Raw genomic sequence first — 107859 nt, forward strand, 5'->3', positions numbered from 1 at the left:
CCGCCGAAGGAGCGCTCGCCGCCGATGCCGCGCCAGCCGCCGAAGGAGCGCTCGCCGCCGATGCCGCGCCAGCCGCCGAAGGAGCGCTCGCCGCCGATGCCGCGCCAGCCGCCGAAGGAGCGCTCGCCGCCGGTACCGCGCCAGCCGCCGAAGGAGCGCTCGCCGCCGATGCCGCGCCAGCCGCCGAAGGAGCGGTCGTCGCCGTCAGGGCAGCCGCTGACGGCGGATCAGCCACCAGCCCGTCAGCAACCGACCACGGCACGACAGCTGCCGAAGGCAAGCTGCTCGTCGTATCCGGGACAACCTCCACCGGCGAGGCAGCCAACGAACACGGGGCAGTCACCGAGGCCGGAACGGCACTTGCCGGGCCCGGCACAGCCCCTGCCCGCGGACCAACGTCCGTCGCCGACGCGGCACTTGCCGCCCCGTCGCCATGAAGCAGCGCCGGTGCGTGGAAGGCCCCGATGACCGCGGCCACCCGGCGGCCGTCCGCCCCGGCGGCGTGGATGCGGGCGCGCATCCACGACTCGCGGTGGAGGTCGAGCGGGTCGACGGTGTGGGCGTCCTGCCGCAGCGCCCAGCCGACGAGCAACGCGGCGCGGCGGATTTCCTCCGGGGTGCAGCCGGGGGCGGGGGCCTCGACCAGGCGGTCCCACAGGTCTTCGTCGGGGCGGCCGGTCAGTCGGCGGCGCAGTGCCTCGGCGAGGCCGACCGCGCCGCCGGAACCCGCGGCAGCACCGCCGGCGGCGCGGTGGGCGAGCGGCAGGTCGCAGGCGAGGGCGGGCACGCCGTGGCGGGCGGCCCAGCGGAGGGCGGCCAGTTCCGGGGAGAAGTCCGCGAACGGGTAGAACGCCGGTCCGGCACCCTCGTCGGCGGTTGCGGCGGCGAGGGCCACCGGCGCCTCGGTGTGCTCGTCGGCGAGGAGGCCGAGCCACGGCTGGAACTCCTCGGGCAGTTCGACGAGCAGCACGTCCGGCCGCGCCGCGTCGAGCAGGGCGGGCAGCGCGGCCGCGATCGACGGGGCGTGGTGGCGCACGCCGATCAGGTACGGCCCGGGGCCGTCCACGCCCGAACCGGCAAGCCGGGCAAGGGCCTCGGCCGGGGACGCCCCGGGCACGGTGTCGGTGGCCGACGGCCCGGGGCGCTCGTCGCCGGAATGGGCGAGCCCGGCCGGGGCAGCCTCGGACACGGCGTCGGCAGCAGCGCCCACGGCGGACGTCCCAGGGCAGTCTTCGCCGGCCCGCGCGATCCCCGCCGGGGAGGCATTGGCATCGGTGGTCACTGCCGTCAGGCCCCCAGTGCCGGGCGCAGGTCCCACAGGGTGCGCCAGGTCGCGGAGCCCTGTTCGGCGCGGCGGCGGACCGGGCCGTCCCAGTAGCCGAGGAGCCGGGCGGTGTCGGCGGGGTCGTCCTTGCGGACGACGCCGACGAGTTGGCCGGGGAGGCGGGTGAGGGTGTCGGCGCCGTCGAGGTAGGCGGCGGTGACGCCGAGTGCGGTGGCGACGGAGACGGCTTCGGCGGTGCTCATGACGGTGGAGGGGCGTTCGACGTCCCAGCCTTCGACGGAGCGGCCGGTGCGCAGGTCGCGGAAGGCGGTGACCAGGGCTTCGAGGACGGCGTCGTCGACCGCGTAGGGTGCGCCGGCGCGAGCGACGGCGGCGGTGGACTGGCGCCGGACGAGGTCGATCTCGGCGTCGAGGTCGCCGATCGGGCCGACGGTCTCGAAGTTGAAGCGTCGTTTCAGGGCGGCGGACATCTCGGAGACGCCCTTGTCGCGCAGGTTGGCGGTGGCGATCAGGGTGAACCCGGGGGCGGCGTGCAGCTGGGCGTCCGCGCTGCCCGCGAGTTCGGGGACGGCTATCCGGCGTTCGGAGAGCAACGAGACCAGGGCGTCCTGGACTTCGGGCAGGCAGCGGGTGACTTCTTCGACGCGGGCGACCGCGCCGGTGGTCATGGCGGTGAGGACGGGCGAGGGCACCAGGGCTTCCCGGCTGGGGCCCTTCGCGAGCAGCAGGGCGTAGTTCCAGCCGTACTTGAGCTGGTCCTCGGTGGTGCCGGCGGTGCCCTGGACGGTGAGTGCGCTGGTGCCGCAGACGGCGGCGGCGAGCAGCTCGGAGAGCATCGACTTGGCGGTGCCGGGTTCGCCGACCAGCAGCAGGCCGCGTTCGCCGGCCAGGGTGACGACGCAGCGTTCGACCAGGGCGCGGTCGCCGACGAACTTCGCTTCGACCGTCATGCTGCGACGGCCGTGCTTGAGCTTCTCACCGCCACTGCCGAGCACGAAGGTGACGACGGCGCGCGGGGTGAGCCGCCAGCCGGGCGGGCGGGGGCCGGTGTCGTACGCGGCGAGGAACGCGAGTTCGGCGGCGTACTTGTCCTCGGGCAGGACGACCTGCCGGTCGGGCTCAGTGCTCATGACGAAATCCCCAGTGGTCTTCATCGACGGCCTCGCCGGCGGGTGTTGGTGGTGAGCTGTTCGTAGCCGGGCCGGTCGCCGTCGGCGATCCGCTGCCAGGCGCGGGCGAACAGGTCGGGTGCGGGGAGGTGCGGCAGGATCGCCCGGTCGGACGGGATGGCGTACAGGCCGGCCTTCCAGACCTCGACGGGCAGGGCGGGCGACTTGGCCTCCTGCCAGCCGCCGGGCAGGAACAGGCCCCGGCCGGCCCGGGACCGCTTGGCCTCCAACACCAGGTCGGTGGCGGCGAGTTCGGCCCGGGCGCGCTTGAGCCGGGCGGGCTTCCAGCCGGTCCAGCGGGCCGTGTTGCGGTCGGTGGGGTCGGGGAGGGCGAGCAGTTGCAGGTAGAGGGCGGCGGCGTCCTCGCCGAGCCCGAACTCCTCGGAGACCTGGGCGACCAGCGCGGGCGCGCTGCGCTGCGGGTCCTGCGGGTAGCCGGCCGGTTCGTCGGCGGCGGAGCCGTGCGCGGTCAGCCGGGCCAGGTCGTCGCCGAGCAGCGCCCGCAGGGCGGCCAGCCCGTCCTGGTGGCGCTGGGTGCCGAGCAGGTCGGCGAGCAGGCCGAGCAGCGGGTCGTCCGGGCCGGTGAGCGCGGCCGGCCGCAGGTGTGCGGTTTCGCCGTAGTGGCTGGGGGCCAGCACGATCGCCTCGCCGCAGGCCACCGGTTCCTCGCCGGCCTGGCCGTTCTGCTCCGGCAGGCCGAAGTGGCCGCGCAGCACGGCCGGGAGCCGCGTGTCGCGGACGGTGGAGTACCGGCCGAGGTCGAGCAGCAGGCCCGGGTCGGCGAGGCGGGCGCGGATCGCGGCCAGCGATCGGGGCAGTGCCGGGCGCAGGTCGGAGCCGTACGGCAGGCGGTGGGCCAGCCAGCGGAGTGCGTCGACCGCCCTGGCGAGGGTCCAGGCGTCCGGGAGCGCCTCGGGGTCGTCGGGGAGCAGGTCGACGCCGTGCTCGGTCGGGCGGACGCGCTGGGTGGTGGTGCGGGCGAGCCAACCGGTGGTCTCCGGGTTGAGGACCTGCTCGATCGCGGAGATGGTCGTCCCGTTGACGCTGGTCTGGTCCTCCTCGGGGAGTGTCCGCAGGCGTCCGCGGCGCTCGATCCAGCGGGCTGCGGCGGCATCCGTCGCCAGGCCGTTGGACCAGAGCTGCGCGGGGTCGGCGGGGAGCAGGGCGGCCATGACGGCGTCCAGGTCGGTGCGGTCGAGGGCGCGCAGCCACTCGGCGGCAACGTTGGCCTGAGTGGCCTTCAGCTCGTACTGGGCGAGCTGTTCGGCGGTGGGGAAGTCGCTCCACCGGCAGTACAGCCCGTCGGGCATGGCGAGCAGCAGAGTGGCCCGGGTCAGGCCGATGCCGGTGGCCGCGTCGAACGCGTCGGCCTGCTCCGGCTTCGCGGCGATCGGGCCGTGCTGGGCGAGCTGCGCAGTGAAGCGGGCGATCCAGTCGGCCGTCAGGTCGTCGCGGACCCGCCGTTCCTCGGTGATGGTGAAGTCGGCGACGGGCCCGAACTCCCCGGACGGGTCGTGCTCGATCGCGTCCCAGTGCAGGACGTCCCAGCTACTCCGGCTCTCCAGCACGACCACGGTGCGGTCGCCGTGGCGCAGCACCTGGCCCTCCCGGGCCGGGCGGCTCCCGGACCCCGGCTTCGTGGTGTCGTTCTTCTCGCTGAGCGTCACCTGACGGAGTGTCGGGCCGCCGTCGGCGAGTGGGCCACGGGTCAGCTCGGTCAGCAGCAGGGCCAGCGCGGACCGGGCGGGCTGCCCGGTGGCGGGGACGGCGGCGGCCAGGGCGATGGGGGCGGTGCGGCCGAGAAGGTCGGCCCAGCCGTGGTGGTCGCCCCGCAGGGAGAGGCGGTGCGGGTCGGCCGTCCAGGTGGCGGGCCGGTCCTGCGGCGGCGCGGCCAACAGGTCGGTGACGGTGCGCAGGTTGGCGAGCGCGTGCCACTTCTCGGGCTCGTGCCGCCAGCGGTTCCCGAAGCCGTCCGCGCCGCCGAAGACACCCTGGAGTGCCTCGCGCAGCGTCCCGTCGTCGCCGTGCTCCGGCCGGTACCCGACGGGTCCGGCGGGGGCGGCCGGGGTTTCGGTCTCGGGCTGCGGCAGCGGCGCGAACCGGGCGGCGCTGGTCGCGGTGTCGGTGGCGAGCCGGGCGAGTCCGGCGACGCCCGCGAGCAGCAGCGGGTCGGTGAGGCCCGGCAGCACCTGGGCGGCGGCCGCGACCGGGACGGCCTGGCGCGCCTTGCTGCCCGCGACCTGCCGGGCGGTGCCCTGGATCAGCAGCAGCTCGGGGCTGCTCGGCGGTTCGACGTCCTCGGCGTCCACCGGCCAGGCGGCGTCGAGGAGTTCGGCGGCCTGCCGGTCGGTGACGGCGCGCAGCAGCTGTGAGCCGGCCTCGTCGCGGGGGCGCAGCGCGTGCCAGTGGTCGAGCGGCGGCACCAGGGCGGTGCCGGCGGCGTGCAGTTGGCCGGGGTGGGAGACGGTGAGTTCGGCGACGTGGTCGGGGGTGCCGTCGGCGGGGCCGAGCAGGATGGTGCGCTGGTCGGCGGTCAGGGCGAGGGCTGCGCCGCCGGGCAGGGTGATCCGGCCGACCGGCCACCGGTGGGCCGACTCCACGGTGACCCGGTGGCCGTCGACGCCGGTGAACGTCGCCCGGTCGTTGCCGGTGCGCAGGCAGCCACCGAGCAGGGTGCCGTCGGTGCCGAGCGGGCTGAGTTCCAAACCGGGTTGGAGCGGGAACAGCCGGGAGTGCACGGGCCGGAGGGTGCCGGACGAGTCGCCGCCCTTGCTGAACAGCGGCGGCGCGGACGCCCGGCCGTGGCTGCCCGTCAGCGGGTCGTACTCGACCAGGGCGCCGCGGCGGTACGTCCAGTGGCCGACGCCGTCGCTGAACACGGGCCGTTCGACGGGCAGCACGGTGTCGCCGACGTGCAGAACCCGGCCGCCGGTGGCGCGGCCGCCGCCGGGCAGCGGCAGAGAGGCCTCACTCATGTTGTGCGGGCCGTAGTAGCCGACGTCGACCGGTTCGCCGGTCGGCACGAACACCTGGTCGGGCCGGCCGGACCAGTACGCGCGGACCTCGCCGTCCTCCCGCCAGGCGACCAGCAGTTCGCCGTCGACGAAACGCAGGCGGGGGCTGTGCCAGCGGGGCAGGTCGGCGGGGCAGCGCAGGTCGTGCTCCAGCAGGATGCCGTCCGGGCCGACCACGACGGCCCTGTTGCGGCGGGCCAGGATCAGGGCCGGCCAGGCGTCCTCGATCTGCAGGTCGCTGCGGTTGATCCGGCCGGGGACGTGGCCGCTGTCCTCGTCCTCGAAGAGGCGGCGCAGGCCCTCCTCCAGGGCGGGCCAGCCGAGTTCGTCGATGATGCCGGCCCGGAGGGTGTGTCCGAGCAGGGCGGCGACGTCGATTCCGGCGATCCGGGCGGCGGCGGCCGGGTTGGCGTCGATGAGGGCGGAGCGGACGGGGCCGAGGGCGGTCAGCTGGCTGGACGCACTGGCCAGGCCCGTCGCGGAGCGCAGTTCGTCGGCCCGCTCGTCGGCCCATTCGACGAACAGGGCGCGCAGCACCGGGTATTGGACGGCGATCGGGCCGAGCGTGCTGCCACCGTGCCTTCCCCAGACCTCCGGGACGGCGTTCTTCAGCGCGGCGCGGAAGCGCGGGTCCGCCGCGACGGCCGCCAGGTCGCGGCGTCCGGGGCCGCCGTCCTCCACCCAAGGGCCGAGGTAAATGGTCGGGGTGTCCGACGGATCGGCGACCGGCACCCCCTCCGCGAGCAGCACGTCCAGGACGTTCAGCGCCGTCGGGTGCTTGGGCAGGAGCTCCACCGGGACGGCCTCGGCGCGCAGCCGCTCGGCCATCCGGCCGGCCAGTTCGACGGTGGCGCCGCAGGCGGGGCGGGAGCGCCAGCCCCGGTCGAGGTGGGCGGTCCAGCGCTGGAGCCAGCGGGCGGCGGGCTCCGTGCCGACGGTCTTCGGATCCGTCAGCAGCTGCTCGGCACCCGACTCCTGGAGCAGCGTCAGCCAGTCCGCGTCGGTGGCGGCGTCGTTCTTGGAGCCCGCGGGGGTCGGCAGGATCGCCAGCAACCGGGCCCGGACCGCGTCGTCCCGGCGGGCCAGTTCGATCAGCGCGCCGCGCCAGGACTTCCACACCGCGGCGGGGGCCCGGCCGACGGCGGGCGAGGTCAGCAGCTCGCCGAGCAGCAGCTGTTCCTGTTCCTGCCGGTCGAGCCCGGCGGCCCGGATCAGCTGCCGGGCGTCCTCGGCGATGCCCGCGTACGGGGCCATGCCCGCGGCGGAGCGTTCCGCGCACAGCTGGCGGAAGCGCTGCCAGGCGGTGGGCGCGTCGAGTCGTCCGGCGAGTTCCTTCACGTACTGGCGCAGCGCCTTGACGGTCAGAGCGCCGCCGAGTGCGAACTCCAGGAAGACGGCGCGCAGCCGTTCCTCGTCGATGGGCAGGCTGTGGGTGCGTTCGGCTTCGCGGGCCTTGCCGAAGTAGGTGGCGGCGTAGTTCTGGTTGCCCTGTTCGAGGAAGATCCGGCCGACCTGTTCGCAGTAGGTGGGCAGGAAGTGCGGGACGGCGCGGCCGAGGCGGACGGCGAGTTCGTCGAAGCCGTCCTTGGCGTTGCCGGGCTTGGACTTGACGAAGCGGGCGAGGCGTTCCATCTCCTTGACCACGGCCAGCGCGTGGTGCCCGTTGGCCGGGTCGTGGACCAGCGCCCAGGCGGGGAAGCCGAGCGCCTCCTGCCGGACCTGGCCCACCTCGACGGGTTCGCCGTCCGGTATCAGGCCGAGGAACTCGACGGCGAGGTCCTCGGCCGGGCCGAGTGCGGCGGGCACCAGGCGGACGACGGTGCGGCCGTCCAGCCCGGGGTGCCGGTAGCTGCGGGCGGTCAGCGTGTCGACGGTGCTGTCGACGCCGTCGGCCGCGGCGATCCGGCCGAGCGTCAGAACGGCGCCGGCGTCGAGCAGGTCTTCGTGGTACTGCGCGTCGGTGCGGGTGCTGTCCGTCATGCCGACTCCTCCCCTTCGATGGTGCGGCCGGCGTGCAGCGCGGCGGCCATGCGCATGCCTTCGGACCAGGCCACCGGGCCCACTTCGGCGAACGGCACCGGCCGCCCGTCGGCGTCGACCCAGCTGAGCGAGCCGGTCTCGCACTCGTCGTACTCGTAGTAGTCGCCGACCCAGACGCGGGCCTCCAGCGTGCGGCCGTCCTCGACCAGCGGCACGATCGCGTACCCGCCGCGGACGCGGTGGCCCAATCGGGCGCAGCGGCCGACCAGTTCGCGCAGCTCCTTGTAGCGGCCGCCGGCGTAGGTGTCGACCTGGGTGTCCTTGGGGTCGAGGTCGGCGGGGCGCTGCCAGACCTCGCGGTGCAGCTGCTGGAGCTGCTGGGCGACGTCCAGCTCGACGGCGAACTCCCGCAGCTCGTCCAGGTCTTCGAGCAGCACGGGGTGCGGGATCCGGATCTCGGCGTCGGTCAGGCGGACGGTGTCGCCGTCCAGGTCGACCACGCCGATGCCGCGCGCCGGGTCGGCGTCGCGCAGGAACCCGGCCACCGAGCCGTCGGCGCCCGTCACCACCAGGTCGCGCAGCACCGACCGCCAGGTCTCGTCGGCCCACATCGCGCCGAGCACGGCGGCCGGGACGGGCAGCGAACGGACCATCCACCGCTCGACTGTCGCCAGGCACTGCCGCTCGTGCGCGTCGAGCCACTCCGCGAGCCGGCGCAGCTGCACGACGGCCGGGTCGTCCTTGAGCTTCGCCGGCACCGTCTTCAACCGGCGGCCGGCCGCGTTCCGGCACGCGACCTTTCCGTCCGCCTCCAGAGTGACCTCGTAGTCACCCGCTGTCAGCCATGCCACGTCAGAGCCCTCCCGGCCGCCGTTCCTGAGCTGGGAAGAACGTATCCGGCCACACCGACAGATGATCGTCCGCCCCTGCGACGCCCGGCCGGAAACGACATCAGGCCCCGATCTCCCGCCGCACTCGGGGAAGTCGGGGCCTGCCTGGTGTCGACGCGTCAGCGGGCGGCGATCACGGGACGCACGTAGGTGCCGGGGTGGGTGGCGCCGCTCTGGTCCTGCGGGCTGGCGCCGCTCCACTCGACGGTCAGCTGGTGGGTGTCGTCCGGCGGCGTCAGGACGATCTTCTGCACCTTGAACTCAGCCCCGCCGTCGCCCGCGAACGGCAGGTAGTTGATGGTGACGTACGCCTTGCCGCCGGGCTGCAGGGTGACCTGCTCGGGCTGGACGCCCTGGAAGCGAGTCAGGTTCCAGGTGCCCTTGCTGCCGACCAGGTCCACCCCCGGGTAACCCTTCATCGTGCAGACCGACTTCGACTGGTTGGTCAGCTCGATCTCCTCCGCACCCGGCCCGTCCGGCGTCTGCGCACCGGTCCCGAACGCGATCGCGGCCTTCAGGTCCGCCGCCGTGCACTTGCGGCTGCCGCCCCCACCACCGCCGCCCTCGGGGCTTGCCTTGGCACTCGCCGGGGAACTCTCCGGCGCACCCGCCGGGGCGGACGCCGGGACGGACGCCTGACCGCTCGGCACGGTGGTGGCCGGGGCGGAGGGCTTGGCCGCGGCAGTGTTGGCGGCGTCGCTTCCGCAAGCGGTCAGGGTAAGCCCCAACGCGGCCACCAGGCCGACGGCAGCAGACAGTTGACGGGTACGCATGTTGGTTCTCGCTCGTGTTTCTGCGGCCCCGAGAACGGGACCGGTGCGGTTCTTGCGACCGAGTGCGCTCGGCCCGCACCATGATCAACCACACCGATAAACATCCGATAGACAAGCCCCGCCATCCGGCGACGGCCCCTGCCGCGAGTACCTGCGGCGGCGCCGCAGCGGCATCCGACACACGATCCCGGAGAAGGCCGACAGCCAGGCCGCCCACCTGCGCAAAGGATCACGAGGCGGACGGCCACCGGGCTTCGATCGGGAGCGACACAGAAGCGCACCAGCAAACAGGCTGAACACCTCTCGCGCCGTCGCGACCCACTACAACAAGCACGGTTACGCCTTCCTCGGCGCCGTCACCGCGGCTGCCCCAGCCATCCGGCTCCGCACCTGACCACGTGCCACAACCTCAGCACACCAAGGCACCTGGGGCCAGCACCAAGCCCGCTACCGAGAGGAAGTCCTCAAGGTTGATGTCACCGCTGTCGCTGCCGTCGTCCCATTCGACGAGAAGCCCCGAGCGGCCGTCGTTCCAAGACTCCGGACCGTCATCGAAGTCAGGGCCGGGGTGCCACTCGACGCTGCCCTCACCATGCCGGTATCGGAAATACAGGTACTGGCCGTCCGCCGTCCAGGCATCCCACTGCGACGGGCAGGCCAGACACGTCCGCACGACCCGAATCAGCTTTCGGCCCTCATCCGTTTCCATCCAGCGATGGTCACGCAAGGGCAGACCTCTGGCAATCGGCTTCTGACGACGGCCCCAGCCGGCGGAAGCAGCCGGAGCACGCCATCAATGATCGACCGGACAGCTCCCAGCCGGGTCTGCGGGGCCGGACGTCGATCGACCGGGCGCCCTGCCTGCCCCGAACACGGATTACGGCTGCAGCGCGGCCCGGCGAAGCGAGTTGGAGCAGGCTGATGACTTCCACGTCGCAGCCACCACCCGCCACGACACCGCCGTCATCTGCCCGCTGCACGACCTGGTTACCGGTGGTCCGCCCCCGCAGAATGGAAGCGCGGCCCCTGCGGTGAGGGCGCCCACGGCCCGCGCGTCAACGACCGGGCGCGACCGGCGCGCGGAGCGTACAGGCGAGGAGTGAAGCCGGGCCCACCTTGCCGCCCCGCTTCGTAGCTACCCCTTGCACGCCGCATTCCGCCCTGCTGCGGCGGCCGGTCCGACGATATGTTCGTGTCCGGCCAACCTTTACTGGCAACAGCGCCGATCGCGGCAATCACATTGCCTCTCGATCGAGCCGGCACCTGCAACGACCTAGCTCGTTCTTGCCGCCGCACCCGTCCTCCTGCCACGCCGCCACCTGGGCACGACCTCTTTCCGGACGATCACCAAGACGCGAACGAACAAAGGAGATTCCCGTGTTCAACCACCTCAAGAAGGCCGCCGTCCTGGCCGGCGCTGTCGCCGCCTTCACGTTCCCGACCGGCCTGACCCCCGCCATGGCCGCGGGCTCCCCCACCATGACGGCCTGCGAGAAGAACTGGTACGTCAACGGCAGCGAGGGGTACGCCAACGGCTGCTTCCAGAACAACTACACGTACGTTTCCGGCACGGTGTACGACACGGCGGCGGACGGCCGTTGCCCCTTCGTGCGGGCCGTTTTCTGGGACGGAAATGTCCGGGACAGCAGGTGGGCGACCGGCAAGGGAACACACGCCACCGTCTCCATCTCCTCGCCCACCGGCTCTCACGTTCGCCGCGTGGAGTGGCACTACATCAAGTGCTGATCCCGGCAAGCCCGGCCCCGGGCCCGGCAGCAACACGCCGGCCCGGGGCCGCGCACCAGGACGAACGTTGCCGTCGCGCTGCCTCTCCCTTCCCCGCGACTCGTCAGATCGGCTGCCAGGAAGTCAGCGCAGCTGTCATGCGTGGAGAACCCGCCGCGCCATGTCCCGGATGGTGTCGGCCAAGGCGTCAGGGGCCGTCAGGTGGGCGATGTGTCCGTGGCCGGTGAGCGTCGTGATCCGCGCGTTCGGCAGGACTGCCGCCAGGTCGGCCAGGCGTTCGCGCAGGTGGGAGGGGCTGAGGTCGCCTTCGATCAAGGTCGTCGGGGTTTCGAGCGTCGCGAAGCGATCGATACCGACACCGAGCGCGTCGATCGCCTCGCTGTCGGCGATCTGTGCCGTCGCGTACGCGGTGCACGCCGCTCGCACATGCGGGTCGGCGAACATGGCGTCCACCACGTTCGCGGGCATGCGAACGATGTCCCGCAGGTGGATCCGCATCGCCTCGGCCGGATCGCCGCTGTCGAGCGCGGCACGGGCCCGTGCTCCGGCCGGACCGGCGATCAACTCCTTGGTGGGCAGGGGTGGTTCGTAGAGCCACAGTCCGGCGAACGCCAACGGGTCCAGCAGTGCGGCTTCCAGCGCGGCGACGGCGCCCGAGGAGTGTCCGACGAGGAGCACCGGGGACTCCAGGAGCTTTGCGACAGCGACAATGTCGGCTGCCTCGACGGTCGTCGAGTGAGGTAGCGCAATATCTGCTTCGGGTACGTAGATCCGTCGGCGGATCCTGACGACGCGGAAGTCGTCGGTGAGGTGGCGGGTGACGCCGTCCCAGGACGTCGCATCTGCGCCGCCGGGGTGGACCACCAGCAGGTTCGGCCCGGATCCGGTGTCGAGAGCGGTGATGGGGTGGCCGTCGTCGGACGATGCGAGAAGCTCAGTCATGTGCACAAGCCTGTACCTGTGCACCGGCATCCCGCCGACAAATGCCGACATCACGCCGACCGGCTGCCGACAGTCCTCAGCAGCCCCTCCCCGAAGCGCTGCGCTTCAGCATCCTCCCCCAGCCGAAGCGCAGCGCTTGAACTTCAACGCTGCCCGACCAGCCCCGCCTCATACGCCGTGATCACCAGCTGAACCCGGTCCCGCGCGTCGAGCTTCGTCAGCAGCCGCGAGATGTACGTCTTCGCGGTCGCCGCAGTGAGGTGCAGCTCCGCGGCGATCTCCGCATTGGAACGCCCGAGCCCGACCAACGTGAGGATCTCGCGTTCCCGGGTGGTCAGGGACTCGAAGGTGACCGGAGCCGCCGGGGCCACCGGAGGTGTCTGCCGGGCGAAGTGGGCGATCAGCCGGCGGGTGACGGTCGGGGCGATCAGCGCGTTCCCGGCGGCGACCACCCGTATCGCGGCCAGAATGTCGTCCAACTCCATGTCCTTGACGAGGAATCCGGACGCCCCGGCCTGCAGCGCGCCGTAGACGTGCTCGTCCTGGTCGAAGGTGGTCAGCACGAGCACCTGGGGGGCGTCCGCGCCGGCGCCGGTGATGATCCGGGTGGCTTCGATGCCGTCCATGCCGGGCATGCGGATGTCCATCACCACGATGTCGGGCCGCAGTTCGGCGGCGAGCCGAACCGCGTCGGCGCCGTTTCCGGCCTCGCCGACGACCGCAAGGTCGGGCGCATCCGTAATGATCATGTCGAGGGAGGCGCGGACCAGCGGCTGGTCGTCGACGAGCAGGACGCGGATCATCGGGCGGGCTCCAAGGAGACGAGAAGGTCACTGGGTACGGGGACCGGCAGCCTCGCGACCACCCGGAAGCCGCCATCGGGTTGCGGACCAGCACTGAACTCGCCGTGCAGCAGCGTGGCCCGCTCCATCATGCCGACCAGTCCGTACCCGCGGCGTCCGCTGCCGGACGTCCGAGCAGGGCCGGGCCCGGGGTTGATCACGCTGACGGCCACCTCGGCCGCGCGGAACTCGATGGAAACCGAACAGGCCCGCGCCTTCGCATGCCGCACCACGTTGGTGACGGCCTCCTGCACGATCCGGTACGCGGACAGTTCGATCTCGGGCGGCAGCGGGCGACGCGCGCCACTCCAGTGCAGGTCCACCCGGACGCCGGCCGCGGTGGTGGTCGCGGCCAGCCGCGCCAGATCGTCCAACACCGGTGCGGGGGCGGACAGTTCATCAGCGTCAGCAGGTTCCGCGTCGCGCAGCGCGCCGAGTAGGCGGCGCAGCCCGGCCAGCGTCTCGCGGCCGGCGGTCTCGACCTCGCCGAGTGCGGCGCGGGCCCGGGCGGGCTGGGTGTCGAAGACCCGGCGGGCGGCGCCGGCCTGCATCGCGACGATGCCGATGTTGTGCGCCACCATGTCGTGCAACTCGCGGGCGATGCGCAGCCGTTCGGAGGTGATGGCCTGTTCGGTGGCCTGTGCGCGCAGCGTCTCGGCGTGGGTGTGGCTCTGGTGGACGGCGTGTCCGATCAGCCAGGCGATCGCTGTGGCGAGCGCGCCGGTGAGCGTGGTGCTGCCGTAGTCGTCCATGCTGAACAGCGCGCGCAGGCCGGAGTAGCCGAGCAGGGTGCCGAGCGCGAGCGCCCCAGCGATGACGGAGGTGCGCGTGGGCTGGGTGGCCGCGAGGTAGCAGATGGCCACGTCCACGACGAGGTACTGGAGCAGCGGGATGTCGGCGACGGCCATCGCCATCACCGACGCGATGGTGCCGAACAGCAGCAGGCACAGCGCGGTCAGCGGGCGGCGCCGGCGGCGTCCGGCGGCGAGCACGGCCAGGGCGGCGATCACTTCGTCGATCTGGTTGCCGATGCTCAGGGTGAGGACGGAGATGCCGTCCCGGGTGTGTGCCTGCTCGAAGACGGTGTACGCGGTGACGGCGAACCAGAGCAGCACCATCCAAGTCCCGGGTGCCACGCGGGAGAGGAACTTCGTCGGCACCCGGGTGAGATTCATGCCCCGAGCGTAGCGATCACCGTTCGGGCGCCGCAGTCCCCCACGGATGACATCCCGAAGTTGATCGTCCGTCAGCGCGTTTGTCCCCCGTCGCCGAATGTGCGCGAACATCGCTGTCCGGCATCGTTGTCCCCGTGATCGAAGTTACCCGCCTCACCAAGCGCTACGGCCGCGTCACTGCCGTCAACGACCTTTCCTTCACGGTCCGTTCGGGCCACGTCACCGGGTTTCTGGGCCCGAACGGTGCCGGCAAGAGCACCACTCTGCGCATGATTCTCGGGCTGCACGCGCCGACCTCCGGTTCGGCGACCGTGGCCGGCCGCGACTGCCGCGGTCTGCGGCGGGCGTTGCGGCACGTGGGCGCGCTGCTCGACGCCGGGGACGTGCACGGCGGCCGAACTGCCCGCGACCAGCTGCGTTTTCTGGCCCGTAGCAACGCGATCCCGGCCGGCCGGGTGGACGAGGTGCTGCGCGAGGTCGGGCTGTCGGCGGCCGCGGACCGGCGGATCGGCGGCTTCTCGCTGGGCATGCGGCAGCGGCTGGGCATCGCGGGGGCGCTGCTGGGCGACCCGCCGGTGCTGATCTTCGACGAGCCGCTGAACGGGCTGGACCCGGAGGGCGTGCTGTTCGTCCGGAACCTGTTCCGGCGGCTGGCCGCCGAGGGCCGCACGGTGTTCGTCAGCAGCCACCTGATGACGGAGATGGAGCACACCGCGGACCGGCTGATCGTGGTCGGACGCGGCGAGTTGCTCGCCGACGAGACGGTGGCGGACTTCGCGGCCCGCGGTTCGCAGCGGACCGTGCAGGTCCGTACGACCGACCCGGCCGCGCTGGTGACGGCGCTGACCGCCGACGGCGCGCAGGTGTCGCAGGCACCGGACGGGCTACTGACGGTGACCGGCCCGGACGCGCTCTCGATCGCCCGGACCGCCCTCGACCACCGCCTGCTGATCCACGAACTGGTGCCCCGCACCGGCTCGTTGGAGCAGGCCTTCATGGAACTGACCGGCAGCAGCGTCGAGTACGCGGCAGGAGCACGAGCATGAGCACCTTTCACCCGACCATCGACCGGGCCGCACCGCCCGCCCGGTTCACCGACCTGCTGGCCGCCGAGTGGATCAAGCTGCGCTCGCTGCGGTCGATCCCCTGGTTCCTGCTGTTCGCCACGCTGACCATCGTCGCGATGAACGCCAACGGCGCACGCACCTCCCGCGCCGAGTTCGACTCCTGGCCGGCCCCGCAGCAGGCGTACTACGCCGAATTCGGCGCCCTGCACGACGCGTTCACCCGGCCGTGCGCGTCGCTGGTGCTGCTGATGATGGGTGCGCTGGGCGCGATCGCGATCCTCAGCGAGCAGACCACCGGCCTGCTGCGCACCACCTTCGCCGCCGTCCCCGCCCGCAGGGAGGTGCTGGCCGCCAAGCTGCTGGTGGTCGCCGCGACGGCCACCGGGTTCGGCCTGCTGGTGGCGTCCGTCTCGTTCTGGCTGGACGAGGCGATCCTGGCCGGCAAGTACGGCGGCGTGTCGATCGGCGACCCGGGCGCGCTGCGGCTGCTGCTCGCCTCCGCGCTGCTGGCGCCGGTGGGCGCGCTGGTCGGTCTGGCGCTGGGCGCGGTGATCCGGCACAGCGTCACGGCGATGGTCGCGCTGTTCGCGCTGCTGTTCATGGTCCCGATGTTCGTCCGCGACAACACCCACTTCGGCGCGGTGGTCGCACACATGCAGCCGTTCAACGCCTGGGACCGGCTGGGCCTGGTCGGGGAGATGACCGGCCAGCGCTACCCGTCCTCGATCGGCGGGGCGTGGGCGGTCTACCCGATCTGGGCTGCGATCGCCGTCCTGCTCGCGCTGTTCACCGTCCCGCGCCGCGACCAGTGAACCTCCCCTCCTCTCCCTATGGAGCTGTCATGCCATTCCCCCGTACCGGCCTGACCCGCCGCCGCCTCCTGGGCACCGGCATGGGCCTGGGCACCGCCCTGGCCCTCGGCGCCGCCGCCCCGCTCGCCGCCGCCCGGCCCGCCCGCGCAGAGGGCGCCGCACCGCGGCTCACCCTGCCCGCCCCCTCCGGCCCGTTCCCGGTCGGCACGACGCCGCTGCACCTGATCGACACCTCCCGCCCGAACCCGATGCCGGGTATGAACCCGCACCGCGAGCTGATGGCGAGCATCTGGTACCCGGCCCGCCCCACCGACGGCCTGCCGCTCGCCCCGTGGCTGCCCGACGCCACGATGCGGGCGTTCCTGGTAGGCGTCGGCTTCCCGCTCGACCCGGCGCTCGTCCCGCTCACCGCCGGGCGGGTCGGCGCTCCCGTGCACCGCACCGGCCACCGCCTGCCCGTCATCGTCTACTCGCACGGCGCGCGCAGCCACCGCGCCGACCACACCGTGATGGTGCAGGAGCTCGCCAGCCACGGCTATGTGGTGGTGGCGGTCGACCATCTCGGTGACTGCTTCAGCGAGCTGCCCGACGGGCGGGTGCTCACCCCCGGGGACCTCCCGGGCGGGCTGTACGCGCTGGACTACGCCGCGGACGCGCGTTTCGTCCTGGACTGCGTCGAGCAGCTCGCCGCCGGTCACAACCCGGACGCCGAGCGCCGCCCGCTCCCGGACGGGCTGGGCGCGGCCCTCGACACCTCGCGGATCGGCATGTTCGGCTGGTCGAAGGGCGCCACGGCCACCGCCTGCACCATGCTGGCCGACCGCCGGGTGCGGGCCGGCCTGGGCCTGGACGGGCCGATGCAGCCCGGCCTCGGGCACCCCAGCATCACCGCCGACCTGGACCGCCCGTTCCTCCTGATGACCGCCGACTTCCCGCGCGCGACAAACCAGTACGTCGCCGAGTTCTGGTCCCACCTGCGCGGCTGGCGCCTGGAAGTCCGCGCGGCAGGCGCCATCCACCTGTCGTACGGCGACAACGTCACGCTGATCCCGCAGGCCGGCCGCCTGCTCGGCCTGCCCGACGAGCAGATCCAGCGCATGGTCGGCACCATCGACCGGGCCCGCGCCCTGCTGATCCAGCAGGCCTACCCGCTCGCCTTCTTCGACCTCCACCTGCGCCGCCGCGCCGCCCCGCTGCTCGACCGCCCCTCGCCCCGTTTCCCCGAGGTGGCGTACCTGCCCTGACCCCCCAGGATGAGCCGGCCCGTCCGGCACTACTGCGGACGCAGTACGCAACTGCCTGCACCGGGACGACGACGCAGGTGGGGGCGGTGACGAAGGATGGAACACGCTGCGGGCGGACCGCGCCGGAACCGGTGCGCGGGGCCGCCTGCGGCATGTTCCGCAACCGTGCACCGAACCCGAAGGAGGCCGCTCCCCCGTGGCCACGTTCCTGTACCGCCTGGGCCGATGGGCCTTCGACCGGCGCAAGCTGGTGACCCTGCTCTGGGTCGCCGTGCTGGCCGTCGGCGGAGTGCTCGCGGCCAAGGCGCCCGCCGCGCCCGCCGACGCCTTCTCGATACCCGGCACGGAGGCGCAGAAGGCCTTCGACCTGATGAACCAGCGCTTCCCCGGCGGCCACGCGGACGGTGCCCAGGCCCGGATCGTGTTCGTCGCCCCGGACGGTCAGAAGATCACCGCGGAGCCGAACCAGCAGGCCGTGCAGAAGACGGTCGGCGAGCTGGCGCACGCCCCCGAGGTCACCGGCGCGGTCGACCCGTTCCAGGCGCACACCGTCTCCCAGAACGGCACCACCGCGTACGCCACCGTCACCTACTCGGCCAAGGCCGGCGAGCTGTCCAAGGAGGCCACCGCCGCCCTGGAGCAGGCCGCGCAGCACGGCCGGGACGCGGGGCTGAAGGTCGAGATGGGCGGCACCGCGCTGGCCAGCCACGGCGAGGCGGGCGGCAGCAGCGAGGCGATCGGCATGGCGCTGTCCGCCGTCGTGCTGGTGATCACCTTCGGTTCACTGGTCGCGGCGGGGCTGCCGCTGCTGACGGCCGTGGTCGGCGTCGGCCTCGGCATGGCGCTGATCACCGCGCTGGGCAGCGCCCTGGGCCTGTCCGCCACCACGGGCACGCTGGCGATGATGCTGGGCCTGGCGGTCGGCATCGACTACGCACTGTTCATCATCTCCCGCTACCGCGCGGAGCTCGCCCAGGGCCGCGCCCCGCGCGAGGCGGCCGGGCGGGCCGTGGGTACGGCGGGTTCGGCCGTGGTGTTCGCCGGTCTGACCGTGGTGATCGCGCTGGCCGGCCTGTCCGTGGTCGGCATCCCGTTCCTGTCCAAGATGGGCGTGGCCGCCGCCGGAACGGTCGTCATCGCCGTGCTGGTGGCGCTGACCCTGGTGCCCGCGCTGCTCGGCTTCGTCGGCCGCAAGGTGCTGCCGCGCAAGGAGCGCAAGGCCGCCGGGGACACCACCCGCCGGGCGACCGGTGACAACGGCGGCGCCCGCTGGGCCCGGTTCGTGCTGCGCCGTCCGCTGCTGGTGCTGATCGGCGGCGTGATCGGCCTCGGCGTGATCGCCGCCCCGGCGCTGGACCTGCGTCTGGGCCTGCCCGGCGACGAGGCGAAGTCGACCTCGACCACCGAGCGCCGCGCCTACGACCTGCTGTCCCAGGGCTTCGGCCCCGGCTTCAACGGCCCGCTGACCGTCGTGGTGGACGCCAAGGGCGCACCCGACCCGAAGGCCGCTGCCGAGCAGGTCTCCAAGATGGTCTCCGGCCTGCCCGGCGTGGTCGCGGTCACCCCGCCGATCTTCAACCCGGCCGGTGACACCGCCCTGGTCAACGCGATCCCGGCGACCGGTCCGGCCGACGCGAAGACCAAGGATCTGGTGCAGGCGATCCGCGACGACGCGGCCGGCCTCAAGTCCGCCACCGGCGCGACCGCGCTGGTCACCGGCTCCACGGCGATGAACATCGACGTGTCGCAGAAGCTCTCCGACGCGCTGGTGCCGTACCTCGCCGTGGTGGTCGGCCTCGCGATCGTCCTGCTGCTGCTGGTGTTCCGCTCGGTGCTGGTCCCGCTGAAGGCCGCGCTCGGCTTCCTGCTCTCGGTGGCCGCCGCGCTCGGCGCCGTGGTCGCGATCTTCCAGTGGGGCTGGCTGGCCGATCTGATCGGCGTGGACCAGACCGGTCCGGTGATGAGCATGATGCCGATCTTCATGGTCGGCGTGGTGTTCGGCCTGGCCATGGACTACGAGGTGTTCCTGGTCACCCGGATCCGCGAGGCGTACGTGCACGGCGAGACCCCGTCCGAGGCGATCGTCACCGGTTTCCGGCACAACGCCCGGGTGGTCACCGCCGCCGCGCTGATCATGATCGCGGTGTTCTCCGGCTTCATCGGCATGAACGAACCGATGATCAAGATGATGGGCCTGGGTCTGGCCGCGGCCGTCGCCTTCGACGCCTTCGTGGTCCGGATGGCACTCGTCCCGGCTGTCCTGGCGCTGCTCGGCCGCCGCGCCTGGTGGCTGCCGAAGAAGCTCGACAAGGCGCTGCCGGACGTCGACGTCGAGGGCGCCAAGCTCCAGGCCGCCGACGCCGAGCCGGCCGCGGACCACACGCCCGCGACCGTCTGACCTGCGTCACCGCGCTCCGGGCCCGGACGGTTGTTCGGGCCCGGAACGTTACCGTTGACGTGCGGGGCCGCCCCCCGCCGGGCGGCCCCGCCACCGCACACCCACCGCTTCGAGAACCAGGGCCCCGTGATGACCGACCTGTGGCAGCGCCTGCGCCGCGACCACCCCCGCCTGCTGGACGCGGCGGGCGGCGTCGCCCTGGTGGCGATCGTGACCCAGGGCGTCAGCGCGGACCAGAGCGGCGGGCACTACACGATGCCCGGCCTGCTCACCCTGGTGCTCGCCGCAGTCTCCACCGTCGCCGTCTTCTTCCACCGCCGCTACCCGCAGGCGGTGGTCGCCGTCACCCTGGTGTGCACGGTGACGCTCGCCGCGACGGGCATGCGGCTCACCGTCGCGCTGGGCTGGCCGCTGCTGGCGGCGCTCTACTTCCTGGCCGTCCGTACCGACCGCACCACCGCGTTCCGCGCCTCGGTCCTCTCGGCCGTGCTGCTCACCGCGACGGCACTGGCCTTCGGCCCGCACGGCCCGATCGGCGAACGGCTGGGCGTCCTCGCCTGGGCGCTGCTGCCGGGCGCGCTCGGCGACTCGGTCCGCAACCGCCGCGCCCACCTCGCCGCGATCGAGCGCCGCGCCGAACGCGCCGAGCGCACCCGCGAGGAGGAGGCCCGCCGCCGGGTCGCCGACGAGCGGATCCGGATCGCCCGCGACCTGCACGACGTCGTCGCCCACCACATCGCACTCGCCAACGCCCAGGCCGGCATCGCCGTCCACCTGATGGACCGGCACCCCGACCGGGCCCGCGAGGTGCTCAGCCACCTCACCGACGCCACCGGCGCGGCCCTCCAGGAACTGCGCGCCACCGTCGGCCTGCTGCGCCGCGCCGAGGAGCCCGCCCCGCTCGAACCCACCCCCGGCCTCGACCGCCTGCCGGACCTGATCAACGCCTTCGAACAGGCCGGGCTGCCGGTCCGGCTCACCGTCACCGGCGAGCTGCGCCCGCTCTCCCCCGGCGTCGACCTGACGGCCTTCCGGATCGTCCAGGAGTCGCTGACCAACGTCGCCAAGCACGCCCGCGGCGCCGACGCCGAAGTCACCCTCGCCTACAGCGGCAGCCGGCTCGCGCTGTCCGTCGCCAACGGCCGGGCCATCGGACGGCCGGCGCTTCGCCAGGACGGCCCCGGTGGCTTCGGCCTGATCGGCATGCGCGAGCGGGCCGTCGCCGTGGGCGGCCGGCTCAGCGCGGACCACCGGCCCGACGGCGGCTTCCTGGTCACCGCCGAACTCCCGCTGCGCACCGGCAGCCGGGACACGCCTGCTTTCACCGACCCCGCCTCCGCCGAGCCCGACGACAAGGACTCCCTCCGATGACCATCCGTGTCCTGCTCGCCGACGACCAGGCCCTGCTGCGCGGCGCCTTCCGGATGCTGATCGACGCCGAGGACGACATGGAGGTGGTCGGCGAGGCCTCCAACGGCCGCGAGGCGGTCGAGATCACCCGCGCCACCCGACCCGACCTGGTCCTGATGGACATCCGGATGCCCGGCGGCGACGGCCTCGCCGCGACCGCCGAGATCTGCGGCAGCGAGGAGCTGTCCGGCACCCGGGTGCTGATCCTGACCACCTTCGAGATCGACGAGTACATCGCCCAGGCCTTGCGCGCGGGCGCCGACGGCTTCCTCGGCAAGGGCGCGGCGCCCGCCGAACTCCTCGGCGCGATCCGCACGGTGGCGGCCGGCGACGCCCTGCTCTCGCCCGCCGCCACCCGCGCGATGATCGACCGCTTCCGCGCTCAGCCGGGCCCGGCCGCCGAGCCCGCGGCCGACCGGCTGGCCGTGCTCACCGCCCGCGAGCGCGAGGTGATGGCGCTGGCCGCGACCGGCCTGAGCAATGAGGAGATCGCCGAGCGGATCTTCGTCAGCCCGCTCACCGTCCGCACCCACGTGCACCGCGCGATGTCCAAGCTGGACGCCCGCGACCGCGCCCAGCTCGTCGCACTCGCCTACCAGTGCGGCCTGGTCCCGCCCGGCCGCCCGTCATAACCGGTGCTCAGTGGCCGCTGCTGGAGGTGAGGGCGTCCTGCCAGGCGGCCTTCGCGCCGGAGTCGCCGATCCGGTAGACGTCGACGACCGCGCCGACGGCCACCACGACGCACAGCACGGTGGCGCCGATCCGCAGCGCGCCGGAGAAGCTGCGGGTGCTGGCCGCGCGGGTGAACCACCAGACCAGCACCGCCAGCAGGAACAGCCCGCCCACCCACGGCAGCATGCCGTCACCGAGCTCGGCGTGCTTGCGCACCAGGTCGTTGCGCTCGACGTTGTGCTCCAGCCACTCCCCCGCGTTGGTGGTCAGCGGAACGCTCGCCGCCGTGACGAACGCCAGCACCGGCAGCAGCAGACCGCACCGCCGCGCGACGGCCGGGCTGAGCGCGCACACGATCAGGGCGAGCGCCGTCAGCGGCACGAACACCACCACGATGTGAACCAGAAGTATGTGCACGGGCAGACCGTTGAGCGTGCTCACCGAGGAGACTCCTTCCGACCGGCAGGCCCGGCAGCCACCCGGCAGCGGGGGCCGCCGGGCGCGCACCATGGTGGCAGCCCAACTTCTCAGTTCCCCATGAACGGCGCCCCCGTTCAGACTGCGGGCGCCCGGTGGTCGAACGCGATCAGCGGATCCCCGGTCAGCGGATGCGCGGTGACGGCGGCGCGGACGCCGAACACCTCGCCGAGCAACTCCGGCGTCAGCACCTCCCGCGGCGGCCCCGAGGCCACCAGCGCGCCGCCGGCCAGCACATGCAGCCGGTCGCAGACGGACGCGGCGGCATTCAGGTCGTGCAGAGCGACCAGGGTGGTGGCGCGCTGAGCCCGCAACAGGGCGAGCAGGTCGACCTGGTGACGGATGTCGAGGTGGTTGGTGGGCTCGTCCAGCACCAGCACGTCGGGCTGCTGCGCCAATGCGCGGGCCAGCAGGACGCGTTGACGCTCACCGCCGGAGAGATCGGCGAAACGACGCTCGGCATGCGCGGCCATCCCGACCTGGTCGAGGGCGCGGGCGGTCTGCACCCGGTCCTCGGCACTGTCGGCGGCGAACGCCCGCTGATGCGGCATCCGCCCCAGCGCCACCATCTGACGAATCGTCAACTCGAATGCCTCACTACGCTCCTGGGGCAGTGCGGCCAGATGACGGGCAGCCTCGGCGCGGGGCACCTTGGTGACATCCCGGCCGTCGATCAGCACCCGCCCGGCCCGCGGCGCGAGATGACGGTAAACGGCCCGCAGCAGCGTCGACTTGCCGCTGCCGTTGGGCCCGATCAGCCCGGCGATCTCCCCGGCCTCGGCGACCAGGTGGACACCGGCCACCACGTCCCGTCCGGCCAGCGCGACATACAGATCATCGAGGGCGAGTCTCACCGCTTGTCCCCCAGTCGCCGGTCGAGCAGGAACAGCAGAACGGGCGCGCCGAGCAGCGCGGTGACCACACCGATCGGCAACTCCTGGGCATCCAACGCGGTGCGGGCGACGGTGTCGACGGCGGTGAGCAGAACAGCGCCGGTGAGTGCGGACAGCGGCAGCAGCCGCCGGTGGTCGCCGCCGACCAGCAGTCGGCACAGGTGCGGCACCAGCAGTCCGACGAAGCCGATGGCGCCGGAGACGGATACCAGCACACCGGTCAACAGGCTGGTGACCACGAAGAGTTCACGCCGCAGCCGATCGGGATCGACGCCGAGCCCGGCGGCGGTCTCATCGCCCAGGACCAGAGCGTTCAGCGCCCGCGCGCGGGCCTGGAGAACGATCCCGCCGAGCAGCACCGCACCGGCGGGGAGAGCGAGTTGACCCCAAGTCGCGCCACCGAGGCTGCCCATCAGCCAGAACAGCACGCCACGCGTCTGCTGCTCGTCGCCCGCCCGCAGCACCAGGTAACTGCACAACCCACCGAGGAACTGACCAACCGCGACGCCGCACAGCACCAACCTCAGCGGCGAGAACCCACCCCCACGCCGCGCCACGATCCACACCAGCCCGAACGACCCGAGCGCCCCGGCGAACGCGGCGGCCGAGACCCCGAACACGCCCCCCACCCCGACCCCGAGCACAATCGCCCCGAGCGCCCCGAGCGAGGCACCGGACGAGACCCCGAGCAGATACGGATCGGCAAGCGGATTGCGCACCAGCGCCTGCACCGCCGTCCCGACCAGCCCGAGCCCGGCCCCGACCAGGGCGGCGAGCAGAGCGCGCGGGAGGCGCAACTCCCAGACGATCAAATCCCTTGTGCTGAACACCTCTTGACTCTCAGTCAAGTGGTGCCCCAATATCCCGTACACCTCCCGGAGCGGGACATCAACACTACCGAGACAGACCGCCCCGGCTAAGACAAGCAGCAACGCGATCAGCAATCCGGCCGCCACGACGCGAGGCGCACGACGGATCTCGGCAAGAGTGGCAGCCATCTACTCTCCGCCCTTCACCAGGTCGGGGTGAACAATGGCGGCGATCTGCCGAACGGTGTCGGCGTTGCGGACCCCGGCGGTGGTGGTGACCTCGGAGCCGATCCGCACGAAGTGGCCCTGCTGGACGGCGTTCAGGTTCCTGGTGGCGGGGTTGTCGCGCAGGAACCGCTCGGCCTCGTCGAAGGCCTTGCGGTCGGCGTCCGCGCTGCCCCGACTACGGACGCCGAGCTGGATCCAGTCGGGGTTCTTGGCGATCACGTCCTCCCAGCCGACCGCCTTGAAGTCGGCGTCGCAGTCGGCGAAAACGTTGCGCGCCCCTGCCAGGGTGATGATCGCGTTCGCAATCTGCTTGCGGCACACGGCGGTTGGCTGCTTCGCCCCGGCGTCGTAATCAAAGAAGAAGTAACTGGGCCGCCGCTCGTCCGGAAGCTGGTCGAGCCCGGCGGCGACCCTGGCGAGCGTGCCGTCCATGGCGGCGACCAGCTCGTTGGCCCTGGGGAGGGTGCCGGTGACGGCGCCGAGCCGCTTGATGTCCTGCTCGACCTCGGCGAGATCACTCTTTGCCGGACCACCCGCGCAGGCAGTGGACAGCAGGTACATGTGCTTGATCCCGGCAGCGGCGAACTCCCGATCACCCGGCGGCCCACCCACCCCGCCGCCACCCGCCCCACCCATCGCGGCAAAGCTGTCGATGTACAGATCGGCGCCCGACCCGAGCAGCTTCTCCTTGGCAATCACCGTCTCGCCCAACACGGGTATCCGCGCGGCACGTTCGGCGATCGCAGCAGGCAGTTGGCCGGTGCCGGGCGGGTAGCCGGTGCCTATGACCCGGTCGGCGGCGCCGAGTTGGAGCAGAATCTCCAGCGCGGCAGCATTACTGGTGACAATCCGGTCGGGCGCGGCCTCGAACGCGGTCGGCCGCCCCTGGCAGTCCAGCACCTTGACCGGGAATCCGACAGCCCGGGTGGCCGTGACGCCGGCACTCCCCGAATCGCCGGCACTGCTCGCGCAGCCCGAGGCCAGCAGGGTCACTGCGGCGGCCAGGCCGTACAGAACGCGGGTTCGCATGGGGCACTCTCCTGAAACCGAGTACGGGTGGTGGGGCGTGGGGTTCACCTGACGTCGCCCCGACCAGGCATGGGGCGGCAGGCACCCAGGTTGTCGGGCGGGCATCGGGCTGAACGGGCGAGGGCGGCGAGACCACGCCGCGGCGCGGGTTGGCCACGGGATACGACGGGTCGGCCCGCCGGCGGCGCTCGGGCAGTCGCGTCGCGGACACCGCCGTCGACCACCGCCACCACCCGTCCCCGGCCCGGGAGTTCGGCGATCACAAGGACCCACCCTCGACCAGGACGGCACGCAAGGCGGCGCTGCCCGGATCAGCGGCGACGAGCCCGTCCGCGCTGCGGCGTCCGTCGTCAACCACCGCCACCGCCCTTCCCCAGCAACGGAATTCGGCGACGACCGCGCGGACGGGGCCAGACCGGCGGCGAAGCCAGTGGCGGCGTCGGCGGCCCCGGGGCCGGTCGGGTTGGGTTCACACCTCAGCTGTCGTGCCCGACCGGGCCCGGGTTCCCGCCGTTCTGCCGATGCCGGTCAGATCCGACCGGCGAAGGTGAATCCGGCCTGATCCACGGCCGCGCGGACCTCGCCCTCGTCGGCGTCGCCGCTGACAGTGACCCGGCCGGCCTTGGCGTCCGCGACGACGTCGGTGACGCCGGGCAGGGCGACGAGGCCTGCGGTGACGGTCCGTTCGCAGTGGCCGCAGCTCATTCCCTCGACGGCGAAGACGGTGGTGCCGGTGGTGCCGGTGGTGCCGGTGGTGACGGACATGCGTACTCCCATGGACGTGATCGGTGAATGCGGATCCACGACAGCGCACTCCGCCCGCCGGTAGCACCGGGACACGCGGCCCGATGCCCCCATCGGGTGGACCCGGGAACCGTTCACACCCCGCCACCGACGCCGCTCGACGCACGGAGCTGCGCGGGACCGGCGACACCGTTCACACCCCCGCCGGGGGGACGCCGGAGCGCCCCCCGTTCGCGGGGAACCGTTCAGGCCGCGCAGCCGACCGCCAGGGAGTCGGCGTGTTCGGCGTCCGCAAGCTTGCGGATCAGCACTCCGCGGGCCCGGTTGACCCGGGAGCGGACGGTGCCGATCGGGCAGCCGGTCAGTTCGGCGACCTCCTCGTAGGGCAGGCCGAGCAGCGCGGTGAGGACGAAGGCGTCGCGGCGTTCGGCAGGCAGCGCGTCGAGCAGTTCGCCGAGCGCGATGCCCTCGTCGAAGCCGGGCAGGTGGTGGGGCTGGACCTGTTCGGCGGCGCTCTGCCAGTCGTCGGTGTCGAGCAGTCGCGGCCGGCGGGCGGCGAACCGGAACCGGTCGACGACGGTGCGGCGGGCGATGGAGAGCAGCCAGGTCCGGGCCGAGGAGCGGCCCTCGAAGCTGGGCAGGCTGCGCAGCGCGCGCAGGTAGGTGTCCTGGGTGAGGTCGTCGGCGGCCTGGGGTTCGCCGCTGAGGTGGGTGACGAACCGCCGGACGTCGGGGCGGGTGGCGCGGACGAACCGTTCGACCGCGGCGGGGTCGCCGCTGCGGGCGGCCAGCGCCCAGGCGGTCACGGTCTGGTCGTCGGCACGCGTCCGGCCGGTGACGGAACGTGACGCGGGAAGAGCGGAAATCATCTCCGGGTGTCCTTGCTCGGGAGACGGGAGCGGCCGGATCGGGCCGCGAGGCCGGCCCGGGGCGCGCGCCGACGGCACCGGTGCCCGAGCAGGGGCGTGCGGTGGTGGGGCGGAGCGGCTCCGGGGTGTGACGTGGCCGTCAGGCGACGGCGGTCACCACCGGCGGTCCCCGCGTGGCAAGGGAGTGGACGAGCAGCCGCGACCGCGGCCGCCACCCCGAGGCCCTGGACCGGCGCGAGCGCAACGGCACCCAGGCGGGCCGAACGGCGCCGAGCAGCAGCAGGACGGGCGCGAACAGCCGGGCGGCAACCGTCCGGGCCAGCCCGTGCACGGCGCGCTCGCCGGCGGCCAGCCACAGACCGAGCAGCAGCGCGGCCAACAGGTGCGCGGCGAGCATGCCGCCACCCCCGCCACCGTGCGGCCCGGCCATCGCCATCGCGTGGTGCGCCATGCCGGGCATGTCCGACATCCCGGGCACACCTGCCATCCCGGGTGGATCGGTGAGCGCCGCCACCGTCCCCGGGTCGAGACCGGCGGCCTCGATCAACCGGGCGGCCTGTTCGTCGGTCAGCGGCCCGGCGTTGCACAGCAGCAGGTGCGCCCAGCGCGCGGCGAGCCCGTCCGTCGCGGCAGGGGCGGCAGCCGGAGCCGCCGTTGCCTGCCCGAACGAGAACGCCGTGTGCAGCGCGGCCTGGACGCCGACGGTCAGCGCGGTGACCAGCAGCGGGCCGCGCTCCCTCCGGGCGGTCAACCAGCCCAGCCCGGCGACGCCGCCGAACGCGGCGGCCAGTACCCAGACGGCCACCGGCCGCCCGGACATCAGCACGTGCGCGACGGCAGCGAGCAGCACGCATCCGGCCGCGAACACCGCAGCCCGGCCTGCCCGTACCACTCGCCCAGCCTTCATGACGGGCTCATCATCACATCCTTCACACCTGCCGGACCCCGCCCTCCCCCACCTGTCGCCCACCCGCACGACTATGACGACCGTCACACCAACTCCCCGGGAACCAGGCCGCCTTCCCCGCCGACCACTGGTCTGCGACGGCCCTGCGCCACCCTCCGGACGGGAGACCCGCCACCCACCGGACGGGAGACCGGCGAGGTCTTCAGCTTCCCTTCAGCTTCGCCCGGCCATGCTGCTGACCGGCCCTGTTGCCGCACCGGTGCCGGCCCTGCCGCCCACCCTGTTGCCGCCCGGCCACCGCAACGACCCCGCGCGGCCGGGCCGCGCCACCGAGAGGAGTGCCGCCGCTGTGGGCGCCACGACGACGATGACCGGGACCGACCGGCTGAACGGGCAGCGCCCCGCTCCGCTGTGGAGCAAGGTGCCGCAGGTGACGGCCGGCTTCTGGGTGGTGAAGGTGCTCACCACGGGGATGGGCGAGACCACCTCCGACTACTTGGCGCGCACGCTCGGGCCGATTCCGGCGGTGGCGGGTGCCACGGTGCTGCTCGCGGCGGCGCTCTTCGCCCAGGCGCGGGCCGACCGGTACCGGCCCGCGGTCTACTGGGCGGCCGTGGTGATGGTCAGCGTGTTCGGCACGATGGCCGCCGACGTGGCGCACGTGGCGCTGGGGGTGCCGTACGCGGTCTCGGCCGCCGCGTTCACGCTGGCGCTGGCCGCCGTGTTCTGGGTGTGGCGCCGCACGGAGGGGACGCTCGCGGTGGAGACGGTGCGCGGCGGCCGCCGGGAGGTCTTCTACTGGACGGCGGTGATGGCGACCTCCGCCCTGGGCACCGCCGTCGGCGACCTGACCGCCGCCACCCTCGGCTGGGGGTACCTCCCGTCCGGCCTGCTGTTCGCCGCCCTGATCGCGGTGCCCGCGCTGGGCCACCGACTGCTGCGGCTGCCGCCGGTCCTCGCGTTCTGGTGGGCGTACGTCCTCACCCGCCCGCTCGGCGCGTGCTTCGCCGACTGGGCCGGCGTCAGCCGGGAACGCGGCGGCCTCGACCTGGGCACCGGCCCGGTGAGCCTGGTGCTGGCCGTGGTGATCGTGGCGGCGGTCCTCGCCCTGGCGTCCGCCGACCGTCGCCGCCGCTGACGATCGGCGGCGCTGACGGACCGCCCCGGCCGGTGCCCGCACGCGAACGCGGACACCGGCCGAGCGGGGCCTAGAAGCCGGTGAGCGGAGCGGCCTGCGGCGCGGCCTGCCCGCCGACGGAACCGCTGATCGGGGCGCTCAGCGCGACGGTCTGCCCGGTGAGGGTGGTCTGCACGAACTGCCAGGTGATCCCGTTGATGACGCCCTGGTCGAGCGGGGCGAGCTGGGCGAACGCCGGCTTGCTCAGGTCCAGGTGGGTGGAGGCGCAGGACGGGCACTTGTCCTTGACCGGCAGGGTCAGCGTCTTGCCCTGGTACGTCACCTTCACCGAAATGCCCTTGCAGACCGGATCGTTGTTCGGGTTCGCGGTGGTCCACCAGCTGGCGGGGACGGCGACCAGCATCTGGGTGCCGGCGTTGATCTGGGTGCCGCAGGCGCCGTAGCCGGTGTCGGTGAAGTAGGTGGCCATGCCGGTCATCGGCTTGTTGATCGGTATCGCGGCGCCGGCGGGGCCGGCAGTCAGCGCGAGCAGGGCGGCTGCGGCGAGCGGGGCGCCCGCCAGCAGCCTGAGGTTCCTACGGGTGGCACGCATGCTTCCTCCGCATCGCAGCACTCGACGTGGCAGTGGCAACTCGCCGAACCCGAATGGGAGTTCGGCGATCGCACTGTCACCGGAAGGCACCGAACCTACGGAAGCCACCGTTCGTGGTCCACACTTTCGACATGTTGTCATGGCCACAACTCGGTAAACTTTGTCGCGCCACCCCAGGACGCATCACGTCAGGACGCGACCACGTCCAGGTGGTAGGTGGTGTCCACCTCGAAGTCCCCGGCCGTCCCGTTGATCGCCAGCACGTAGTGCCCGGGCGTCAGCGGCTCCAGCGCACCCCACAGGCCCCACGCGACCTGCGGGAAAATACCCACCATGAACCGCCTGGAGACGAACTCCCGCACCGGCAGCGGGTTTCCGTTCAGATCGGCCTCGGCCCGGGACACGTCCATCCGCCACGGACGCGCGGAAAAGCCCAGCGCCGGACGGGTGGTGTTCAGGACGGGGAAGAAAATCGGCTTCCCGGCGGGGATTTGGCACCGCCGGACCACCCGGCCGCCGTACGTCCCGGCCAGGAACCAGACGTCCGACGGCTGCTGCCAGCCGGCGAACTCGCCGGTCCGGTCCGCGACCGGCGAGCTCTCCTCCGGCGCCGACAGCGCCCACTTCCACCAGCGCGCCGCCAGCTTCCCGCCCCGGTCGGGATCCATCGCCCCGACACCGTTCTCCTGCAACACACCCTCACCAGGTCAAGCCCTCACCGACGCCCACACCGGGCGCCGATCCGGGCCAGACTCTATCCGCCGCCATCCGGTCACATTCGGTCAACCCCCAGGTCAGGAAGCATCCTCCTGACCCTCCCGACCCTCCGCACTCTCCGGGCCCTCCGCACCCTTGGCACCGTGCGCACCCTTGGCACCGTGCGCGAAGCGCTCCCGCGCGGTGGCGCCACGGCGCTCGATCGGCAGGGTGCCGGTGGCGGCGCCGAGGCCGTACGGCGGCATGTCGCCGTAGATCGACTCGTAGGAGCCGGGCGGGACGATGTACGTCTCGTGCCAAATCCCCACGTGCTGACGGGACTTGCGCTCGAAGCGGTTGATCATCGCCCAGGCCTTGCGGTGCAACTGCTGAGGCGCGGCGGCGTACTTGAGCAGTTTCTCCTCGGACTCCCAGTACTGGACCACGTAGTACGTGCGCGGCGAGCCGGTGAGCAGCTGGTAGCCGAGCAGTCCGCTCTGCGGGTCGCGGGAGAGTTCGCGCAGCATCCGCGGCATCGCGAGGAACACGGGCAGCCAGTGGTGCGGCGCCCAGAAGTGGTTGATCCGCATGCCGATCAGGAAGAGGACGACGTTCCCTTCGGCGGCGGCGGTGGTTCGGCCCGGTATCGGCTTGGCGAACATGACATCCCCCTGTCGTCGGACCGTCCGTGATTGGATAGCCCCACTCATCAATGCCTTGGATAGTGACACTCGCCGACGGAGGCCACAAGAGGATGCGCCTGGCAGATCTCAGCGAAAGCAGCGGTGTCTCCCTCGCCACCATCAAGTACTACCTGCGCGAGGGCCTGCTCCCGCCCGGCCGCCTGATCAACACCACCCAGGCCGAATACGACGAATCGCACCTGCGACGGCTCCGCCTGGTGCGGGCGATGATCCAGGTCGGCCGCATCCCGGTCGCCACCGTCCGGGAGGTGCTCGCGCACGTCGACGACGACTCCCTCGGCCTCACCCTCCGCCTCGGTGCAGCCCTGAGTACGCTGCCCCACCCCACCGAGCCGACCCTCGCGGCCGACGAGGACCAGCCAACTGCCGCCGCCCGCAAGCTCGCTGACGACCTGTTCACCCGCCTCGGCTGGTCCGCCCCCTGCGAGGTGGGAGACCTCTCCCCCGCCCACCGGGCCCTGGTCGCCGCCCTCGCCACCCTCGGCCGCCTCGGCTACCCCCTCAGCGCCGACGACCTGCTCCCGTACGCCCGCTACATGGAACAGGCCGCCATCTACGACCTCGACCGCATGGAGGTCCTCCCCACCCCCCAGGAGCAGGCCGAGTACGCGGTCGCCGCCGCCGTCCTGTTCGAACCCGTCCTCCTCAACCTCCGCCGCCTCGCCCAGGCCGAACAGTCCGGCCGCCGCTACGGCCTCTAGTGCTGTGACCGAGAAGGTTCACCGGGTGTGCCCGATGGCCGCGTTGCCGCGCTACGCTTCGCGGTCGTTGCGCTGGGGCGGGTAGACGTATGGAGTCGTCCGCCATCGTGGTGCTGAAGGCGGCCTGGGGGTGGGCCGCCGCGCACCTGCTGTACCTGGGCATCGGCCTCGGCGGAATCGCCCTGCTGGCCGCCGTCACCGCCACCCTCTACGTCCGGGCCAACGCGCCCGGTTGGCTGCCCGCTGTCCCGAACCACCCGGCGGTGGCCGCGAGTTGGACGGCGGACTTCACCCTCGACGACTTCGCGAACTCCTCGCCGCGCGGCTTCGAGGAGATGTGCCGGGCGCTGCTCGACCGGGACGGCTTCTCCGGCGCGCTGCGGGTCGGCGGCGCCGGCGATCTCGGGGCCGACGTGATCGCGCACGACGAGGACGGCCGGAAGGTGGTCGTCCAGTGCAAGCGCTACCGCCGCCCCGTCGGCAGCCCCGAGCTCCAGACCTTCAACGGCACCGCCCGGCCCGTCCACCGGGCGAGGATCGCCATCGTGGTCGGCCTGTCCGGATTCACCGCCCCGGCCCGCAAGTTCGCCCACCAGCAGCGTATCCACCTGGTCGACCGGGCCGCGCTGGAGCGCTGGGGCGCCGGGGAACACCTCTACGACATCCTGGACATCGCCGCGTAACCGTCAGCCGAGACCGAGACCGAGACCGAGGCCGAGACCGTCCAGGACGGTCCGCGCCCCGGCGGTGAACGCGGGGCCGGCGGGAGTGGTGTCGCGGGTGGCGAGGGCGGCGGCGAGCAGCGGAAAGGCGTCGGGGGTGGGGCCGGGGGCCGCGCCCTGGTGTTCGAGTTCGAGCGCGCCGATCGTGTAGGCGACCAGCGCGTGCAGGGCCGCCGCGCGGGCGGGGCCGTCCAGGCCGGCATCGGTGAGGGCCTCCAGCAGGCGTTCGCGCCAGCGCAGCGCGGGCCGGCAGGTGCGGTGATGGCGGATGGCCAGCGGCAGGACGCCCGGGTGGGCGCCGACCGCCTCGCGCATCAGCTCCAGCAGTGCGAGCACCCGCGCACGCGGCGTCGGCTGCTCGGCGGCGGCGCGGTCGAGGACGGCACCGAGCGCCAGGTCGACCACCAGGCACTCCACTTCCTCGCGGTCCTCGACGTAGCGGTACAGCGCCATGGTGCGGCGGTCGAGTTCGGTGGCGACGGTGCGCATGGAGAGCGCGGGCAGGCCGTCGCGGTCGATCACGGCGAGCGCGGCGGCGGCGATCTGGTCGTTGGTGAGAGAGCGGGGACGGGGCACGGGTTGACAGCGTACGGCATACGCCTACAGTTTAGGCGTACGGTCTACACCTACGAGGGAGCCCAGATGTCCCGCCTCCGGATCGGCACCGCCGCCCCGACCGTCCCCACCACCGACACCACCGGCGCGCCCCTCCCGCCCGTCCCCGCGGGCGGCGTCACCCACCTCCAGTTCCGCCGCTTCGCCGGCTGCCCGATCTGCAACCTGCACCTGCGCCAATTCGCCGTCCGCCACCGGGAGTTGCAGGAGGCCGGGATCCGGGAGGCGGCCGTCTTCCACTCCCCCGTCGAGGAACTCCGGCCGTACGCCGACGGCCTGCCGTTCGCCCTGGTCGCCGACCCCTCGCAGCGCCTGTACCGCATGTACGGCGTCGGGCGCGGCGCCCGCGCACTGCTCGACCCGCGGGTCTGGCCCGCCATCGCGCGCGCCGTGCTCGTCGGCATCCCGCTGGTCCTGCGCGGCCGCGAGCGGCTCCCCGCCGCCCGTCCGCTCGGCGGCCGGCTCGGGCTGCCCGGCGATTTCCTGCTCGCCCCCGACGGCCGGGTCCTGGCCGCCCACTACGGCACCCACGCAGCCGACCACTGGACGGTCGACCAGGTGCTCGCGCTGGCCGCGACGCACCGCGGAGCGCCGCTGCACCAGCCGAACTGAGAACACAGGATTGGACTCCGCCCGGCCGGGCACCCGCGAAGTGACTCCGTCGGACGGCTCCGACGGCGAGGAAGGGAGCCGGCGCCATGGACGAGATGCCGCAGGGCGGCGCGGGCGGCGTACCCACGCCCGAACAGGACCGCGAGGCGCTCCGCGAAGAGCGCCGGGCGAAGGCCCGCACCGACGCACCCGAGGAGCAGCGCGAGGACCACCGCGCCGAGGGCCGTCCGCCGACCGTCGGGCACGATTGGCCGAGCGACCAGGCCGAACCCGTCGGCGTGCTGCACCGGCGGCCCCGCGAGAACTACCGCGCGGAGGGACGTCCGCCGACCGTCACGCACGACTGGCCGAGCGACCAGGCCGAACCCGCCGACAAGCACGGGAAGCGGCACAAAGGGGCCGCCGACCGCTGAAGCCCGATCCCGGGCCAACCAGCCCGATCCCGGGCCAACCAGCCCGGTCCCGGGCCAACCGCAACGGGTGGGCCCGGGCGGTCTGCGTGAGCTGCCTGGCGGCGGCGCGGGCCGCACCGTGCGTACGGGTGGCGACCGCGATCGAGGTCGGCATGCACTGGCACCACCTCTACCCCTGTTGACCCTGGGCTTTCCCTACCTTCGGTGATCGCCGAGTCGACGCCCCAACGGGTGCCGGCGACGAGTACGCGGACCGGCCGGAACGAGTGCGCTGCGCGTACAAGCGGGGCGGACCCGGGTTCCTAACCTGGGGCTTACCCCCCTTCGACCACCGAGAGGCCGCCCTTCACCATGTCCCACTCGCAGTCCACCCCCAGCCCGTTCCTCGAGCCGCAGGCCCGGGACTTCGCCGAGGCCACCGCCAACCCGCCGTACCTGTTCGACCTGGGTCCGGAGGAGGGCCGCAAGGCCGTCGACGAGGTTCAGTCCGGTGAGGTCGAGCTGCCGGCGATCGACGAGGAGTGGATCACCGTTCCCGGCGGGCCGACCGGCTCGGTGCGGGCGCGGATCGTCCGCCCGGCCGGGTCCACCGGCACGCTGCCGGTGATCCTCTACATCCACGGCGCGGGCTGGGTGTTCGGCAACGCGCACACCCACGACCGCCTGGTGCGCGAACTGGCCGTCGGCGCGGGCGCGGCCGTCGTCTTCCCCGAGTACGACCTCTCCCCCGAGGCCCGCTACCCGGTCGCCATCGAGCAGAACTACGCCGTCGCCCGCTGGATCGTCGCCGACGGCGCGGGCGAGGGCCTGGACGCCACCCGCCTCGCGGTGGCCGGCGACAGTGTCGGCGGCAACATGTCCGCCGCGCTGACCCTGATGGCCAAGGAGCGCGGCGACGTCCGCCTGGTGCAGCAGGTGCTGTTCTACCCGGTGACCGACGCGTCCTTCGACACCCCGTCGTACCACCAGTTCGCCACCGGCTACTTCCTGCGCCGCGACGCCATGCAGTGGTTCTGGGACCAGTACACGACCGACGAGCAGCAGCGCGCCGAGATCACCGCCTCCCCGCTGCGCGCCACCGTCGAGCAGCTCACCGGCCTGCCCCCGGCCCTGGTCATCACCGGCGAGGCCGACGTCCTGCGCGACGAGGGCGAGGCCTACGCGAACAAGCTGCGCCAGGCCGGCGTCCCCGTCACCGCCGTCCGCTACCAGGCCGTCATCCACGACTTCGTGATGCTCAACGCCCTGCGCGGGACCCATGCCGCGGAAGGCGCCATCAGCCAGGCCATCGCCATTCTGCGCACCGCCTTCGGCAACGCCTGAACACCGCCTTCGGCACCGCCTGAACACCGCCTTCGGCACCGCCTGAGCACCGCCTTCGGCACCGCCTGAGCCCGCTCGACCCACTCGCCGAGCCCGCTCAACCCGCAAGCCGAGCCCGCTCAACCCACTCGCCGAGCCCGCTCAACCCGCAAGCAGCGCCCGCAAGTTACCTCCGGTCTCACCTCGTAGATCCGGTCTCACCCCACCTTGACGATCCGGTGGCGCTCACTGTTCGCCACCGGACCAGGAGTTTCGCCATGCGCACCATCCCCTTCCGCATCAACCGCAAGGTCGCCGTCGTCGCGGCCGTCACCCTCGTCGCCGGCGCCACGATCGCCGCCAACGCCTCGGCCGCTCCGGCCAAGTCGCCCGCCAAGGCGTCCGGGCCGGTTCTGGAGAAGGACGCCCAGGCGTTCGCCGACGCGGCGGCGAAGAACCCGCCGATCTACACGCTGTCCTACGAGGACGCCCGCAAGGCGCTCGACGGCGCGCAGAGCGGGCCCGTCGACAAGCTGCCGGCCGAGGTCAGCCACCGCACGCTCAAGGTGGGACCCACCGGTGAGGTGAACATCCGGATCGTCCGCCCCGCCGGCGTGACGGGCAAGCTCCCGGCCGTCATGTACTTCCACGGCGGCGGCTGGGTCCTCGGCAACGAGAACACCCACGACCGGCTGGTGCGGCAGATCGCCAACGGCGCCCAGGCCGCGGTCATCTTCGTCGACTACACGCCCGCGCCCGAGGCCCGCTACCCGATCGCCAACGAGCAGTCGTACGCGGCCACCAAGTGGGTCGCCGAGCACGGTGACGAGATCAACGTCGACGGCTCCCGGATCGCCGTCGCCGGCGACAGCGTCGGCGGCAACATGACGGCCGCCGTCACGCTCATGGCCAAGCAGCGCGGCGGCCCCGCCCTGCGCGAGCAGGTGCTGTTCTACCCCGTCACGGACGCCAACTTCGAAACCCCCTCCTACCGGGAGTTCGCCGACGGCCCCTGGCTGACCCGCAAGGCCATGAAGTGGTTCTGGGACGCCTACGCCCCGAACGCCAAGGACCGCGAGCAGATCACCGCCTCCCCGCTGCGCGCGAACCTCAACCAGCTCGCCGGCCTGCCCAAGGCCCTGGTCATCACCGACGAGGCCGACGTGCTGCGCGACGAGGGCGAGGCGTACGCCGCGAAGCTCCGCGCCGCAGGCAACGACACCACCAGCGTCCGCTACAACGGCATCATCCACGACTTCGCCATGCTCGACGCCCTCGCCAACACCAACGCCGCGAAGGCGGCCGTCGACCAGGCCAACCGCTTCCTCTACGCGGGCCTGCACAACGGGTCCTGACCCCTGCTCCAGGGCGGCCCGGCTCCCCCCGGGGCCCCTGCTCCAGGGCGGCCCGGCTCCCCCCCGGGCCGCCCTGGGATGCCCTGCACCCCCCAAGGCCGGACGCCGCGCACCGCGCAGCCCTTCCGGCCGACCTGTCCGGCTCAACCGGCCGCCCGCCGTCATCGGTGCGGCCGTTCAACCGCCGTCGCCACTCAGAACGGTCCGTAGCGCGGCACACCCGCGTCTTCCTGCCGGACCGTGTCACCGGCGACCGCTTACAAGGAGACCGTCATGTCCCGTTCCTCCCGCACCCGTTCAGCCGTCAAGGCCGCCACCACCGTGGCCGCCGCCACCGCCGTGGCCGGCTCCCTGCTGGCCGCCACCACGGTGACCAGCAGCGCCGCCCCGCAGAAGGACGTGACGAGCCAGGCCAAGCCCACCGTCGTGCTCGTCCACGGCGCGTTCGCCGACGCCTCCAGCTGGTCCGGCGTCGTCAAGCGTCTGAAGAACGACGGCTACCCGGTCATCGCCGCGGCCAACCCGCTGCGCGGCGTGACCAGCGACGCCGCTTACATCCGCAGCGTCCTGGACAGCGTGCACGGGCCCATCGTCCTGGTCGGCCACTCCTACGGCGGCTCGGTGATCACCCAGGCCGCCGCCGGCGACCCCGACGTGAAGGCGCTGGTCTACATCGCCGCGTTCATCCCGAACGTCGGCGAGAGCGCAAGCGACCTGGCCGCCAAGTACCCGGGCAGCACCCTGGGCGACGCCGTCAGCCCCACCTCCATCCCCATGCCCGACGGCAGCACCGGCACCGAACTGACCATCAAGCAGGAGCTGTTCCACCAGCAGTTCGCCGCCGACGTCCCCGCTCCCACCGCCGCGATCATGGCGGCCTCCCAGCGGCCGGTCACCACCCTCGCCCTGGACGAGAAGGCCTCGAAGGCGGCCTGGAAGGACATCCCCTCCTACGCCATGACCGTCGGCCAGGACCACAACATCCCGCCGAAGGCCGAGAAGTGGATGGCCGAGCGCGCCCACGCCTACACCGTCACCATCGACAAGGCCTCCCACGCGGTCGCCGTCTCCCACCCGGCCGAGGTCACCGACCTCATCGTCCGCGCGGCCCGCGACACCCGCTGAACCACCGGCCCACCGACAGCCCCACTGCCGCCGGCAGTGGGGCTCGTCAGCGACCCAGGCCCAACCGCGGCAGCCGTCCGGACGTGACCGCATGCGTGGCGAGGCCGAACACCAGGCCCCAGAACGCGGAGCCGATGCCGAACAGCGTCGTGCCGGAGGCGGCGGCGAGCAGCGTCACCACGGCGGCGTCGCGGCCGGGTTCGGGGGCGAGCGCGGCGGCGAGACTGTTCTGCAGCGAGGCGAGCAGCGCGACGCCGGCGATCACGGCGATCAACTCCCGTGGCAGGCCGGTGAACAGGCCGACCAGCACGCCACTGAAGCTCCCGACGAGCACGTACAGCGCACCGGACGACATGCCGGCGACGTAGCGGCGCCGCGGGTCGGGATGCGCCTCGGGACCGGAGCAGATCGCGGCGGTGATGGCGGCCAGGTTGACGCCGGGCGAGCCGAACGGCGCCAGCAGGACGGACGCCCCGCCGGTCACGCCGATCAGCAGACGGTCGTCCGGACGGTAGCCGAACGCTCGCATCACGCCCAGCCCCGGCGCGTTCTGCGAGGCGAGCGAGACGATGGTGAGCGGCAGCGCCAGGCCGACCAGCGCGGGCCAGGAGAACGCGGGGGCGGTGAGCACCGGCACGGTCGGCCCACCCGAGCCGGGGTGCAGCCGCAGTCCGACCGTCAGCGCGGCCAGCACCCCGCCGACCACCAGGGCGATCACCACGGCGTACCGCGGCGCGAGCCGCTTCGCGAACAGGAACGCGACGAAGCTCCCGAGCACCAGCACAGGCGCACCGTGCACCGCCCCGAAGATCCCGGCGCCGAACGAGAACAGGATGCCGGCCAGCATCGCGTGCACGATCCCCTCGGGCACGGCGGCGATCAGGCGTCCGAACCAGCCGGTGACACCGAACAGCGTGACCGCGACGGCACTCACCAGGAACGCGCCGACCGCCTCCCGGTACGGGTAGTGGCCGAGACTCGTCACCAGCAGCGCCGCCCCGGGAGTCGACCACGCGGTCACCACCGGCGTCCGGGTCCACCAGCTGAGCGCGAACCCGCTGATCCCGCTGCCGATCGCCACCGCCCAGATCCACGACGCGGTGTGCGCGGCATCCAACCGCCCGGCCGCGGCGGCCGCCAGCACCACCACCAACGGCCCGGAGAACGACACCGCGACACACACCAGCCCGGCCAGCAACGCGGGCCCGGACACGTCCCGCCGCAGACTCCGCCGCCGCTCGCCCTCACCCGCACCGCTCTCCGGTCGGACCGTCAGATCGTCTGTCATTCCGGCAGTATCCCGATCCACCGGCCAGGGGCCGACAACGGGTCAGCTGCTCTGCGACTCCTGGCACCGCACCCCGTTCCACCTCGCCGCTCCGGCCCACCGCCGACACCAAAGACACTTCACGCCACGCCATCATCACCACCATATTTGCCTAAGTCACTTAGGAACCAGCATGATGCGCATAGGCGATCGAGGGAGAGGCTATGGCACCCAAGGCTGAAGCACCGAGCACCGAAGCACCGGACTGGATCACCACCCCCATCACCCCCCAACTCCTGCGCGGCCACCTCGACTTCGAGATCACCCCGCACGGCATGCTGCCGCACCGGCTGCCGAGCCGGGCGCGGCGGCAGGTGCCGGACCGGCAGTTGGCCGTCGCGGAGGCGCAGCCGTCGGGGGTGCGGGTGGTGTTCCGGACGGCGGCCACCCGGATCGAGCTGGACACGCTGCCGACCAGGCGCGCCTACCGGGGGTTCCCGCCGCCCGCCGCCGGGGTGTACGACCTGCTGATCGACGGGCGGCTGACCGCTCAGGCCACGGTCGCGGGCGGCAATCTGCGCACCGTCACGGATCTGCTGACGCAGGAAGCCGAACTCACCGAGGGCCCGATCGGCGCGGCCCGGTTCACGGGCCTGCCGGGGCGGGCGAAGGACGTGGAGATCTGGCTGCCGCACACCGAGGTCACCGAGCTGGTCGAACTGCGCACCGACGCGCCGGTCGAGCCGCTCCCAGAGCGTGGGCGCAAGATCTGGCTGCACCACGGCAGTTCGATCAGCCACGGCTCCAACGCGGCCCACCCGACCGGGACTTGGCCGGCGATCGCGGCGGCGCGCGGCGGCGTGGAGCTGGTCAACCTGGGGTTCGGGGGCAGCGCGCTGCTCGACCCGTTCACGGCCCGGGCGATCCGGGACGCGCGGGCCGACCTGATCAGCCTGAAGGTCGGCATCAACGTGGTGAACAGCGACGCGATGCGCCTGCGCGCGTTCGGCCCGGCGGTGCACGGCTTCCTGGACACGATCCGCGAAGGGCACCCGCACACCCCGCTGCTGCTGGTCTCCCCGCTACTGTGCCCGCTGCACGAGGACACCCCGGGCCCCTTGATGCCGGATTTCACCGCCGGAACGCTCCGCTTCCGCGCCACCGGCGACCCGGCCGAACGCGCCGCCGGCCGCCTGACGCTGACCGTCATCCGCGAGGAACTGGCCCGGATCGTCGGCCTGCGGGCGCTCGACGACCCGCACCTGCACTACCTCGACGGCCGCCGGCTGTACGGCGAACACGAGTACGCCGAACTCCCGCTCCCCGACGGCCTCCACCCGGACGCGGCCGCCCACCGCCGAATCGGCGAACACTTCGCCCGCCACGCCTTCGGCCCCAATCGGCCCTTCAACACCACTGCCATTCACGCGACTTGACGCACCACCGGGAAGCAGCGGCCCGTCCAGGTCGCTCAGGGTCGCTGCGGCGTGATCAGCCCGGATTCGTAGGCGGCGATGACGGCCTGTGCCCGGTCGCGCACGTCGAGCTTGGCGAACAGGCCGGTGATGTGGTTCTTCACCGTGGACGGGCTGATCTCCATCGCGTCCGCGATCGCGTTGTTGTCCAGCCCGGTGGCCATCAGCCGCCAGACCTCGCGTTCGCGCGGCGTGATGTCGTCGGCCACCGAGGCGGTGGCGGCGGTCGGCGGGGCGGGCTGCGGGGACCGGACGTGGGTGGCGATCAGGCGGGTGAGCAGGCGGGGCGCCACCACGGCGTCGCCGGCGTGGACGGTGCGGATCGCGGTCGCGAGGTCCTCCGGGGAGACGTCCTTGGGCAGGAAGCCGTGGGCGCCGGCCCGCAGCGCGGCGACCACGTACTCGTCGAGGTCGAAGGTGGAGAGCGCGAGCACCCGGCACTCGGGGAGGAGGCCGGCGAGCTGTTCGGTGGCGGCGACGCCGTCGAGGACGGGCATCCGCAGGTCCATCACCACCACGTCGGGGCGCAGGCGCTGGGCGAGGGCGACGGCCTGTTCGCCGTTCTCGGCCTCGCCGACCACCTCGAAGGACGGGTTCGGGGAGAGGATCAGCGTCAGTCCGCGGCGGACCAGGGGCTGGTCGTCGGCGACCAGGACGCGGATCGCGGGGGCGTCGGCGTTCATGCGGGTACCTCTCCGTGCCGGGGTTCGGCCCCGGCGGTCTCGTCGGCGGTCAGGGGCAGTTCGGCCAGGACGGCGAAGCCGCCGCCGGGGTGCGGGCCGCAGCTGAGGCTGCCGCCGTGCAGGGCGACGCGCTCACGCATGCCGATCAGGCCGTGGCCGCCGCCCTCGCCACCCGCTCCCCCGCCGGCACCCACACCGTCGTCGCGCACCAGGACCACCACGGCGTCCGGGCGGTACGTCAGGCGGACGGTCGCGCGGGCCTGCGGGCCGGCGTACTTGCGGGTGTTGGTCAGGGCCTCCTGGACGATCCGGTAGACGGTCAGGCCGAGGCTCGGCGGCAGCGGGCGCGGGGCGCCGTGGACGGTCAGTTCGGTGGGCAGGCCGGCCAGGCGGGAGTCGTCCACGAGTCGTTCGAGGTCGTCGGTGCCGGGTTGCGGGGCGGGCGGCGCGGCGTCGGGTTCGTCGCCGGCCCGCAGGACGTCCAGCAGCTGGCGCATCTCGCGCAGCGCGAGCCGGCCGGAGGACTCCAGCGTGATCAGGGCGTCCCGGACCACCTCGGGGTCGGCGAGGTTGGCCCGGGCGCCGCCGGCCATCAGCTGCATGGTGGTGATGTGGTGGGCCACGATGTCGTGCAGCTCCCGGGCGATGCGCCGGCGTTCCTCGGCCACCGCCCGGTCGGCCAGCAGCCGGCGGTTGGCGGCCACCTCGCGCTGCCAGCGGGCGACCACCAGGGCCGCGCCCGCCACCAGCACGCAGGAGGCCGGTGCGGAGACCAGGGCATCCCAACTGGGCGCCCGGAAGTGGCTCTGGGTCAGCACCGTCATCAGCGAGGTGACGGCGACGGCCGCGGCGGTCACCCGGAGCCGGGCGTGGCGGGCGAGCGTGTACAACGCCACTGTCAGGACGGCACCGAAGTGGATGCCGACCGGCTCGGCCAGGTTGGTGGCCGCCTGGAGCAGCAGCACGCCGGCGTACATCGGCACCGGGTGGGTGCGGCGCGCCAGCAGCGGCATCCCGGAACACAGGGCGAGCAGGAAGCCGGGCACGCCGACGCCGCCTACGGCTGCGGCGAACAGCAGGTAGCCGAGCACGTCCAGCAGGCTCGCGCCGACGGCCACCAGCGCATCGGTCTGGCTCCACGGCAGCCCCTCCGACCGACGACGCGACAGCGCGCCCGCCGTCCCCGAAGCTGCTGAGCCCGCCGTCCCCGAAGCTGCTGGGCCCGCCGTCTCCGGACCCACCGTCCCCGTCATGTCCCAACTCCCCGGTGCCCGGTCGGCCCCGGGTCGCTGATCTGCGCTGATGCCCCATTCTCGCACCGGCCGGACGGGCCGGACATGGGCCCCTGCGGCGGCTCTCGCTGGGAGCACGGTCCCAGGCGCTGCCGGGCGGCGGGAGCGCGGGCCCCGCCCCGGATCGTCCGCCGACCCGACGCCCGGGCCCGAATCGGCTGATGAGCTGTGATCAGGCCGGAAAGTCCCGGCGAAAACACCGACGTTCACACCCACCGATCTCCGATTTCAGGGGCGGCGTGCGCGTCCATCAACGGGAGGGTTTCGTGATCCGCGCACTGACCGGATTCGCCACCAGAAACGCCTGGAAGGTCATCGCCGTCTGGGCGGTGCTGGGGATCGCACTGACAGGTCTCGGCCCGATGCTGTTCGACAAGGTCACCCAGTCGCAGTCCGGCGATTTCCTGCCCCGCAGCTACGACTCGGCCGCCGCACTGCAGATCGCCGAGGACCACTTCGGGCTGGACCCGGCCGCCACCGTCGTCACCGTCCTGGTCGCCCGCACCGACGACCGGGCGCTCACCGACGACGACCAGAAGCGGATCGAGGCCGAGGCGGACCGGCTCGGCAAGCACCGCGTCGTGATGCCGCGCAAGAAGGACGATCCGGCCTTCCTGGTGCCCGACCACTCGCAGACCCCGAAGGTCGCCCCGGCGATGCTCGCCCCCGACCGCAGCTTCGAACTGCTCGCCGTCGAACTGACCGGCGACTCCTCGAACGAGGGTGTGCAGAGCGTCTACCGGACCTTCCGCGACGATACTCGCGAGCGCTTCGCCGAGGCCGGCATGCGCACCGGCTTCACCGGCGGCCTGGCCGACGCGGCGGACTCCGCCGACAGGGACCGGACCGCCGCCACGATCGGCAGCGCGCTGCTGGCCGGGCTGATCGTGCTGCTCAACGTGCTGGTGTTCCGCAGCGTGCTGGCGGCCCTGCTGCCGCTGCTGGCGGTCGCGATCGTCGGCGGCGCGGCGAGCGGGGCGGTGGCCGGGGCGGCGGCGCTCACCGGGCTGAAGCTGTCCCCGTCCACGTCGAGTCTGATCACGGTGGTGCTGCTCGGCATCGGCGTCGACTACCTGCTGTTCCTGCTGTTCCGGTTCCGCGAGCAGCTGCGGGCCCGGCCCGAGCAGCCCGTCCGGGAGGCGGCGGCCGAGGTCGCGGGCCGGGTCGGCACGGCGATCACCTCCGCCGCGCTGACCATCGTGGCGGCGTTCGCCACTCTGGGTGTGGCGAGCTTCGGCGATTTCCGTTCGCTCGGTCCGGCCGTCGCGGTCGCCGTGCTGGTCATGCTGCTGGCCAGCCTCACCCTGATGCCCGCCCTGCTCGCCGCCTGCGGCCGGGGGATGTTCTGGCCGTCCCGCGCGCTGCGCCGCCCGGCCCGGGAGGGTTTCGCGGGCCGGTTCGGCGAGCTGGTCGCCCGGCGTCCGGCGGCCCTGCTGCTGGCGTCCGTCGCGCTGCTGGGCGCGCTGACCGCCGGCATGGTGGGCATCCGGATGAACTACAGCCCGCCCGCCTCCTCGGGCACCCCGGCGACCGCCACCGCTGCCGAGATCTCCCGGGCGCTGCCGGCGGGCGTCTCCGACCCGACCACGGTGTACGTCACGGCGAACAACGGCGGCCCCGTCGCGGTGGCTCAACTGGACGGTCTGGCCAAGGAGCTGGCCCGGGTGAACGGCATCGGCCAGGTCGGCCGGACGGCCCTCAGCCCCGACGGCCGGGCCGCCCGCATCGACCTCTACCCGACCGCCGACCCGCAGAGCCAGCAGGCCCGCGACCTGGTCTCCGGCCCCGTCCGCGCCGCCGTCGCCGCGCACACCCCCGCCGGAACGAGCGCCCACGTCGGCGGTACGGCGGCAATCTTCGCGGACGTCTCCACCGCCATCGACCACGACCTGAAGCTGGTCTTCCCGGTCGCGGCGGCGCTCATCGCCGTCATCCTGCTGCTGCTCCTGCGCAGTCTGCTGGCCCCGCTGGTGCTGATGCTCGCCGTCGGCGCGGGCTTCACCGCCACGCTGGGCGCGTCCACCCTGGTCTTCCAGCACCTGCGGTCCGAACCCGGTGTCGCTTTCACCCTGCCGCTGGTGCTGTTCCTGTTCGTGGTGGCGCTCGGCACCGACTACAACATCCTGATCACCGACCGGATCCGCGAGGAGATGCGCGGTCCCGGTTCCGCCCGCGCCGCCGTCGCCCGCGCCGTCCGCCACACCGCCCCCACCATCGCCACCGCCGGCCTGGTGCTGGCCGGTTCCTTCGCCACCCTCGCCGCGACCCCCGGCACCGAACAGATCGCCTTCGCCCTCACCCTCGGCATCCTGCTCTCCGCCGCCGTCCTCTCCCTGGTTCTCGTCCCCGCCCTCGCCGCGCTCCTCGGCCGCGCCCTCTGGTGGCCCCTGCGCCCCACCGCCCGCGCCACCCGCTCCGCCCCGGAGCCCGTCAACTCCTTCGAGCGGAGCGCCAGTTGAACCACCCGGCAGCGGGCCGGGCGCTCACCGGTGGTTGACGATCACCGAGATTCCCCAGCCGATCGCCGCGAGCACCACCGCGAAGATCAGCCCGGCCAGTACGCGGCCGACCGCTCCGGCGGTCGGCCGCGCCGCCGTCACGGACGTGCCGGGCGGGTTGAGCAGGCGCAGTGCGACGGCGAACAGGGCGGGCAGGCCGGCGCCGGTGAGCAGGCCGACCACGACGATCCGCCAGAGCGCGTCCAGGTTGATCCAGGAGTTCACGGCCTCACCTGATCGTTGGCCTTGACGGGCTCGGGTACCACCGAGCCCGTCCACACGGCGTTGACGTTGTCCGGCGTCACGGCCGCCCGGCGGGACACGACGTAGAACGCCGTCGACGCCAGCACCAGCAGCACGAAGATCACCACCACGCCCGCCGTCCCGCCGATCCCGTCGGCGATCCAGTAGGCCACCGCGCCGGCCAGCGCGGCGGACGGCAGTGTGAGCAGCCAGGCGGTCACCATCCGGCGGGCGAGCTGCCAGCGCACCATCGCGCCGGTGCGGCCGACCCCGGAGCCGAGGATCGATCCGGTGGCGACGTGGGTGGTGGAGAGCGAGTAGCCGAAGTCGGTGGAGCAGAGGATCACGGCCGCCGAGGCCGATTCGGCGGCCATCCCCTGCGGCGATTCGATCTCCACCAGCCCCTTGCCGAGGGTCCGGATCACCCGCCAGCCGCCGATGTACGTGCCCAGCGCGATCGCCACCGCGCAGGACAGGATCACCCAGTCCGGCGCCTTCGACCCGGCGGGCAGCGTGCCGTTCGCGATCAGGGCCAGCGTGATCACGCCCATGGTCTTCTGCGCGTCGTTGGTGCCGTGGGCGAGCGAAACCATCGACGCCGAACCGATCTGGCCGTACCGGAACCCGCGCCCGCGCCTGTCCTCGGCGACGCCCCGGGTGAACCGGTAGACCAGCACGGTGCCGGTCGCGGCCACCGCGCCGGCGATGAACGGCGACAGAGCGGCGGGCACGATCACCTTGGAGACCAGGCCCTGCCACTTCACGGCCGAGGCCCCGGCCGCCGCCATCGTCGCCCCGATCACCCCGCCGATCAGCGCGTGCGAGGAGCTGGACGGGATCCCGAGGTACCAGGTCGCCAGGTTCCACAGGATGCTGCCGGTCAGCCCGGCGCAGACCACGGTCAAGGTCACCACCCCGGTTTCCACCAGCCCGTTGGCGATGGTCGCCGCCACCGCGGTCGACAGGAACGCCCCGACCAGGTTCAGCACCGCCGAGACGGCGACCGCCACTCGCGGTGGGAGGGCACCGGTGACGATCGAAGTCGCCATCGCATTGCCCGTGTCGTGAAACCCGTTGGTGAAATCGAACCCCAGCGCCGTGACCACCATCAACGCCAGGACCGCGTCGTTGCCGGTCACGGGCCCGAATCTACCGGGCATTCCCGATCCCGAATCGGCGTGGCACGCCGATCGGCTCAGTCCGCCTCCGCGACCCGCTCGGCACTGCTCCGCAGCACACAGAACTCATTGCCCTCGGGATCGGCCAGCACGGCCCACCCGGTGCCGTCGGGGTTGCGGCGGTCGGCGACGAAGGCCGCGCCGAGACCCAGCAGCCGCTCGACCTCCCCGTCGCGCGCGGTCTCGGGGCGCAGGCACAGGTGGACGCGGTTCTTGACCGTCTTGGGCTCGGGCACCTGGTTGAAGTACAGCACCAGCCCACCACCGAGCGACACCTGCGTCTCCCGGTCCCCCGGCGCCGCGTCCGAATCGATCGGCCGGCCCGTCACCTCGGCCCAGAACCGGGCCAGTCCGTACGCGTCGGCACAGTCGATCGCCACGTTCTGCACTACCGAAACCATGCGCGCGAGTCTCCCCGATCCGCCGACCGCACGCCAACTCCCGGACGCTTCAGGCCCGCAGCCGCACCAACTCGGCATCGAGGTCGAGCTGCAACGACTCGGCACCCGCCGGAATCAGCGCGAAGCAGTCGCCCAGGAAGCCGTCCACCACCTCGCCCGGAACCCTGATCACCGCCTCCCCAGCCTCGCCCCGCAACGTGACGTGCACAGCCCCGCCGGGCCCGGGCGCAACCGTCACGTCCCCCCGCCCGGCCCGGGCGTGCCGCCCCGCGTCCAGCAGGTCCCGGGCGAACCACCACTCGATGGGCTCGTCCTCGGCCCCCAGCGGCGGAAACATCAGGCACACGGCGTACGGCTCGTTGGAGTCGAACCGCAGCCACGCTTCGACGCCGGCCTCCGGGTGCGGACTGTCCGGCAACGTGACCCGGGTGGCCCGGGCGGCGGAGACTGTCATACGAGAAGCCTTCCTTCGGTGTCCCCGGCGGCTACCCCGCCCCGCCCGCCCCAGCGCCTCGCACCCCGAACCTTCACAACCGCAGAGGCACCGCCGTCAGCCCGCGTGCTGCTCCAGGTAGTCCTCGTACACCGCGACCTTGTACCGCACAATGTCCAACGCCCGTTGCAGCTCGGCGAGTTGGTCGAGCACCCGGGCTTCGTGGGCGCGCGGCAGGGCGAGGCGGTCGGGTTCGGTGCCGGCGCCGGTGCGGGCGAGTTCGGTGTAGCGGCGGATGTCGGGGATGGGCATGGAGAGTTGATATAGAGCCCACTCCAGCTCCTACAGTGACCACCGGCGCGCCGCACAACGAACAGCTGGACGAAGGGGATTGACCATGCGTTACCGGACTCTCGGCCTCACCGGCATCGAGGTGAGCGCACACTGCCTCGGCACCATGATGCTCGGGTCGGTCGGCAACCCGGACCACCAGGAGGGCATCCGGCTGGTGCACGCGGCGCTCGACGCCGGGATCAACTTCGTCGACACCGCGGACATGTATTCGGCGGGCGGGTCGGAGGAGATCGTCGGCAAGGCGCTGCAGGGGCGGCGCGAGGACGTGGTGCTGGCCACCAAGGTGCACTTCCCGATGGGCCAGGGGCCGAACCGGGGCGGGAACTCGCGGCGATGGATCACGCAGGCGGTCGAGGACAGCCTGCGGCGGCTGCGCACCGACTGGATCGACCTGTACCAGGTGCACCGGCCGGACCACCGGACGGACGTCGAGGAGACCCTGTCGGCGCTGGGCGACCTGGTCCGGCAGGGCAAGATCCGGGCGTTCGGCTGCTCGACCTTCCCGGCCGAGCAGATCGTCGAGGCGCACTGGGTGGCGGAGCGCCGGGCGCTGCCGCGTTTTCGGACCGAGCAGCCGCCGTACTCGATCCTGGCGCGCGGCATCGAGTCCTCGGTGCTGCCGGTGGCGCAGCGCTACGGCATGGGCGTGCTGACCTGGAGCCCGCTGGCGTCGGGCTTCCTGACCGGCCGTCACCGCAAGGGCGGCACGATCGACCTGTCCTCGGGCCGGGCGGCACTGCACCCGCACCGCTTCGACCCGGCGCTGCCGGTGAACGCCCGCAAGCTCGAGGCGGTGAAGCAACTGGTCGAGCTCGCGGACGAGTTGGGCTGCACGCTGCCGGAGCTGGCGGTGGCGTTCCCGCTGGCGCACCCGGCGGTCACCTCGGTGATCATCGGTCCGCGCACGGTGGAGCAACTGGAGGGGCTGCTGAAGGGCGCCTCGCTGGTGCTGGACGACGCGGCGCTGGACCGGATCGACGGGATCGTCGCGCCGGGCACCAACGTGTACCACCCGGACGGCGTCTGGACTCCCCCTGCGCTCGCCCCCGCCGCCCGCCGCCGCCCCGCCGCCGAGCGTGCGGCGGCGGAGGCGGCGGCGGCGGACCGCTGACGACCGCTCAGCGGGGCAGGTCGGCGTGCCGCCGCAGGAAGGCTTCGACGTCCGCCGGGTCCTCCAGCGGCAGCGGGTAGAGCAGCAGCCGGTCGACGCCGAGGTCGGCGTAGCGCCGCGCGTCGTCGGGGCTGGTCTCGACCGGGTCGATCTGCATGAAGTTGATCTCCAGCCGGCCGAGGTGCGCGGGCCGGGTCACCTCGGCCGCGGCCTTGCGCAGCCCGTCGAGGTGGCGGGCCAGGTCCTGCGGGCTGTGGCCGTTGCCGATCCAGCCGTGGCCCTTGGCCACGGCCCGGCGGTAGGCGGCGGGGCTGTGGCCGCCGATCATGATCCGCGGGCCGTCGGGCCGGACGGGGCGCGGGTGCGCGTCGACGTGGTCGAAGTCGGCGTACCGGCCGTGGAACTCCGGTTCGGGCGCGCTCCACAACTGGCGCATCGCGTCCAGGTATTCGTCGGTGCGCCCGCCGCGCTCGGCGAGCCGCACGCCGACGGCGGCCAGCTCCGGTTCCAGGTAGCCGGGCGCGACGCCGAGCAGCAGCCGGCCGCCGGAGAGCACGTCGAGGCTGGCGGCCTGCTTGGCCAGCACCACGGGGTTGCGCTGCGGCAGGATGAGGATTCCGGTGCCCAGTTCCATGCGTTCGGTCAGCGCCGCGACGAAGGACAGGTGCACCAGCGGGTCGAGGATCGGATCGGTGGGTGCCATCGGTGATTCCGGTACCCGGGGGCTGGGCAGTACCACGTGGTCGCCCACCCACCACGACCGGTAGCCCCACTCCTCGGCCCTGCGCGCCAGCCGCGCCGTGTCGGCGGGCCCCAGCGTGGCCTTGGCGCTCAGCCCGTACACACCCAGTTCCATGATCCCCACCTCAGTCGCCCCTGCCCCGGCCCGGACTCCGGCCGCGAACCGGCCGGAGCCGCACCGGCCCCTGCTCGCCCACGTCCGAACAGGCGAGCGACCTCGATCATTCCCCGGGCCGTCCCCGGCCTGTCCCGGGAACACCCCCGGCGGCCGGTGGCGCCCGGTCAGTGCCGGACGACCGCCAAGCACGCCGTTGCGCAGAGCACGGTGGCCAGCAGGGCGGAGAGCAGGCAGCGGACCCGCAGGCGGTGGTAGCGGGCACCGTACTGCTCGCGGAGCCGTTCCCGGGTCTCCCGGAACTGTTCGAGCCCGCGCCGGGCGGCCTGGAGCTGGGTGTGCACGAAGTGGTGCTCCAGGTCGAGGCGTTGAGCGGCGGTCAGCCAGGGCAGCAGGTCGGCGAATTCCGCGGCGGCCCGCCGGGCCTGCCGGTTCTGGTCCTGCCAGTACAGGTAGCCCTCGAGTTGCCGCAGGCCGGTGTCGGCCTCGCCCGCAGCGCCGACGGAGGGGCCCCGGCCGGTGGGCGTCCGCTCGGTCATGACCGCTCGTCGTGCGTGATCACCCGGCCGCCCTGGTGTCCGGCGTCCTGGAGCTCGTCGGGGACGTCGGGGTGGTTCAGGTTGAACGTCGGGGATTCAGAACGGATCTTCGGCAGGGTGACGAAGTTGTGCCGCGGCGGCGGGCAGGAGGTCGCCCACTCCAGCGAGCGGCCCCAGCCCCACGCGTCGTCGACCGCGACCTTCTCGCCGTACTTGGAGGTCTTCCAGACGTTGTAGAGGAAGGGCAGCATCGACAGGCCGAGCAGGAAGGAGCCGATGGTGGAGATCGTGTTGAGGGTGGTGAAGCCGTCGGAGGCCAGGTAGTCGGCGTAGCGGCGGGGCATGCCTTCCGCGCCGAGCCAGTGCTGGACCAGGAAGGTGGTGTGGAAGCCCACGAACAGCGTCCAGAAGCAGATCCGGCCGAGTCGTTCGTCGAGCATCCGGCCGGTCATCTTGGGCCACCAGAAGTGGAAGCCGGCGAACATCGCGAAGACGACGGTGCCGAACACCACGTAGTGGAAGTGCGCGACGACGAAGTACGAGTCGGAGACGTGGAAGTCGATCGGCGGGGAGGCGAGCAGCACGCCGGTCAGGCCGCCGAACAGGAAGGTGACCAGGAAGCCGAACGCCCACAGCATCGGTGTCTCGAAGCTCAGTGAGCCCTTCCACATGGTGCCGATCCAGTTGAAGAACTTCACCCCGGTCGGGATGGCGATCAGCAGCGTCATGAACGAGAAGAACGGCAGCAGCACTTGGCCGGTGACGAACATGTGGTGCGCCCAGACCGTGACGGACAGGCCGGAGATGGCGATGGTGGCGGCGATCAGGCCGGAGTAGCCGAACATCGGCTTGCGGGCGAAGACCGGGATGATCTCGGAGATGATGCCGAAGAACGGCAGCGCGATGATGTACACCTCGGGGTGGCCGAAGAACCAGAACAGGTGCTGCCACAGGATCGGGCCGCCGTTGGCCGGGTCGAAGACGTGGGCGCCGAACTTGCGGTCCGCCTCCAGGGCGAGCAGCGCGGCGGCCAGCAGGGGAAAGACCATGATGATCAGCACGGCGGTCAGCAGGGTGTTCCAGACGAAGATCGACATCCGGAACATCGTCATGCCCGGGGCGCGCATGCAGATGATCGTGGTGATGAAGTTGACCGAGCCGAGGATGGTGCCGAAGCCGGAGAACACCAGGCCCATGATCCACATGTCGCCGCCGATGCCCGGCGAGTGCACCGCGTCCGACAGCGGCGAGTAGGCGAACCAGCCGAAGTCCGCCGCGCCGTTGGGAGTGAGGAAGCCGCCCACCGCGATCAGCGAGCCGAACAGGTACAGCCAGTAGGCGAACATGTTCAGCCGTGGGAACGCGACGTCCGGAGCACCGATCTGCAACGGCATGATCCAGTTCGCGAAACCCGAGAACAGCGGGGTGGCGAACACCAGCAGCATCACCGTGCCGTGCATGGTGAACAGCTGGTTGAACTGCTCGTTGGAGACGATCTGCGTGCCCGGCCTGGCCAGTTCGGCGCGCATGATCAGCGCCATCACTCCGCCGATCAGGAAGAACGCGAACGACGTGATCAGATAAAGGCTGCCGATCGTCTTGTGGTCGGTGGTGGTGATCCAGCGGACCAGCACGCTCCCGGGTTTGCGCGCTGCGCCGCGCGTATCGGGTTCCGCCGTGGGCGACGGATTGCGGTCGGTCAGGACGGTCATGGCGGCTCCCTTGCCGAGACGGACCCCCCATCTCTATCAGTAATCACCCGAACCCGTACGGTTACGAAACGGCCTGTGGGCACACCTCGCCCCGCCTCCCGAGGACACGGAGGCGGGGCGCAAAAACGATGCAGCGTCAGAACACTCGTCAGAACGCTGAGGTGTACGCGGTGAAGAACGGTGCGGTGGTGGGCCCACCCCCAGGGGTGAAGCAGATCGGATACAGCTGGACGCTGCCGGAGCTGCGCGCCCAGGGCAGCGCGAGCTGGCAGTACCCGGCGCCGCTGCCGAACGCGGTGACCTGGGCGTGGTCGGCGGGCACGGCGAGGCTCGGCAGGGTGGCGGTGCTGGGGATGCCGACGGCCAGCGTGTTGGTGCCACCGGCCGAGTTGAAGTTGGTGGCGGCCGGCACCGAGCCGTTGTACCAGAGGTAGCCGAAGTTCTTGGGCGGGATCGCGGGCCCGTGCACGGCGCGCCTGACCGAGTAGCTGAGCGTCCATTCGGTGTCGAAGAGCGCGCCCGAGGCGTCGAAGCAGTTGACCACGAGGGTCTGGCCGCTGCTGGACGGTCCCCATTCGGTGACCTTGCAGCGGGCGCCCTGGCCGGGGTTAACGGCGGTGACCTCGACGTTGCCGAGGTAACCGGCGCCCCCGACGCCGGGCAGCCAGGCCTTCCAGATGCCGGTGGAGCCGTGGCTGGAGAGGTTGCTGCCGCCGGAGGAGTTGTACTGGTCGAGCAGCGTGCCGCCCGGGGTGGAGTCCAGGTAGGCGTAGCCGGCGCCCGGGAGGGGGGCGCCGCTGCTGGCGGTGTACAGCACGGTGAACTGCGAGTCGTCGGGCGCGCCGCCGGGCCGGTAGCAGCTCACGCCGACGTCGATTCCGCTGCCGGCGGCGGTCCAGCCTGCAGCCTGGCACCAGGTGCCGGCGCGGTTGACGGCGGTGACGTGGGCGACGCCGCCGGGCCCGGCGATCAGCGGGAAGTGCACCACGTAGCTGCCGGTGCCGAGCTGGTCGACCCTGACGGGGTTGGTCCCCGGGGACGGCCAACTGCCCCACTGGCGCGACGGGTCGGGGACGTAGCCGGGCGGCGGCGTCGGGTTGTCGAGGTAGGCGAAGCCCCAGCGGTCGGGGACGGCGGCGTGCGCGGGGCCCGCGGCGGGGACGGCGGCGGCGAGCAGCGCGGCCAGCAGGGCCAGGACCAGCAGGACGGCCCGGACGGGCCGGGCGGGCGGTGCGGCGGATCCGGTGTGCATGGGCGGTCAACCCCCAAGGTGGAGCGCCCCGTCCGAGAAGGGGGACGGGGCGCGCGAGGCCGGGCGGCACCCGGCGAGGCGGACGGTGCGGTGCGCGGTGCGTGGTGGCACGGGGAGTCCGGTGGCCACACATGCTAGGCGGGGCGCCGTCCGGTGGCCCAGCGTCCTGACCGGAACCGATACGTCCGGCTACGGCGGGCGGCCGTTCGCACGACAACCGACCGTGCCTGCCGACGGAGCGCCGGCTACCGGTTGTGGCGTAGTGGCCATCGATTCCTGGGGCGACCGGGACGTCCTGTTACCGGTGGGGGCCGGGCTACTTGGCGTTCAGGGAGGTGTTGTTCCACCAACCCTGGCGGCCCGCGGTGAAGTTGACGGTCCGGCCGTCGATCCGGCCCTGGTACTTCCCGCCGGTGACCAGCGGGCTCTTGGCGACCACCCCGTGGGCGTCCTTGATCGACGGGATGGTGACCGTCCCGGCGGGGCGCAGGTCGGCGGGCCCGAAGCCCTGCGGCTCGACGGTGGTGACCACCTCGTCCCAGTTGGGCGACGCCGCGAGCTGGTGGGCGAGGTGCACTTCGTCGCCCTGGCCGAAGGAGAGCAGGGTCAGGTAGTCGGGGTAGCCGGTGGCGTCGAGCGGCTGGTAGTGCAGGACGTCCTCCTTGCGGCAGGTGGCGTCGGTGGCGGGCAGGATGGTGGTGAAGGTGCGGTTGCCCTGTTCGTCCACGGTGACGCGCTCCAGTTCCACCGGGAGCGAGCGGCGGGTGCCGTCGACGATCTCCTTGAGCGGCCAGTGGCCCTCGGAGAACAGCGCGTAGTAGACCTGCTCGCGCTCGTGCTCGGCGAGGTCCTTCAGGTACAGCGCGCGGAGCTCGTCGGCCAGGCCGAACAGGGTGATCATTTGGAAGGCGTGCACGGGAACGTGGTACAGCGCCAGGTGGTAGCTGAAGATCGTCTTCCGGCCGAGCAGCAGGAAGCGGTGGCCGTGCCGGGGGGCGTCGGCGGCGCGGCTGGTCACGTCGGCACGGGGGTCGGTGGACATGCGGTCTCCAAGGGGGTCGGGTGTCCGCTCCCGCCGGGGTGCGGGTGGCGGCGGCGCCAGAACGGCCGGTCGGGCCAGCGCTGTTCGGCGCAGTAGTGGGTGCGGTGGTTGCGCAGGTAGGCCGCGTCGATGGCGGCCAGCTCGGCGCGGTACGCGTCGAGCGCCCCGGCCCGGCCGGCCAGCCGGGCGTGCACGGCGCGGCCGGCGGCCAGGCCGGTGTACAGGGCGGTGAGGATGCCCTGCGAGGACAGCGGGTCGAAGGCCGCCGCGGCGTCCCCGGCGGCGATCCAGCCGTCGCCGGTGACGTCCGCCAGCCGGGCGGTGTGCGCGGGGGCCCGCCGGGGTGCGGCGCCGGCGGGCCACGGGTGCCGGGCCGCCAGTTCGAGGACGTGCCGGGTGGCGGCCAGCCGGGCCGCGAACGCCGGTGGTCCGGGGTCGGCGGCGGGCAGGTCCGCGTCGGTGTACCAGACCAGCAGGCGGCGGCCGGTGGGCAGCGGCGCGGTGTACCACCAGCCGTCGGGCGCGGCCTCGACGGTGGTGGTGGTGTCCGGGTCGGCCGGGTCGGCGGGCCCCAGCGTGAGGTGCAGCGCCACCAGCCGGTCACCGGTGCGGCGCCGCGCCCCGCACGCGGTGGCGAGCGCGGCCCGCCGCCCGGTGGCGTCGACCAGCCACCGGCAGCGCACCGTCCGCCGCTCCCCCGCCCCGTGCAGCTCGACGCGCCAACTGCCGTCCCCGGCCCGCCCGTTGATCCGCACCGCGCCGGTGACCAGGTGCGCGCCCTGCGCCCGGGCGCACTCGCGCAGTTGACGGTCGAACAGGACGCGGTCCAGGTGCCAGCCGTGGCCGTGCGGGTCGAAGACGCTGTCGGTGGACGCCAGCCGGGGCCCGCCCCAGGCGGAGCGGTTGGCCAGGCACGGCAGATGGCCGGCCGTCAGGACGCCGCCCGCGCCGAGGTCGCCGAGCAGCACCCGGGCGGCGGCCGGCAGCGCCTCGCCGACGGGCGCGGGGCCGCGTCCGGCGTCGGCGAGCAGCACGCTGCGCCCGGCCCTGACCAGCGTCAGCGCGGCGGCCGCGCCCGCCGGTCCGCCGCCGGCCACCAGGACGTCGTAGCGGGTCACTTGTCGGTGGGCTCCGCCGGGCGGGCGCCGCCCCCGTTGGCGGCCTCCTCGCCGAACGGGTCGAGCTTGTCGATGTAGCCGACGGTGATCTGCTCGGCCCGGAAGCCGGTGCGTTCGACGGCATCGCCGAGCACGCCGCTGACGGTGGTGACGTCCAGCACGGAGGTCTCCGGCACGTGCACGGTCACCAGGTTGCGGTCGTGCGGAACGCCCTCCAGATCGAAGCCCGGAACGGACTCGACCTGAATCACCGGCGGGAACTTCCCGTCGCCGACGGTGTACCGGCGGGTCTCGACGATGCCGAAGTGGTGCCACTCCCTGACGGCCTGCGCCAGCTGGTCGGGGTACTCCCCGAACAGGCCGCGCAGCCAGGACGCCCGGCGGGCGAACGCGTCCTCCCGCTCCTCGTCCGAACTGCCCTGCCCGTCCTCCTTGTTGACGATCCGGAAGTCTTCGTCGGTGAGCACGTGGTTGGGCACCCGGGCGGGCCAGAAGGTCGGCACGTACGGGTCGTAGCGGTCGGGCGGCAGGGCCTGGATCTCGTAACCGGCCCGGCAGCTGGCGGTGTCGGTCTGCCAGGGGATCGCCATCCAGCGGGTAAGGTCGCCGGGGCCCTGGGCGTGCAGCGGACCGTCGGGGCCGAGCGCCCGCTCGGCGCTCAACTGCGGCCCGTAGTCGGGTTCTTGCTGCCCGTCGGGACGGCGCAGGATCCGGAACGGGTGCTCGAACATCGACGAGTGCCGGATCGGCCAGGTGACTTCGCAGCCGGGGTGGAAGGCGTCGGCGAGGCAGAAGTCGAGGGCGGCGCGGTCGAGCAGGCCGGGCTGGTCGGCGACCTCGGCGTCCTCCAGCCGGCGCGGGAAGCCCGGCCACGGGGTGGTGCTGAACTCGCCCTTGGACCAGGCGATCAGGTGGGTGATCTGGGTGTCGGACAGCGCCAGGTACTGGAGCACCGACTTGGGCGTCCGGGCCATCGCGTCGCCGTAGATCCACGGCCACGGCACCGGCGACATGCCGTCGCGGCTGTAGTCACGCATCGTGGTGAGCACCTGGTGGCGCAGCTCGCGGTTGCGTTCGGCCGGGCTGGACAGGCGCTTCAGCAGCTCCGGGGCGAGGAAGTCCTCGGGGCCGCCGAAGCCGAAGTGGGTGGCGAACCCCTTGTTGGCCCACTGGAGTTCGCAGAACCGCCGCAGGATCGGCTCGATGTCCCGTTGGAAGTTGACGCCGTCCTCGTCGTTGTCGCCGAAACCGGCACCTGCGCCGAACACGTCGTGCAGCACGTCCCACAGGGTGCGCACGGCCTTCAGGTCCGGGCCGTAGTTGGGCGGGGCGACCACCACCCACGCGCCCTGCACCGGAACCTCCTTGCCGCCGAGGGTGAGGGTCGCGGTGACCGGGCCGTCCGAAGTGTCGTCGTACCAGCCGTCGTTGTTGCCGAACGAGTGCAACGGCTCGCCGCCGGGCGCCCCGGAGTCGCCGGTGCCGCCGAGAACGACCAGGCGGCCCTGGTCGTCGGTGTGCATCCGGCCGAGCGGAACCGACTTGCCCAGGAAGGTGCCGCCGGTGAACTCGACGACGTCCCTGGTCCCGGCGGTCAGCGTCTTGGGCCCGGGGTCGATGATCAGGCTGCCGCGGTCCGCCTGCTTGAGGTTGCGGCGGGCCGACGCCTGGCCCTTCATGTCGGGGATGTCCAGCGCGAGGTCGAAGTTGTACCAGTCGGCCTTCCGGTTGGCCACGTGCACGGCCCACTCGATCGTCACCCCCGCCTCGCTGGCGGTGAGTTCACGCACCACCTCGTGCCGGCTGTCGTAGCCGTAGATCCGGAACCGGGCGGCCTGACGCTTGATCGCGCCGCTGTCGTCCTTGTAGAAGCCGACCGGCGCGGGTTCCGGATCCGGCGTCTCCGGTCCGTAGAACCAGCCGTCCTCGCGGGTGCTGTTACCGATCCGGGCCATGCCGATGGCGGGATGGATCCGGGCGTAGGCGATCTCGTCGGTCATCGCTGCGATGTCCTCTTCGTCCGTGGTCGGGGGTTGCCCGCACAGGCCCAGGAAGCGCACGGCACGCGCGGGGCAGGAGGGATGAGCCGTCAGCCACCCTGGCAGCTCGGCCCCGACCGCCCCCGACGGCTCGCAGCCCACTCATCCGACAATCACCTCAACGGGCCCCGCCCCGCAGAACCCCAGAACGGGGCAGGCGCCGGCTCCGCCCCCCACGGACGCCGGCCCCTTCCCCCTCGTTGACGCCCCTACCCCCCGGTCGGGACGCCGTTCCCCCCTCGCTGACGCCCCTACCCCCCCGGTCAGGACGCCGCTCCCCCCTTCATCGACGCCCCTACCCCCCGGTCAGGACGCCTTCCCCCTCCAGTGCCGACCCCCGTACCCCCCGGTCCGGAGCGTCGACACCCGGGCCAACGGAACGAATCCCCCGATTCCCGCCGGCCCATCCGCGCCGATCTCCCGGCGACAGGAAGATCGTGTCAGCTCGGGCCCCCTCCGCACATTGCCACAACCCGGCAATCTTGACGCCCTCTTGACGCGCAGAACCTGCACACCAGGTGCCCCCACGCGCCCCTGCTTTCGCGCCCGCCTGCGCTCGCACTCCGCCGGAGGCTAGAGCGGCTGCCCCGGCCACCCCAGCAACCGAGCCCCCATCGCCGCCGTCTCCAGCGTGTACCGGTGCAGCGCGTCCGCCGGGTCGTACCCGGTCAGCGCCTTGATGCGCTCCGTCCGGTAGCCGAGCGTCCGCACGCTGACCCCCAGGCGGCGAGCCGCTTCCGCGTTGACGTAGCCCGCCTCCGCCTGCACGGCGATGGTGTCGAGCAGCGGGCCGGCCCCGCCGCGGGCGGCGGCGAGCGGGCCGAGGACCGTACGCACCAGGTCCGCCATCGCCGCGCGGTCGCGCATCAGGACCGGGAAGACCAGCAACTCCTCGGCCTTGAGCAGCTCCGCCGGCAGGTCGAGCCGTTCCGCGAAGTCGAGCGCGTCGAGCGCCTCCTCGTAGCTGCGCACCACGCCGCCGGCCCCGGAGTGGCGTCGTCCGGTGGCGACCCGGCGGGCGGGTGGGTAGCCGGGGCCGGGGCGCAGTGCGAGGCGGGCGAAGGCGTCGAGGACGGCCTGTTCGCTCTCGGGGGCGACGCACACCAGCCGGCCGTCCTTGGTGGCGAGCAGGACGTCGCGTTCGCCGAAGCGGCCGGTGAGTTCGCGTTCGACGCGGCGTACCACGGCGTCCAGGTGGCCGTAGGGCTGGTCGGCGCCGACGGCGACGGCGACGGCGTGGGTGCGGGCCAGGCGCAGGCCGAAGCGTTCGGCGCGTTCGGCGAGGGTGCCGAGGTCGCTGCGGCCGTACAGCAGGTCGTCGATGAACTCGCGGCGCGCGGCTTCCTCCTGGCGGACGGCCAGCCGTTGGGCGCGCTCATGGCCTTCGCCGAGGGCGGCGAGGGCGGTTTCGGCGGCGATCAGCAGGGCTTCGCCGACCTGTCGCAGTTCGCCGACGGTGCCGGCGCCGGCGATGCCGGGGAGGGTGGGCCAGGCCCGGCGTCCGGCGCTCATGCAGTGGGCGACCAGGTCGCGCAGGCCCTGTCCGGTCTCGGCGCCGCGTTCGCCGAGGGCGCGCAGTGATTCGATTTCCGCGCGGGTCAACCGGCGTCCGGAGCGGGAGACTTCGGCGAGCATCCCGACGTACCGGTCGCCGAGTTCCCCGGCCACCGCCTGCTCGGCCATCCTTGACGCTCCTTCACCTGCTGTTCGACCGCCGAATCCTAGCGATCGACGACCGGTTCCGACTGCTGTTGTTCGGACCCGTACGATGTCCCCTGCGGTGCGTGCGGTTCCTGGCGGCGCGCCGCTTGCGACCTCGGGAGATTCCACGATGACGGCTGGCCGGAAGGCAGCGGTGGCGCTGGTCTGCTGCTGGGCGGCGTTCGCGGTGCTGGCGGGGGTGCTGGCCGCGCACGGGTGGGGGCCGTTCGGGTTCGAACAGGCCGTGCTGGACTGGTGCGTGGGGCACCGGCCGCCCGGCGCGACGACGGTGGCGACGATGGTGACGGCGCTGGGTTCGGCGCCGCTGCCGTACCTGATGGCGCTGGCGGCGGGCGCGCTCATGGTCCGGCGGGTACCGAAGCCCGTCGCGCTGGTGCTGTTCGCGCCGACGGTGTGGCTGCTGCTCGGCCAGGGGCTGCGCCAGCTGCTGATGCACGGCTTCGGCCGGCCGCGGCCGCCGCTCGCGGACCGGGCGGTGCACGCCTCCGGTTTCTCGTTCCCGTCGGGGCACGCGTTCACGGCCGCGGCCGGTGCGGGGCTGCTGGCGCTCGCGGTGGTGCTGGCCCGTCCGGCGGCCGCCCGCCTCGCGGTGGTGGGGGCGGTGCTGTTCGCGGGGGCGGTCGGTGCGAGCCGGGTGTACCTGGGGGTGCACTGGACGCTGGATGTGCTGGGCGGCTGGCTGCTGGCGGCGGGGTGGCTCGCGCTGGGGCTAGGTACGCTGCTGGCACGTCAGGGCCGGGAAAGTGGCGCTGTGCTGCTGGATCGTCGGCCCGCCGGGCGCTCGTCCGGGGACTGAACGGTCCGCCGCGCGGGCAGATCGGCGTAGGTTCGGCACAGGCGCGTCCGCGCCGCGAAATTGCCGTAAATGCAAGAAGGGTTTCGGGATGGCTCAGGTTGTGCGGGGTGTGATCGCTCGGGCGAAGGGCGCGCCGGTGGAGGTGGTGCCGATCGTGGTGCCCGATCCGGGTCCGGGCGAGGCCGTGGTGAAGGTGCAGGCGTGCGGCGTGTGCCACACCGACCTGCACTACCGGGAGGGCGGGATCAACGACGAGTTCCCGTTCCTGCTGGGCCACGAGGCGGCGGGCGTGGTGGAGGCCGTCGGCGAGGGTGTCGACAATGTCGTGCCGGGTGACTTCGTAATCCTCAACTGGCGTGCGGTGTGCGGCCGTTGCCGTGCGTGTCGGCGGGGCCGGCCGCAGTACTGCTTCGCCACCCACAACGCGAAGCAGAAGATGACGCTGGAGGACGGCACCGAGCTGTCGCCGGCCCTGGGCATCGGCGCGTTCGCCGAGAAGACCCTGGTCGCGGCGGGCCAGTGCACCAAGGTGGACCCGGCGGCCTCGCCGGCCGCGGCGGGCCTGCTGGGCTGCGGCGTGATGGCCGGTCTGGGCGCGGCGATCAACACCGGCCAGGTGGGTCGCGGCGACAGCGTCGCGGTGATCGGCTGCGGCGGCGTCGGCAACGCCGCGGTGATGGGTGCCCGGCTGGCGGGCGCGTCGCGGATCATCGCGGTGGACGTGGACGAGCGCAAGCTGGTCACCGCCCGCGGCCTGGGCGCCACCCACACGGTGAACTCGCGGGAGACCGACGCCGTGGAGGCGATCCGCGAGCTGACCGGCGGCAACGGCGCGGACGTGGTGATCGACGCGGTCGGCCGCCCGGAGACGTACAAGCAGGCGTTCTACGCCCGCGACCTGGCGGGCACCGTGGTGCTGGTCGGCGTTCCGACCCCGGAGATGACCCTCGAACTCCCGCTGCTGGACGTGTTCGGCCGCGGCGGTGCGCTCAAGTCCTCCTGGTACGGCGACTGCCTCCCCGAGCGGGACTTCCCGATGCTGATCGACCTGTACCTCCAGGGCCGGCTCGACCTGGACGCGTTCGTCAGCGAGACCATCCCGCTGGACGGCGTCGAGGAGGCGTTCGCCCGGATGCACCGCGGCGAGGTGCTGCGTTCGGTGGTGGTCTTCTGATGGCGGCCCGGATCGAACACCTGGTCACCGCGGGCGAGTTCTGCCTGGACGGCGGCACCTGGCAGGTCGACAACAACGTGTGGCTGGTCGGCGACGACCACGAGGTGATCGTGATCGACGCCGCGCACGACGCGGACGCGATCGCCGCGGCGGTGGCCGGGCGCACCCTGGTGGCGATCGTCTCCACCCACGCGCACAACGACCACATCGACGCCGCGCCGGAGCTGGCCGCCCGCACGGGCGCGCCGATCCTGCTGCACCCGGACGACCAGGTGCTGTGGGACCAGACCCACCCGGACCGGGGGCCCGACGGCGCCCTCGCCGACGGTCAGCAACTGACCGTCGCCGGAACCGCCTTGACCGTTCTGCACACCCCGGGCCACAGCCCGGGCGCGGTCAGCCTGTACGCGCCGGAGCTGGGCACCGTCTTCACCGGCGACACCCTGTTCGCGGGCGGGCCGGGCGCCACCGGGCGGTCGTTCTCCGACTTCCCGACCATCGTCGACTCGATCCGCGACCGTCTGCTGACGCTCCCGGCCGAGACGGTGGTGCGCACCGGCCACGGCGACTCGACCACCGTCGGCGCGGAGGCCCCGCACCTGGCGGAGTGGATCGCCCGCGGCCACTGACGGCCCGTCAACCATCCGCCGCCCCGGACGCCACGTCCGGGGCGGCGGCATTTTCGGCTGTCCATCATCTGTCCAACGGCCTTTCATACCGTCCCCTCACCTGGTCGGCGACGCGGGGGCGTCGCCCGCAGAACAGGAACAAGGGGGAAAGACAGTGAAGAAGAGATTCGTCGGCGCCTTGGTGGCCGGCGCCGCACTGGCCGCCACCATCACCGCGGCCGCGCCCGCCGACGCCATGGTGCAGCAGGGCTGGGCGCACATCCAGAACGTCGGCACCGGCCAGTACCTGGACGACTACGCCCACAACACCAACCAGGGCGCGCCGGTGTACACGTACGCGCAGACCGGGCAGTCCAACCAGTGGTGGTGGGTGGCCAACAACACCAACAGCACGGTCACCTTCTCCTCCTACGAGACGCAGCAGTACAGCAGCGTGGCCAAGTGGTGGTACCGCAACCTCGTCCGCGACGGCGGCAACCGCGGCGTCCTCGGCCCGCAGCAGCTCTGGACCGCCAACATCGGCTTCGGCGGCCTGCCGGGCGAGGAGCTCTGGTACTACGTGGCCGGCGACGCCGGGACGTACATCCACTCCGCCGCCTGGAACGGCGACTGCCTGACCGCCCACGCCTGGGGCCAGGTGACGGTCGAGGGCTGCCGCTCCGGCGACCACGACCAGCAGTGGAACGTCCTCTACAGCTGACCGGCCGGAAGGAAAGCCGCACCATGAAGCACATCCGAAGGATCCTCACCGCCGCCGGCGTGTCCCTGTCCGTCCTCGCCGGCGTGTTCGCCGTTCAGGCCCCCGCCCAGGCCGCCGTGCCGCAGGGCTGGGCGCACATCCGGAACGTCGGCACCGGCCAGTTGCTGGACGACTACGCCCACAACACCGACCAGGGCGCCCCGGTGTACACGTACGCGCAGACCGGCCAGTCCAACCAGTGGTGGTGGGTGGACAACAGCACCAACAACACGGTCTCGTTCTCCTCCTACGAGACCCAGCAGGGCAACGGCCTCACCGGCTGGTGGTACCGCAACCTCACCCGCGACAGCGGCAACCGCGGCGTCCTCGGCCCGCAGCAGCGCTGGCAGCACGACACCCGCTTCGGTGAACTGCCCGGCGAGCAGCTCTGGTACTACGTGGGCGGCGACGCCGGGACGTACATCCACTCCGCCGCCTGGAACGGCGACTGCCTCACCGCCCACGCCTGGGGCCAGGTGACGGTCGAGGGCTGCCGCTCCGGCGACCACGACCAGCAGTGGCAGATCACCTACAGCTGACCCGTCGGAAGGAAAGTCCCACCGTGAAGCACATCCGAACGATCCTCACCGCCGCCGGCGTGTCCCTGTCCGTCCTCGCGGGCGTGTTCGCCGTCGAGGCCCCCGCGCAGGCCGCCGTGCCCCGGGGCTGGGTGCACGTCCTGAACATGGGCACCGGCCAGTACCTGGACGACTACGCGCACAACATCGACCAGGGCGCCCCGGTGTACAGCTACGCGCAGACCGGCCAGTCCAACCAGTGGTGGTACGTCACCATGACCTCCGCCAACCAGGTCGTCTTCTCCTCCTGGGAGACGGAGAAGTGCACCGACGGCTGGTGCACCACCAAGAGCTACCGGAACCTCCGGAACAGCTTCAACAACACCGGCGAACTGTCCGAGTACAACCCCTGGTACGACCCGTACGACAACACCGCGTCCCGGTCGCGCTGGTGGTACGCGGCCGGCGACATCGGCACGTACATCCACTCCGCCGACGGCGACCAGGGCTGCCTGACCTCCCACGCCGGAAGCCAGGTGACGATCGAGGGCTGCCGCACGGGCGACCGCAACCAGCAGTGGAACGTCATCTACGCCTGACGGCTACTGGTCCGGGGCCACGAACCGGACGGCGGTCAGCCGCTCCCGCGAGGTCTCGTCCGCGAGCAGCACGGACGAGGCACCCGGGAACGCTGACCGCCCCCGCCGTTCGACGGCGGCCAGCAGCGCCGTCAGGCCGCGCACGTGGCGGCGGAAGGTGCGCGGGGCGGCGGTCCGGGCCCGGGCGTGCTGGCCGGCCAGCGCCTGCTCGGGCCGGACGGCGAGCAGCACCACGTGCAGCTCGCGCCCGTACCGGCGGGCCCAGTGCGCGAGGGCGAGCCGCATCCAGCGGCGGCTGCCGCAGTCGTGCACCAGCAGCGGCCCGGGCCTTCGCAGCGCGGCGCGGGTGCGCAGCAGGTGCAGGGTGCGCACCACGGGCCGGTAGACGGGGTACGGGAGACGGGCGGGCATCGCGGCCTGAGCGGCCAGGCGGCTGGTGCGCGGGTCGAGGACGGGGGCGCGGCCGTCCCAGCGGTGCAGCAGGGTGCTCTTGCCGCTGCCGGGCAGTCCGGCCACCACGACGGCGGCGCCCGGGCCGTAGCGGATCGTCAGCGGCGGGCCTGCCTGCCCGCGCAGGTCGGTGACGCCGTGCGGGGCGAGTTCGACAGTGGCCTCGACGGGACTCCTCCTCAAACGTCGAACCGTCCCGCCATCGGTCGGCGGGACGGTTCGGCAGTTTACCGGGGGCGTCCGGGTCAGTTCTCGGTGATCCGGACCGCCCCGGACGGGCAGGACGCGGCGGCGTCCTCGACGGCGGAGCGCAGCTCGGCGGGCGGGCGGACGTCGAGCAGCACGACCACGCCGTCCTCCTCGCGCTGGTCGAACACTTCGGGGGCGTTGCGGACGCACTGTCCGGCGCCGCAGCAGCGGTCCTGGTCGACGGAGACGGTCACGGTTCCGGCCGTCGCGGGGTCACCGGTGCGGGCCGGCGTGGTGGCGCTCACCAGGCGACCTGGAGTTCGTGGACGCCGTAGATCAGCATGTCGTGCCGGAACGGGACGTCCTCGAACGGCACGGCGAGCTTCAGGTCGGGCAGCCGGCGCAGCAGGGTCTCCAGGGCGATCTCCAGTTCCAGCCGGGCGAGCGGCTGGCCGAGGCACTGGTGGACGCCGAAGCCGAAGGCGAGGTGGTGGCGGGTGTCGCGGGTGAGGTCGAGGGTGTCGGCCCCGGGGTAGCGTCCGTCGTCCCAGTTGGCGGTGTTGACCTGGAGGATGACGCCCTCGCCGGCCCGGATCTTGGTGCCGCCGATCTCGGCGTCGGCGACGGCGACCCGGACCAGGCCGGTCTGCACGATGCTGAGGTAGCGCAGCAGCTCCTCGACGGCGGCGGGCGTGTCCTCGGGGTGGGCGCGCAGGTGGGCGAGTTGCTCGGGGTTGCGGAGCAGGGCCAGCACGGACAGCGCGGTCATGTTGGCGGTGGTCTCGTGCCCGGCGATCAGCAGCAGCCGGCCCATCGCGCCGATGTCCTCGATCTCGAGTTCACCGCGCTCGACCAGGCGGCTGAGGATGCCGTCGTCGGGGTTGTCGCGCTTGGACGCGGTCAGGGCGTCGAGGTATTCGGTGAGGCGGTTGTTGGCCTCGACGATTTCCTCGGTGGTGGCGCCGCGGTGCAGCAGGGTGCGGCTGCACTCCTGGAAGAAGTCGTGGTCCTGGTAGGGGACGCCGAGCAGCAGGCAGATCACCAGGGACGGCAGCGGCAGCGCGAACTCTTCGACCAGGTCGGCCTGTTGGCGTCCGTCGATCATCCTGTCGATGAGTTCGTCGGTGATCCGCTGGATCTCGGTGCGCAGTTCGGCGGTCTTGCGGACGGTGAAGTCGCCGGTGAGCATGCGGCGCAGCCGGCCGTGCTCGGGGTCGTCGAGCCGGATGAACGTGGGCTTGACGTTGAGGAGTTGGCGGGCGCCCTCGGTGAGGAACGGGAAGCCGGGGTTCGCCGGGTCGGAGCTGAACCGGTTGTCGGCGAGGATGGCGCGGACGTCCTCGTGGCGGGTGATCAGCAGGGCGGTGTTGCCGTCGTACAGGGTGACGCGGCTGATCGGCTCGTCGTGCCGGGCCTGCTGGTAGGCGGGCGGCGGGGCGAACGGGCAGGTCGCCTCGCGCGGGGCGGGGTGGATGGTGGGGGAGGTTTCTGCGGCGGTGGCCATCTGGTGCTCCCTTCCCGGAGCTGGGCCGGCGGTGGCGTCGGCGATGGAGCCTGCGACTGCGCGGCCCGGGCAGTTGAGTGCCTCGGGCAACTAACTCAACGTCACGCTAACTCGCGGTCCGTGCCCACGGGAAGATGATCCCGGCCCCGGCGGGCATTCTGTCCGGATCACGGCGACGCACCGCCACTCCCCCGGGGTCCGGGACCCCCGCCCACCAGCCATGCCCAGGTCCGTCACGGCCGGAGGATCATCCTTACGGCCGATCGAGAACGGGCCACGGCCTCACACCCACAGCGCCTGGGCGATCGCCCACCCCGTGAACGCCGACCCCAGACCCGCCACCACGCTGCCCGCCGCATTCAACACCGCGTAGAACCGGGCCCCGCTCTCGGCCAGCCGCAAGGTCTCGTACGAGAACGTCGAATACGTGGTCAGCGCCCCGCAGAAGCCCGTGCCGAGCAGCAGCTGGAGCTGCGAGGAGGCCGCGCCGGCGGCCACCGCGCCGGTCAGCAGGCCGAGCACCAGAGAACCGGACACGTTGACGGCGAACGTCCCCCACGGGAACACCGTGTCGTGCCGGGCCTGCACCGCCCGGTCGGTCAGGTAGCGCAGCGGGGCGCCGACCGCCGCGCCGACGATCACCAGCAGCCAGTTCACCGCGCCTCCCCGTCGTCCCTGACCTTCCGGAGCACCTCGCACGCGTCGAGCGTCACCAGGCACCGGTCCAGCAGGTCGTCCAACTGCGGCAGGAACGAGCGGATCCGCTCCTCGCGGTCCACCACCACGACCGCCATCGGCATGTCGTCGCCGACCGACAGCAGCCGCGAGGTGTGCACCATCGAGGACGCGCCGAAGCCCTCGACCCCGCGGAACACGCTGGCACCGGCCAGCCCCGCGGCGTGCACCCGGTGCACGATCTCGGCGTACAGCGGGCGGTGGTGCCAGCGCTCGTCCTCGCCGACCAGCGCCGTCATCCGCAGCGCCCGTTCGATGCGTGTGGTCATCGCGTCCTCCGTCGGATCACCCGGCGGGCGGCCGCCGCGCCGGCCCAGACCGCGACCATCGCGGCGAGCAGGGTCACGGCCAGATACCCGAGCGCCGCCGGGGCGCGGCCGGCCAGCATCAGGCGCTGGATGTCGACCGCGTAGGTGGAAAAAGTGGTGAACCCGCCCAGCACACCGGTACCGAAGAACGGCCGCACCAGTCGGTGCGCCCGCCACGCCTCCGTGAGCACCGTCATGAACGCCCCGATCACCGCGCACCCGGCCGCATTGATCACCAGCGTCGCCCACGGAAACCCGTCCACCGGCGTCGGCCACGCCAGCGCGATCGCGTACCGGGCACACGCCCCCAGCACACCCCCGACGGCCACCACACCGATCACGGCCGCCAGTTCACTGTCCGGCCCCCGCCTCACCGGCCGCTGCCGGGCCTCGGCACCGACCGCCGTCGAACTCTCCACGGGCACACGTCTCCTACTCGCACGGCACCCGAGAATTCCGGGCGCGCCACTGTACAAGCAGGGACCGTTGGCAGCAGACCGCTGCGGTTCGTGTCCGGCGGGCCCCACCGCCGTCACGCACCCCGAGGGGGTGCTACTGGGCCCACTCTACCGGGCAGGCCGGGCCGCCCGGCGTGCGAGCGGCCCGGGCCGTTCAGCGGGTGCCGACGGCCGGCGCGGGGATGGACGGCAGGCTGTCCCGGGCGTATTCCAGGGCCTCCGCCGAGGTGCCGAACAGCCGCCCTTGGAGCTGGAGCTCGTCCAGCACGCCGAGGGCGCCCAGCGGTCGCCGGTGTTCGTCGTGCAGCCCGGAGACCAGTACCAGGGTGCCGCGGCGGTGCAGGTCGGCGAGCGCCTCTCCGAGCACGGTCGCGCCGCTGGCGTCGATCGCGGTGACCCGGGACATCCGCAGGATCACCACCTCGGCCCGCGCGGCGGCCGTCAGCTCTGTCCGCAGCCGGTGCGCGGCGGCGAACAGCAGCGGGCCGTGCAGCCTGAAGGCGGCGATCCGCCCGCCCGCGTGGTCCTCCTCGGACACCGGCAGCCGCTCCAGCCGGGCGCCCCGGGCGACGGAGCGCAGTGCCAGCGCGCCGGCCAGCAGCAGGCCGACCCCGACGGCGGTGACCAGGTCGAAGGCGAGGGTGGCGACGGCGGTCGCCGCCAGCACGGCGGCCTCGCCGCGGCCGGTGCGGGCCAGCGCACGCAGGGCGCCGGCCTGGACCATGCGGACGGCGGTGGCTATCAGCACGCCGGCCAGCGCGGCCAGCGGAATGTCGGCGACCAGCGGCGCGGCGGCGAACACCACCACGGCCAGCACGGCGGCGTGCACCAGCGCGGCCAGTCGGGAGACCGCGCCGCTGCGCACGTTGACGGCGGTGCGGGCGATCGCGCCGGTCGCGGCAACGCCGCCGAACAGCGGGGCGACCAGGTTGGCCAGGCCCTGGCCGAACAGCTCCCGGTCGCTGTCGTGCCGCTCGCCGCCCCGGCGGGGGTCGTTCGCGGTCATCGCGTCGGCGGCGGTCGCCGACATCAGCGACTCCAGCCCACCGAGCGCGGCAACCACCAGCGCGGACGGCAGCAGCCCGGGCACGGCGGACAGGTCGAGGAAGCCGAGCGAGGGGCTGGGCAGCCCGGCCGGCAGCTTGCCGATGACGCCGACCGGCAGGTCGACGGCCTTGGCCAGCACGGTGGCGGCGACCACGGCGATCAGCGAGAACGGGACGGCAGGCCGCAGCTTCCCGCCGATCAGCATCAGGGCGGCGACGCCCGCGGCGAGCAGCACGGCTGCCCAGTGCGGGGTCTCCGCGAACGCCCTCACGGCGCGGGCGGCGACCACCGCCGGGTTCTCGCCCTCCGGCTTGGCCACTCCGAGCGCGCCGGGCACCTGCTGGAGCGCGATCACACCGGCTATACCGACCGTGAAGCCCTCCACCACCGGCACCGGCACGTACGCCATCCAGCGCCCGGCCCCGGCGAGCCCCAGCAGTATCAGCATCAGGCCCGCGAGCAGGCCGACGGTCAGTACGCCCGGGGTGCCGTAGTGGGCCACGATCGGCACCAGCACCACGGTCATCGCACCGGTCGGGCCGGTGACCTGGAGGCCGGAGCCGCCGAACACGGCGGCGATCGCACCCGCGACCACGGCGGTGGCCAGCCCGGCCGCCGCGCCCGCCCCGGAGGACACTCCGAAGCCCAGTGCCAGCGGCAGCGCCACGACGGCCACCGTCAGGCCGGCGATCAAGTCGCGGCGCGGGTCGCGGCCCATGGTGGCCAGCACCTTGCGGTTCGGCAGTACCGCCCGCACCCGCCGTCCGATCACACCCCCGCCGTTCACGCCGCCCCGCCGCATCGGATCGTGGCGAGCGGATCATGGACCTCCGCCTGGGCCTGACACTGCGACGCGGGCACCGTTCAGCTCTCTTTCTGGGGTTCCGGCTCTGTTCCGGACCGGGACGGGACGGCGACGCCGTGCTGCTCCGCGATCCGCAGCAGCCCGGCGATCCGGCCGGCCTGGGCCTGCGCGCCATGGTCGTCGTCGGCGTCCCGGGCCTCGCGCAACGCCCTTTCGGCGAGGGCGAGTTGCTCGCGGACCTCATCCTCGAACAGCTCGGTCACGTCCGGCCCCTTCCCCATGTCGGCACGCAGGCGCCCGGGCAGGACGGACCTGTCGGGCACCCGATCAGAATGTATCGACTTGAAGAATTTCGCAAGTCGCAATGTCTGCATGTTGGAGGCGCAACGGCGCCCTCGCGGGCATGGCAAGGGACGTGACGGCGCGTCAGCCGTTGTCGGCGGCCCGCAGGTCGGCGAGCAGGCCGGCCTGGTCGGTGATCAGCGAGCCGAGGATGGAACGGGCGACCCGCAGCAAGTCGGCAACCTCGCCGCTGGCGAGGGTGTAGACGACGGTGGAGCCCTCGCGGCGGGCGTGCACCAGCTTGGCGCGGCGCAGCACGGCCAGCTGCTGGGAGAGGTTGGCCGGCTCCACGCCGACCTCGGGGAGCATCTCGGCGACGGCGTGGTCGCGGGTGCTGAGCAGCTCCAGGACCCGGATCCGCACGGGGTGCCCGAGCGTTTTGAAGAACTCCGCCTTCAGCTGGTACAGCGGCACACTGGCCACCGGGAGCGATTGCGGGTTCTCGGCGTTCACGTGGTCGTCACCGTCTCGTTCAAGGCCCGGAAGGGCACGGGGGCGTCGCGCCGACCCTAGCAAGCCGACCCCGACAATGATCGTGCTCCCGGCCCCCACGCGGGGAGTCCGGGAGCACGGTGGGGCAGGAAGCGGGTCAGGCCTTCTTGACCACGCTCGACTTGAGCTGCATGGCGCCGAACCCGTCGATCCGGCAGTCGATGTCGTGGCCGTCGACGCCGTCGACCAGCCGGATGTTGCGCACCTTGGTGCCGGCCTTGATGCCGGAGGCGCTGCCCTTGACCTTCAGGGCCTTGACCACGGTGACGGTGTCGCCGTCGGCCAGCACGTTGCCGACGGCGTCCCGGATCTCCCGCTCCCCCGCCGGCTGCGCCGCGTCGTCCTCGGCGGGCGCCCACTCGTGGCCGCACTCGGGGCAGACCATCAGGGCGTCCATCTCGTACGTGTACTGGCCGGCGCAGCTGGGGCAGGGGGGAAGGTTGTCGCTCATCGGGCCAGGATAGCGGCCGATCGGTCGCCATCCGGACGCGCGTGCGGTCAGGCGACGGAGACGGCGCTCCACGCGGCGGCGACGGTCGCGTACTCGGTGGAGGTGGCGCCGTACAGGTCGCGGGCGGCGTTCAGCGAGGCGGTGCGGGCGCCGGCGTAGTTGGTGGTGGAGGTCATGTAGACGGTGAGCGCCCGGTACCAGATGGCGGCGACCTTCTGGTTGCCGATGCCGGTGACGGTGGAGTTGTTGCAGGTCGGGCTGTTGTAGGTGAAGCCGTTGATGGTCTTGCTGCCGCTGCCCTCGCTGGCCAGGTAGAACCAGTGGTTGGCGACGCCGGAGGAGTAGTGCACGTCCAGCTTGCCGACGGTCTTGCTCCAGCAGTCGGCGGAGCGGCCGTCCAGCGAGGGCTTGTCGAAGCGGCGCAGCCACGGCGGGGTGGACTGGTCGCTGAACAGGTAGTCGGGGGTGTCGACGCCGTTGTTGGCGTACCACTCGACCATGGTGCCGAAGATGTCGCTGGTGGCTTCGTTGAGGCCGCCGGACTCGCTGCTGTAGCGCAGGTTGGCGGTGGCGCTGGTGACGCCGTGGGTCATCTCGTGGCCCATGGTGTCGAGGTCGACCTGCTCGGGGTCGGTGGTGCCGTTGCCGTCGCCGGTCATCATGCAGAAGCAGGTGTCGGACCACTGGGCGTTGTCCCAGTTGGTGCCGACGTGGACGAAGACGGTGGCGCCGCGGCCGTCGTTCTTGATGCCCTTGCGGCCGAAGGTGTTGAGGTAGTAGTCGTACGTCCAGGCGGTGTTGGCGTGGGCGTCGACGGCGGCGGTGGACCGGTCGGTGGAGAACTTCTTCCCGTCGCCCCACACGTTGGTGGTGCTGGTGAGCGCGCTGCCGGAGCCGGCCTTGACGCTGCTCGCGCCGAGGTTCTTGGCGTCCTTGGTGAGGTGGCCGCGGACCGGGTCGGTCAGCGTGTAGCTGCCGTCGGCCTGCTGGGTGGTGTCGATCCGGACGTCGCCGGTGTACTCGGAGTGGCCGGTGCCGGCCGCGGACTGCTCGGAGTCGTAACTCTCGATCGCCTCACCGGTGTTGGCGTCGGTGACGACGATCCGGCCGGCCGGCTGGCCCTGCTTGCCCTCGCCACTGATGGTGGTCTGCCAGGCGAGGCGGGGGGTGCCGTCGGCGGCCCAGACGACCAGTTCGGGGGTGGCGGTCGCGCCGGATATGCCCTGGGCCTGGCCGAGCGCGGCGGCAGCGCCGCGCTGCGGGGAGACGGCGGGCACCACGGACTTCACCGCGGCGTCGTGGCCCTTGGCGCGGGAGGAGTCGGCGAGCTTGCCACGGGCGTCCTGGTGGACGACCAGGTCGCCGCCGATCACCGGCAGGCCGCGGTAGGTGCGGTCGAAGCGGACGTGCTGGGTGCCGTCCGCGTCGATGATGACGTCCTTGACCTTCAGGCCCTGGCCGGCGCCGAAGCCGAACAGGTCGGCGTGGTGGGAGACGTTCGCCTCCGCACGGGCGATCGCCGCGTCGCGGCCGGGGGCGGCGGAGGCGGTGTCGACCTGGACTGCGGCGACGAGCAGTGCGGCACTCGCCGCGAGGGCGCCGGCGGTGAGGGTGCGTCGGCGCGCGGAGGAGGAGGGGCTCACTCGTGACTCCAGTCGGGTAGCGGGGGGCTGGCCGACTGACAGCCTGTCGATGAACATACAAACAGTTCTATGAACAGAAAAAGAACGTAATCGGTTCGTATCCCGGAGCCCTACCCCCGCCGATCGGAAGGACGCTCGACCGGTACGGAAACGACCAACGGCCCTCCCGCCACACGGGTCCGACCGCCCAGGATCGGAGATATGACCAGCGAACCCGTCTCCTCCCCCGATGGCCTCAGCCTCGACCCGGGCCAGTGTCTGCGCCTGATGGCCCGCCACTCGGTGGGCCGGCTCGTCTACACCCGGCACGCCCTGCCCGCCGTCCTGCCGGTCCGCTACCGCCTCGCGGACGGCGGCAGCGTCCTGGTCGACCAGCCCGACGAAGAGCTGCTGCGTGCCGTGACCGGCACCGTCGTCGCCTTCCAGGCCGACCAGGTCGACCCCGCCGACGGCAGCGGCTGGACAGTCACCGTGCTCGGCCACGCCGACGCCGTACACCCCACCGCCGCCACCGGCCCGCCCGCCGTCTCCGTCCGGATCCGCCCCGAATGGGTGTCCGGCCTGCGGCTGCTGCCGCCCCGCCCCCGCCCCGCCGACCGGCCCCACCACCCGGGACCTCCGGCCCTCGCCCCCGACGCCGCACACCCCGCAGAGTGGGAACGTCGGCATCGGACCGGCGCGGACCGAGGAGGCGAAGGGCGATGCGGCACTGCACCGTCGGAGCGATGATGACCCGTCAAGTGGTCACCGTCAGCCGCGGAACGGGCTTCCGCGAGATCGTCGCACTGCTCGCCGAGTACGACATCACCGCCGTGCCGGTGGTGGACACCGACCACCGGCCGCTCGGCGTCGTCTCCGAGGCCGACCTGCTGCGCACCCAACTCGCCCAGTACGACCCGGCATCCCTGCTGCCCGCCCCCGTCCACCTGCGCGGCACCGGCACCACCGCCGCCGACCTGATGACCACCCCCGCCGTCTGCACCACCCCCGACAGCACGGTGGTCGCCGCCGCCCGCCTGATGACCCGTCGGCGAGTCAAACGCCTGCCCGTGGTCTCCCCCACCGACGGCCGCCTGATCGGCACCGTCAGCCGCGGCGACCTGCTGCGGGTCTTCCTTCGCGAGGACCAAGCGATCCGCCGCGAAATCGTCGAGGAGATCCTCACCACCGTCGAAGGCACCAGCCCCGCCCTGATCAGCGTCGACGTCGTCCAGGGCGAGGTCACCCTCAGCGGCACCACCGCCCCGCACTGCCACACCCTCGCCCTGCGCGAACTCTGCGCCGCCGTCGACGGCGTGGTCTCGGTCACCGACCGGACCACGCGCGCCGCGGCCTGACGTCCCGCCGGCCCGTCAGCGCAGGATGCCGGCCCGGCGGGCGGCCGTGATCCACTGCGGGAACTCGGACAGCAGCCGGTCGTACAGCTCCGGGTCGGGCAGGGTGCTGATGTCGTCGACGGCGAAGAACCCGACGTTGTCGACCCGGCGGCCCGGCAGCCGGTCGAAGTACTCCAGCACGCCGTAGTTGGAATGCCCGAGGCCGACGAACTGCCAGAAGATCGGCTCCTCGACGGCCGAGCGCAGCTGGAACTCGATCTCGGAGTTGCGGTAGATGCCGCCGTCGGAGAAGAACAGCACCAGGGTGGGCAGCGGCGACGGGAAGGCGCGGACGAACTCCCGCACCTCGGCGATCACCTTCTGCTCCTCGTTCTGGATCCCGACCGCCTTCATGTCCACCCGCCCGTCGGGCCTCGGCGCCCGGATACGACGACGGCCGAACAGCCCGCCCATGCTCGCCTCACCGGGCCGGACGTGCAGCCGCAGCCACTCGGGCAGCCCCGGCACGCTCAGATCGGGCAGCCGGGCCGAGCGGGACGCGAACGTCCACGCCTGCATCGTCCCGTCGTCGTCCAACTGCGCAGCCACGGCGGCCATCCGCTCCACCACGTCCGCGACCACGCCCCGCGCGTACAACCCCGTCATCGACCCGGACGCGTCCAGCACCAGCAGAATCCGCGCCACCACACCCTGCGCGCCGTGCTTCTGCAGGCTGACGGCGACCTGCTGCTTGCGCAACGAGAGGCGCTTGCGCATGTCGACGGGCAGCTGCGACTCGCCTGCCGCGGCGAGCTGCTGCGCGGCGGCGGCCGCGATGTCGGGCGCGTGCGTGGGCCGCGGGGGGACGGCCGGCGGCGCCGAGAGCGGTTCCGGCGACGGCGGGAGCGCGACCTGTTCCGGCGACGGCGCGAGCGCGAACGGGTCGGGCGCGGGCGCGAACTGCGGTGCCGGGGAGGACGCGAACGGGTCGGGCGCGGGCTGCGGGGTTGGCGAGGACGCGAACGGGTCGGATGCGGGCGCGGGCTGCGGGGTTGGCAGCGGGCGCAGCCTGAGCTCGCGGGTGCAGTGGACGCCCTCGGGCCCGGGCTCCAACTCCGGTGCGGGAGACGGCTCTTCCGCCGGGCGCAGCCTGAGCTCGCGGGTGAAGTGCACGCCCTCCGGCACCGGCTCCGGTTCGGGCGAGGGCCCGGCCGACAGGCGCAGCCTCAACTCACGGGTGGCATCCGGCCCCGGCAGGGGCTCGGGTGCCGGCCCGGCCTCCAACTCCGGTGCGGTGTGCGGCCCGTTCGCCCGCCCGGTCTCCGGGGCCGGCTCGTGCTTCGGCTCGGGTACGGGCGACGGCTCTGCCGCCGGTCGCGGCACCGTGAGCGCGCCGCCGGCATCCGGCGCCGGCCCCGCCACGGTCTCGGGCCCGGGCGAACTCCCGGCCTCCCGCCTCGAATCCGGCTCCGGCTCGGGCTCGGGCTCGGGCTCCAATGCCGTCTCCAACACCGGCTCCAACTCCGGCTCTTGCTCGGCGGAGTCCGTGGGCAGCGTGAAGCCGTACGCCGCGGCCAGCCCGTCCAGGCCGTTGGCGAAGCCCTGGCCGACGGCGCGGAACTTCCAGTGGCCGTTGCGGCGGTAGAGTTCGCCGCCGATCAGGGCGGTCTCCCGGCCGGCCTCGATGGTGAAGGTGGCGAGGGGCAGGCCGGTGCGGGCGTCGGAGATCGCCAGCGTCAGGTCGGGGATCCGGCCGAAGGTGCCCTCGCCGTCGGTGGCGGCCAGCAGCAGGACGCGCTGCGCGTCGGCGTCGCGGACGTCGAGCGCCGCGAGGTCGGCCTCGATCCGTTCGACGGGGGCGTCGGCGGGGCCGGTGCGGCCGCGGCAGAGGACGGCGCCGGAACGGTGCGGGGTGCGTCGATGCCGGATCAGATCGCTTGCGTCGCGGGCCTGGCCGTCGGCGGTCAGCAGCAGCGCGGCGGCGGTGAGGTCGGGGGCGCCGGGTGCGGGCGTCCAGCTGAGGTCGGCGTGCACGGCGGGCACGTCGATCGGGAGGTTGCTGCCTTTGGCCAGGGATCTCGCGGTCACCGGCACAGTCTGGCCCATCGGGGGCATGCGACGCGCCCCCCGGGCAGCGGGTTCTGCGGGCGGTGGCGCGGGCCCGGCGTTACGGTGAGGCCCGGACGGCGGGCGAGCCGGGAGCGAGGTGGTCCGGGTGCACGGCCTCACCGACTGGCTGCGGGGGCTGTCGGGCCCGGTGGTGTACGCGGTGGTGGGGGCCCTGGTGTTCGCGGAGGACGCGCTGTTCGTCGGGTTCGTGCTGCCGGGCGAGACGGCGGCGGTGCTCGGCGGAGTGCTTGCCCATCAGGGCAAGGTGTCGCTGGGCCTGATGGTGCTGGTGGTGGTGGCCGCGGCGATCCTCGGCGACTCGACGGGTTACGAGGTGGGCCGCCGGTTCGGTCCGGCGGTGCTGCGGACGAAGACGATGCGCCGGCACGCGAACCGGGTCGAGGGAGCACAGAGCCTGATCCGCCGTCGGGGTCCGGTGGCGGTGCTGCTGGGGCGGTTCGTGGCGTTCTTCCGGGCAATGATGCCGGCGCTGGCGGGGGTGTCGCGGATGCCGTACCCCCGGTTCCTGCTGTTCAACGCGATCGGCGGGGTGATCTGGGGCGTGGGGTTCGTCCTGCTCGGCTATTTCGCGGGCTCCGCGTATTCGCACATCGAGGCCGTAGTGGGGCGTTCGGCGGCGATCGTGGTGGCGGCGGTGGTGCTCGTGGGCCTGCTGGTGTGGCACCTGCGTTCCCGGCGACGCGAGGCCCGCCGCGAGCACAAGGACGAGCACGAAGACGAGCACAAACAGGACGATGACAGCAACGACGAGCCGAAGCAGGACTGACACCTCGTCGAACCATGCCCGCCGACCGTCCCGAAACAGCCAGGCCCGTCGGCTCCCCCACGTGGACCGTTCGGCCCTCTGCGCGGCGGCGGCTGTGGAGCAGGCTGGAGTCATCGGGAAAGGAGTTTCTGATGAACCGTCTGCAGACCCGTAGTGTTGCCGAGGTCGAGGTGCTGGTGGAGACCCGCGGCGAGGTTTCGGCCGGCGCCCCCGACTACGCGCGGGTGAAGATCGCCGCGGTGCTGGACCGGCTGGACGAGCCGGTGCTCGCGGTCCGGGTGCGGCTGGTGCAGGAGCCCAACCACGCGGTGGCCCGGCCGTCGTTGGCGCAGGCCACGGTGGACGTCAACGGACGTCCGGTGCGGGCGCACGTCGCTGCGGCGACGATGCGTGAGGCGATCGATCTGCTCCAGGACCGGCTGGTGTCGCGGGTCGCCCGCCTGCGTCATCACCGCCGGCCGGCCCGCACGCCGCTCGGCTGGGCCGACGGCCTGGACCCGGAGCACCGTCCGCAGCGCCGTCACGTGGAGCCGGAGGACCGTCGGCTGGTGCGGCACCGCAGCTACAGCGCGGCGCGGCTGGGCGCGCTCGACGCGGTGTTCGAACTGGAGGCGATGGACTACGACTTCCAGCTGTTCACGGACGGCGAGAGCGGTTGCGACAGCCTGGTCTACCGCGGTGCGGCGGGCGGCTACCGGCTGGCCTCGACCGGCCCGCTGCCGCACCCGGTGCCGGGGTTGGTGGTCAGCCGTCTGACGGTGCCCCGCCTGACGGGTGAGCAGGCCCGGGCCCGGCTGGACCTGACCGGGTTGCCGTTCGTGTTCTACACCGATGCCGCGACCGGCCGCGGCAACGTCATGTACCACCGTTACGACGGGCACTACGGGCTGATCACGCCCGCCGCGTAGCGGTTCGAGCCTTCGGCAGGCGTGGGGGTCTGTCCGGAGGCGGGAAGAGCTCCCGGCGGGTGTGGGGCCCGTCCGGGAGCGCGGGAAGAGGAGTCGGGGACGGTGTGGGGCCGTCCCCGGCTCCCGCTTTTGTCGGCCCCTCGCCTGCCGGTCGAGTGTCCACGCCCCGCAGCCTCACCAGCCGGCTCTGCCGCTACCGGGGGTTGCGCAAGTGCCTCAGTGCCGTCTCCAGTGCCTCCTCGGCGGCGACGGACAGGTCGGGCTCGATGCCAATGCCTTCCCAGTTGGTGCCGGTGACCGGGTTGATCGAGCGGGCGGTGGGGACGGTCACGGTGACGTGCGGGGCGACCGGAATGCGGTCCGTGGGGTGGGCGCCCCCTCGGGTGGTCCGGCCGATCAGGGTGGCGCGCCCGAGCGCCTGGAGGTTGTAGGCCAGCTCTTCGCCGCCGGAGAAGGTGAGGTCACTGGTCAGCACGGCGACCGGGCGGTCCAGGTAGCGTGGGCCGGCGAGGTGCCCGAGAGTCCAGTACTGGCGGGTGGAGTCGGTGGCCCGCTCGTAGATGTCGTTGAGGTGCACCTGGTCGTCGGCGAAGAAGTAGCTGCACCACAGCTGCACGCCTTCCGGCGAGCCGCCCCGGCACTGCCGCAGGTCGATGACCAACGCCTCAGTGGGAGCGAGGAGTTGCATGGCGGCGGCGATCGCGGGGCCGCCGACCCCGGCCGGTGCGATCATGCGCAGGTCGAGGTAGCCGATGTTGCCGTCGAGTTGCTCCACCCGCCGGATGCCGTAGTTGTTCTCCCGGGCGTACTGCGCGAAGCGGGCGCGGGCAACGTCCTCCGGCTCCTCGTCCATCGGCTGCGGCTCGGCGGTCCACAGCAGCCGCAGGTGCTTGTCGGGGCAGGCCTTCTGGAGGTCGTCCGTGACGTGCTCGCACAGCTCCCGCTCGTCCAGGCCCTGGTACCCGCCCTCTTCCAGCCTGCGGCGGATCGCCGCGTCGATGGCGGCCGTCTGCTCGGGGAACACGTAGCCGGCGGTGATCCGGGCCAGCGCGGCCTCGACTATCTCGTGATGCGTCGTCATGCGCGCGATGGTAGGCCCGGGTTCGAGCGGCTGACCAGCGGTTTTCACAGCGCCTGAGCACGGTGCCCGGGGCGTTCGGTGGCGCCGGGTCGACGCACACCCGGCCTCCATGGCCGCCGCTCACGCCTCGCTCCCCCGCTGCCGGAACATCGAAACTCGGCCTGCCCATTGACGGCTGATTACCTCGACATTACGTCGGCAACGAAGTATTTCGGCCAACTTGTTGCCGCATGGGTGACGCGTTCCCAACAAAGCTGGCACTGTACCGTCCCATCGCCGCACAGGTCCTTGCAGACGCACACGCACCACAGCGCTGCGGCGACCCGTCGGACACCGTCCTGCTCGTTCGAACCACCAGCTCTACCGGGCGGCTCCATCCCTGCCCTCCCGGCTGACTCCGGCCGTACCCACGCGGCCGTCGCAGAAGGAGTTCCGTGTGACTCGATCCTCCCGAAAGACCGTCAGCGCAACCGCTCTGATAGCCGGCGCCGCCATGATCGCGGCCGCCCTGACCTCCGGTGTCGCCTCCGCCGACACCACGGACCAGGCCCCGGCCGAGGTCCAGGCCATCGCCGGCGCGCTGCCGGTGCAGCTGTCTGCGGACCAGCGTGGCGAGTTGCTGGCCTCGGCGGATGCGTCAAAGGCCGAGACCGCGAGGTCGCTGGGCCTGCGGTCGGAGGAGGCGCTGATCGTCAAGTCCGTGACGAAGGACGCGGACGGCAGCGTGCACACCCGCTACGAGCGCACCTACGCCGGGCTGCCGGTGCTCGGCGGCGACCTGGTCGTCCACACCGCCCCGGACGGTTCGACCACGGGCGTCACCAAGGCCACCGAGGCGGACATCGCCGTCGACACCAACGAGAAGGAAAGCGCCGACTCCGCGAAGGGCCTCGCGCTGGACAGCGCCGGGGACGCGAAGGTCGAGGAGCCTGCGGCGGACAACGCCCGAAAGGTCGTCTGGGCCGCGTCCGGCACCCCGACCCTGGCGTGGGAGACGATCGTCACCGGCACGCAGGAGGACGGCACGCCGTCCGAGCTGCACGTCATCACCGACGCGAACACCGGCAAGAAGATCTTCGAGTACCAGGGCATCGAGACCGGCATCGGCAACAGCCAGTTCTCCGGCCAGGTCAACATCGGCACCTCGGCGGCGGCCGGCGGCGGCTTCGCGATGACCGACCCCACCCGCGGCGGCCACAGCACGTATGACCTGAAGGGCACCAGCGGCTCGACCAAGTCGCTGTTCACCAACCCGACCGACACCTGGGGCGACGGCACCGTCTCCAACCGGCAGACCGCCGCCGTGGACGCCGCCTACGGCGCCCAGCTCACCTGGGACTACTACAAGAACGTCCACGGCCGCAACGGCATCAAGAACGACGGCGTCGGCGCCTACACCCGGGTCCACTACGGCAGCAACTACGTCAACGCGTTCTGGTCCGACAGCTGCTTCTGCATGACCTACGGCGACGGCTCGGGCAACACCCACCCGCTCACCTCGATCGACGTCGGCGCCCACGAGATGACCCACGGCGTCACCTCGAACACCGCGGGCCTGATATACAGCGGCGAGTCCGGCGGTCTGAACGAGGCGACCTCCGACATCATGGCCGCCGCCATCGAGTTCTGGGCGAACAACCCCCAGGACAAGGGCGACTACCTGGTCGGCGAGAAGATCGACATCTACGGGACCGGCGCCCCACTGCGTTACATGGACAAGCCCTCCAAGGACGGCCGCTCCAAGGACGCCTGGTACTCCGGCCTCGGCTCGATCGACGTCCACTACTCGTCCGGCCCGGCCAACCACTGGTTCTACCTGGCCTCCGAGGGCAGCGGCGCCAAGACCGTCAACGGCGTGAACTACGACTCGCCGACCTCCGACGGCCTGTCGGTGACCGGGATCGGCCGCGACGCCGCCGCCAAGATCTGGTACCGGGCGCTCACCACCTACATGACCTCCTCCACCAACTACGCCGCCGCCCGCGTCGCGACCCTCAAGGCCGCCGCGGACCTGTACGGGCAGACCAGCCCGACCTACATGAACACCGCCAACGCCTGGGCGGCGATCAACGTCGGTCCGCGGGTCGTCGACGGCATCATGGTCGACTCGATCGACTCCCAGATCAGCGCGGTCGGCGAGGAGGCCGACCTCCAGTTCAAGGCCACCAACTTCAACCCCGGTCAGCTCACCTTCCACGCCGAGGGCCTGCCCGACGGTCTGAAGGTGCACCCCGTCACCGGCAAGGTCTCCGGCACCCCGACCACGCCGGGCACCTACGAGGTCACGCTGCTCGCCAAGGCCTCGCACCACAGCAGCGTCACGACGAAGTTCACCTGGAAGATCGCCCGGGCCATCGTCTCGAACGCCACCCGGGTGCCGATCCCGGACGGCGGCGGCCCGGCCGTCTTCTCGGACATCGTCGTCGACAAGGTCGAGGGCCAGGCGCCCAGCGACCTCAAGGTGTCCGTGGACATCAAGCACACCTGGCGCGGTGACCTGAACATCGACCTGGTCGGCCCCGACGGCAAGGTCTACTCGCTGAAGAAGGCCAACGTCGGCGACTCCGCCGACAACGTGCTCGAGACCTACACGGTGGACGCCTCCGCGCAGGTCGCCAACGGCACCTGGCGGCTGAAGGTCCAGGACATGTACCGCGGTGACACCGGCTACATCGACAACTGGAAGCTCATCTTCTGACGCGAAGTCTCCTGACGCGAGGTCTCCTGACGCACGGTCTTCTGACGCACCGTCTTACCGAGGTCGTCAGCTCCCGGAAGCTCACTTCTTCCCGGAGCTGACGACCTCTTGGATGTGCGGGACGGCCCGCACCAGGGTCAGCACGCCGCCGATGACCACGGCCAGCCCGAGCAGCGCGGGCAGCACCCACCAGCCGGTGCGGACGGTCTCGTCGAACAGCACCACGCCGAGCAGCAGGCTGACCCCGGCGTCGCCGATGGTCAGGGCGGGCTGCGAGATGGCCAGCGGGCCGGCCTGCAGGGCGTTCTCCAGCAGCAGGACGGCGGCGATTCCGGTGAGCGCGAAGCCGTACGTCTGCCAGACGGAGAAGAACGCGGCCGGTCCGTGGTCGGCGAAGGTCCCGGTGGCGGACTTCATCAGGGCGGCGGTCAGCGCGTTGCCGACCGCCGCCGCGCTGCCCAGCGCGCCGGCCCGGAACAGCGGGGAGCGCCAGTGCTGGGCGGCAAGGACGGCGGCGCCCATCAGGCCGAGGCAGCCCACCAGGACGGGCACCCAGCGGCTCATCGGGGCGTTGTCGGTGCCCCCGGTGGGCGCGGCGCTGCCGAGGAACAGGACCAGTCCGCCGACCACGGCGGCCACCCCGGCCCAGCCGGCCCGCGGCACCCGGCGGTGCATCAGCGGCGAGGCGATCAGCAGCGCGAACGGCAGCTCCAGCACGAACACCGGCTGCACCAGCGCGAGCGCCCCGAAGCTCAGCGCGAGCGCCTGGAACAGGGCCGCGCCGGCCAATCCGGCGATGCCGATCAGCCAGGCCGGGTCCCGCGCCAGGGTGAGCACGAACCGCAGGCCGCCACCGTGACCGAGCTTGGCGGCCGCCTTGCGCTGGAAGGCGGTGCCGGTGGCGTTGGAGGCGGCGCCGAGGACAGCGAACAGGACGGCGAGAACGGGCACTCCCCCATGCTCCCCCGACGGCCGGTCAGTCGCTCAGCATCCGGGCCGCCTGCTCACGCATCTCGACCTTGCGGATCTTGCCGGTGACGGTCATCGGGAACTCGTCGACCACGTGCACGTAGCGCGGGATCTTGAAGTGCGCGAGCCGGCCGGTGCAGTACTCCCGGACCGCCTCGGCGGTGAGCGGGCGGGCGCCCTCGCGCATCCGCACCCAGGCCATCAGCTCCTCGCCGTACTTGGCGTCGGGGACGCCGATCACCTGGACGTCGAGCACGTCGGGGTGGGTGTACAGGAACTCCTCGATCTCGCGCGGGTAGAGGTTCTCGCCGCCGCGGATCACCATGTCCTTGCTGCGTCCGGTGACGCTCAGGTAGCCGTCCTGGTCCATCACGGCGAGGTCGCCGGTGTGCATCCAGCCTTCGGTGTCAATCGCTTGCGCGGTCTGCTCGGGCTCGCCCCAGTAGCCGAGCATCACCGAGTAGCCGCGGGTGCACAGTTCGCCGGTCTCGCCGCGCGGGACGGTGGCGCCGGTGGCCTGGTCGACGACCTTCACCTCCAGGTGCGGCCCGACCCGGCCGACGGTGGAGACCCGGCGTTCGACCGAGTCGTCGGCGCGGGTCTGGGTGGAGACCGGGGAGGTCTCGGTCATGCCGTAGCAGATGGACACCTCGGTCATGCCCATCCGGCCGATGACGTCCTTCATCACCTCGATCGGGCAGGGCGCGCCCGCCATGATGCCGGTGCGCAGGCTGCTCAGGTCGTGGCGGTCGAAGTCCGGGTCGGCGAGTTCGGCGATGAACATGGTCGGCACCCCGTACAGCGAGGTGCAGGACTCGGCGGCGACGGCGGCCAGCGTCGCGGAGGCGTCGAACGCGGGCGCCGGGATCACCATGCAGGCGCCGTGCGAGGTGGCGGCGAGATTACCCATCACCATGCCGAAGCAGTGGTAGAACGGCACCGGGATGCAGATCCGGTCCTGCTCGGTGTAGCCGCACAACTCCCCGACGAAATAACCGTTGTTGAGGATGTTGCGGTGCGACAGGGTGGCGCCCTTGGGGAAGCCGGTGGTGCCGGAGGTGTACTGGATGTTGATCGGGTCGTCGGCGGCCAGCTCCTCCGCGATCCCGGCCAGCACCGCCCGGTCCTCCCGGCGGCCCGCCAGCAGCAGCTCGTCCCAGTCCGGCCCGTCCAGCAGCACCACGTCCGCCAGTTCGGCGCAGCGCGGGCGGACGTCGGCGATCATCGCGGCGTAGTCGGAGGTCTTGAACTGCCGGGCGGCGACCAGCAGGCGCACGCCGGCCTGGTTGAGGACGTACTCCAGCTCGTGGGTGCGGTAGGCCGGGTTGACGGTGACCAGGATCGCGCCGAGTTTCGCGGTGGCGTACTGGGTGAGCGTCCACTCGGCGCGGTTCGGCGCCCAGATGCCGACCCGGTCGCCGCGGCCGACGCCCCTGGCGCGCAGGCCGAGCGCCACCGCGTCGACGTCGGCGGCGAGTCGCTCGTACGTCCAGCGCCGGCCGGTGGCGCACTCCACCAGTGCCTCGCGGTCCGGGAAGGTGCGGACGGCCCGGTCGAGGTTGGCTCCGACGGTGTCGCCGAGCAGCGGGGTTCCGGACGGGCCGGAGGAGTGGCTCGGCTGGCTCGGGGCGTGCGACACGAAGGCCTCCTGGGCGCGGTGGTGCGGAACGACGGGTACCCATGCTGGCCACCGGGGCAGCCGTTGACCAGTCTCCAAGTGGGGGTGGTGCGCGTCGTTGACGTCCCATCAGCAGACCGGTCAAAACGCCGAACCGGCCGCCGGGGGCCGGAGTTCGCTGATTTGATGACCAGGAGGGCAGTCGGCGTTGCTGGGGGCGCGATGGCACAGGAGAGTGAGCAGGTGCGGCTGCGGCCGTCGGCGCAGTACCGCCGCCGGCGCGCGGCGTTCGCGCTGTTCGCGGCCGGCGCGTTCGCCGGCTGCGGGCTGCCGCTGTTCGCCGGGGTGGTGACGCGGCCGGCGGCGATGCTGGTCGACGGTCTGACGGCCGTGGTGTGGGCGGTGGTGCTGGTCCGGCAGGCGGTGCGCGCGTGGGCACCCGTCACGGTGGTGGTCGATCCCGAGTACCTCGAACTCCGCGGCGGCCTGCGGAAGGTGCGGCTGCCCTGGGACGCGGTCGACGGGATGTGCGTGCTGCCGATGCGGGGGTTCGTGGCCGCGTACGAGGCGCCGCACTTCCGGGGCTCGCTGCTGGTGCGGACCTCGCTGGGCAGCCCGGCCGCGCTGCCGGGCGGCGGCTCGCCGCGCTGGTCGGCGCAGTGGCAGGGGATCCTGCTCGACCTGGCGCCGCTGGCGGTGCCGGCGGCGCGCCTCGACCAGGTGTTCGTCCCGCGGCTGTCGGACCGCTGGGGCGGGACGACCCGGCTGCCGGACGGCCCCGGCGGGGCCTCGGTGTTCGCGGCCGGCGCGCTGCTGTCCCTGCCGGGCCGGGTGCTGCTGCGCGGGTTCCGGGTGGTGATGCTGCTGGTGATCGTCGCCGCCGTCCTCGCCGTGGCCCCGCTCGGCACCTTCGCGCCCGTCCAGCCGCTGCTGGCGCTGCTCACCGTGGTGGTGTTCGGCACGTTCGGCGTCAGGTGGCTGGTTCTCCGGCTGTCCCGGAGCTGCGAGTTGCGGGTGGAGGGCCGGGGCGTGGTGGTGGCCGTCGGCGGCCGGGAGCGGGCCGTTCCGTGGTCCGAGATCGCCTCGTTGGAGGCCGGGCAGCAGACCGTCACGCGCGCCGGGCGGCGGTACGCGGTGACGGCGGTGCTGGCCCGGCTCAACCCGGGGGCGAACCCTCCGGCGCCGCTGCCGCACTGGCCGTTCCGCACCGACGGGCCGGCCGTCCAGCTCCTGCCACTGAACTCGCCGGTGCTCGCCCAGATGCACGGACTCGCCGTCTTCCCCGCCCAGTTGGCGAACGCGCTGACCCCGTACGGCTCGAACCTGCTCGCCGGGCACACCAGGCGGGCCGAGTCCGTGACAGGCGAGGCCGTGACCGTCCGGGTCGGGCAGGGTCGCGGGGCGGCGCACCGGAGTCTCGGTTCGGCGCTGCGCGCCGCGCCGAGGGACCGGCCGGTGCGGGTGCTGATCGAGCCGGGCCGGTACCGGGAGGCGGGGCCGCTGCTGGTGTCCGGCACCGTCGAGGTGGTCCGGGCGGAGGGCGAGGGGCCGGTGGTGATCGAGACCCCCGAAGGGTCCGCCCTGGAGTGCGAGGGCGCCGTCACGCTCGACTCCCTGACCGTCGAGGGCCGCGGCGCGATCGCCGTCTCCACCACCGGCCGCCTGGAGCTGCGCCACTGCCGGATCGACGCGCCGGGCGAGTACGCGCTGCTCGCCTCCCAGGGCGCCGAACTGACCGTGCGGGACTGCGAGATCACTGCGGGCCGGACCGAACTCGCGGGCGCCGGCGGCACGTTCGAGCGCACCGCGTTCCGCTCCGCCAAGGGCCACGCGCTGGTGCTGAAGGAACGCGCGAACGCCGAGATCACCGACTGCACCGTCGTCGACAGCCGGGGCCGCGGCATCGACGTGACCGGTTCGACGGCGGAGATCCGCGGCTGCGAGTTCCGGGGCACCGGCGACACCGCGATCGCCGCCGGCGACCACTCCGCCGTACAGGTCCTGGGCTCCCGGATCGACGAGGTGCACGCCACCGGCATCGTCTACGACCACCAGGCGCGCGGCTCCGTCCAGGACACCACGGTCAGCGGCGCCACCGTCGGCCTCTACATCGCCCGGGGCGCCGAACCCAAGGTCCGGGACTGCCTGTTCGCGCGCTGCCGGGACTGCGGCGTGATCGTCGAGGACCAGGGCCGCGGACGGCTGGAGCGGTGCCGGATCGAGAACGCCGGCGTGCACGGCATCAGCGTCGCCTCCGGCGGCGTCCCGCTGGTCGACGACTGCGCGGTGGCCTTCGGCGGCACCGGCGTCAACGTGCACAAGGCGCGCGGCGAGTTCACCCGGCTGCGGGTCCACGACCAGTCCGAGAGCGCCGTCCTGATCCAGGAGGGATCGGTGGTGGAACTGACCGAACTGCGCCTGGAACGCTGCCAGAACGGGGTGCGCTGCACCGGCACCGGCGTGACCGTCCGGCTGGTTGGCGCCGTCATCGCCGACGTCACCACCTCCGGGCTGCTGCTGCAGAACACCGCGCGTCTCACCGCCGAAGCCGTCACGATCGAACGGGCCGGCCTGTACGGCCTGAACTGCCGCGAGGACAGCCGGCTCACCGCACACGACTGCACGGTGACGAAGGCCGGTGAGGTAGGGCTGCTGACCCTCGACAACACCACCGTGGAGATCGACCGGCTGGAGATCTCCGCCAGCCGGGGAACGGCCCTGTGGGCCCGCAACACCAGCCAGTTGACGATCAGCGGGGTACGGGTGCACGGCGCCGGGAGCGACGGCGTCCGCCTGGACGAGAACGTGTACGGCAGCCTGACGGACTGCGAGATCACCGGCTGCGAGGGTGAGGCGCTGATCTCCAACGACCGGGTGCGGACGGAGAACCTGCGCACCGGCGCCACCGCGGAGGACATCCTGCGGCCCGAGACCGGCCCGATCACCGAACTCGGGCGCATGATCGGACTCGCCGAGGCCAAGCGGCAGGTCGACATCCAGGTCGACCTGCTCCGGCTGGCCAGGTGGCGCACCGACGCCGACCTGCCCCCGCCGCCCCGAGCACACCATCTGGTCTTCTCCGGCCCGCCCGGCACCGGCAAGACCACCGTGGCCCGGCTGTACGGACAGATACTCGCCGCGCTCGGCGCGCTGAAGAAGGGCCACCTGGTGGAGGTCGCCCGCGGGGACCTGGTCAGCGAGTACCTCGGGCAGACCGCGCAGAAGACCCGCCAGGCCTTCGAACGCGCGTCCGGCGGCGTGCTGTTCATCGACGAGGCGTACAGCCTGGCCCGGCGGTTCGGCGCGAACAGCGACTTCGGCCAGGAAGCCATCGACGTCCTCACCAAACTGATGGAGGACCACCGCGACGACGTGGTGGTCATCGCGGCGGGCTACACCGAGGAGATGCGGACCTTCCTGGACTCCAACCCCGGCCTGCGCTCCCGGTTCTCCCGCATCCTCGAGTTCGACCCGTACGACCCGGCCGAGCTCACCGAGATCGTGGTCCGCGAAGCCGAACGGCACACCTACCGCCTCGCCCCGGAAGTCACCGACCGGCTCGTCGAACGATTCACCCGCCGCGAGCTCCGCGGCGACCCCGCCAACGCCCGCGACGCCCGCACCCTGCTGGAGGAGATGGTCGAACGGCAGGCCTCCCGGCTCGCCGGGGCCGACACCCCGAGCCGCGAGGACCTCATCGTGCTGCTCGCCGACGACATCCCGGCGGAGAGCAGCTGGCTGTGACCGACGACGAGGCGATCGCACTGCTGTCCGCCCACTGCGACCTTCCGGCGGCCGATCCTGCGGCGCTGACGTGGTTCACCACCGCCGAGGCGTACGCGGCAACGGCCGCACTCCGGGCCGGCGGGGTGCCGCCCGCCACCGAACTCCCCCTCGAACACGCCTACGTGCTCAGCGCCGCCGACCTGCTCGCGTACTGGGCCGGCGGCAAACGCGACCCGGCACTGCTCGGCGAGGGGTTGCTCTGCCTGCTCCAGCTGCGACGGCACCGCCGGGAAGAGATTCCGCCCGAGTTCGCGCCGGTGCTGGCCGTGGCCGCCGGCGAGGACGTCCCCGAGGACGACGGGCCGAGCCTCGCGCACACGAACGCGGCGGCGGTCGGCCTGACGCTGGCGTACCAGCGCTGGCGGTACCCCGGCGCGCCCGCCGCCGCGGTCCGGCTGTTCCGCCGGTCGGCGGCCCAGTGCCCGCCGGACAGCCCGGTGCGGGGCTCGGTGCTGTCCCGGCTCGGGGTGGCCCTGCTGTACGACTGGCAGGACCGCGCCGAACTCCCCTCGCTCGCCGAATCCGTGGAGGTCTGCCGCGCCGCCGTGGCGGCCGTCCCCGACACGCCCGGCGAACAGGCCCTCCGGCACGCCAACCTGGGCACCACCCTGCGCTTCTGGGCGGACGTCACCCTGGACAGCGAGGCGATCCGCGACGCGGCCTCCGAAATCCGTACCGCGCTCGCGTTCTGCCCGCCCGACTCCCCCGAATTCGCGGCCTACCGCCTCGAACTCGGCCGAGCCCTGGCCCAGTCCGCGGTCCTCTTCGACGGCCGCGACGCCCTGCCGGAGGCCGCCACCCTCCTCCGCGAGGCGCTGCGCGGAGCGGACGGCGCCGCCGACCCGTCGGGGTACCCGGACGTGCTCTGCCACCTGGGCATGGTGCTGATCACCCAGGCTGCGACAGAGCCTGGGCTGCGGGCCGAAGGTGTCGCGTTGTGTCGGAGGGCCGCCGAGGTCGCGCCCACCGAGGGCTTGCGGCTGCAGTACCTGCACAACCTGAGCCTCGCCCTGCTCGGGGCCGCCGCCGAGGACGACGCCGAGGCCACCGCTGTCGCGCTCGACGCGGCCCGGGAGGTGGCCGGTCTCGCACCGGGCGGAACCGCGCTGTCCGCCAACGCCCTGACGATGCTCTCGCTCGCCCTGACCAGGCGTTACCGGGCCGGCCATGACCCCCGGGATCTCGCGGAGGCCGTCGCCCTGGCCGGCGCGGGTTTCGAGGCCACCTCGCCGCAGGTCCCGGTGCTCCGGCTGGAACGGGGCTCGGCGCTGGCGGACCTGCTGGGTCTGCGGGCCGAGTCCGAGGGGAGTGACGACCCGTCGGCCGAGTCGATCACGCTGCTGCGCCGGCTGGTCGGGGAACTGCCGCGGCCCACGGCCGCACGCGCACTGGCGCTGCGGCACCTGGCCGACTGCCTGCTCGGCTCCGCAGCGACGGAGGACCGGGGCGAGCGCGCCGCCGAGGCGGTGGTGCACTACCGGGAATGCCTCGAACTGCCCTACCCCGAACCGGACTTCGAGGCCGACGTGCGGTTCTCGCTGGGGACGGCCCTCCTGTTCGGCACCGACCAGCAGGTCGGGGACGCGTGGCAGCAGGCCACCGCGTCGATGAGCAGCGCGGCCGCGCTGCTGCCCCCGGGCGACCCGCGGCGGCTCGACCTGGAGGCCCGGCTCGGCGGTCACTGGATGCAGCGCGCGGCGAACACCGGCGACCCGGCCGCCCACCGTACGGCGGTGGCCGTGCTGGACGCGGTCGTGACGGCCGACGAGCGGTGCACCACGTCCGACCGCGCGTACTACCGGCTGCTGCTGGGCGCCGCGCTGCTGGATCTCACCGACCACAGTGACGACGCGGACGTGCTCGACGGGTCGGTGCACCACCTCGAACTGGCCCTGGCGATGGCCCCCGCCGACGACCCGCGACAGCTGACCGTGATCCACCGTCTCGCCGCCGCGCTCGACAGGTCCGGCTGGCTGCGTTCGGACACCGCCGCGCTCGACCGGTCCGCCGCCCTGCTGTCCGGGGCCCTGGCGGAGCCGACCGAGGACCGGACGGACCGTGCCGACTGCCTGGTGGCCCTCGGCAACAACCTGCGCAGGCGCTTCCACTTCACCGGCGACCCGGCGTACCTGGAGCAGGCCGTCGCCCGCCACCGCGAGGCCATCGCGCTGACCGCGCCGAAACCCCACCCGTACGCCCTCGAGGGGCTCTCCACCTGCCTCGCCGACCTGTACGGCTTCCGGCCGGACGCGCGGCTTCGGGCCGAGGCGATGGAGTGCTGCCGTGCCGCGCTGCTCCACCTGCCGGAGCACGCCCCGCAGCGCTCGACCGTGCAGGCCGGCCTCGGCTATCTCCAGTGGTCGCTGGCGGCGGAGTCCGGCTCGGACGAGCAGCTGGATGCCGCGCTGGGCACCCTGAAGGGCGCGCTCGCCGCCGTACCGGAGGGGTACGGCGACCGGGGCCTGGTCCTCACCAACCTCGGGGCCGCTCTGCTCAGCCGGGCGTCCCGAACGGGCGACCGCAGCTGGGCTGTTCAGGCCGTTGCCGTGTTCCGGTCGGCCGTGGAGCACACCGCCCCGGGCTCGGTGCAGCGCCCGCAGGTGCTGAACAACCTCGGCCTGGCCCTGTCCGGCCTGTCCGCGACCACCGACGACCCGGCTCTGCGCGAGCAGGCGCTCGCCCTGCTGAGCGAGGCCGCCGACCGGCGCCGCGGAATGTCGCCGGCCCGGGAGCGCGCCGCGCTCAACCTGGCCGTGGTGCGCTTCGAGCAGGCCCGCGAGGCCGAGGACGCCCCGGCCGCGCTGGACGTCTGCCGGCAGTTCGAGGACCTGGTGACGGAGCTCGGCTCCCCGCACCCGTTGCGGACGACCGCGCTGGCCCGGCTGGCCCTCGCCGCTCTGCGTACCTCGGAGCTGCTCCCCGAACGTGCCGCCAGGACGGCGCTGCGCCGGGCCGCGGCGGCCGCCCGCGAGGCCCTCGCCGACCACACGCACTCCCCCGACCCGATGCACGCCCTGGCCCGTCAGGTGCTGGCGATTGCGCAGCTGCGGCGGGCCCAGTACGGCGAACGGTTCGAGGGGACGGCGCGGCTGCGGCCGGGCGATCACGGCGAGCGGGTCGATCTGGCGGAGGTGATCCGGCTGAACCGGCAGACGGCCGAGGATCCGCTCCTCCCGCCGCACACCCGGCTCGAGGCGGCCCGCACGTGGGGCGGCATCGCGGCCCACACCGGCCGGTGGGCGGAGGCCCTGGACGGCTTCGCCCACGCGGTGGGCCTGCTGCCGAGCGTGGCGCCGCGTCATCTCGCCCGGATCGACCAGGAGGACCGGCTCAGCTCCGGCCGGGGGCTGGCCAGTTCGGCGGCGGCCCTGGCGATCCGGGCGGGCGATCCGGCGCGGGCGCTGGCCCTGCTCGAACAGGGCCGGGGCGTGCTGCTGGCCCAGGGCCTGGAGAACCAGGGCGACCTGTCCCGGCTGCGCGCGCTCGACCCGGCCCGCGCCGCGGAGTTCGAACGGATCCGGGACCGGCTGAGCCAGGAGCACCCCGCGCTGCAACAGCAAGGGCCCGACGCCTTCTTCGTCCAGGAGACGGCAGGCGCGGCCGCCCTGCGGGACGCCGAGGAGCGCCACACGCTGTCCCGCCGATGGAACCAACTCCTGGAGGAAATCCGGGAGTTGGACGGGCTCGACGACTTCCTGCGCCCACCGACCACCCGGCAGCTGCTCTCGGTGGCGGAGCACGGGCCGGTGGTGGTGGTCAACGTCAGCGCGTACGGCTCGCACGCCCTGATCCTGGCCGCCCGCGGCGGCGGCGAGCCGCGCATCGACGTCCTGCCGCTGCCGGACCTCAGCCCGGACGAGGTGCTGGCGGCCGCGCTGGCCTTCGACGAGCGGCGCATCGACGTCGCCTACGGGGACCAGGGCATGGCGGCCGCCAAGCAGATGATGACCTTCCACAGCACACTCCTCGAGTGGCTGTGGGACAGCCTGGCCGCGCCCGTCCTGAACCGGCTCGGCCTGCGCGGGACCCCGCTGGACGGCGAGGAGTGGCCGCGGCTGCGGTGGTGCCCGACCGGCCGGCTGGCGTTCCTGCCGCTGCACGCCGCGGGCAAGGGCCGGAACATCCCCGGCACCTGGGTGATGGACCGCGCCGTCTCCTCGTACACGCCGACCGTGCGCTCCCTGCTGCGCGCCCGGCGCAGGGTCACCGCGTCACCCCGACGGCGACCCGCCCCGCTGGTGGTCGCGCTCCCGCACACCCCGGGCGGCCCGCCGCTGCCCGGCGCCGAGCCCGAGGCGGCACTGGTGACGGAACTCTTCCCCGGCGGCCTGCGGCTGGACGGCGAGCACGCCACCGTGGAGCAGGTCCGCCGGGCGCTGTCCCGGCACTCCTGGGTGCACTTCAGCTGTCACGGCATCAGCGACCCGGGCAGCCCGTCGAACAGCGGCCTGATCCTGCACGACGGCCGGCTCAGCGCCCTCGACCTCTTCGCGCAGCGCCCGGTGGACGCCGAACTGGCCTTCCTGTCGGCCTGCTCGACGTCCCAGGGCGGCGTCGATCTGCCGGACGAGGCGGTGCACCTCGCGCCGTCGTTCCAGCTGGCCGGTTTCACCCACGTCGTCGGCACGCTGTGGAGCGTCTCCGACAAGGTCGCCCGCCGCGTCACCGGGGACTTCTACGCCGCCCTGGCGGAGGACGACGCCGCCGGCCTCCGACCGTTCGACCCGGCGTTGGCCCTGCACCACGCCGTCCGCTCACTGCGTGAACGCCTGCTGCCCGCACCGCACTTGTGGGCGGCGCACCTCCACATCGGGCCGTGAGTGAGCTACTCGGAACTGCCGTTCTCGGGTGCTTTCTCGCTCTGCGCCGTGCCGGAGGCGCCCTCGGGGCCCTGGTCCGGCTCGGTCGAGCCGCCGCCGATCCGGAAGATCCGGCGGGAACCGTGCTCCTCGATCAGGCCCTCCAGCGACAGGTCGTCGTCACTGCCGCGCTTCTTCGGGTTGCTCGCTGCCATCGTTCTGCTCCCTCCGTGTCACCGGCACCTCCACCAACTCGGGCGGCGCCAGCATTTCCAGCACCTCGACCTCGCTGCCCTTGACGTAGACCCCGGCGGTGCCGGGCACCTTGCCGAGGAACGTCCCGTCGCTGCCCAGGCGCCACTGCGATTCCAGATAGATGTCCTGCTGCTGCGGGAACGCCGACACCGCCGACCGCGAGCCGAGCCAACCGCCCACCCACAGGCCGCCTTTGAGCCGGATCCGGACGAAGCACGGGTCCCGGTCGGCGAACAGGAAGTCCCAGGCCGTCGGCGTCGGCTCGTAGTGCGCCCGCTCGCGCCGCCGCCGCACGGCCGCCGCCGCCCAGGCCGCGCCCGCCGGCACCGCCACGACCAGCAGCAGCACCGCCAGCCCCGCCTGCCGCGGATGCCGCAGCACCCCCGCCAGCGGCCCGCCGTCGCCCCCGGTCAACAGCCGCGCCAACCACGGCCCCGCGACCACCGCGTACACGGCGTCCAGCAGACCGCTGATCGCGACCGCCCGCAGCGCACGGTTCTGCGGCTCCTGCTCGGAGGCCCGCGGCCCGCGCAGGCGGTCGGAGACGGCCTGGTAGAAGATCCCGGGCAGAACGAGAGCCACCAGGATGGCCAACTGCTGCACCGTGCTCGGAACCACCGCGTCCATTCCTCCCCCGCCCCGCGACGACCGCGTCCGCCGCCGCACCGAAGCGCAGCCTCACCCTAACCGAGCAGGCCACCGACCCGGGACGGTTCAAGCGAGTTGACGCATCGTCATGCATCTCTTCAGGCCGGAATGTCTTTCATGACGGCATCGGTCAGCGGCTTGAGCCGGTCCGCCAGCTTGTTGAAGTCGGCGGTGCGGCCGTCCGACCACTGCGCCATGCCGACCAGCATGCCGTGCCCGTACGACCCGAAGTTCTGCACCAGGCCACTGTCGGCGGGCAGTTCGCGCAGGCCGGAGTCCTTCGGCGGGAGCTGGACGGCGACCTGGTACGTGTCGGCGTTGCCGGCCAGGAACGTCACTAGGTGCAGCGCCTCGACCGGGTCTTTCATGGTGAACAGCGCCAGGTTGTACTGGTTGCCGTCGGCGTCCTTGTACAGCGCCAGATCGACGCCGAGACACCCCTTCCCCTGCGCGATCACCCCGGCGAGGGTCGCCCCCACCGTGTCCGGGCCCGTGCAACTCGGGTTCTGCACGGCCGCCACCAGCGTGAACCCCTGTACCTGCTTCGGGAACACGGCCAGCGGGATCGCCGCACCCGCCACCCCCGATGGGCCGGCCGCCACCACGGGCGCCTTCTTCTCCGCGGGCCGCATCACGTACGCCGTCGCACCCGCCGCCGCCAGCAGCACGGCCGCCGCCGGAAGCACCAGCCACCGCCGCGAACGCCGCTGCACCGGCCGCCGCCGGGCCGCCGCCGCCCGCTCCGCGGCGCTCGGCTCGTGCACCGCGTTGTTCTTCTCAAACTCCCTGACGAACTCTGCCCACAGGTCGTCGCCGGGTTCACTCGTGGTCACAGACCCCAGACCTTAGTGATCAACGCCGCCATTGGAAAGTCGCGTCCCCCACCGCTGAATGGGGCGCAGCTGCCGGCTCCGCCAAGGGAATTGACCACAGCTCTCGGTATTCGCGAATTGACGGTCCGTCTACCCCTCCCCGACCCGAGCCGAATAGTCCTGCCGCTCCGCCCCGTCCGGCACCCCAGCCGCGTCCGGCCCGGACATCCACCCCTCGGGACAGGCCAGCACCGCCTCGACGAACGACGGCGGCGGAAGATACCCGTGCGCGCTCACGTAATGCACCACCAACGTCGGCGCCGCAAAGACCTCGCCGGCCCGGCCCGGGACACGAATCTCGCTGGACCCCAGAGCGACGGCCCCACCCTGGTGCTCGACCGTCAACGCCCCGCCCTGCCGCCGCCAGGGCGGACAGAGCCCGCAACTGTGGAACCCCCGCGTGCCGTTCACGCGCTGCCACTGGACGATGTCGAGCAGCCGGCCGAGGAAACCCTCCGGGGCGGCGCCGCTCGAGTATCGGTGCCATCTGCTCAGCCACCCCACGTTCACCCTGCGGTAGGTGGGGGCGAACGTCGCGAAATAGGGCCCGTCGGCAATGACTTCCCGTTCGGAATAGGTGTACGGGCTCAGGTCACGAAAGAACGTCATGCGCCTGTGTAGCACGCCTGCACCGACGAACTCATCGGGCACCCGCACAATTTGTCGACATCGGCGCCGGTGGGCATGCTGGCGCGATGTACGATCCCGAGCGGCCTGGCAGTCGTCGCGACGGCGCGGACCTGTGCGGTGAGGCCACCTGACCGTCAGTCCTCGTGCTCATCAGCCGGCTGAACCGCCCATCGCAGCACCGTCCCGCCGGCCCCGTCCGCTTCGAGCGTGACGGGGTAGACCTGGCCGAGGGCCCGTTCGCCGTGGTGGGTCATCGAGTGGTCGGCCGGCTCCCAGTCGATGCCGAGCACCTGGCAGCCGCCGACCTCGATCGCTCCGGCCAGCAGGGGGTGGTTCGCGCCGGCACGCTGGAACAGGTGGTAGTCGGTGTGCTTGCTGACCGTGACGGCAACGCCCTTTCCGCTCCGCAGGCCGCCCCGCCACGCCTCGATCTCGACCGCGCGCGCCTCCGCCTGCGCGACCGGCAGGTCGAGCCAGCCCCAGGTGCCGTCCGTCGTGAACTCCTGCCCGCCGAACTGCGCGTGGGCGTCCGGCCCGTGGAGCCCCCAGTAGGTGAGGTCGGCGAGACCGTCGGCCGGTTCGCCCTCCATCCCGATCCAGGCGTCGAGCGCCACACCGTCGCCGAGGACCATGCCACACCGATCGACCGGCAGGTCCCCGAGCGGGATCGGGACGTCGTCAACCCCGGCCCAGGGTAGGCCGAGGTCGACCTCGAGCAGCGAGATCACCGGTTCCTCGGTGTACCAGGAGAGCGCGGTCTGCGCCCGCACCGCCAACTTCCGGTCCCCGGCCGCCGGCACGGCCACCGCCTCGCACTCGCCGTCCCACAGATGGCCGCCACCGGACGCCGCAGCCGCCGCGGCCCGCTCGGACAGCGGCAGCCCGAGTTCGGGCCAGTAGTCGATCCACGACGCCATGCCGAACACCAGCACACCGGACGGCGCCGTCACGAACCCCAGGTCGACGAATTCTTCACTCACGCCCCGATTGTCACACTGCCCGCGACGGCACCGACCGGCGCTCCCCGGGCTCGTCGTCCCGTTCCCGCCAGACGCTCAGCGGCTCGGCCACGCAACGCTCCCGCAACCACGCGGCCGCCTCCACCAGGCCTCGCGCCGCGGCCGCCGGGGAGCCGAACGACGCGGACCTCTCCTCGATGGTGTGATGGCCGCAGTCCCAGGGCCCCACGTGGTCGCAGCGCACCGAGATCCTCGCCTCGACCTCCCAGCGCCGCACGGCACCACGCTCCGCCTCCAGGTCGACGACGAACGATACCTCGGGCACTTCGGCGCAACCGAACAGGGACGCGTTCGGCTCGCCGCCCAAACGGCAGAACTCCAACCCGCTGCCCGTGCAGCTCGGCCGGACGCCCAACCGCTCCGCCAGCGCCTCGATCAGCGCGCCCGCTTCGCGCAGCAGCGCCTCGACCTCGGCAGGGCGCTCCAGCTCCGGAAACACCCAGCGAACATCTCCACCGGCCAACGGCGTCGTCTCCATGACGGTCAGCCTGCCGCATCGCGCATACCCCCGGCCATGGTGATCACATCATCGGCTACTCTGCACAGCCATGGGCGAGTTGACAGTGATCAGGCACGGCCAGACCGAGTGGAGCCTGTCGGGCCGTCATGCCGGCCGCACCGACGTCCCGCTGACCGCCGCCGGCGAGGCGACCGCCCGGGCGCTCGCGCCGCGACTCGCTGCCCGCCGCCGCCCGGTGGCGGTGTTCAGCAGCCCGCTGAGCCGCGCCCTGCGGACGGCCGAACTCGCGGGCCTGTCCGACGTCATGGCCGACCCCGACCTGATCGAGTGGGACTACGGCGGCTACGAGGGCCTGACGGCCGACCAGATCGAACAGTCCCGGCCGGGCTGGGACCTGTGGCGGGACGGCGTCATCCCCGGCGAAGCGGCCTTCCCCGGCGAGCAGCTCCAGCAGGTCGCCGCCCGCACGGACGCGGCACTGGCCCGAATCCGCCCTCTGCTGGCCGACGGTGACGTCGCCGTCGTCGCCCACGGCCACCTGGCCCGCATCCTCGCCGCCCGCTGGCTCGACCTCGACCCGTCCGCGGCCGGCCTCCTCGGCCACCCCCACCCCGGCACCCTCAGCACCCTCGCCACCGAACACGGCCACCCGGTCATCGCCGCCTGGAACGTCCCGTGAGGGCAACAATCGGGTGGCCGTCCAGATCGGCAGGCTGACACCATCGGGGCGTGCCCACACTGTTCCTGATGGTCGGCCTCCCCGGGGCCGGAAAGACCACGACGGCCCGCCAACTCGCCGAACAGCACCGCGCGTTGCGGCTGACACCGGACGAGTGGCTGCTCCCGCTGTTCGACCGGGCCGATCCGGGCGAGAAGCGCGACGTGCGGCTACGTCGAGTACCGGGCGCAGGCCCTGCGGGTCTCGGCGCTCGTCGTCGACAGCCACGAGGAACGTGACGGCTGGCCGGGGCACGGCGACGTGTTCAGCGTCGCTCTGGGCTAGCCTTCGGCTTCTCGCGCGGCCAGTTGCGCAGCGTCGCGGCGATGATGTGCGGGCGGGCCAGGTCGGCCGGGGAGCCGGTGAGGCTGACGGCGTTCCAGACGGCGGCGGCGACCCTGGGGTCGGTGGCCGCGGCTCGCATGGTGGCGCGGAAGGACTTGGCCAGGAGGGCGGCCAACGCGGGGCGGGTGCCCGGGACTTGGGGCATGGAGCGGTCGGCCAGGGTGGCGAAGAGCCAGGAGAGTTGCACGGATTTCGCGGCGGACCGGTAGAAGCGGCGGGGGAGGTCTCGTGTGCCGTCGGCGAGGCAGTCGCGCAGAGCGGCGGCTTCGAGCGCGGCGACGGTCATGCCGGCGCCGTAGATCGGGTTGAGGCTGCAGATCGCGTCGCCGATGGAGATCAGGCCGTCGGGGAGGCGGCGGAGCCGGTGGAAGTGCCGGCGCACGGAGTGGGGGTACGCGAAGGAGGCGACGCCGGTGACCGGGTCGGCGTTCCGGAGGGCTTCCCACGCTTCGACGGTGGCCAACTCCTGTGCGAACAGCAGGAATTCGTCGGGTGCGGTCGGCGGGTGGTCCTGGCGGCCGAATCCGTACAGGGAGAGCACCCAGAGGTTGTCCTCCTGCTGGGTGAGGACCAGGCCGCGTGGGCGTGCGGGGGTCGCGCCGACCAGGAGGGCCTTGTTCGGGCCGAGGGCGCCCGGAGGGAGCCGGTAGCGGCGGCTCGCGTAGGCCACGTCGACGCGCTGGCGCTGCTCGGCGGGCTTGTCGTATCCGAGTGCCGCCAGCCAGGTGGCGCCTCGGCCCGCCCGTCCCATGGCGTCGACGACGAGGTCGGCGTCGATGTCCTCGAAGGTGCCCGAGCGCGCCAGCCGGGCTCCTGTCACCCTGGTGCGGTCGGGTGTGGTGAGCGGGGCGGTCGCTTCCCGGCCGTCCAGCAGGGTGACGTTGGGCGCCGCGCAGACTTTGGCGCGCAGGCGCTCCTCGAGGAAGGGGCGCCCGGCCTGGAGGACCGTGCCCAGCGGCACTTTGTGCAGCAGGGAGCCGAAGAACACGATGTCGACCTCGCTCAGCGCGGTGACCAAGGTGGCGCCGTCGGTGGCGAGTTCGTCGGCGAAGCCGGGGAAGAACTCCTCCAGGACGTTCGCGCCGCGGACCGTCAGCGAGTGCACGTGCGCCCCCTGCGGCGCTCCCCGCCGGACGGTGCCGTCGCCCGTGAGGGTGTCCCGTTCGACCAGGGTGACGCGGTCGTAGACCTCGGAGAGGGCCCGGGCGGCGCACAGGCCGCTGATGCCGGCGCCGAGCACCAGGGCATGGCCGGCGCCCATCTCCGAGCTGCGTGCCAGGTTCACCGTGAGCTCCGATCCGCGAGAGGGCTGCGGGGTGCCCGTGCCCACAAGCCGCACCGCTCACACGCGGCGACCGATTGTGCACACCAGGTGATCGAAATCCGTCACGCGGTGAGCGCTACCTTGACATTGCCATGGCGAGAGCGCGTTCTTACCATCAGGCGTACCGTCAACGAGCGCTAGCAGGAAGCGGGTTCGTCCATGACTGCTGCACCGTCCACCCGCCGCCGATCCTTCGGCGGCCTCGCGCTTCTCCTGGCCGCCGCGCTGCTCGGCGCCGCCCCGGCCGCACCAGCTGCCCACGCCGCCCCGGTCGCCACGCCGATCGCCAACCAACCGACCGCCGCACAGAGTTGGGGCGACGACTTCGATGGCCCGGCCGGATCCGCGGTCGATCCCGCCAAGTGGACGGTGGAGACCGGCGGTTCGGGCAACGGCAACCACGAGCTCCAGTACTACACGGCGGGTGCGGCGAACGCCGCGCTGGACGGCCAGGGGCATCTGGTGATCACGGCGAAGCGCAACACCGATGCGGGGCTGGGCTGTTGGTACGGCACCTGCCAGTACACCTCGGCCCGGCTGAACACCGCCCGCAGCTTCGCCCAGGCGTACGGGCACTTCGAGTCCCGGATCAAGATCCCGCGCGGGCAGGGGATCTGGCCGGCGTTCTGGATGCTCGGCAACGACATCGGCACGGTGCAGTGGCCGAACAGCGGCGAGATCGACGTGATGGAGAACATCGGCCGCGAGCCGGGCACCGTGCACGGCACCATCCACGGGCCGGGCTACTCGGGCGCGGGCGGCATCGGCGCGCCGTACTCGCTGCCGGCGGGGCAGTCCTTCGCGGACGACTTCCACGTCTTCGCCGTCGACTGGAGCCCGTCCGCCGTGACCTGGTCGGTGGACGGCCACGCCTACCAGACCCGCACCCCGGCCGACTTGGGCGGCAACCGCTGGGTGTTCGACCACCCGTTCTTCGTGATCCTCAACCTGGCCGTCGGCGGCGACTGGCCGGGCAGCCCGGACGGGTCGTCGGCCTTCCCGCAGACCATGGTGGTCGACTACGTGCACGCCACCACGTCGGGCACCGGCCCGGTGCCCTACACCGGCCGGATCACCGGCCCGGGCGGCATGTGCGTGGACGTGGCGGGGGCTTCCAGTGCCGACCGCACGCCGATCCAGTTGCACAACTGCACCGGCAGCGCCGCCCAGCAGTGGTCGGTCGGCAGCGACGGCACCGTTCGCGCCCTCGGCAAGTGCCTGGACGTGGACGCCGCTTCGCACAACGACGGCGCGGCGATCCAGCTGTACACCTGCAACGGCACCGGCGCCCAGCAGTGGTCGTACGGCAGCGGCCGCGCCTTCGTGAACACCGGCTCCGGCAAGTGCCTGGACTCCCCCAACGGCTCGTCCGCCGACGGCACCCGGCTCCAGCTGTGGACCTGCAACGGCACGCCCGCCCAGCAGTGGACGCTTGGCTGACGCGACCCCCGCGCGACGGTTGACGCACCGTCACCGCTCGGACGGCACTTGGCTGAGCGGCGCGGCCAGCGACTCCAGGCTGCGCCGTTCGGCCTTGACGCCGATCAGTGCCTCGACCAGGCCCGCCAGCGTCATCAGCGCGGCGCCGATGCAGAACGCCAGTGTGGCGTCGCCGACTTGGCCGCTGGAGACCAGGCCGTTGAACAGCAGCGGGCCGGAGATACCACCGGCGGCGGTCCCGACGGCGTAGAAGAACGCGATGCACAGCGCTCGCGTCTCCAGCGGGAAGATCTCGCTGACGGTGAGGTAGGCGGCGCTGGCCCCGGCGGAGGCGAGGAACAGCACGGCCGTCCAGCAGGCGGTCATGGTGGTGGCGTCCAGCGAGCCGCGCTGGAACAGCCAGGCGGTGCCGAACAGCAGGACGCCGGAGCCGATGTAGGTGCCGGCGATCATCGGTTTGCGGCCGACCGAGTCGAAGAGGTGGCCGAGCAGCAGCGGGCCGAGGAAGTTGCCGACGGCGATCACCGCGAAGTAGTAGCCGGTGTCGCCGGCGGGGACGTCGAAGAAGGTGGTGAGGATCGCGGCGTAGCCGAAGGTGACGGAGTTGTAGAGGAAGGACTGGCCGATGAACAGCGCCAGCCCGAGGACGGTGCGGCGCGGGTAGTGCGCGACCAGGGTGCGGGTGATGGTGCCGAAGCCGATCGGGCCGCGCTCGCGGATCCGTATCGGTGGTTCGTCCACCGGCGGCAGGGGTTCGCCGGTCTCCCGTTCGACGGTCTTCTCGGCCTCGGTGACGATCTTCTCGGCCTCCCGGCGGCGGCCGTGGGTGATCAGCCAGCGCGGGCTCTCCGGGACGTGCCGGCGCACCAGCAGGATGACCAGGCCGAGCACCACGCCGATGCCGAAGGCGAGCCGCCAGCCGACGTCGGTGGCGAACAGCGCGGTGTTGAGCAGGGCGATCGAGGCGAACGCGCCGATCGCCGCGCCGATCCAGAAGCTGCCGTTGACGATCAGGTCGATCCGGCCGCGGACCCGGGCGGGGATCAGTTCGTCGATGGCGGAGTTGATCGCCGCGTACTCGCCGCCGATGCCGAAGCCGGTGAAGAAGCGGCACAGGAAGAAGAACCAGGCGGTCCAGGAGAGTGCGGTGACGGCGGTCGCGGCGAGATACACCGCGAGGGTGACCATGAACAGCTTCTTGCGGCCGAGCCGGTCGGTGAGCCAGCCGAAGAACAGCGCGCCGCAGCAGGCGCCGGCCACGTACAGCGCGGCGGCGGTGGTGGTGACCTGGGCGGTGCTGATGGCGATGCCGCTACCGGGTTCGGCGAGCCGGGCGGCGAGGTTGCCGACGATGGTGACTTCCAGGCCGTCCAGGATCCAGACGGTGCCGAGGCCGATCAGGATCCGCCAGTGCCAGGGCGACCACGGCAGCCGGTCGAGTCTGCCGGGGACGTCGGTCTCCACGGCCACGGTGGACTGGCGCTGCGGTGCGGACATCTCGGCCTCCGTCGAACCGTCCCGAACATCCGGCGGTTCCGAACGTACCGTCAGCGCGTCTGCCCAGCTCTGTCCCCGGCGCCCACCTGGCCGACCGTCGATCAGCTCAACGTGGACCGAACGAGCGCCGTGGAGAGCCGGGCCAGGTCGTCGGGGCGGACCAGCGCGGCAAGCGCGTCGGGCTCGCGCGGCAGGCCCAGACCGGCAGCGGCGGACAGGGCGCGGCGGTCGAAGAACGGGCGCAGCTCGGGCCAGAGCAGCTGGGCCTCGCGGCGGAAGATGTCCGCGCCGACGGGGCCGATCCGGGGCACCTCGCGCAGCAGCCGGCCGATCGCGGCGGGGTCGCGTTCGGCCTCTTCGCGCAGCCGCCGCAGGTCGCCGTGCCAGCGTTCCCGGACGAGTGCGGCGCCCTCGCCCAGCACGGTGGCGGTGCTCTCGTCGTACCGGACGTAGTGGGCGCGGCCGAGCGCGTCGACCCGCTGCTGCCAGCTGGACCCGGTCATCGCGCGGGGGGTGCGCAGCCCGTCGGCGAACAGCTCGCGGGCGGCGTCGGCGGCGGTGTCGGCGCGGATCCGGATCGCGCACAGCTGGGTGAGGACCAGCAGTTGGTAGAGCGGCGCGGGGGTGTCGCGCAGCCGGATGCCTGCCTGCTCGGCGTACGTGGTGCCGTGCCGCTCCAGCAGGTCCTGGACGGTGGTCATCGGGGTGGCCGGGCCTCCAGCCGGTCGGCCAGGATCCGGGTTTCGAAGCGGGGCTGTACGGCGGTGGCGGGGCCCTGTACGGGGTGGCCGTCGCTGAGCCGGAACCGGGACTGGCATTCCGGGCACTGCACGCAGCCATCGATCAGTTCGCCGTCCGCGAGCGATCCGGCCGTGTGGGTGCAGCGGTCGGCGAGGACCGTCCAGCTGTCGTCGGAGCCGTGCACGACGAGCACGGCGACCTCGCCGAGCCGGCGGCGCACTGGGACGTCTTCGGGGAACTCGGCGGTGTCGCCGAGCGGTTGCCAGTCGGGCGGCGCGAGCCGGAACTCGGCCTCGGCGTGGGCGGCGCCGGCGGCGTGCCGGTACGCCAGGTGTCCGCCGAGCCCGGCGGCGAGGCCGACGACGGTGGTGCCGCTCAGTCCGAGCACCCGGCCGCGCAGCGGGTGGCCGTGGCAGCGGGCCCGCAGCGAGCACCCGTGCAGGATGGCGGCGGTGGCGGCGCTCGCGGCGTGCACCAGGCCGAGGCGGCGCTGGGCGGGTGGCAGCCGGGACCAGTCCACCCAGCCGGACCAGAAGACCGGCGGCAGGCTGATCAGCCCGACGGCGGTCAGGGTGCGGGCGGCCCGGTCGTCGCCGCCGGTGAGGTCGAGCACTCCGGCGGCCAGCCAGCAGCCGATCGGGGTCTCGACGAGCGCCGGGTGCAGTGGGTGGCCGAGCGGGACGCCGTGCAGCACGTCGCGCACCCGGCCGAGCGGCAGGGCCTGGATGAAGTCGGCAAGGCGGTCGGCGACCGGGTCGAGGAACGTCCAGTGGGTGGGGGCGTCCAGCCAGTCGGCGGGGCCTGAGCAGCATGCTCTGTCCATGTGGGGCGGCTGTCCGTTGTGGCGGGCCTCAAACCCGGCCGGCCGCGAACCCGGGGTCCTCATTCGACGCCACGCTCCTCGATGAAGGACTTGAACCGTTCCAGGTCGCCGCGGACCCGTCGGTCGATGATCCCCGTGGTGTCGGCGGTGTGGTGGGCCATCCCCTGCCGGTCGTAGTCCATCGCGAGGCGCACCTCGCAGCGGTCGTCGTCGAGCCGGGCGAAGCTGACCATGCCCATCTGGTCGGTGTCGCCGCCGACGGTCCGCCAGACGATCTTCCGGTCGGGCTGCCGGTCGACGGTCTCGGTCTCGAACTCGCGGCTTACACCGGAGATCTTGGTGCGCCAGTGGTTGTGCCGCTCGTCGAGCGGGGTGACCTCTTCGACGCCGTCCATGAACTGGGGGAAGTCCTCGAACTGCGTCCACTGGTTGTAGGCGGTGTGCAGTGGGACGTCCACCTCGACGGTCTCCTGGATCATGGTCATGGCTGCTCTCCTCCGTCTCTCGTCAGGTCGTCCCGGCCGGGTGTGCGGCCGGTGCGGGTGGGTCGGACGCGTGGTCCGACGCGTCGTTCGTGGTGCCGAGGACCGTGCCGAGGACCTCCACGGCGATCAGGCAGGTGTCGTCGTCGGTGTCGGCCACGCTCAGTTCCAGGGCCCGGTCGAGCAGGGTGTCGAGGTCGGCGGCGGGTTCGGCGAGCACCTGGGCGAGGTGGTCGAGCGCTTCCTCGACGGACTGGTCGCGTCGTTCGATCAGGCCGTCGGTGTACAGCACCAGGATGTCGCCGGGCCTCAGGGTGTGCCGGGCCTCCTGGTACTCGGGGTCTTCGGCGGCGCCGAGCAGGATGCCGTGCGGCATGGGCAGCGGGCCGGCGGTGCCGTCGCGCAGCAGGAGGGGCGGCAGGTGGCCTGCCCGGGCCCAGTGCAGGGTGCGGGTGTCGGGGTGGTAGCGGGCGCAGACGGCGGTGGCGGTGGCGTCGGTGAGGTCGGCGGCGGCCTCGTTGAGCCAGCCGAGCAGGCGGCCGGGCCCGGCGCCGGTGTAGGCGAGGCCGCGCAGCGCGTTGCGCAGGGCGACCATGCCGGTGGCGGCCTCGACGCCGTGTCCGGCCATGTCGCCGACCACCAGCAGCGCGGTGCGGTCGGGCAGCAGGGTGGTGTCGTACCAGTCGCCGCCGACCCGGTCGCGCTGCGAGGCGGGCCGGTAGCGGACGGCGGCGCGCAGGCCGGCGCTCTCCAGCGGCGGCGGGGCAGGCGGCAGGATGGCCTGTTGCAGGCGCAGCGCGAGGCGGTGGTTGTCGGCGGCTTCCTGCCGGGTGTCGGCGAGGCGTTCGGTGGTGGCGGCGAGCGCGGTCTCGGTCCAGTGCTGGGCGGAGACGTCCTGGTAGGCGCCGCGGACGGCGGCGGTGTGCCCGTGGGCGTCGAGGACGGGTTCGGCGACCAGGCGCACGTAGTGGGTGTAGCTGCTGAGGTGTCGCATCCGGAACACCGCGGAGTCGGCGCGGCCGTGCTGGACGGCGGAGTTGACGACCCGGCGGACGGTCTGTTCGTCGTCGGGGTGGACGTGCGCGGCGAGGGCGGCGAGCGGGACGGGGGCGGTGCCGGCGGGCAGGCCGAGCAGGTCGGCGGTGCGCGGCGTCCAGTGGATCTCGCCGGTGCGTAGGTCCTCCTCGAACCCGGCGAGGTGGCTGAGGCGCTGGGCGGCGCGCAGCAGGTGGTCGGTGCGGTCGGTGCCGGCGGCGGGCTGCCAGCTGACCAGCAGGCGGTTGCCGTGGCGGGCGGCGGCGAGTTCGAGCAGGACGGGGGCGGGGGTCTGACCGGCCAGGAAGGTGAGGGCGAGGCTGTCGTGGTGCTGCGGGCGGCCGGTGGCGTGCACTTCGAGCAGCAGGTCGAGCAGGCCGTCGGCGCAGGCCAGTGGGTAGGTCTCGGTGAGGGTGCGGCCTTCGAGGCGGTGCGGGGGCCGCTCGGCGAGGTCGGTGAAGGCGGCGTTGACCCGGGCGAGGCGGAAGTCGGCGGGGGTGCCGTGGGCGGGTTCGGGGTCGAGCAGCGCGGCGGGGGCGAGCGCGGCGTCGATGGCGCCGGTGTCGGTGGGGGCGGGGCCGGTGGTGGCGAGCCCGGGGTCGGTGAGGGCGAGCGCGCAGACCTCGGCGATCGTTTGCAGGCGGCGGCGTTCGGCGGTGGTGGGGTCGCCGGGGCGCTCGGGCCAGGCGAGTTCGAGGACGGCGGCGGGCCCGTCGGCGCGGTGCACGGGCACGGCGAGGCGGTAGGGGGCGCGGGCGGCGCCGAGGGTGGCGGCGACCGGGCCTTCGGGGCCCTGGGTGGTGCGCTGTCGCAGGGCGCGCCCGGCGGGCGTGTCGAGGCCGGGCGGGACGTGTCGCCAGTCGGCGCGTTCGGTGTCGCCGAAGCCGGGTGCGGCGGCGGGGTGCAGGACGCCGCCGGGGCGGGCGGTCCACAGCACGGCGGCGGTGGCGGCGACCATGGCGGCGGCCTGGGTGAGGGCGGCGTCGACGGTGGGTTCGGGCCGTCCGGGCAGTCGGTCGGGCGGTGCGGTGGCGGCGGGCGTGGTGTCGCCGTCGGCGGGGCCGGGCAGCGTGGTGAGGATGTCGGCGGCGAGTTCCTGCGGGGTGAGCCGGGCGCGTTCGGCGAGTGCGAGCAGTTGGCTGCCGGCTTCGGCGGGTCCGCAGCCGAGCCGTTCGGCGAGGACGCCGGTGGCGAGGGCGGTGAGCGGGCGGGCGGCGAGGGCGGCGCGCAGGTCCTCGGTCTCGTCCTGGGCGTGGCGCAGCCGCAGGGCGAGCAGACGGCGCGGGTCGGCTCCCGTGCGGTGCGGCTCGCTGGTCTTCGACACGGCGTCAACTCTCCAACCGGTGCTGGACGGTGGTGATCAGGTGGTTGGTGTCGACGGGTTTGGTGAGGTGGTCGTCGGCGCCGGCGGCGAGGCTGCGGGCGCGGTCGTCGGGCATCGCCTTCGCGGTGACGGCGATGATCGGGAGGGTGGCGTGTTCGGCGCTCTCGCGGATCGCGGCGGTCGCGGCGTAGCCGTCGAGTTCGGGCATCATCAGGTCCATCAGCACCAGGTCGATCTCGGGGTGGGCGCGCAGCATGGCGAGTCCGGTGCGGCCGTTGGCAGCGTGCAGGGCGGTGGCGCCTTCGAGTTCGAGGGCGGTGCTGAGGGCGTACACGTTGCGCGAGTCGTCGTCGACGACCAGGACGGTGCGGCCGGCCAGTCGGCCTGCGCGGGCGGGTGACGGGGCGGCGGGTGCGGCGCCGGGCGGGCCGGCGGCTTCGCCGGAGCGGGGTTCACCGGCGCGGCGTTCGGCGGCGCGGGGTTCGCCGGCGCGGGGTTCGGCGGTGGCTTCGGGCGCGGGGGCGAGCCGGTCGGGCAGCAGCAGGGTGAAGCAACTCCCTTCGCCCGGTACCGATTCGGCGCTCACCGCGCCGCCGAGCAGCCGGGCGAGTTCGCGGCTGATGGACAGGCCGAGGCCGGTGCCGCCGTATTTGCGGCTGGTGGTGCCGTCGGCCTGCTGGAAGGCGCCGAAGATGGATTCCAGGTGGTCCGCGCCGATGCCGATGCCGGAGTCCTGGACGCGGAACGCGACGGCGCCCGACTCCCGCTGCCCGCCGGGAAGTTCACCGGTCCGGGCGGGTTCGACGGTGAGTTCGACGAAGCCGCGGTCGGTGAACTTGACGGCGTTGGAGAGCAGGTTGCGCAGGATCTGGCGCAACCGGGCCTGGTCGGTGCGCAGTTCGGCGGGCGCGCCGGGCGCGGCGCCGATCCGGAAGTCGAGGTTCTTCTCGGCGGCCAGCGGGCGGAAGGCGGTGTCGACGTAGTCGAGCAGTTCGCGCAGCGGGAACCGTTCGACGGTGACGTCGAGCTTGCCGGCCTCGACCTTCGACAGGTCGAGGATGTCGTTGATGAGTTGCAGCAGGTCGGAGCCGGCCGAGCGGATCACCTCGGCGTACTCGACCTGTTTGTCCGTCAGGTTGCCCTCGGAGTTCTGTGCGAGCAGCTGGGCGAGGATCAGCAGGCTGTTGAGCGGGGTGCGCAGCTCGTGGCTCATGTTGGCCAGGAACTCCGACTTGTACATCGAGGCGGAGGTCAACTGGCGGGCGCGGTCCTCGAGTTCGCGGCGGGCCTGTTCGATCTGGAGGTTCTTCGCCTCGATGTCGCGGTTCTGCGTGGCGAGCAGTTCGGCCTTCTCGCCGAGTTCCGCGTTGGAGCGCCGCAGTTCCTCCTGGCCGTCGACCAACTGTTCGGACCGGGCCCGGAGTTCGGCGGTCAGCCGCTGCGACTCCTGGAGCAGTTCGTCGGTGCGGGCGTTGGCCAGCAGGGTGGCCAGGGTGGTTCCGATGTCCTGGGCGAGGCGTTCCAGGAAGTCCCGGTGCAGGTCGGTGAAGTGGTGCAGGGTGGCGACCTCGACCACGCCCAGCAGCCGGTCCTCCATGGTGATCGGCTGGATCAGCAGTTCACGCGGGGGGCCGGAGCCCAGCGCGGAGCCGATCTCGGCGTAGCCGGGCGGCAGGTCGGTGAGGGCGATCGGGCGGCGGCCGCGCCCGGCCTGGCCGATCAGCGACTCGCCGAGGCCGAACCGGCGCGGGGTGTCGCTCGCCCGGTGGCCGTAGGCGGCGGCCCGCACCAGCACCGGCCGCCCGGCGCCGGCCCGGGCCGCGCCGTCCTCCGTCAGGTACTCCTCGGAGAGGTAGCAGGTGCCGTACTGGGCGTTCAGCAGCGGGCAGAGTTCGTCCATCAGCAGTTCGGCGACGGCGGCGGGCTCGCGGCGGCCCTGGATCAGGCCGGTGAGGCGGGCCAGGTGGGTCTTCAGCCAGTCCTGTTCGCGGTTGGCCCGGGTGGTCTCGCGCAGCGACTCCACCATCACGTTGACGTTGTCCTTCAGGTCGGCGACCTCGCCGGACGCCTCGACGGTGATCGACCGGGTCAGGTCGCCCGCGGTGACGGCGCCGGTGACCTCGCCGATCGCCCGCACCTGCCGGGTCAGGTTCCCGGCGAGTTCGTTGACGTTCTCGGTCAGCCGTTTCCAGGTGCCGGAGACGCCCTCCACCTCGGCCTGCCCGCCGAGCCGGCCCTCGGTGCCGACCTCGCGGGCCACCCGGGTCACCTCGGCGGCGAACGAACTGAGCTGCTCCACCATGGTGTTGACGGTGTTCTTGAGTTCCAGGATCTCGCCCCGGGCGTCCACGTCGATCTTGCGGGTCAGGTCGCCGCCGGCCACCGCCGTGGTCACCTGCGCGATGTTGCGGACCTGGCTGGTCAGGTTGTGCGCCATGAAGTTGACGCTGTCGGTCAGGTCCTTCCAGGTGCCCGCCACGTTCGGCACCCGGGCCTGGCCGCCGAGGATGCCGTCGGTGCCGACCTCGCGGGCCACCCGGGTCACCTCCGCCGCGAACGCCGACAGGGTGTCCACCATCGCGTTCAACGTACGGACCAGTTCGGCGACTTCGCCTTCCGCCTCGACAGTGACCCGGCGCGACAGGTCGCCGCGCGCCACCGCCGTCGCCACCTGGGCGATCGACCGGACCTGGCCGGTCAGGTTGGACGCCATCACGTTGACGTTGTCGGT

At 72.8% G+C, this 107859-nt stretch carries 96 protein-coding genes and 3 pseudogenes; 34 read left to right on the forward strand and 65 right to left on the reverse strand.

Annotation, left to right across the window (positions count from 1 at the left end; translation table 11 throughout):
- The 6 genes from ACFYS8_RS29875 to ACFYS8_RS29900 form a co-directional block, all read right to left on the reverse strand.
- Window positions 1–1210 (reverse strand): DUF5682 family protein (locus tag ACFYS8_RS29875; protein WP_387646818.1); only part of this gene is annotated, 1210 nt, incomplete at its 3' end.
- A gap of 77 nt (window positions 1211–1287) precedes the next feature.
- Complete coding sequence (locus ACFYS8_RS29880) at window positions 1288–2415, reverse strand: AAA family ATPase (protein WP_387646821.1); 1128 nt, start codon at window positions 2413–2415, stop codon at window positions 1288–1290.
- Window positions 2416–2435: 20 nt separating this feature from the next.
- On the reverse strand, window positions 2436–7448 hold the full coding sequence (locus ACFYS8_RS29885) for a hypothetical protein (protein ID WP_387646823.1): 5013 nt from the start codon (window positions 7446–7448) through the stop codon (window positions 2436–2438).
- Window positions 7445–8299 (reverse strand): DUF4132 domain-containing protein, encoded by an 855-nt coding sequence (locus ACFYS8_RS29890; protein WP_387646825.1) that lies wholly within the window; start codon window positions 8297–8299, stop codon window positions 7445–7447. Before ACFYS8_RS29890 ends, ACFYS8_RS29885 begins: the two co-directional genes overlap by 4 nt.
- Before the next feature lie 158 nt (window positions 8300–8457).
- Window positions 8458–9111 carry a DUF4232 domain-containing protein gene (locus ACFYS8_RS29895; protein WP_387646826.1) on the reverse strand — a complete coding sequence of 218 codons (654 nt, stop codon included), beginning with the start codon at window positions 9109–9111 and terminating at the stop codon, window positions 8458–8460.
- A gap of 409 nt (window positions 9112–9520) precedes the next feature.
- Window positions 9521–9820, reverse strand: a complete 300-nt coding sequence (locus ACFYS8_RS29900; RefSeq protein ID WP_387646828.1) for a hypothetical protein — start codon at window positions 9818–9820, stop codon at window positions 9521–9523.
- 668 nt (window positions 9821–10488) lie between these two features.
- Between ACFYS8_RS29900 and ACFYS8_RS29905 the strand changes: the two genes are divergently transcribed.
- Entirely contained in the window at window positions 10489–10857 is a 369-nt protein-coding gene (locus ACFYS8_RS29905) for a hypothetical protein (RefSeq protein ID WP_387646830.1), read from the forward strand.
- A gap of 135 nt (window positions 10858–10992) precedes the next feature.
- On the opposite strand, the gene ACFYS8_RS29910 is transcribed toward ACFYS8_RS29905, so the two are convergent.
- The 3 genes from ACFYS8_RS29910 to ACFYS8_RS29920 all read right to left on the reverse strand — a co-directional run bounded on the left by ACFYS8_RS29910 (window position 10993) and on the right by ACFYS8_RS29920 (window position 13816).
- On the reverse strand, window positions 10993–11850 hold the full coding sequence (locus tag ACFYS8_RS29910; RefSeq protein ID WP_387646833.1) for an alpha/beta fold hydrolase: 858 nt from the start codon (window positions 11848–11850) through the stop codon (window positions 10993–10995).
- 92 nt (window positions 11851–11942) lie between these two features.
- Window positions 11943–12602 (reverse strand): response regulator, encoded by a 660-nt coding sequence (locus tag ACFYS8_RS29915; RefSeq protein WP_387646836.1) that lies wholly within the window; start codon window positions 12600–12602, stop codon window positions 11943–11945.
- Window positions 12599–13816, reverse strand: coding sequence for a sensor histidine kinase (locus ACFYS8_RS29920; RefSeq protein WP_387646839.1), 1218 nt, complete (start codon window positions 13814–13816; stop codon window positions 12599–12601). Before ACFYS8_RS29920 ends, ACFYS8_RS29915 begins: the two co-directional genes overlap by 4 nt.
- A 134-nt stretch (window positions 13817–13950) precedes the next feature.
- On the opposite strand from ACFYS8_RS29920, the gene ACFYS8_RS29925 reads away from it, so the two are divergent.
- The 6 genes from ACFYS8_RS29925 to ACFYS8_RS29950 all read left to right on the forward strand — a co-directional run bounded on the left by ACFYS8_RS29925 (window position 13951) and on the right by ACFYS8_RS29950 (window position 21379).
- Window positions 13951–14862, forward strand: a complete 912-nt coding sequence (locus tag ACFYS8_RS29925) for an ABC transporter ATP-binding protein (protein WP_387646841.1) — start codon at window positions 13951–13953, stop codon at window positions 14860–14862.
- Window positions 14859–15695 carry an ABC transporter permease gene (locus tag ACFYS8_RS29930; protein ID WP_387646843.1) on the forward strand — a complete coding sequence of 279 codons (837 nt, stop codon included), beginning with the start codon at window positions 14859–14861 and terminating at the stop codon, window positions 15693–15695. Before ACFYS8_RS29925 ends, ACFYS8_RS29930 begins: the two co-directional genes overlap by 4 nt.
- 29 nt (window positions 15696–15724) lie before the next feature.
- The gene (locus ACFYS8_RS29935) at window positions 15725–16939 is read left to right on the forward strand and encodes an alpha/beta hydrolase family protein (protein WP_387646845.1); all 1215 of its coding nucleotides are present in this window, start codon (window positions 15725–15727) and stop codon (window positions 16937–16939) included.
- 196 nt (window positions 16940–17135) lie between these two features.
- Window positions 17136–19337 (forward strand): MMPL family transporter, encoded by a 2202-nt coding sequence (locus ACFYS8_RS29940; protein ID WP_387646848.1) that lies wholly within the window; start codon window positions 17136–17138, stop codon window positions 19335–19337.
- A gap of 129 nt (window positions 19338–19466) precedes the next feature.
- Window positions 19467–20708 (forward strand): sensor histidine kinase, encoded by a 1242-nt coding sequence (locus tag ACFYS8_RS29945; protein ID WP_387646851.1) that lies wholly within the window; start codon window positions 19467–19469, stop codon window positions 20706–20708.
- Window positions 20705–21379 carry a response regulator gene (locus ACFYS8_RS29950; RefSeq protein ID WP_387646854.1) on the forward strand — a complete coding sequence of 225 codons (675 nt, stop codon included), beginning with the start codon at window positions 20705–20707 and terminating at the stop codon, window positions 21377–21379. The genes ACFYS8_RS29945 and ACFYS8_RS29950 overlap by 4 nt, the downstream gene beginning before the upstream one ends.
- A gap of 7 nt (window positions 21380–21386) precedes the next feature.
- Here ACFYS8_RS29950 and ACFYS8_RS29955 read toward each other — a convergent pair whose 3' ends face one another.
- The 7 genes from ACFYS8_RS29955 to ACFYS8_RS29985 form a co-directional block, all read right to left on the reverse strand.
- The gene (locus tag ACFYS8_RS29955; protein ID WP_387646856.1) at window positions 21387–21860 is read right to left on the reverse strand and encodes a DUF2231 domain-containing protein; all 474 of its coding nucleotides are present in this window, start codon (window positions 21858–21860) and stop codon (window positions 21387–21389) included.
- 113 nt (window positions 21861–21973) lie between these two features.
- Window positions 21974–22750 (reverse strand): ABC transporter ATP-binding protein, encoded by a 777-nt coding sequence (locus ACFYS8_RS29960; RefSeq protein WP_387646858.1) that lies wholly within the window; start codon window positions 22748–22750, stop codon window positions 21974–21976.
- Window positions 22747–23787 (reverse strand): FecCD family ABC transporter permease, encoded by a 1041-nt coding sequence (locus ACFYS8_RS29965; protein ID WP_387646860.1) that lies wholly within the window; start codon window positions 23785–23787, stop codon window positions 22747–22749. Before ACFYS8_RS29965 ends, ACFYS8_RS29960 begins: the two co-directional genes overlap by 4 nt.
- Window positions 23788–24855, reverse strand: a complete 1068-nt coding sequence (locus tag ACFYS8_RS29970; protein ID WP_387646862.1) for an ABC transporter substrate-binding protein — start codon at window positions 24853–24855, stop codon at window positions 23788–23790.
- Between the two features lie 528 nt (window positions 24856–25383).
- Entirely contained in the window at window positions 25384–25620 is a 237-nt protein-coding gene (locus ACFYS8_RS29975) for a heavy-metal-associated domain-containing protein (protein ID WP_387646865.1), read from the reverse strand.
- A gap of 224 nt (window positions 25621–25844) precedes the next feature.
- Window positions 25845–26468, reverse strand: coding sequence for a sigma-70 family RNA polymerase sigma factor (locus ACFYS8_RS29980; protein ID WP_387646868.1), 624 nt, complete (start codon window positions 26466–26468; stop codon window positions 25845–25847).
- Window positions 26469–26607: 139 nt separating this feature from the next.
- Window positions 26608–27375, reverse strand: a complete 768-nt coding sequence (locus ACFYS8_RS29985) for a PE-PGRS family protein (protein WP_387646869.1) — start codon at window positions 27373–27375, stop codon at window positions 26608–26610.
- Between the two features lie 367 nt (window positions 27376–27742).
- Between ACFYS8_RS29985 and ACFYS8_RS29990 the strand changes: the two genes are divergently transcribed.
- Window positions 27743–28513: a hypothetical protein gene (locus tag ACFYS8_RS29990; protein WP_387647201.1), complete on the forward strand. Its 771-nt coding sequence runs from the start codon at window positions 27743–27745 to the stop codon at window positions 28511–28513.
- Window positions 28514–28583: 70 nt separating this feature from the next.
- Here ACFYS8_RS29990 and ACFYS8_RS29995 read toward each other — a convergent pair whose 3' ends face one another.
- From ACFYS8_RS29995 to ACFYS8_RS30005, 3 genes are all read right to left on the reverse strand, one after another.
- Entirely contained in the window at window positions 28584–29105 is a 522-nt protein-coding gene (locus ACFYS8_RS29995; protein ID WP_387646872.1) for a cysteine/serine endopeptidase inhibitor, read from the reverse strand.
- 188 nt (window positions 29106–29293) lie between these two features.
- Entirely contained in the window at window positions 29294–29773 is a 480-nt protein-coding gene (locus tag ACFYS8_RS30000; RefSeq protein ID WP_387646875.1) for a hypothetical protein, read from the reverse strand.
- Between the two features lie 126 nt (window positions 29774–29899).
- Complete coding sequence (locus ACFYS8_RS30005) at window positions 29900–30463, reverse strand: DUF4188 domain-containing protein (protein ID WP_387646877.1); 564 nt, start codon at window positions 30461–30463, stop codon at window positions 29900–29902.
- 92 nt (window positions 30464–30555) lie between these two features.
- Here ACFYS8_RS30005 and ACFYS8_RS30010 point away from each other — a divergent pair, with 92 nt between their 5' ends.
- Both ACFYS8_RS30010 and ACFYS8_RS30015 read left to right on the forward strand, forming a co-directional pair.
- Entirely contained in the window at window positions 30556–31206 is a 651-nt protein-coding gene (locus ACFYS8_RS30010) for a MerR family transcriptional regulator (protein ID WP_387646880.1), read from the forward strand.
- Between the two features lie 89 nt (window positions 31207–31295).
- Window positions 31296–31889, forward strand: coding sequence for a restriction endonuclease (locus tag ACFYS8_RS30015; protein WP_387646883.1), 594 nt, complete (start codon window positions 31296–31298; stop codon window positions 31887–31889).
- A 3-nt stretch (window positions 31890–31892) separates the two neighbouring features.
- Here ACFYS8_RS30015 and ACFYS8_RS30020 read toward each other — a convergent pair whose 3' ends face one another.
- Window positions 31893–32504 carry a TetR/AcrR family transcriptional regulator gene (locus tag ACFYS8_RS30020; protein WP_387646886.1) on the reverse strand — a complete coding sequence of 204 codons (612 nt, stop codon included), beginning with the start codon at window positions 32502–32504 and terminating at the stop codon, window positions 31893–31895.
- A 66-nt stretch (window positions 32505–32570) separates the two neighbouring features.
- On the opposite strand from ACFYS8_RS30020, the gene ACFYS8_RS30025 reads away from it, so the two are divergent.
- The 5 genes from ACFYS8_RS30025 (at window position 32571) to ACFYS8_RS30045 (ending at window position 37350) form a co-directional block, all read left to right on the forward strand.
- Window positions 32571–33155, forward strand: a complete 585-nt coding sequence (locus ACFYS8_RS30025; protein ID WP_387646889.1) for a peroxiredoxin-like family protein — start codon at window positions 32571–32573, stop codon at window positions 33153–33155.
- Between the two features lie 86 nt (window positions 33156–33241).
- Window positions 33242–33568 (forward strand): hypothetical protein, encoded by a 327-nt coding sequence (locus ACFYS8_RS30030; protein WP_387646892.1) that lies wholly within the window; start codon window positions 33242–33244, stop codon window positions 33566–33568.
- A gap of 351 nt (window positions 33569–33919) precedes the next feature.
- A complete protein-coding gene (locus ACFYS8_RS30035) occupies window positions 33920–34891 on the forward strand; it encodes an alpha/beta hydrolase (RefSeq protein ID WP_387646894.1) in 972 nt (323 codons plus the stop codon).
- Window positions 34892–35148: 257 nt separating this feature from the next.
- Complete coding sequence (locus ACFYS8_RS30040; protein ID WP_387646897.1) at window positions 35149–36225, forward strand: alpha/beta hydrolase; 1077 nt, start codon at window positions 35149–35151, stop codon at window positions 36223–36225.
- Window positions 36226–36498: 273 nt separating this feature from the next.
- Complete coding sequence (locus tag ACFYS8_RS30045) at window positions 36499–37350, forward strand: alpha/beta fold hydrolase (RefSeq protein ID WP_387646899.1); 852 nt, start codon at window positions 36499–36501, stop codon at window positions 37348–37350.
- 46 nt (window positions 37351–37396) lie between these two features.
- Here the strand turns inward: ACFYS8_RS30045 and ACFYS8_RS30050 are convergent, their stop codons facing one another.
- Entirely contained in the window at window positions 37397–38638 is a 1242-nt protein-coding gene (locus ACFYS8_RS30050) for a benzoate/H(+) symporter BenE family transporter (protein ID WP_387646902.1), read from the reverse strand.
- A 203-nt stretch (window positions 38639–38841) separates the two neighbouring features.
- On the opposite strand from ACFYS8_RS30050, the gene ACFYS8_RS30055 reads away from it, so the two are divergent.
- Entirely contained in the window at window positions 38842–40053 is a 1212-nt protein-coding gene (locus tag ACFYS8_RS30055; protein ID WP_387646904.1) for a GDSL-type esterase/lipase family protein, read from the forward strand.
- 35 nt (window positions 40054–40088) lie between these two features.
- Here the strand turns inward: ACFYS8_RS30055 and ACFYS8_RS30060 are convergent, their stop codons facing one another.
- Window positions 40089–40775, reverse strand: coding sequence for a response regulator (locus ACFYS8_RS30060; RefSeq protein ID WP_387646907.1), 687 nt, complete (start codon window positions 40773–40775; stop codon window positions 40089–40091).
- Window positions 40772–42028: a sensor histidine kinase gene (locus tag ACFYS8_RS30065; protein ID WP_387646908.1), complete on the reverse strand. Its 1257-nt coding sequence runs from the start codon at window positions 42026–42028 to the stop codon at window positions 40772–40774. The genes ACFYS8_RS30060 and ACFYS8_RS30065 overlap by 4 nt, the downstream gene beginning before the upstream one ends.
- A gap of 305 nt (window positions 42029–42333) precedes the next feature.
- On the opposite strand from ACFYS8_RS30065, the gene ACFYS8_RS30070 reads away from it, so the two are divergent.
- A complete protein-coding gene (locus ACFYS8_RS30070; RefSeq protein ID WP_387646911.1) occupies window positions 42334–44526 on the forward strand; it encodes an MMPL family transporter in 2193 nt (730 codons plus the stop codon).
- Between the two features lie 24 nt (window positions 44527–44550).
- On the opposite strand, the gene ACFYS8_RS30075 is transcribed toward ACFYS8_RS30070, so the two are convergent.
- From ACFYS8_RS30075 to ACFYS8_RS30095, 5 genes are all read right to left on the reverse strand, one after another.
- Window positions 44551–44790, reverse strand: a complete 240-nt coding sequence (locus tag ACFYS8_RS30075) for a hypothetical protein (protein WP_387646914.1) — start codon at window positions 44788–44790, stop codon at window positions 44551–44553.
- Complete coding sequence (locus ACFYS8_RS30080; RefSeq protein WP_387646915.1) at window positions 44787–45947, reverse strand: anion permease; 1161 nt, start codon at window positions 45945–45947, stop codon at window positions 44787–44789. Before ACFYS8_RS30080 ends, ACFYS8_RS30075 begins: the two co-directional genes overlap by 4 nt.
- 56 nt (window positions 45948–46003) lie before the next feature.
- Window positions 46004–46387 (reverse strand): VOC family protein, encoded by a 384-nt coding sequence (locus ACFYS8_RS30085; protein ID WP_387646918.1) that lies wholly within the window; start codon window positions 46385–46387, stop codon window positions 46004–46006.
- A gap of 49 nt (window positions 46388–46436) precedes the next feature.
- On the reverse strand, window positions 46437–46841 hold the full coding sequence (locus ACFYS8_RS30090) for an SsgA family sporulation/cell division regulator (protein WP_387646921.1): 405 nt from the start codon (window positions 46839–46841) through the stop codon (window positions 46437–46439).
- A gap of 96 nt (window positions 46842–46937) precedes the next feature.
- Complete coding sequence (locus ACFYS8_RS30095; protein WP_387646924.1) at window positions 46938–47132, reverse strand: hypothetical protein; 195 nt, start codon at window positions 47130–47132, stop codon at window positions 46938–46940.
- Window positions 47133–47217: 85 nt separating this feature from the next.
- Between ACFYS8_RS30095 and ACFYS8_RS30100 the strand changes: the two genes are divergently transcribed.
- Complete coding sequence (locus ACFYS8_RS30100) at window positions 47218–48285, forward strand: aldo/keto reductase (protein WP_387646926.1); 1068 nt, start codon at window positions 47218–47220, stop codon at window positions 48283–48285.
- A gap of 7 nt (window positions 48286–48292) precedes the next feature.
- Here the strand turns inward: ACFYS8_RS30100 and ACFYS8_RS30105 are convergent, their stop codons facing one another.
- The 8 genes from ACFYS8_RS30105 to ACFYS8_RS30140 form a co-directional block, all read right to left on the reverse strand.
- Window positions 48293–49141, reverse strand: coding sequence for an LLM class F420-dependent oxidoreductase (locus ACFYS8_RS30105; RefSeq protein ID WP_387646928.1), 849 nt, complete (start codon window positions 49139–49141; stop codon window positions 48293–48295).
- A gap of 167 nt (window positions 49142–49308) precedes the next feature.
- Window positions 49309–49680 carry a hypothetical protein gene (locus tag ACFYS8_RS30110; protein ID WP_387646931.1) on the reverse strand — a complete coding sequence of 124 codons (372 nt, stop codon included), beginning with the start codon at window positions 49678–49680 and terminating at the stop codon, window positions 49309–49311.
- Complete coding sequence (ctaD, locus tag ACFYS8_RS30115) at window positions 49677–51392, reverse strand: cytochrome c oxidase subunit I (protein WP_387646934.1); 1716 nt, start codon at window positions 51390–51392, stop codon at window positions 49677–49679. Before ctaD ends, ACFYS8_RS30110 begins: the two co-directional genes overlap by 4 nt.
- A 148-nt stretch (window positions 51393–51540) precedes the next feature.
- Window positions 51541–52644: a hypothetical protein gene (locus ACFYS8_RS30120; RefSeq protein WP_387646936.1), complete on the reverse strand. Its 1104-nt coding sequence runs from the start codon at window positions 52642–52644 to the stop codon at window positions 51541–51543.
- A 316-nt stretch (window positions 52645–52960) separates the two neighbouring features.
- Window positions 52961–53686, reverse strand: a complete 726-nt coding sequence (locus tag ACFYS8_RS30125; RefSeq protein ID WP_387646938.1) for a hypothetical protein — start codon at window positions 53684–53686, stop codon at window positions 52961–52963.
- A complete protein-coding gene (locus ACFYS8_RS30130; RefSeq protein WP_387646940.1) occupies window positions 53659–54804 on the reverse strand; it encodes a tryptophan 7-halogenase in 1146 nt (381 codons plus the stop codon). The genes ACFYS8_RS30125 and ACFYS8_RS30130 overlap by 28 nt, the downstream gene beginning before the upstream one ends.
- Window positions 54801–56804 carry a LodA/GoxA family CTQ-dependent oxidase gene (locus tag ACFYS8_RS30135; protein WP_387646943.1) on the reverse strand — a complete coding sequence of 668 codons (2004 nt, stop codon included), beginning with the start codon at window positions 56802–56804 and terminating at the stop codon, window positions 54801–54803. Before ACFYS8_RS30135 ends, ACFYS8_RS30130 begins: the two co-directional genes overlap by 4 nt.
- Before the next feature lie 612 nt (window positions 56805–57416).
- Window positions 57417–58526, reverse strand: a complete 1110-nt coding sequence (locus ACFYS8_RS30140; RefSeq protein WP_387646946.1) for a PucR family transcriptional regulator — start codon at window positions 58524–58526, stop codon at window positions 57417–57419.
- A gap of 148 nt (window positions 58527–58674) precedes the next feature.
- Between ACFYS8_RS30140 and ACFYS8_RS30145 the strand changes: the two genes are divergently transcribed.
- From ACFYS8_RS30145 to ACFYS8_RS30170, 6 genes are all read left to right on the forward strand, one after another.
- The gene (locus ACFYS8_RS30145) at window positions 58675–59361 is read left to right on the forward strand and encodes a phosphatase PAP2 family protein (RefSeq protein WP_387646949.1); all 687 of its coding nucleotides are present in this window, start codon (window positions 58675–58677) and stop codon (window positions 59359–59361) included.
- A gap of 88 nt (window positions 59362–59449) precedes the next feature.
- On the forward strand, window positions 59450–60535 hold the full coding sequence (locus tag ACFYS8_RS30150) for an S-(hydroxymethyl)mycothiol dehydrogenase (protein ID WP_387646951.1): 1086 nt from the start codon (window positions 59450–59452) through the stop codon (window positions 60533–60535).
- The gene (locus tag ACFYS8_RS30155) at window positions 60535–61164 is read left to right on the forward strand and encodes an MBL fold metallo-hydrolase (protein WP_387646953.1); all 630 of its coding nucleotides are present in this window, start codon (window positions 60535–60537) and stop codon (window positions 61162–61164) included. Before ACFYS8_RS30150 ends, ACFYS8_RS30155 begins: the two co-directional genes overlap by 1 nt.
- Window positions 61165–61318: 154 nt before the next feature.
- Window positions 61319–61864, forward strand: coding sequence for an RICIN domain-containing protein (locus ACFYS8_RS30160; RefSeq protein WP_387646955.1), 546 nt, complete (start codon window positions 61319–61321; stop codon window positions 61862–61864).
- A gap of 23 nt (window positions 61865–61887) precedes the next feature.
- Window positions 61888–62442, forward strand: a complete 555-nt coding sequence (locus tag ACFYS8_RS30165; RefSeq protein ID WP_387646957.1) for an RICIN domain-containing protein — start codon at window positions 61888–61890, stop codon at window positions 62440–62442.
- Between the two features lie 23 nt (window positions 62443–62465).
- Complete coding sequence (locus tag ACFYS8_RS30170; RefSeq protein ID WP_387646960.1) at window positions 62466–63020, forward strand: RICIN domain-containing protein; 555 nt, start codon at window positions 62466–62468, stop codon at window positions 63018–63020.
- A gap of 3 nt (window positions 63021–63023) precedes the next feature.
- On the opposite strand, the gene ACFYS8_RS30175 is transcribed toward ACFYS8_RS30170, so the two are convergent.
- From ACFYS8_RS30175 to ACFYS8_RS30225, 11 genes are all read right to left on the reverse strand, one after another.
- Window positions 63024–63653 (reverse strand): AAA family ATPase, encoded by a 630-nt coding sequence (locus tag ACFYS8_RS30175; protein ID WP_387646963.1) that lies wholly within the window; start codon window positions 63651–63653, stop codon window positions 63024–63026.
- A gap of 62 nt (window positions 63654–63715) precedes the next feature.
- Complete coding sequence (locus ACFYS8_RS30180; protein WP_387647203.1) at window positions 63716–63913, reverse strand: ferredoxin; 198 nt, start codon at window positions 63911–63913, stop codon at window positions 63716–63718.
- A 47-nt stretch (window positions 63914–63960) separates the two neighbouring features.
- Window positions 63961–65163 (reverse strand): cytochrome P450, encoded by a 1203-nt coding sequence (locus ACFYS8_RS30185; protein WP_387646965.1) that lies wholly within the window; start codon window positions 65161–65163, stop codon window positions 63961–63963.
- A 282-nt stretch (window positions 65164–65445) separates the two neighbouring features.
- Window positions 65446–65820 (reverse strand): fluoride efflux transporter CrcB, encoded by a 375-nt coding sequence (gene crcB / locus ACFYS8_RS30190; protein WP_387646968.1) that lies wholly within the window; start codon window positions 65818–65820, stop codon window positions 65446–65448.
- On the reverse strand, window positions 65817–66167 hold the full coding sequence (locus ACFYS8_RS30195) for a DUF190 domain-containing protein (RefSeq protein ID WP_387646970.1): 351 nt from the start codon (window positions 66165–66167) through the stop codon (window positions 65817–65819). The genes crcB (ACFYS8_RS30190) and ACFYS8_RS30195 overlap by 4 nt, the downstream gene beginning before the upstream one ends.
- On the reverse strand, window positions 66164–66625 hold the full coding sequence (gene crcB / locus ACFYS8_RS30200) for a fluoride efflux transporter CrcB (RefSeq protein ID WP_387646973.1): 462 nt from the start codon (window positions 66623–66625) through the stop codon (window positions 66164–66166). The genes ACFYS8_RS30195 and crcB (ACFYS8_RS30200) overlap by 4 nt, the downstream gene beginning before the upstream one ends.
- A 193-nt stretch (window positions 66626–66818) precedes the next feature.
- Window positions 66819–68429, reverse strand: a complete 1611-nt coding sequence (locus ACFYS8_RS30205; RefSeq protein WP_387647206.1) for a SulP family inorganic anion transporter — start codon at window positions 68427–68429, stop codon at window positions 66819–66821.
- A 146-nt stretch (window positions 68430–68575) separates the two neighbouring features.
- Window positions 68576–68779: a hypothetical protein gene (locus tag ACFYS8_RS30210; RefSeq protein ID WP_387646976.1), complete on the reverse strand. Its 204-nt coding sequence runs from the start codon at window positions 68777–68779 to the stop codon at window positions 68576–68578.
- Window positions 68780–68942: 163 nt separating this feature from the next.
- Window positions 68943–69311 (reverse strand): ArsR/SmtB family transcription factor, encoded by a 369-nt coding sequence (locus ACFYS8_RS30215; RefSeq protein WP_380482595.1) that lies wholly within the window; start codon window positions 69309–69311, stop codon window positions 68943–68945.
- 136 nt (window positions 69312–69447) lie between these two features.
- Window positions 69448–69801: a zinc ribbon domain-containing protein YjdM gene (locus tag ACFYS8_RS30220; RefSeq protein ID WP_387646979.1), complete on the reverse strand. Its 354-nt coding sequence runs from the start codon at window positions 69799–69801 to the stop codon at window positions 69448–69450.
- Window positions 69802–69848: 47 nt separating this feature from the next.
- Window positions 69849–71444: a M4 family metallopeptidase gene (locus tag ACFYS8_RS30225; RefSeq protein WP_387646982.1), complete on the reverse strand. Its 1596-nt coding sequence runs from the start codon at window positions 71442–71444 to the stop codon at window positions 69849–69851.
- Between the two features lie 201 nt (window positions 71445–71645).
- Between ACFYS8_RS30225 and ACFYS8_RS30230 the strand changes: the two genes are divergently transcribed.
- Together ACFYS8_RS30230 and ACFYS8_RS30235 are read left to right on the forward strand one after the other, a co-directional pair.
- Window positions 71646–72173, forward strand: coding sequence for a pyridoxamine 5'-phosphate oxidase family protein (locus ACFYS8_RS30230; RefSeq protein WP_387646984.1), 528 nt, complete (start codon window positions 71646–71648; stop codon window positions 72171–72173).
- Window positions 72170–72781 (forward strand): CBS domain-containing protein, encoded by a 612-nt coding sequence (locus ACFYS8_RS30235; protein WP_387646987.1) that lies wholly within the window; start codon window positions 72170–72172, stop codon window positions 72779–72781. Before ACFYS8_RS30230 ends, ACFYS8_RS30235 begins: the two co-directional genes overlap by 4 nt.
- Window positions 72782–72796: 15 nt before the next feature.
- On the opposite strand, the pseudogene ACFYS8_RS30240 reads toward ACFYS8_RS30235, so the two are convergent.
- Window positions 72797–73759, reverse strand: a pseudogene (locus ACFYS8_RS30240) (VWA domain-containing protein); the annotation flags it as partial.
- A 576-nt stretch (window positions 73760–74335) separates the two neighbouring features.
- Window positions 74336–74875 (reverse strand): annotated as a pseudogene (locus ACFYS8_RS30245) (TerD family protein); the annotation flags it as partial.
- A 100-nt stretch (window positions 74876–74975) separates the two neighbouring features.
- On the opposite strand from ACFYS8_RS30245, the gene ACFYS8_RS30250 reads away from it, so the two are divergent.
- Entirely contained in the window at window positions 74976–75656 is a 681-nt protein-coding gene (locus ACFYS8_RS30250) for a DedA family protein (RefSeq protein WP_387646990.1), read from the forward strand.
- Window positions 75657–75787: 131 nt separating this feature from the next.
- On the forward strand, window positions 75788–76564 hold the full coding sequence (locus ACFYS8_RS30255) for a sigma 54 modulation/S30EA ribosomal C-terminal domain-containing protein (protein WP_387646993.1): 777 nt from the start codon (window positions 75788–75790) through the stop codon (window positions 76562–76564).
- A gap of 193 nt (window positions 76565–76757) precedes the next feature.
- On the opposite strand, the gene ACFYS8_RS30260 is transcribed toward ACFYS8_RS30255, so the two are convergent.
- Complete coding sequence (locus ACFYS8_RS30260; RefSeq protein WP_387646996.1) at window positions 76758–77645, reverse strand: S41 family peptidase; 888 nt, start codon at window positions 77643–77645, stop codon at window positions 76758–76760.
- 493 nt (window positions 77646–78138) lie between these two features.
- Between ACFYS8_RS30260 and ACFYS8_RS30265 the strand changes: the two genes are divergently transcribed.
- Window positions 78139–80343 carry a M4 family metallopeptidase gene (locus tag ACFYS8_RS30265; RefSeq protein ID WP_387647208.1) on the forward strand — a complete coding sequence of 735 codons (2205 nt, stop codon included), beginning with the start codon at window positions 78139–78141 and terminating at the stop codon, window positions 80341–80343.
- 81 nt (window positions 80344–80424) lie between these two features.
- Here ACFYS8_RS30265 and ACFYS8_RS30270 read toward each other — a convergent pair whose 3' ends face one another.
- Entirely contained in the window at window positions 80425–81294 is an 870-nt protein-coding gene (locus ACFYS8_RS30270; protein ID WP_387646999.1) for a DMT family transporter, read from the reverse strand.
- Window positions 81295–81319: 25 nt separating this feature from the next.
- Entirely contained in the window at window positions 81320–82951 is a 1632-nt protein-coding gene (locus ACFYS8_RS30275) for an AMP-binding protein (protein ID WP_387647001.1), read from the reverse strand.
- A gap of 201 nt (window positions 82952–83152) precedes the next feature.
- On the opposite strand from ACFYS8_RS30275, the gene ACFYS8_RS30280 reads away from it, so the two are divergent.
- Together ACFYS8_RS30280 and ACFYS8_RS30285 are read left to right on the forward strand one after the other, a co-directional pair.
- A complete protein-coding gene (locus tag ACFYS8_RS30280; RefSeq protein ID WP_387647004.1) occupies window positions 83153–86674 on the forward strand; it encodes a right-handed parallel beta-helix repeat-containing protein in 3522 nt (1173 codons plus the stop codon).
- Window positions 86671–91536, forward strand: a complete 4866-nt coding sequence (locus ACFYS8_RS30285; RefSeq protein ID WP_387647007.1) for a CHAT domain-containing protein — start codon at window positions 86671–86673, stop codon at window positions 91534–91536. The genes ACFYS8_RS30280 and ACFYS8_RS30285 overlap by 4 nt, the downstream gene beginning before the upstream one ends.
- A gap of 5 nt (window positions 91537–91541) precedes the next feature.
- On the opposite strand, the gene ACFYS8_RS30290 is transcribed toward ACFYS8_RS30285, so the two are convergent.
- From ACFYS8_RS30290 to ACFYS8_RS30315, 6 genes are all read right to left on the reverse strand, one after another.
- Window positions 91542–91730 carry a hypothetical protein gene (locus tag ACFYS8_RS30290; RefSeq protein ID WP_387647009.1) on the reverse strand — a complete coding sequence of 63 codons (189 nt, stop codon included), beginning with the start codon at window positions 91728–91730 and terminating at the stop codon, window positions 91542–91544.
- Window positions 91696–92397, reverse strand: coding sequence for a DUF6338 family protein (locus ACFYS8_RS30295; protein ID WP_387647012.1), 702 nt, complete (start codon window positions 92395–92397; stop codon window positions 91696–91698). Before ACFYS8_RS30295 ends, ACFYS8_RS30290 begins: the two co-directional genes overlap by 35 nt.
- Before the next feature lie 119 nt (window positions 92398–92516).
- Complete coding sequence (locus ACFYS8_RS30300) at window positions 92517–93251, reverse strand: hypothetical protein (protein ID WP_387647014.1); 735 nt, start codon at window positions 93249–93251, stop codon at window positions 92517–92519.
- Window positions 93252–93380: 129 nt separating this feature from the next.
- Window positions 93381–93941, reverse strand: a complete 561-nt coding sequence (locus ACFYS8_RS30305) for a hypothetical protein (protein WP_387647017.1) — start codon at window positions 93939–93941, stop codon at window positions 93381–93383.
- 113 nt (window positions 93942–94054) lie between these two features.
- Window positions 94055–94900: a hypothetical protein gene (locus tag ACFYS8_RS30310; RefSeq protein ID WP_387647018.1), complete on the reverse strand. Its 846-nt coding sequence runs from the start codon at window positions 94898–94900 to the stop codon at window positions 94055–94057.
- Window positions 94901–94910: 10 nt separating this feature from the next.
- Window positions 94911–95417 (reverse strand): hypothetical protein, encoded by a 507-nt coding sequence (locus tag ACFYS8_RS30315; RefSeq protein WP_387647019.1) that lies wholly within the window; start codon window positions 95415–95417, stop codon window positions 94911–94913.
- 70 nt (window positions 95418–95487) lie between these two features.
- Between ACFYS8_RS30315 and ACFYS8_RS30320 the strand changes: the two genes are divergently transcribed.
- Window positions 95488–96078 carry a histidine phosphatase family protein gene (locus ACFYS8_RS30320; protein WP_387647021.1) on the forward strand — a complete coding sequence of 197 codons (591 nt, stop codon included), beginning with the start codon at window positions 95488–95490 and terminating at the stop codon, window positions 96076–96078.
- 50 nt (window positions 96079–96128) lie between these two features.
- Window positions 96129–96284 (forward strand): annotated as a pseudogene (locus ACFYS8_RS30325) (AAA family ATPase); the annotation flags it as partial.
- A gap of 98 nt (window positions 96285–96382) precedes the next feature.
- On the opposite strand, the gene ACFYS8_RS30330 reads toward ACFYS8_RS30325, so the two are convergent.
- Window positions 96383–97747: an NAD(P)/FAD-dependent oxidoreductase gene (locus ACFYS8_RS30330; RefSeq protein ID WP_387647023.1), complete on the reverse strand. Its 1365-nt coding sequence runs from the start codon at window positions 97745–97747 to the stop codon at window positions 96383–96385.
- Window positions 97748–97945: 198 nt separating this feature from the next.
- On the opposite strand from ACFYS8_RS30330, the gene ACFYS8_RS30335 reads away from it, so the two are divergent.
- Window positions 97946–99226, forward strand: coding sequence for a ricin-type beta-trefoil lectin domain protein (locus ACFYS8_RS30335; RefSeq protein WP_387647026.1), 1281 nt, complete (start codon window positions 97946–97948; stop codon window positions 99224–99226).
- Between the two features lie 30 nt (window positions 99227–99256).
- Here ACFYS8_RS30335 and ACFYS8_RS30340 read toward each other — a convergent pair whose 3' ends face one another.
- The 6 genes from ACFYS8_RS30340 to ACFYS8_RS30365 form a co-directional block, all read right to left on the reverse strand.
- On the reverse strand, window positions 99257–100723 hold the full coding sequence (locus ACFYS8_RS30340) for an MFS transporter (RefSeq protein ID WP_387647029.1): 1467 nt from the start codon (window positions 100721–100723) through the stop codon (window positions 99257–99259).
- Between the two features lie 101 nt (window positions 100724–100824).
- The gene (locus ACFYS8_RS30345; protein ID WP_387647031.1) at window positions 100825–101424 is read right to left on the reverse strand and encodes an endonuclease; all 600 of its coding nucleotides are present in this window, start codon (window positions 101422–101424) and stop codon (window positions 100825–100827) included.
- On the reverse strand, window positions 101421–102287 hold the full coding sequence (locus ACFYS8_RS30350) for a Rieske 2Fe-2S domain-containing protein (protein ID WP_387647034.1): 867 nt from the start codon (window positions 102285–102287) through the stop codon (window positions 101421–101423). The genes ACFYS8_RS30345 and ACFYS8_RS30350 overlap by 4 nt, the downstream gene beginning before the upstream one ends.
- A 59-nt stretch (window positions 102288–102346) precedes the next feature.
- Window positions 102347–102772, reverse strand: coding sequence for an SRPBCC family protein (locus ACFYS8_RS30355; protein WP_387647037.1), 426 nt, complete (start codon window positions 102770–102772; stop codon window positions 102347–102349).
- Between the two features lie 22 nt (window positions 102773–102794).
- Window positions 102795–105128, reverse strand: a complete 2334-nt coding sequence (locus ACFYS8_RS30360) for a SpoIIE family protein phosphatase (RefSeq protein WP_387647040.1) — start codon at window positions 105126–105128, stop codon at window positions 102795–102797.
- A gap of 4 nt (window positions 105129–105132) precedes the next feature.
- Window positions 105133–107859: HAMP domain-containing protein (locus ACFYS8_RS30365; protein ID WP_387647042.1), on the reverse strand; the 2727-nt coding region annotated here is incomplete at its 5' end.

The organism is Kitasatospora sp. NPDC004615 (assembly GCF_042873545.1).
GTDB lineage: Bacteria > Actinomycetota > Actinomycetes > Streptomycetales > Streptomycetaceae > Kitasatospora.

What these genes read in the sequence shown, in the direction of transcription:
- ACFYS8_RS29880 (WP_387646821.1), bottom strand. Translation starts at nt 2,415, where the DNA reads ATGAGCACTGAGCCCGACCGGCAGGTCGTCCTGCCCGAGGACAAGTAC.
- ACFYS8_RS29885 (WP_387646823.1), bottom strand. Translation starts at nt 7,448, where the DNA reads ATGACGGACAGCACCCGCACCGACGCGCAGTACCACGAAGACCTGCTC.
- ACFYS8_RS29895 (WP_387646826.1), bottom strand. Translation starts at nt 9,111, where the DNA reads ATGCGTACCCGTCAACTGTCTGCTGCCGTCGGCCTGGTGGCCGCGTTG.
- ACFYS8_RS29900 (WP_387646828.1), bottom strand. Translation starts at nt 9,820, where the DNA reads ATGGAAACGGATGAGGGCCGAAAGCTGATTCGGGTCGTGCGGACGTGT.
- ACFYS8_RS29910 (WP_387646833.1), bottom strand. Translation starts at nt 11,850, where the DNA reads ATGTCGGCATTTGTCGGCGGGATGCCGGTGCACAGGTACAGGCTTGTG.
- ACFYS8_RS29915 (WP_387646836.1), bottom strand. Translation starts at nt 12,602, where the DNA reads ATGATCCGCGTCCTGCTCGTCGACGACCAGCCGCTGGTCCGCGCCTCC.
- ACFYS8_RS29920 (WP_387646839.1), bottom strand. Translation starts at nt 13,816, where the DNA reads ATGAATCTCACCCGGGTGCCGACGAAGTTCCTCTCCCGCGTGGCACCC.
- ACFYS8_RS29930 (WP_387646843.1), top strand. Translation starts at nt 14,859, where the DNA reads ATGAGCACCTTTCACCCGACCATCGACCGGGCCGCACCGCCCGCCCGG.
- ACFYS8_RS29935 (WP_387646845.1), top strand. Translation starts at nt 15,725, where the DNA reads ATGCCATTCCCCCGTACCGGCCTGACCCGCCGCCGCCTCCTGGGCACC.
- ACFYS8_RS29945 (WP_387646851.1), top strand. Translation starts at nt 19,467, where the DNA reads ATGACCGACCTGTGGCAGCGCCTGCGCCGCGACCACCCCCGCCTGCTG.
- ACFYS8_RS29950 (WP_387646854.1), top strand. Translation starts at nt 20,705, where the DNA reads ATGACCATCCGTGTCCTGCTCGCCGACGACCAGGCCCTGCTGCGCGGC.
- ACFYS8_RS29965 (WP_387646860.1), bottom strand. Translation starts at nt 23,787, where the DNA reads ATGGCTGCCACTCTTGCCGAGATCCGTCGTGCGCCTCGCGTCGTGGCG.
- ACFYS8_RS29970 (WP_387646862.1), bottom strand. Translation starts at nt 24,855, where the DNA reads ATGCGAACCCGCGTTCTGTACGGCCTGGCCGCCGCAGTGACCCTGCTG.
- ACFYS8_RS29975 (WP_387646865.1), bottom strand. Translation starts at nt 25,620, where the DNA reads ATGTCCGTCACCACCGGCACCACCGGCACCACCGGCACCACCGTCTTC.
- ACFYS8_RS29980 (WP_387646868.1), bottom strand. Translation starts at nt 26,468, where the DNA reads ATGATTTCCGCTCTTCCCGCGTCACGTTCCGTCACCGGCCGGACGCGT.
- ACFYS8_RS29985 (WP_387646869.1), bottom strand. Translation starts at nt 27,375, where the DNA reads ATGAAGGCTGGGCGAGTGGTACGGGCAGGCCGGGCTGCGGTGTTCGCG.
- ACFYS8_RS29990 (WP_387647201.1), top strand. Translation starts at nt 27,743, where the DNA reads ATGACCGGGACCGACCGGCTGAACGGGCAGCGCCCCGCTCCGCTGTGG.
- ACFYS8_RS29995 (WP_387646872.1), bottom strand. Translation starts at nt 29,105, where the DNA reads ATGCGTGCCACCCGTAGGAACCTCAGGCTGCTGGCGGGCGCCCCGCTC.
- ACFYS8_RS30000 (WP_387646875.1), bottom strand. Translation starts at nt 29,773, where the DNA reads ATGGATCCCGACCGGGGCGGGAAGCTGGCGGCGCGCTGGTGGAAGTGG.
- ACFYS8_RS30005 (WP_387646877.1), bottom strand. Translation starts at nt 30,463, where the DNA reads ATGTTCGCCAAGCCGATACCGGGCCGAACCACCGCCGCCGCCGAAGGG.
- ACFYS8_RS30010 (WP_387646880.1), top strand. Translation starts at nt 30,556, where the DNA reads ATGCGCCTGGCAGATCTCAGCGAAAGCAGCGGTGTCTCCCTCGCCACC.
- ACFYS8_RS30015 (WP_387646883.1), top strand. Translation starts at nt 31,296, where the DNA reads ATGGAGTCGTCCGCCATCGTGGTGCTGAAGGCGGCCTGGGGGTGGGCC.
- ACFYS8_RS30025 (WP_387646889.1), top strand. Translation starts at nt 32,571, where the DNA reads ATGTCCCGCCTCCGGATCGGCACCGCCGCCCCGACCGTCCCCACCACC.
- ACFYS8_RS30030 (WP_387646892.1), top strand. Translation starts at nt 33,242, where the DNA reads ATGGACGAGATGCCGCAGGGCGGCGCGGGCGGCGTACCCACGCCCGAA.
- ACFYS8_RS30035 (WP_387646894.1), top strand. Translation starts at nt 33,920, where the DNA reads ATGTCCCACTCGCAGTCCACCCCCAGCCCGTTCCTCGAGCCGCAGGCC.
- ACFYS8_RS30040 (WP_387646897.1), top strand. Translation starts at nt 35,149, where the DNA reads ATGCGCACCATCCCCTTCCGCATCAACCGCAAGGTCGCCGTCGTCGCG.
- ACFYS8_RS30045 (WP_387646899.1), top strand. Translation starts at nt 36,499, where the DNA reads ATGTCCCGTTCCTCCCGCACCCGTTCAGCCGTCAAGGCCGCCACCACC.
- ACFYS8_RS30050 (WP_387646902.1), bottom strand. Translation starts at nt 38,638, where the DNA reads ATGACAGACGATCTGACGGTCCGACCGGAGAGCGGTGCGGGTGAGGGC.
- ACFYS8_RS30055 (WP_387646904.1), top strand. Translation starts at nt 38,842, where the DNA reads ATGGCACCCAAGGCTGAAGCACCGAGCACCGAAGCACCGGACTGGATC.
- ACFYS8_RS30060 (WP_387646907.1), bottom strand. Translation starts at nt 40,775, where the DNA reads ATGAACGCCGACGCCCCCGCGATCCGCGTCCTGGTCGCCGACGACCAG.
- ACFYS8_RS30065 (WP_387646908.1), bottom strand. Translation starts at nt 42,028, where the DNA reads ATGACGGGGACGGTGGGTCCGGAGACGGCGGGCCCAGCAGCTTCGGGG.
- ACFYS8_RS30085 (WP_387646918.1), bottom strand. Translation starts at nt 46,387, where the DNA reads ATGGTTTCGGTAGTGCAGAACGTGGCGATCGACTGTGCCGACGCGTAC.
- ACFYS8_RS30090 (WP_387646921.1), bottom strand. Translation starts at nt 46,841, where the DNA reads ATGACAGTCTCCGCCGCCCGGGCCACCCGGGTCACGTTGCCGGACAGT.
- ACFYS8_RS30095 (WP_387646924.1), bottom strand. Translation starts at nt 47,132, where the DNA reads ATGCCCATCCCCGACATCCGCCGCTACACCGAACTCGCCCGCACCGGC.
- ACFYS8_RS30100 (WP_387646926.1), top strand. Translation starts at nt 47,218, where the DNA reads ATGCGTTACCGGACTCTCGGCCTCACCGGCATCGAGGTGAGCGCACAC.
- ACFYS8_RS30105 (WP_387646928.1), bottom strand. Translation starts at nt 49,141, where the DNA reads ATGGAACTGGGTGTGTACGGGCTGAGCGCCAAGGCCACGCTGGGGCCC.
- ACFYS8_RS30110 (WP_387646931.1), bottom strand. Translation starts at nt 49,680, where the DNA reads ATGACCGAGCGGACGCCCACCGGCCGGGGCCCCTCCGTCGGCGCTGCG.
- ctaD (WP_387646934.1), bottom strand. Translation starts at nt 51,392, where the DNA reads ATGACCGTCCTGACCGACCGCAATCCGTCGCCCACGGCGGAACCCGAT.
- ACFYS8_RS30120 (WP_387646936.1), bottom strand. Translation starts at nt 52,644, where the DNA reads ATGCACACCGGATCCGCCGCACCGCCCGCCCGGCCCGTCCGGGCCGTC.
- ACFYS8_RS30125 (WP_387646938.1), bottom strand. Translation starts at nt 53,686, where the DNA reads ATGTCCACCGACCCCCGTGCCGACGTGACCAGCCGCGCCGCCGACGCC.
- ACFYS8_RS30135 (WP_387646943.1), bottom strand. Translation starts at nt 56,804, where the DNA reads ATGACCGACGAGATCGCCTACGCCCGGATCCATCCCGCCATCGGCATG.
- ACFYS8_RS30140 (WP_387646946.1), bottom strand. Translation starts at nt 58,526, where the DNA reads ATGGCCGAGCAGGCGGTGGCCGGGGAACTCGGCGACCGGTACGTCGGG.
- ACFYS8_RS30145 (WP_387646949.1), top strand. Translation starts at nt 58,675, where the DNA reads ATGACGGCTGGCCGGAAGGCAGCGGTGGCGCTGGTCTGCTGCTGGGCG.
- ACFYS8_RS30150 (WP_387646951.1), top strand. Translation starts at nt 59,450, where the DNA reads ATGGCTCAGGTTGTGCGGGGTGTGATCGCTCGGGCGAAGGGCGCGCCG.
- ACFYS8_RS30155 (WP_387646953.1), top strand. Translation starts at nt 60,535, where the DNA reads ATGGCGGCCCGGATCGAACACCTGGTCACCGCGGGCGAGTTCTGCCTG.
- ACFYS8_RS30165 (WP_387646957.1), top strand. Translation starts at nt 61,888, where the DNA reads ATGAAGCACATCCGAAGGATCCTCACCGCCGCCGGCGTGTCCCTGTCC.
- ACFYS8_RS30185 (WP_387646965.1), bottom strand. Translation starts at nt 65,163, where the DNA reads ATGGCCACCGCCGCAGAAACCTCCCCCACCATCCACCCCGCCCCGCGC.
- ACFYS8_RS30195 (WP_387646970.1), bottom strand. Translation starts at nt 66,167, where the DNA reads ATGACCACACGCATCGAACGGGCGCTGCGGATGACGGCGCTGGTCGGC.
- ACFYS8_RS30205 (WP_387647206.1), bottom strand. Translation starts at nt 68,429, where the DNA reads ATGGGCCGCGACCCGCGCCGCGACTTGATCGCCGGCCTGACGGTGGCC.
- ACFYS8_RS30220 (WP_387646979.1), bottom strand. Translation starts at nt 69,801, where the DNA reads ATGAGCGACAACCTTCCCCCCTGCCCCAGCTGCGCCGGCCAGTACACG.
- ACFYS8_RS30230 (WP_387646984.1), top strand. Translation starts at nt 71,646, where the DNA reads ATGACCAGCGAACCCGTCTCCTCCCCCGATGGCCTCAGCCTCGACCCG.
- ACFYS8_RS30235 (WP_387646987.1), top strand. Translation starts at nt 72,170, where the DNA reads ATGATGACCCGTCAAGTGGTCACCGTCAGCCGCGGAACGGGCTTCCGC.
- ACFYS8_RS30255 (WP_387646993.1), top strand. Translation starts at nt 75,788, where the DNA reads ATGAACCGTCTGCAGACCCGTAGTGTTGCCGAGGTCGAGGTGCTGGTG.
- ACFYS8_RS30260 (WP_387646996.1), bottom strand. Translation starts at nt 77,645, where the DNA reads ATGACGACGCATCACGAGATAGTCGAGGCCGCGCTGGCCCGGATCACC.
- ACFYS8_RS30265 (WP_387647208.1), top strand. Translation starts at nt 78,139, where the DNA reads ATGATCGCGGCCGCCCTGACCTCCGGTGTCGCCTCCGCCGACACCACG.
- ACFYS8_RS30280 (WP_387647004.1), top strand. Translation starts at nt 83,153, where the DNA reads ATGGCACAGGAGAGTGAGCAGGTGCGGCTGCGGCCGTCGGCGCAGTAC.
- ACFYS8_RS30290 (WP_387647009.1), bottom strand. Translation starts at nt 91,730, where the DNA reads ATGGCAGCGAGCAACCCGAAGAAGCGCGGCAGTGACGACGACCTGTCG.
- ACFYS8_RS30295 (WP_387647012.1), bottom strand. Translation starts at nt 92,397, where the DNA reads ATGGACGCGGTGGTTCCGAGCACGGTGCAGCAGTTGGCCATCCTGGTG.
- ACFYS8_RS30315 (WP_387647019.1), bottom strand. Translation starts at nt 95,417, where the DNA reads ATGGAGACGACGCCGTTGGCCGGTGGAGATGTTCGCTGGGTGTTTCCG.
- ACFYS8_RS30320 (WP_387647021.1), top strand. Translation starts at nt 95,488, where the DNA reads ATGGGCGAGTTGACAGTGATCAGGCACGGCCAGACCGAGTGGAGCCTG.
- ACFYS8_RS30335 (WP_387647026.1), top strand. Translation starts at nt 97,946, where the DNA reads ATGACTGCTGCACCGTCCACCCGCCGCCGATCCTTCGGCGGCCTCGCG.
- ACFYS8_RS30340 (WP_387647029.1), bottom strand. Translation starts at nt 100,723, where the DNA reads ATGTCCGCACCGCAGCGCCAGTCCACCGTGGCCGTGGAGACCGACGTC.
- ACFYS8_RS30345 (WP_387647031.1), bottom strand. Translation starts at nt 101,424, where the DNA reads ATGACCACCGTCCAGGACCTGCTGGAGCGGCACGGCACCACGTACGCC.
- ACFYS8_RS30350 (WP_387647034.1), bottom strand. Translation starts at nt 102,287, where the DNA reads ATGGACAGAGCATGCTGCTCAGGCCCCGCCGACTGGCTGGACGCCCCC.
- ACFYS8_RS30355 (WP_387647037.1), bottom strand. Translation starts at nt 102,772, where the DNA reads ATGACCATGATCCAGGAGACCGTCGAGGTGGACGTCCCACTGCACACC.